At 69.5% G+C, this 115,343-nt stretch carries 103 protein-coding genes, 2 tRNA genes and 1 pseudogene; 54 read left to right on the top strand and 52 right to left on the bottom strand.

The window, feature by feature from the left end:
- Window positions 1-48: 48 nt before the first annotated feature.
- From ACQP2P_RS01850 to ACQP2P_RS01835, 4 genes are all read right to left on the bottom strand, one after another.
- Window positions 49-705, bottom strand: a complete 657-nt coding sequence (locus ACQP2P_RS01850) for a nucleotidyl transferase AbiEii/AbiGii toxin family protein (RefSeq protein WP_433612626.1) — start codon at window positions 703-705, stop codon at window positions 49-51.
- 3 nt (window positions 706-708) lie between these two features.
- Window positions 709-1,296 carry a hypothetical protein gene (locus tag ACQP2P_RS01845; RefSeq protein ID WP_433612624.1) on the bottom strand — a complete coding sequence of 196 codons (588 nt, stop codon included), beginning with the start codon at window positions 1,294-1,296 and terminating at the stop codon, window positions 709-711.
- A gap of 433 nt (window positions 1,297-1,729) precedes the next feature.
- Window positions 1,730-1,999, bottom strand: a complete 270-nt coding sequence (locus tag ACQP2P_RS01840; protein WP_433612622.1) for a Txe/YoeB family addiction module toxin — start codon at window positions 1,997-1,999, stop codon at window positions 1,730-1,732.
- Window positions 1,996-2,265, bottom strand: coding sequence for a type II toxin-antitoxin system Phd/YefM family antitoxin (locus ACQP2P_RS01835; protein WP_433612620.1), 270 nt, complete (start codon window positions 2,263-2,265; stop codon window positions 1,996-1,998). Before ACQP2P_RS01835 ends, ACQP2P_RS01840 begins: the two co-directional genes overlap by 4 nt.
- Window positions 2,266-2,987: 722 nt before the next feature.
- Here ACQP2P_RS01835 and ACQP2P_RS01830 point away from each other — a divergent pair.
- Window positions 2,988-5,192 (top strand): TOTE conflict system archaeo-eukaryotic primase domain-containing protein, encoded by a 2,205-nt coding sequence (locus ACQP2P_RS01830; protein WP_433612618.1) that lies wholly within the window; start codon window positions 2,988-2,990, stop codon window positions 5,190-5,192.
- A 3-nt stretch (window positions 5,193-5,195) separates the two neighbouring features.
- Here the strand turns inward: ACQP2P_RS01830 and ACQP2P_RS01825 are convergent, their stop codons facing one another.
- From ACQP2P_RS01825 to ACQP2P_RS01815, 3 genes are all read right to left on the bottom strand, one after another.
- The gene (locus ACQP2P_RS01825) at window positions 5,196-5,549 is read right to left on the bottom strand and encodes a hypothetical protein (protein WP_433612616.1); all 354 of its coding nucleotides are present in this window, start codon (window positions 5,547-5,549) and stop codon (window positions 5,196-5,198) included.
- Between the two features lie 211 nt (window positions 5,550-5,760).
- Entirely contained in the window at window positions 5,761-6,021 is a 261-nt protein-coding gene (locus ACQP2P_RS01820) for a hypothetical protein (protein ID WP_433612614.1), read from the bottom strand.
- 132 nt (window positions 6,022-6,153) lie between these two features.
- On the bottom strand, window positions 6,154-7,707 hold the full coding sequence (locus tag ACQP2P_RS01815; protein WP_433612612.1) for an IS1096 element passenger TnpR family protein: 1,554 nt from the start codon (window positions 7,705-7,707) through the stop codon (window positions 6,154-6,156).
- A 204-nt stretch (window positions 7,708-7,911) separates the two neighbouring features.
- Between ACQP2P_RS01815 and ACQP2P_RS01810 the strand changes: the two genes are divergently transcribed.
- The 4 genes from ACQP2P_RS01810 (at window position 7,912) to ACQP2P_RS01795 (ending at window position 11,343) form a co-directional block, all read left to right on the top strand.
- Window positions 7,912-8,220, top strand: coding sequence for a helix-turn-helix domain-containing protein (locus ACQP2P_RS01810; RefSeq protein WP_433612610.1), 309 nt, complete (start codon window positions 7,912-7,914; stop codon window positions 8,218-8,220).
- A gap of 573 nt (window positions 8,221-8,793) precedes the next feature.
- Complete coding sequence (locus ACQP2P_RS01805) at window positions 8,794-9,663, top strand: replication-relaxation family protein (RefSeq protein ID WP_433612608.1); 870 nt, start codon at window positions 8,794-8,796, stop codon at window positions 9,661-9,663.
- A gap of 304 nt (window positions 9,664-9,967) precedes the next feature.
- Window positions 9,968-10,573 (top strand): DUF2637 domain-containing protein, encoded by a 606-nt coding sequence (locus ACQP2P_RS01800; protein ID WP_433612606.1) that lies wholly within the window; start codon window positions 9,968-9,970, stop codon window positions 10,571-10,573.
- A gap of 236 nt (window positions 10,574-10,809) precedes the next feature.
- Window positions 10,810-11,343, top strand: coding sequence for a hypothetical protein (locus ACQP2P_RS01795; protein ID WP_433612604.1), 534 nt, complete (start codon window positions 10,810-10,812; stop codon window positions 11,341-11,343).
- Between the two features lie 64 nt (window positions 11,344-11,407).
- On the opposite strand, the gene ACQP2P_RS01790 is transcribed toward ACQP2P_RS01795, so the two are convergent.
- Entirely contained in the window at window positions 11,408-12,016 is a 609-nt protein-coding gene (locus ACQP2P_RS01790) for an AfsR/SARP family transcriptional regulator (RefSeq protein WP_433612602.1), read from the bottom strand.
- Window positions 12,017-12,165: 149 nt separating this feature from the next.
- Window positions 12,166-12,774 carry a hypothetical protein gene (locus tag ACQP2P_RS01785; RefSeq protein WP_433612600.1) on the bottom strand — a complete coding sequence of 203 codons (609 nt, stop codon included), beginning with the start codon at window positions 12,772-12,774 and terminating at the stop codon, window positions 12,166-12,168.
- Between the two features lie 339 nt (window positions 12,775-13,113).
- Here ACQP2P_RS01785 and ACQP2P_RS01780 point away from each other — a divergent pair, with 339 nt between their 5' ends.
- From ACQP2P_RS01780 to ACQP2P_RS01755, 6 genes are all read left to right on the top strand, one after another.
- Window positions 13,114-13,704, top strand: coding sequence for a hypothetical protein (locus tag ACQP2P_RS01780; protein ID WP_433612598.1), 591 nt, complete (start codon window positions 13,114-13,116; stop codon window positions 13,702-13,704).
- A complete protein-coding gene (locus ACQP2P_RS01775) occupies window positions 13,641-14,561 on the top strand; it encodes a site-specific integrase (protein ID WP_433612596.1) in 921 nt (306 codons plus the stop codon). Before ACQP2P_RS01780 ends, ACQP2P_RS01775 begins: the two co-directional genes overlap by 64 nt.
- A gap of 258 nt (window positions 14,562-14,819) precedes the next feature.
- A complete protein-coding gene (locus ACQP2P_RS01770) occupies window positions 14,820-15,440 on the top strand; it encodes a hypothetical protein (protein WP_433612594.1) in 621 nt (206 codons plus the stop codon).
- 207 nt (window positions 15,441-15,647) lie between these two features.
- The gene (locus ACQP2P_RS01765; protein ID WP_433612592.1) at window positions 15,648-15,842 is read left to right on the top strand and encodes a hypothetical protein; all 195 of its coding nucleotides are present in this window, start codon (window positions 15,648-15,650) and stop codon (window positions 15,840-15,842) included.
- Window positions 15,843-15,940: 98 nt separating this feature from the next.
- Window positions 15,941-16,843 carry an IS5 family transposase gene (locus ACQP2P_RS01760; protein WP_433612590.1) on the top strand — a complete coding sequence of 301 codons (903 nt, stop codon included), beginning with the start codon at window positions 15,941-15,943 and terminating at the stop codon, window positions 16,841-16,843.
- A gap of 77 nt (window positions 16,844-16,920) precedes the next feature.
- Entirely contained in the window at window positions 16,921-18,264 is a 1,344-nt protein-coding gene (locus ACQP2P_RS01755) for an IS701 family transposase (RefSeq protein ID WP_433604553.1), read from the top strand.
- A 304-nt stretch (window positions 18,265-18,568) separates the two neighbouring features.
- Here ACQP2P_RS01755 and ACQP2P_RS01750 read toward each other — a convergent pair whose 3' ends face one another.
- The 3 genes from ACQP2P_RS01750 to ACQP2P_RS01740 form a co-directional block, all read right to left on the bottom strand.
- Entirely contained in the window at window positions 18,569-19,603 is a 1,035-nt protein-coding gene (locus tag ACQP2P_RS01750; RefSeq protein ID WP_433612588.1) for a helix-turn-helix domain-containing protein, read from the bottom strand.
- 89 nt (window positions 19,604-19,692) lie between these two features.
- Window positions 19,693-20,262: a hypothetical protein gene (locus tag ACQP2P_RS01745; protein ID WP_433612586.1), complete on the bottom strand. Its 570-nt coding sequence runs from the start codon at window positions 20,260-20,262 to the stop codon at window positions 19,693-19,695.
- Between the two features lie 107 nt (window positions 20,263-20,369).
- Window positions 20,370-21,604, bottom strand: a protein-coding gene (locus tag ACQP2P_RS01740) for an IS3 family transposase (protein WP_433604076.1) whose coding sequence is annotated in 2 segments (ribosomal slippage) — window positions 20,370-21,325 and window positions 21,325-21,604 — 1,236 coding nt in all. Because the reading frame shifts where the segments join, the coding sequence is not laid out codon by codon here.
- A gap of 703 nt (window positions 21,605-22,307) precedes the next feature.
- Between ACQP2P_RS01740 and ACQP2P_RS01735 the strand changes: the two genes are divergently transcribed.
- Both ACQP2P_RS01735 and ACQP2P_RS01730 read left to right on the top strand, forming a co-directional pair.
- Window positions 22,308-23,561 carry a DNA cytosine methyltransferase gene (locus ACQP2P_RS01735; protein WP_433612584.1) on the top strand — a complete coding sequence of 418 codons (1,254 nt, stop codon included), beginning with the start codon at window positions 22,308-22,310 and terminating at the stop codon, window positions 23,559-23,561.
- A gap of 115 nt (window positions 23,562-23,676) precedes the next feature.
- The gene (locus tag ACQP2P_RS01730; protein WP_433612582.1) at window positions 23,677-24,030 is read left to right on the top strand and encodes a very short patch repair endonuclease; all 354 of its coding nucleotides are present in this window, start codon (window positions 23,677-23,679) and stop codon (window positions 24,028-24,030) included.
- Here ACQP2P_RS01730 and ACQP2P_RS01725 read toward each other — a convergent pair.
- The 3 genes from ACQP2P_RS01725 to ACQP2P_RS01715 are packed head-to-tail and all read right to left on the bottom strand — an operon-like array spanning window position 24,027 to window position 30,025.
- Window positions 24,027-25,748 carry a hypothetical protein gene (locus tag ACQP2P_RS01725; protein ID WP_433612580.1) on the bottom strand — a complete coding sequence of 574 codons (1,722 nt, stop codon included), beginning with the start codon at window positions 25,746-25,748 and terminating at the stop codon, window positions 24,027-24,029. The two genes, ACQP2P_RS01730 and ACQP2P_RS01725, sit on opposite strands and share 4 nt — an antisense overlap.
- A 9-nt stretch (window positions 25,749-25,757) precedes the next feature.
- Window positions 25,758-28,814: a helicase-related protein gene (locus tag ACQP2P_RS01720; RefSeq protein WP_433612578.1), complete on the bottom strand. Its 3,057-nt coding sequence runs from the start codon at window positions 28,812-28,814 to the stop codon at window positions 25,758-25,760.
- The gene (locus ACQP2P_RS01715) at window positions 28,811-30,025 is read right to left on the bottom strand and encodes a sigma-70 family RNA polymerase sigma factor (protein WP_433612576.1); all 1,215 of its coding nucleotides are present in this window, start codon (window positions 30,023-30,025) and stop codon (window positions 28,811-28,813) included. The genes ACQP2P_RS01720 and ACQP2P_RS01715 overlap by 4 nt, the downstream gene beginning before the upstream one ends.
- A gap of 435 nt (window positions 30,026-30,460) precedes the next feature.
- Between ACQP2P_RS01715 and ACQP2P_RS01710 the strand changes: the two genes are divergently transcribed.
- The 3 genes from ACQP2P_RS01710 to ACQP2P_RS01700 are packed head-to-tail and all read left to right on the top strand — an operon-like array spanning window position 30,461 to window position 35,090.
- Window positions 30,461-32,821 carry an ATP-binding protein gene (locus ACQP2P_RS01710; RefSeq protein ID WP_433612574.1) on the top strand — a complete coding sequence of 787 codons (2,361 nt, stop codon included), beginning with the start codon at window positions 30,461-30,463 and terminating at the stop codon, window positions 32,819-32,821.
- 13 nt (window positions 32,822-32,834) lie between these two features.
- Entirely contained in the window at window positions 32,835-34,490 is a 1,656-nt protein-coding gene (locus ACQP2P_RS01705; protein WP_433612572.1) for a DEAD/DEAH box helicase family protein, read from the top strand.
- 3 nt (window positions 34,491-34,493) lie between these two features.
- A complete protein-coding gene (locus ACQP2P_RS01700) occupies window positions 34,494-35,090 on the top strand; it encodes a hypothetical protein (protein WP_433612570.1) in 597 nt (198 codons plus the stop codon).
- A 9-nt stretch (window positions 35,091-35,099) separates the two neighbouring features.
- Here ACQP2P_RS01700 and ACQP2P_RS01695 read toward each other — a convergent pair whose 3' ends face one another.
- Window positions 35,100-35,771, bottom strand: a complete 672-nt coding sequence (locus ACQP2P_RS01695) for a hypothetical protein (RefSeq protein WP_433612568.1) — start codon at window positions 35,769-35,771, stop codon at window positions 35,100-35,102.
- A 17-nt stretch (window positions 35,772-35,788) separates the two neighbouring features.
- The gene (locus ACQP2P_RS01690; protein ID WP_433608031.1) at window positions 35,789-36,880 is read right to left on the bottom strand and encodes an IS630 family transposase; all 1,092 of its coding nucleotides are present in this window, start codon (window positions 36,878-36,880) and stop codon (window positions 35,789-35,791) included.
- A gap of 629 nt (window positions 36,881-37,509) precedes the next feature.
- Here ACQP2P_RS01690 and ACQP2P_RS01685 point away from each other — a divergent pair.
- The 4 genes from ACQP2P_RS01685 to ACQP2P_RS01670 are packed head-to-tail and all read left to right on the top strand — an operon-like array spanning window position 37,510 to window position 43,590.
- Window positions 37,510-38,784, top strand: a complete 1,275-nt coding sequence (locus ACQP2P_RS01685; RefSeq protein WP_433612566.1) for an HNH endonuclease — start codon at window positions 37,510-37,512, stop codon at window positions 38,782-38,784.
- Window positions 38,785-38,829: 45 nt separating this feature from the next.
- Complete coding sequence (locus ACQP2P_RS01680) at window positions 38,830-39,492, top strand: hypothetical protein (RefSeq protein WP_433612564.1); 663 nt, start codon at window positions 38,830-38,832, stop codon at window positions 39,490-39,492.
- Window positions 39,489-42,278 carry a DUF4407 domain-containing protein gene (locus tag ACQP2P_RS01675; protein WP_433612562.1) on the top strand — a complete coding sequence of 930 codons (2,790 nt, stop codon included), beginning with the start codon at window positions 39,489-39,491 and terminating at the stop codon, window positions 42,276-42,278. Before ACQP2P_RS01680 ends, ACQP2P_RS01675 begins: the two co-directional genes overlap by 4 nt.
- Window positions 42,256-43,590: a WD40 repeat domain-containing protein gene (locus ACQP2P_RS01670; protein ID WP_433612560.1), complete on the top strand. Its 1,335-nt coding sequence runs from the start codon at window positions 42,256-42,258 to the stop codon at window positions 43,588-43,590. The genes ACQP2P_RS01675 and ACQP2P_RS01670 overlap by 23 nt, the downstream gene beginning before the upstream one ends.
- Before the next feature lie 522 nt (window positions 43,591-44,112).
- On the opposite strand, the gene ACQP2P_RS01665 is transcribed toward ACQP2P_RS01670, so the two are convergent.
- Window positions 44,113-45,123, bottom strand: a complete 1,011-nt coding sequence (locus ACQP2P_RS01665; protein ID WP_433612558.1) for an abortive infection family protein — start codon at window positions 45,121-45,123, stop codon at window positions 44,113-44,115.
- 417 nt (window positions 45,124-45,540) lie between these two features.
- Here ACQP2P_RS01665 and ACQP2P_RS01660 point away from each other — a divergent pair.
- The 4 genes and pseudogenes from ACQP2P_RS01660 to ACQP2P_RS01645 all read left to right on the top strand — a co-directional run.
- Window positions 45,541-45,609: pseudogene (locus ACQP2P_RS01660) on the top strand (hypothetical protein); the annotation flags it as partial.
- Between the two features lie 238 nt (window positions 45,610-45,847).
- Window positions 45,848-46,456: a hypothetical protein gene (locus ACQP2P_RS01655; RefSeq protein WP_433612556.1), complete on the top strand. Its 609-nt coding sequence runs from the start codon at window positions 45,848-45,850 to the stop codon at window positions 46,454-46,456.
- A 923-nt stretch (window positions 46,457-47,379) separates the two neighbouring features.
- A complete protein-coding gene (locus ACQP2P_RS01650; protein WP_433612554.1) occupies window positions 47,380-47,595 on the top strand; it encodes a hypothetical protein in 216 nt (71 codons plus the stop codon).
- A complete protein-coding gene (locus ACQP2P_RS01645; RefSeq protein WP_433612552.1) occupies window positions 47,592-48,356 on the top strand; it encodes a DUF2637 domain-containing protein in 765 nt (254 codons plus the stop codon). The genes ACQP2P_RS01650 and ACQP2P_RS01645 overlap by 4 nt, the downstream gene beginning before the upstream one ends.
- A gap of 465 nt (window positions 48,357-48,821) precedes the next feature.
- Here ACQP2P_RS01645 and ACQP2P_RS01640 read toward each other — a convergent pair whose 3' ends face one another.
- The 3 genes from ACQP2P_RS01640 to ACQP2P_RS01630 all read right to left on the bottom strand — a co-directional run bounded on the left by ACQP2P_RS01640 (window position 48,822) and on the right by ACQP2P_RS01630 (window position 50,429).
- A complete protein-coding gene (locus ACQP2P_RS01640) occupies window positions 48,822-49,202 on the bottom strand; it encodes a PASTA domain-containing protein (protein ID WP_433612550.1) in 381 nt (126 codons plus the stop codon).
- 181 nt (window positions 49,203-49,383) lie between these two features.
- Complete coding sequence (locus tag ACQP2P_RS01635) at window positions 49,384-49,623, bottom strand: BRO-N domain-containing protein (protein WP_433612548.1); 240 nt, start codon at window positions 49,621-49,623, stop codon at window positions 49,384-49,386.
- Window positions 49,623-50,429, bottom strand: a complete 807-nt coding sequence (locus tag ACQP2P_RS01630; protein WP_433612546.1) for a hypothetical protein — start codon at window positions 50,427-50,429, stop codon at window positions 49,623-49,625. Before ACQP2P_RS01630 ends, ACQP2P_RS01635 begins: the two co-directional genes overlap by 1 nt.
- 59 nt (window positions 50,430-50,488) lie before the next feature.
- On the opposite strand from ACQP2P_RS01630, the gene ACQP2P_RS01625 reads away from it, so the two are divergent.
- Window positions 50,489-51,064 carry a site-specific integrase gene (locus tag ACQP2P_RS01625; protein WP_433612544.1) on the top strand — a complete coding sequence of 192 codons (576 nt, stop codon included), beginning with the start codon at window positions 50,489-50,491 and terminating at the stop codon, window positions 51,062-51,064.
- 100 nt (window positions 51,065-51,164) lie between these two features.
- On the opposite strand, the gene ACQP2P_RS01620 is transcribed toward ACQP2P_RS01625, so the two are convergent.
- Window positions 51,165-51,237: transfer RNA gene (locus ACQP2P_RS01620), tRNA-Thr, on the bottom strand.
- A 217-nt stretch (window positions 51,238-51,454) separates the two neighbouring features.
- Here ACQP2P_RS01620 and ACQP2P_RS01615 point away from each other — a divergent pair.
- Window positions 51,455-52,546: an ABC transporter ATP-binding protein gene (locus tag ACQP2P_RS01615; RefSeq protein ID WP_433612542.1), complete on the top strand. Its 1,092-nt coding sequence runs from the start codon at window positions 51,455-51,457 to the stop codon at window positions 52,544-52,546.
- Between the two features lie 306 nt (window positions 52,547-52,852).
- On the opposite strand, the gene ACQP2P_RS01610 is transcribed toward ACQP2P_RS01615, so the two are convergent.
- The 3 genes from ACQP2P_RS01610 to cysS are packed head-to-tail and all read right to left on the bottom strand — an operon-like array spanning window position 52,853 to window position 57,983.
- A complete protein-coding gene (locus tag ACQP2P_RS01610; protein WP_433612540.1) occupies window positions 52,853-55,453 on the bottom strand; it encodes an Hsp70 family protein in 2,601 nt (866 codons plus the stop codon).
- Between the two features lie 29 nt (window positions 55,454-55,482).
- A complete protein-coding gene (gene rlmB, locus ACQP2P_RS01605; RefSeq protein ID WP_433612538.1) occupies window positions 55,483-56,568 on the bottom strand; it encodes a 23S rRNA (guanosine(2251)-2'-O)-methyltransferase RlmB in 1,086 nt (361 codons plus the stop codon).
- Between the two features lie 8 nt (window positions 56,569-56,576).
- Window positions 56,577-57,983, bottom strand: coding sequence for a cysteine--tRNA ligase (gene cysS / locus ACQP2P_RS01600; protein ID WP_433612536.1), 1,407 nt, complete (start codon window positions 57,981-57,983; stop codon window positions 56,577-56,579).
- A 67-nt stretch (window positions 57,984-58,050) separates the two neighbouring features.
- On the opposite strand from cysS, the gene ACQP2P_RS01595 reads away from it, so the two are divergent.
- The 3 genes from ACQP2P_RS01595 (at window position 58,051) to ACQP2P_RS01585 (ending at window position 61,003) form a co-directional block, all read left to right on the top strand.
- Window positions 58,051-58,683, top strand: a complete 633-nt coding sequence (locus tag ACQP2P_RS01595) for an IclR family transcriptional regulator (RefSeq protein WP_433612534.1) — start codon at window positions 58,051-58,053, stop codon at window positions 58,681-58,683.
- Between the two features lie 48 nt (window positions 58,684-58,731).
- Complete coding sequence (locus ACQP2P_RS01590) at window positions 58,732-59,529, top strand: endonuclease/exonuclease/phosphatase family protein (protein ID WP_433612532.1); 798 nt, start codon at window positions 58,732-58,734, stop codon at window positions 59,527-59,529.
- Window positions 59,530-59,872: 343 nt separating this feature from the next.
- Window positions 59,873-61,003 carry a hypothetical protein gene (locus ACQP2P_RS01585; protein ID WP_433612530.1) on the top strand — a complete coding sequence of 377 codons (1,131 nt, stop codon included), beginning with the start codon at window positions 59,873-59,875 and terminating at the stop codon, window positions 61,001-61,003.
- Between the two features lie 438 nt (window positions 61,004-61,441).
- On the opposite strand, the gene ACQP2P_RS01580 is transcribed toward ACQP2P_RS01585, so the two are convergent.
- A complete protein-coding gene (locus ACQP2P_RS01580; protein WP_433612528.1) occupies window positions 61,442-62,491 on the bottom strand; it encodes a hypothetical protein in 1,050 nt (349 codons plus the stop codon).
- Between the two features lie 49 nt (window positions 62,492-62,540).
- On the bottom strand, window positions 62,541-63,833 hold the full coding sequence (locus tag ACQP2P_RS01575; protein WP_433612526.1) for a phospholipase D family protein: 1,293 nt from the start codon (window positions 63,831-63,833) through the stop codon (window positions 62,541-62,543).
- Between the two features lie 688 nt (window positions 63,834-64,521).
- Between ACQP2P_RS01575 and ACQP2P_RS01570 the strand changes: the two genes are divergently transcribed.
- The 4 genes from ACQP2P_RS01570 to ACQP2P_RS01555 all read left to right on the top strand — a co-directional run bounded on the left by ACQP2P_RS01570 (window position 64,522) and on the right by ACQP2P_RS01555 (window position 70,725).
- Window positions 64,522-67,416, top strand: a complete 2,895-nt coding sequence (locus ACQP2P_RS01570; protein WP_433612524.1) for a BTAD domain-containing putative transcriptional regulator — start codon at window positions 64,522-64,524, stop codon at window positions 67,414-67,416.
- Window positions 67,417-67,427: 11 nt separating this feature from the next.
- The gene (locus tag ACQP2P_RS01565; protein ID WP_433612522.1) at window positions 67,428-68,813 is read left to right on the top strand and encodes a class II fumarate hydratase; all 1,386 of its coding nucleotides are present in this window, start codon (window positions 67,428-67,430) and stop codon (window positions 68,811-68,813) included.
- Window positions 68,814-68,923: 110 nt separating this feature from the next.
- On the top strand, window positions 68,924-69,409 hold the full coding sequence (locus ACQP2P_RS01560) for a SigE family RNA polymerase sigma factor (protein ID WP_433612520.1): 486 nt from the start codon (window positions 68,924-68,926) through the stop codon (window positions 69,407-69,409).
- Window positions 69,406-70,725: a WD40 repeat domain-containing protein gene (locus tag ACQP2P_RS01555; RefSeq protein ID WP_433612518.1), complete on the top strand. Its 1,320-nt coding sequence runs from the start codon at window positions 69,406-69,408 to the stop codon at window positions 70,723-70,725. The genes ACQP2P_RS01560 and ACQP2P_RS01555 overlap by 4 nt, the downstream gene beginning before the upstream one ends.
- Here ACQP2P_RS01555 and ACQP2P_RS01550 read toward each other — a convergent pair.
- From ACQP2P_RS01550 to ACQP2P_RS01535, 4 genes are all read right to left on the bottom strand, one after another.
- A complete protein-coding gene (locus ACQP2P_RS01550; RefSeq protein ID WP_433612516.1) occupies window positions 70,722-72,140 on the bottom strand; it encodes a WD40 repeat domain-containing protein in 1,419 nt (472 codons plus the stop codon). The genes ACQP2P_RS01555 and ACQP2P_RS01550 overlap by 4 nt on opposite strands.
- The gene (locus tag ACQP2P_RS01545; protein ID WP_433612514.1) at window positions 72,137-74,914 is read right to left on the bottom strand and encodes a DUF4407 domain-containing protein; all 2,778 of its coding nucleotides are present in this window, start codon (window positions 74,912-74,914) and stop codon (window positions 72,137-72,139) included. Before ACQP2P_RS01545 ends, ACQP2P_RS01550 begins: the two co-directional genes overlap by 4 nt.
- Before the next feature lie 26 nt (window positions 74,915-74,940).
- Window positions 74,941-75,489, bottom strand: coding sequence for a hypothetical protein (locus ACQP2P_RS01540; RefSeq protein WP_433612512.1), 549 nt, complete (start codon window positions 75,487-75,489; stop codon window positions 74,941-74,943).
- 193 nt (window positions 75,490-75,682) lie between these two features.
- Complete coding sequence (locus ACQP2P_RS01535; protein ID WP_433612510.1) at window positions 75,683-77,638, bottom strand: Ig-like domain repeat protein; 1,956 nt, start codon at window positions 77,636-77,638, stop codon at window positions 75,683-75,685.
- On the opposite strand from ACQP2P_RS01535, the gene ACQP2P_RS01530 reads away from it, so the two are divergent.
- From ACQP2P_RS01530 to ACQP2P_RS01520, 3 genes are all read left to right on the top strand, one after another.
- Window positions 77,622-78,443 (top strand): RNA polymerase sigma factor, encoded by an 822-nt coding sequence (locus ACQP2P_RS01530; protein WP_433612508.1) that lies wholly within the window; start codon window positions 77,622-77,624, stop codon window positions 78,441-78,443. The two genes, ACQP2P_RS01535 and ACQP2P_RS01530, sit on opposite strands and share 17 nt — an antisense overlap.
- A complete protein-coding gene (locus ACQP2P_RS01525; protein ID WP_433612506.1) occupies window positions 78,440-79,075 on the top strand; it encodes a hypothetical protein in 636 nt (211 codons plus the stop codon). The genes ACQP2P_RS01530 and ACQP2P_RS01525 overlap by 4 nt, the downstream gene beginning before the upstream one ends.
- 63 nt (window positions 79,076-79,138) lie before the next feature.
- Window positions 79,139-79,870, top strand: a complete 732-nt coding sequence (locus tag ACQP2P_RS01520; RefSeq protein WP_433612504.1) for a DUF429 domain-containing protein — start codon at window positions 79,139-79,141, stop codon at window positions 79,868-79,870.
- A gap of 173 nt (window positions 79,871-80,043) precedes the next feature.
- Here ACQP2P_RS01520 and ACQP2P_RS01515 read toward each other — a convergent pair whose 3' ends face one another.
- Window positions 80,044-80,535 (bottom strand): hypothetical protein, encoded by a 492-nt coding sequence (locus ACQP2P_RS01515; RefSeq protein ID WP_433612502.1) that lies wholly within the window; start codon window positions 80,533-80,535, stop codon window positions 80,044-80,046.
- Window positions 80,536-80,614: 79 nt separating this feature from the next.
- Between ACQP2P_RS01515 and ACQP2P_RS01510 the strand changes: the two genes are divergently transcribed.
- The 4 genes from ACQP2P_RS01510 (at window position 80,615) to ACQP2P_RS01495 (ending at window position 84,485) form a co-directional block, all read left to right on the top strand.
- A tRNA-Trp gene (locus ACQP2P_RS01510) sits at window positions 80,615-80,687 on the top strand.
- Between the two features lie 21 nt (window positions 80,688-80,708).
- On the top strand, window positions 80,709-82,421 hold the full coding sequence (locus tag ACQP2P_RS01505; RefSeq protein ID WP_433612500.1) for an ankyrin repeat domain-containing protein: 1,713 nt from the start codon (window positions 80,709-80,711) through the stop codon (window positions 82,419-82,421).
- A gap of 235 nt (window positions 82,422-82,656) precedes the next feature.
- The gene (locus tag ACQP2P_RS01500; RefSeq protein ID WP_433612498.1) at window positions 82,657-83,079 is read left to right on the top strand and encodes an excalibur calcium-binding domain-containing protein; all 423 of its coding nucleotides are present in this window, start codon (window positions 82,657-82,659) and stop codon (window positions 83,077-83,079) included.
- An 86-nt stretch (window positions 83,080-83,165) separates the two neighbouring features.
- A complete protein-coding gene (locus ACQP2P_RS01495) occupies window positions 83,166-84,485 on the top strand; it encodes a PQQ-binding-like beta-propeller repeat protein (RefSeq protein ID WP_433612496.1) in 1,320 nt (439 codons plus the stop codon).
- Window positions 84,486-84,503: 18 nt separating this feature from the next.
- Here ACQP2P_RS01495 and ACQP2P_RS01490 read toward each other — a convergent pair whose 3' ends face one another.
- Window positions 84,504-85,061 (bottom strand): helix-turn-helix domain-containing protein, encoded by a 558-nt coding sequence (locus ACQP2P_RS01490; protein WP_433612494.1) that lies wholly within the window; start codon window positions 85,059-85,061, stop codon window positions 84,504-84,506.
- Window positions 85,062-85,136: 75 nt separating this feature from the next.
- Here ACQP2P_RS01490 and ACQP2P_RS01485 point away from each other — a divergent pair, with 75 nt between their 5' ends.
- The 4 genes from ACQP2P_RS01485 to ACQP2P_RS01470 all read left to right on the top strand — a co-directional run bounded on the left by ACQP2P_RS01485 (window position 85,137) and on the right by ACQP2P_RS01470 (window position 88,541).
- On the top strand, window positions 85,137-85,805 hold the full coding sequence (locus tag ACQP2P_RS01485; protein ID WP_433612492.1) for an AzlC family ABC transporter permease: 669 nt from the start codon (window positions 85,137-85,139) through the stop codon (window positions 85,803-85,805).
- On the top strand, window positions 85,802-86,110 hold the full coding sequence (locus ACQP2P_RS01480; protein ID WP_433612490.1) for an AzlD domain-containing protein: 309 nt from the start codon (window positions 85,802-85,804) through the stop codon (window positions 86,108-86,110). The genes ACQP2P_RS01485 and ACQP2P_RS01480 overlap by 4 nt, the downstream gene beginning before the upstream one ends.
- Window positions 86,111-86,123: 13 nt before the next feature.
- Complete coding sequence (locus ACQP2P_RS01475) at window positions 86,124-87,758, top strand: fumarate hydratase (RefSeq protein ID WP_433612488.1); 1,635 nt, start codon at window positions 86,124-86,126, stop codon at window positions 87,756-87,758.
- A gap of 612 nt (window positions 87,759-88,370) precedes the next feature.
- Window positions 88,371-88,541 carry a hypothetical protein gene (locus ACQP2P_RS01470; RefSeq protein WP_433612486.1) on the top strand — a complete coding sequence of 57 codons (171 nt, stop codon included), beginning with the start codon at window positions 88,371-88,373 and terminating at the stop codon, window positions 88,539-88,541.
- Between the two features lie 118 nt (window positions 88,542-88,659).
- On the opposite strand, the gene ACQP2P_RS01465 is transcribed toward ACQP2P_RS01470, so the two are convergent.
- The gene (locus tag ACQP2P_RS01465) at window positions 88,660-88,911 is read right to left on the bottom strand and encodes a hypothetical protein (RefSeq protein ID WP_433612484.1); all 252 of its coding nucleotides are present in this window, start codon (window positions 88,909-88,911) and stop codon (window positions 88,660-88,662) included.
- Window positions 88,912-89,083: 172 nt separating this feature from the next.
- Here ACQP2P_RS01465 and ACQP2P_RS01460 point away from each other — a divergent pair, with 172 nt between their 5' ends.
- The 3 genes from ACQP2P_RS01460 to ACQP2P_RS01450 are packed head-to-tail and all read left to right on the top strand — an operon-like array spanning window position 89,084 to window position 89,963.
- Window positions 89,084-89,281, top strand: a complete 198-nt coding sequence (locus tag ACQP2P_RS01460) for a hypothetical protein (protein WP_433612482.1) — start codon at window positions 89,084-89,086, stop codon at window positions 89,279-89,281.
- Window positions 89,282-89,286: 5 nt separating this feature from the next.
- On the top strand, window positions 89,287-89,688 hold the full coding sequence (locus ACQP2P_RS01455) for a hypothetical protein (RefSeq protein ID WP_433612480.1): 402 nt from the start codon (window positions 89,287-89,289) through the stop codon (window positions 89,686-89,688).
- Between the two features lie 53 nt (window positions 89,689-89,741).
- Window positions 89,742-89,963 (top strand): hypothetical protein, encoded by a 222-nt coding sequence (locus ACQP2P_RS01450; protein WP_433612478.1) that lies wholly within the window; start codon window positions 89,742-89,744, stop codon window positions 89,961-89,963.
- 818 nt (window positions 89,964-90,781) lie between these two features.
- Here ACQP2P_RS01450 and ACQP2P_RS01445 read toward each other — a convergent pair.
- The 9 genes from ACQP2P_RS01445 to ACQP2P_RS01405 form a co-directional block, all read right to left on the bottom strand.
- A complete protein-coding gene (locus ACQP2P_RS01445) occupies window positions 90,782-91,702 on the bottom strand; it encodes a hypothetical protein (RefSeq protein WP_433612476.1) in 921 nt (306 codons plus the stop codon).
- On the bottom strand, window positions 91,699-91,920 hold the full coding sequence (locus ACQP2P_RS01440) for a hypothetical protein (protein ID WP_433612475.1): 222 nt from the start codon (window positions 91,918-91,920) through the stop codon (window positions 91,699-91,701). The genes ACQP2P_RS01445 and ACQP2P_RS01440 overlap by 4 nt, the downstream gene beginning before the upstream one ends.
- 753 nt (window positions 91,921-92,673) lie before the next feature.
- On the bottom strand, window positions 92,674-92,943 hold the full coding sequence (locus tag ACQP2P_RS01435) for a hypothetical protein (RefSeq protein WP_433612473.1): 270 nt from the start codon (window positions 92,941-92,943) through the stop codon (window positions 92,674-92,676).
- 78 nt (window positions 92,944-93,021) lie between these two features.
- The gene (locus ACQP2P_RS01430; RefSeq protein ID WP_433612471.1) at window positions 93,022-93,294 is read right to left on the bottom strand and encodes a hypothetical protein; all 273 of its coding nucleotides are present in this window, start codon (window positions 93,292-93,294) and stop codon (window positions 93,022-93,024) included.
- On the bottom strand, window positions 93,291-93,512 hold the full coding sequence (locus ACQP2P_RS01425; RefSeq protein WP_433612469.1) for a hypothetical protein: 222 nt from the start codon (window positions 93,510-93,512) through the stop codon (window positions 93,291-93,293). Before ACQP2P_RS01425 ends, ACQP2P_RS01430 begins: the two co-directional genes overlap by 4 nt.
- A gap of 401 nt (window positions 93,513-93,913) precedes the next feature.
- Window positions 93,914-96,298, bottom strand: coding sequence for a phage/plasmid primase, P4 family (locus ACQP2P_RS01420; RefSeq protein WP_433612467.1), 2,385 nt, complete (start codon window positions 96,296-96,298; stop codon window positions 93,914-93,916).
- Entirely contained in the window at window positions 96,295-96,486 is a 192-nt protein-coding gene (locus ACQP2P_RS01415; RefSeq protein ID WP_433612465.1) for a hypothetical protein, read from the bottom strand. Before ACQP2P_RS01415 ends, ACQP2P_RS01420 begins: the two co-directional genes overlap by 4 nt.
- A 405-nt stretch (window positions 96,487-96,891) precedes the next feature.
- Entirely contained in the window at window positions 96,892-98,385 is a 1,494-nt protein-coding gene (locus ACQP2P_RS01410) for a recombinase family protein (protein WP_433612463.1), read from the bottom strand.
- Between the two features lie 89 nt (window positions 98,386-98,474).
- Complete coding sequence (locus ACQP2P_RS01405; RefSeq protein ID WP_433612461.1) at window positions 98,475-98,960, bottom strand: Lrp/AsnC family transcriptional regulator; 486 nt, start codon at window positions 98,958-98,960, stop codon at window positions 98,475-98,477.
- Window positions 98,961-99,053: 93 nt separating this feature from the next.
- Between ACQP2P_RS01405 and hppD the strand changes: the two genes are divergently transcribed.
- From hppD to hisC, 4 genes are all read left to right on the top strand, one after another.
- Window positions 99,054-100,211: a 4-hydroxyphenylpyruvate dioxygenase gene (gene hppD, locus ACQP2P_RS01400; protein ID WP_433612459.1), complete on the top strand. Its 1,158-nt coding sequence runs from the start codon at window positions 99,054-99,056 to the stop codon at window positions 100,209-100,211.
- 220 nt (window positions 100,212-100,431) lie between these two features.
- Window positions 100,432-100,944, top strand: coding sequence for an RDD family protein (locus ACQP2P_RS01395; RefSeq protein ID WP_433612457.1), 513 nt, complete (start codon window positions 100,432-100,434; stop codon window positions 100,942-100,944).
- 16 nt (window positions 100,945-100,960) lie between these two features.
- Complete coding sequence (locus tag ACQP2P_RS01390) at window positions 100,961-101,929, top strand: RDD family protein (RefSeq protein ID WP_433612455.1); 969 nt, start codon at window positions 100,961-100,963, stop codon at window positions 101,927-101,929.
- Window positions 101,926-102,960, top strand: coding sequence for a histidinol-phosphate transaminase (gene hisC, locus ACQP2P_RS01385; protein WP_433612453.1), 1,035 nt, complete (start codon window positions 101,926-101,928; stop codon window positions 102,958-102,960). The genes ACQP2P_RS01390 and hisC overlap by 4 nt, the downstream gene beginning before the upstream one ends.
- Window positions 102,961-102,986: 26 nt before the next feature.
- Here the strand turns inward: hisC and ACQP2P_RS01380 are convergent, their stop codons facing one another.
- The 3 genes from ACQP2P_RS01380 to ACQP2P_RS01370 form a co-directional block, all read right to left on the bottom strand.
- Window positions 102,987-104,312, bottom strand: coding sequence for a PQQ-binding-like beta-propeller repeat protein (locus ACQP2P_RS01380; RefSeq protein ID WP_433612451.1), 1,326 nt, complete (start codon window positions 104,310-104,312; stop codon window positions 102,987-102,989).
- A gap of 756 nt (window positions 104,313-105,068) precedes the next feature.
- Window positions 105,069-106,277, bottom strand: a complete 1,209-nt coding sequence (fahA, locus tag ACQP2P_RS01375) for a fumarylacetoacetase (RefSeq protein WP_433612449.1) — start codon at window positions 106,275-106,277, stop codon at window positions 105,069-105,071.
- Between the two features lie 702 nt (window positions 106,278-106,979).
- Window positions 106,980-108,035 carry a hypothetical protein gene (locus ACQP2P_RS01370; RefSeq protein WP_433612448.1) on the bottom strand — a complete coding sequence of 352 codons (1,056 nt, stop codon included), beginning with the start codon at window positions 108,033-108,035 and terminating at the stop codon, window positions 106,980-106,982.
- An 87-nt stretch (window positions 108,036-108,122) separates the two neighbouring features.
- On the opposite strand from ACQP2P_RS01370, the gene ACQP2P_RS01365 reads away from it, so the two are divergent.
- Window positions 108,123-109,286, top strand: coding sequence for a homogentisate 1,2-dioxygenase (locus ACQP2P_RS01365; RefSeq protein WP_433612446.1), 1,164 nt, complete (start codon window positions 108,123-108,125; stop codon window positions 109,284-109,286).
- A 5-nt stretch (window positions 109,287-109,291) separates the two neighbouring features.
- Here ACQP2P_RS01365 and ispF read toward each other — a convergent pair whose 3' ends face one another.
- Entirely contained in the window at window positions 109,292-109,762 is a 471-nt protein-coding gene (gene ispF, locus ACQP2P_RS01360) for a 2-C-methyl-D-erythritol 2,4-cyclodiphosphate synthase (RefSeq protein WP_433618923.1), read from the bottom strand.
- Here ispF and ACQP2P_RS01355 point away from each other — a divergent pair.
- Window positions 109,743-110,579, top strand: coding sequence for a TVP38/TMEM64 family protein (locus ACQP2P_RS01355; protein ID WP_433612444.1), 837 nt, complete (start codon window positions 109,743-109,745; stop codon window positions 110,577-110,579). The genes ispF and ACQP2P_RS01355 overlap by 20 nt on opposite strands.
- 24 nt (window positions 110,580-110,603) lie before the next feature.
- Here ACQP2P_RS01355 and ACQP2P_RS01350 read toward each other — a convergent pair whose 3' ends face one another.
- The 3 genes from ACQP2P_RS01350 to ACQP2P_RS01340 all read right to left on the bottom strand — a co-directional run bounded on the left by ACQP2P_RS01350 (window position 110,604) and on the right by ACQP2P_RS01340 (window position 112,455).
- Window positions 110,604-110,909 carry a hypothetical protein gene (locus tag ACQP2P_RS01350; RefSeq protein ID WP_433612442.1) on the bottom strand — a complete coding sequence of 102 codons (306 nt, stop codon included), beginning with the start codon at window positions 110,907-110,909 and terminating at the stop codon, window positions 110,604-110,606.
- A gap of 334 nt (window positions 110,910-111,243) precedes the next feature.
- Window positions 111,244-111,870 carry a 2-C-methyl-D-erythritol 4-phosphate cytidylyltransferase gene (gene ispD, locus ACQP2P_RS01345; RefSeq protein WP_433089774.1) on the bottom strand — a complete coding sequence of 209 codons (627 nt, stop codon included), beginning with the start codon at window positions 111,868-111,870 and terminating at the stop codon, window positions 111,244-111,246.
- 99 nt (window positions 111,871-111,969) lie between these two features.
- Window positions 111,970-112,455, bottom strand: a complete 486-nt coding sequence (locus ACQP2P_RS01340) for a CarD family transcriptional regulator (protein WP_432983890.1) — start codon at window positions 112,453-112,455, stop codon at window positions 111,970-111,972.
- Window positions 112,456-113,077: 622 nt separating this feature from the next.
- Here ACQP2P_RS01340 and ACQP2P_RS01335 point away from each other — a divergent pair.
- Window positions 113,078-113,575 carry a hypothetical protein gene (locus tag ACQP2P_RS01335; RefSeq protein WP_433612440.1) on the top strand — a complete coding sequence of 166 codons (498 nt, stop codon included), beginning with the start codon at window positions 113,078-113,080 and terminating at the stop codon, window positions 113,573-113,575.
- Here ACQP2P_RS01335 and ACQP2P_RS01330 read toward each other — a convergent pair.
- Window positions 113,564-114,580 carry a type III polyketide synthase gene (locus ACQP2P_RS01330; protein ID WP_433618921.1) on the bottom strand — a complete coding sequence of 339 codons (1,017 nt, stop codon included), beginning with the start codon at window positions 114,578-114,580 and terminating at the stop codon, window positions 113,564-113,566. The genes ACQP2P_RS01335 and ACQP2P_RS01330 overlap by 12 nt on opposite strands.
- 20 nt (window positions 114,581-114,600) lie before the next feature.
- A complete protein-coding gene (locus ACQP2P_RS01325; protein WP_433612438.1) occupies window positions 114,601-115,311 on the bottom strand; it encodes a methyltransferase domain-containing protein in 711 nt (236 codons plus the stop codon).
- Window positions 115,312-115,343: the final 32 nt, after the last annotated feature.

Raw genomic sequence — 115,343 nt, 5'->3', positions numbered from 1 at the left:
CGGCGGAGCACGCGTCGAGCCCGCTCCGATCCACAGTGGACACCCACGTCACGACTGGTTGTTGCCGATGAGCTTGACGCGCCATTCTGCGAACCGAGCCCGCAAACCGTCCAGCGCTCGGCCAGTCACCCCGTACTCGGCGAAGTCGGTGGTCGAAAGTTGCTCGATCGCCCCGAGCGCGTCGGCGAACATGCGCGGCTCGAACCCGTTGTCGGCTCGGCGGGCCAGCCACAGCAGGTCCTCGTGGCTGTATCGACCGGACTCGGCGGCGGCGTCGACGTCGATGAAGTCCCGAGCAAGCGCGCGGCCGAAGAGGGCACACATCTTGTTCGCGACGGCATCATCGGGGTGCAGGACCGGCCCGATGGACATGAGGACCGGGTCGTTCGCTCGCCAGTCGACGCCCATTTCGACTTTGGCGTTGCTGCCGTCCACCGGGTCGGTAACACGAAGCCGCGCGAAGGAACCAGCGTGCTGAAGCTCGACCGCCACCTGAAGGCCGTCGCCACCATAGGCAGTCACGACTGCATCGACGGCGACGTCGAACTCACCAGTTCTGTTCCACGCCGTGAAAAGATCGACATCTTCGCTGGGCCGGTCGAGAAGGCCAGCCGCCTGCACGGCATAGCCGCCCGCCAGAGCGAAACCGTACCGATCCGCGGCCGCGAGCCCGACGCGAGCCAGCCGTTCGTGGAAGGGATGCACCGGCTATCGCTGCCCGGCACCGGCGTGACCGAGCTGAGGAAACCGAGCTTCCCAAAGCCGGCGGACCTTCGGCGGCAGATACATGCTGGCCCATTCGGCTTCGAGCCTCTCGTGGTTCAGCCACATGGCGAGGTCGTCGACGCTTTGCGCCTCCTGCAGGACGACCTTGTACATGGTGACCAACCGCTTGGGGTCATCAAGGTCATAGATTGCGCGGCCAGACCAGTCGAGATGACTCGGGAGCGTCACCGTCCCGCGCACCGGCCCGACCAGCTGGGAGAGACTGTCCGCGACGACGACCGGCTTCCGTTCGCCGTATGGCGTGTAGTCGACGGGCGGGGCAGGCACAGGTGTGGCCTGACCCCTTCCTCGCGCGCCGCGCTTCCACCGCCGGTACGGCGGCAGCACCTTCTGAGCGATAGATTCGCGGGTCAGACCGCTATGGCGCGCGAGTTCCGCCTGGGACACATGCGGAGCGGCCTTCACGACCTCGGCGTCGAGTTCGTCGTTCACGCGCCGGAGCTCGGCACGAAGCTCAGCACGTCGTCGGCCGAGCGAGTCGACACGACTGAGGTCGTATCCCGAGGTCACATTCCGACGATAGCCAACCACTAGGCCTAGCGCTAGGCAGCTTCTATGATCTGATCACCTGAGTTCCCGCGCATCCTTCAGCACGGCGACTGCTCACCAGCGTCACCGTGCTGCGGCACATCTGCACGACGTGGCCCGGCACAGCTGGCGTCCCTCAACCTCGAGGTGCCAGCTGCACGACTCGCAACGCTCATCGCGTTCCTGGTCACGCTACCCGGCCGACGACTTGACCTTCACGGAAAGGCCAGCGTTCATCGACGTCCAGCCGTCCTGCAGGAGCGTCGATGGAGCAGCTCATCATCGGTACCACCGTCGCCAACGACTTCGGCGTGCTTGTCGCGAGCCATCGACGACTGCTCGGCATGAGTTCGTTTTACTCGGCGGCGCCTGGGCGGGGTCACCGATCACCGTCACAACCACTGAAGGCGAGGCGCTACCGGTCCGCGTAGTGATACCGGCAGGACAGAATCTCCAGTTCGCCGCTGGCGTCTACCACCCGGTACACGAGCCGATGCTCCTCGTTGATTCGCCGGGAAGCCCATCCGGACAGGTCGCCCCTGAGGAGTTCAGGTTTGCCGATGCCCCCATCCTCGCCACGCTGGATATCCCTGAGGAGCGTGTTGATCCGCCGCAGGATCTTCCGGTCGACCGTTTGCCAATCGACATACTCGTCCCAAGCACTCGGGTGCCAGACGAGTTTCACGCGGCGGCCTCGGCGTCGGGTTCGACCAGTTCGTGTACGACGCCGCCTCCCGCCTCCATCTCGGTGATCCGGCGACGCAGCTCACGACCGTTGGCTCCCCGGGACAGGTACTCCGTCTCTCGCCATGCGTCGTAGTCGCTTTTGAGCATGACGACCAGCGGCTCGTGTCCGCTGCGAGTGACGACGAGGTCCTCAGCGTCGTTCTCGATACTGTCGAACACGTTCGCGAGGTTGGCGCGCAGGTCGGACGCGGTGATGACCTTCATGACTCCTCCTGAACGTTGTACGTTATAGCGTACAACAGACCCGTTCCGGGCACCACATACTGGCCTTGCGCAATGCCGCCTGGCCGAGCAGTCCGTCGCCTCGCTCGCCGCAGCGCCGTTCGAGCAGGCGCCCGCCTCGACAGCGGGACCGCCCGCAAGGACGGAACCGTACCGATCCGCGGCCGCGAGCCCGGCACGGCGAGCCGCCTGTGGAGGGCATGCACCGACTATCGCTATCCAGCGCCGGAACCGCCGAGCTCCGGAAACCGCGCCTCCCAGAGCCGGCGGACCTTCGACGGGAGGTACATGCCGTCCCATTCGACCGCGAGCCGTTTGCCATTGAGCCAGGTGGCGAGGCCCTCGAAGCTCTGCGCCTCTTTGCAAGACCGTCCTGTACATCGTGACCAGTCGCTTGGGGTCATCGAGGTTGCTGCCTCGCATAGGCCTCAGTCGTCACACCGCGTTCCGGACCACCGAGCCGCTTTATGCCATCCTCCGTAGACGCGCCCCCTGCACCACAATGCCCATGCATGATCTACCAGGATATCGATGTGGGGACTGAACACGAGCTGGTTGATCTTCGCCGAGAGGTGGAGCGGCTACGGGCGGAGAATGCCCGGCTGTCGCGTCTGCTGGATCTGCGTGGGCAGCACACGGTTCCCGCTCCCGAGCAGCTGGCGGCCCCGGTTGCCGCGCCGGGTCTGGTCACGATGAACTCACCGGTGCGGGACAAGCTGGCGTTGTTCGACGACCTGTTCCAGGCCCGCACAGACGTGTACGCACTGCGCTGGGAGAACCGGCGAGCCGGCACCGCCGGGTGGACGCCCGCGGTCGCCGGTGGCTGGCGTAAGGGCATGGACCGGCGCGGCGCCGCGTACCTGCCTCGTACAGCGGAGGTCGTCGCGTCTCATCTCGTCGGCGACGTGTTCATGGGCCTGTACCCGCTGCTGGCCGGCAACACCTGCCGCTTCCTGGTCGCCGACTTCGACGGCCCGACGGCGATGCTCGATGCCCTCGCCTACGTCAAGGCGGCCCGGGCAAGCGCCGCGCCGGCAGCGTTGGAGATCTCCCAGTCGGGTCGCGGCGCGCACGTCTGGATTTTCTTCACCGGCCAGATCCAGGCGGCGGTCGCCAGGGCGGTCGGCACCGTTCTGCTGCATGAGGCGATGGTGCTGCGCGGGTCGATGGACCTGCGCTCGTACGACCGGCTCTTTCCCAACCAGGACGTCCTTCCCGAGGGTGGCTTCGGCAATCTGATCGCTGCGCCGCTGCAGGGTCGCCGCCGCAACGACCACGGGCTGACCACCTTCCTCGACCTCGCCACGCTGGAACCGCACGACGACCAGTGGGCGTTCCTGTCGACGCTGGACCGGCTCAGCCCAGGTGACGCCGAGGGCATCGCCCGCCAGGCGAAACGCGCCACAACCGGCACCGACGTCGCAACGATGAGCCGGTCCGCCGCGACCCGTGTCCATCCCGCTCTACCGTCGCTGATACACGCGGAGGTCGGCGCCGGGCTCAGCCTCGACGCCGGGCAGCTGACCCCGGCCGCCCTGGCGACGTTCAAACACGCCGCCGCGATGGCGAATCCGAAGTTCTACGAACTGCAACGCCTGCGCAAGTCCACATGGGACACCCCGCGGTTCATCCGCGGCTACGACCTCACCCTCGACGACCGCCTCATCCTGCCGCGTGGCCTGCGCCACACCATCGCGGCGATCGTCGAGCAGGCCGGATCGCGGCTGATCGTCACCGACGCGCGGAACCCGGGCCGGGAGATCGACGTCGCGTTCACCGCCGCCCTCACCACCAGGCAGAGCACCGCGGTGGGTGCGGTGCTGGCCCACGACGACGGGCTGCTCGTCGCCCCACCCGGCTCCGGGAAAACGGTTATGGCCTGCGCCGTGATCGCCGAACGCGGTACCTCGACGCTCGTCCTCGTCGACCGCAAAGCCCTGGCCGACCAGTGGCGGGAGCGCATCGAACAGTTCCTCGGCGTCCGCGCCGGCCAACTCGGCGGCGGCCGACGAAAACTCACCGGCACCGTCGACATCGCGCTCCTGCCGTCCCTCGCGCGGCGTGACGACATCGACGCCCTGACCGCCGGGTACGGGCACGTCATCGTCGACGAGTGCCACCACCTCGGCGCCGCCGCGTACGAGCACTCCGTCAAGCGCATCGCCGCGCAGTTTTGGCTCGGCCTCACCGCCACACCCGCCCGGCGGGACGGGCTTGGCCAGCTCGTCAGCTGGCAACTCGGACCCGTCCGGCACACCATGACGGAGGAGGAACAAGGGACCATCACCGCCGCTCTAGAGTTCGATGCCGGTCCGCAGCGGCTGCTGTACCTCCACGAGACCGCGTTTACGATCGCCGACCTAGACCTGGACCTGAACGCGCCGGGCGCCCTCGCCGAGGTACACCGGCTCCTCGCAGTCGACGAGGCGCGCAACACCCAGATCGCCGACGACATCGCCGCGGCGCTGGCCCGGGGACGCAACTGTCTCGTCCTCACCCGCCGGGTCGCCCACGTCGAGGCCCTCACCGCGGTCCTCGCAGCGCGCGGGTACCAGGCGCTCGTCCTGCAAGGATCGATGAGCACCACCGACCGGCGGGCCGCCGTCGCCCAGCTCGCCGACGCCAAGGCCGGAGCCGGCCTGCTCGTCATCGGCACCACGCCGTTCATCGGCGAGGGCTTCGACGCCCCGGCGCTCGACACCCTCTTCCTCGCCGGCCCGATCTCCTACGACGGCCTGCTCGTCCAATGCGCCGGACGCGTCATCCGCACAGCGCCCGGCAAGGACACCGCCGAGGTCCATGACTACCACGACCCGGCAACGCCGATCCTCGGCGCCTCGCTCCAACGCCGCATGCCCGGCTACCGCGCCCTCGGCTTCACCAAGACCGCCGGGCGGGTACCCGCCTGAGCATCACCGGTCGAGCGGAACCGTCCCCCGTCCCTCGTCCACGTCGAACGCTGGTCGGTGTAGCTGTCCACGCCTCCGGTGCCGGCGCATCGCGTCAGCCCGGTCGACGAACGCCCGGGCGCGCAACACTGGCACACCCCTCAACGGCGACATGCCGGTCAGGGCGGCATCTTCGGACACGATCAACAAGGCCCCGACCTCGGCGGCCAGGTCGAGCACGAGGTTGTCTTCGTGATCGCGGCAGTCGTGGACGGTTCTCGGTGGAGTGAGGATGCCCCCGTCGGACGCCTCCGCCATTTCGATCAAGATGTCCCGGTAATCGTCCGCCTCCTCCTTCGGGGTGCCGACGACCGTCATGAGCACCCGAACGGTGTTGTCGAGGATGTGCGGTGACAGCCACAGCGCAAACTCTGCGGCGTCGTTGACGATCCCGAGACAATCGGCAAACGGGTTACCGGACGTCGGCGGCGGCGAAGGCCCGACAGATAGGGGCTGTTGCCGGTCGCGATGGCCTGGACCAGCACGTTGACGTCAAAGACGACCGGCGTGGCCACCGGACCCGGAAGACTCAGTCGCGCATGCCCTCGTACGCCTTGCTGATCAAGCCTGGCAGGTCCTCGGCCGAGACGCCCTGCTCGGCGAGGCGCCGATGGTTGGCCGCCCGCAGCTCACGCAACCGCTCCGCACGCCGCAACGACTCCATCACCTTCAACGTCGCCCGCAGGTATGCCGAACGGTTGCCGCCGCCGAAGTGCTCGACCAGACGATCGAGCCGCTCGCGATCTCTGTCGGAGACCGCAAACCGGACCGTCTGTGACGCCATCGCCATCACCTCCTCCAGTCAGGTTGCATCCGATCGCATCTCGTGTGCAATGAATTGCACACGCGTCTGCCGGCGGACCACCAGGCTCATGCAGCGTCGGTTGCGTTCTCTTCCCGGCCAGTACCGCTGGCGGCCAAATCATGTCGGTACGCCGAGCAGCGCCTCCAGCCTTCGGTTGATCGCGTCGATGTCGAACGGCGTTGTACCCTCGCCGTCCTCGGAGTGCCAGTCCTCGATCGGAGCGTCACCGCGGCCGCCGGTACACATGATGGCGGCGGCGTCCGACTCCTCCGACTCGTCGATCTTCTCGACGAGGATCCGGTGCTCCCAGCAGTCGCCCAGGTCGTAGATGTACGTCATCGTGGCGCCTTCGCGGGCCATGGCCTTAGCCAGCCGTACATCCGTCTCGTCTTCACAGTCGTCGAGCGCAATGTCCGGGTCGCTGTAGCGTCGCCGGTCGGCCTCGAAGGTGTGTAGATGATCGTCGTCCCAGTCGAAGGCGGCCTGGATCGCGTGGTGCAGGACGTCGAGCGGGATGGACGCCGGCACGCGCAGCCGCCGCCATACGGGTGGCTTGGCGTCGGACAGAACGATCTTCAGCTGGTACACCCGCTGCGGCGGCCGGCCGGCGGCAGCCAGCGCGTCGCGGAGACCGGGCGCGCCGGGATGGCCGCTGGCCTCCACGACCGCCAGGCCGCCGAAGTCTTGCACGAGGTAGTACCGCTCCTCGGGATCCTCGACGGCGAGCGCGTACTCCACCGCCAACCAGGACCGGTCCGCTTCGCTCGGCTCCCACTGGTCCTCCACCGCATCCCAGGTGGCCAGGGCCGCCCGGGCGTGCGCGGCGAGCATCGGCCGTTCGAGCGCCGCCTGCCACGCCGGCCGCATCGCCTCACCCAGCGCGCCGACCAGATCGACCCCCGCGAGCCGGGCCGCCGGCGTCCCGACCTCTGCCGCGCTCAGCACCTCCGCGACGGCCTCGTCGATGTCCCGACCCACGAGCCAGCGCCGCGCCTGGCGCAGCGCGTCCTGCTCGGACAGCGGTGCCAGCCTGGTCAGCAGTTCGGATGCCGGCAGGTCCGGTGTGACCGGCGGCGGCGTGGTCGCCGCGAAGCGCCGGCCCGCCCACCGACCCAGAGCCGTCAGCCGCGCCGCGGCGTCCACCGCCCCGAACTCGGCCAGCACCTCCAGCCCGCCGTCGACGGGCATCACCCCGCGGCGGAACGCCTCGAAGACCGCGCCGAACTGCCACAGGTCCGCCGCACGGAGCCGTTCATCGACCCTGTCTTCGAGCTCGTCGACCGGCGGCTCGTCCTCCAGGACGGCCAGCAGCGTCCGGCACAGCACGACTGCGCCCTCGCCGCGACGATCGTGAGATTCCGCTCGCAGTACCGCGAGCAACGCGGTCCACCACGCTTCCAGCTGATCGCCGGCTGGGCCAGCCGTCGCCGTCGCTCGGGCCGCGCCGACCGTGATGAGTCCCATGGCCTGGGCCGCGACCCATGGCCGGTGCAGCACCTCGACGTCGGCGGCGGTGCGAGCCTTCGGTGGTGTGTCCACGCCCATTGCCGCCGCCGCGGCCGGGATGTCGACCGGCCGGAGCACGCCTTTCCCGGTCACCGGCCGTCCGGCGCCCACCCAACCGGCCAGCAGTCGAGCACGCACCATCACGGTGCGGTTGACGGCGTCCATGAGTGCAGTAGTCATCCCGCGTCCTGATCAGCGCTCGGTGTGAGGTCGACGTCGACATCGTGCCAGCGATCGTGACACCGACACGCAGCCGGTCGCCGACAGCGGCGTTCCCAGCAGCGGTCATGGAGCCCGGTACGGCGGCGACTTGACCTTCGTGGAAAGGCGAGCGTTCATCGACGTCCAGCCGTCCCTGCGGGAGCGTCGATGCAGCAGATCATCATCGGTACCGTCGCCGACGACGACTTCGGCGCGCTTGTCGCGCACCGTCGACGCCGGCTCGGTATGAGCCAGCGCGATCTTGCCGACCGGGTGTGCGTCGTGTCCGGGCGGCCAACATTCACCCGGCACGAACTCTCCCGGTATGAGCGTGGCGTCCGGCTGCCTGGGCGAACCATGATCGCGGTGCTGGCCGCCGTGCTCGACGTGCCGGTCGCCCTGCTCATGAATGCCATCGAGACGACACTGACGCGGCGCCACCACGACAATGACGTAGAGCCGCCCCGCTCGACGTGATCGGTCTGCACGTCGCCGAGTGACCCATGCCAGCGGCCGACACAGCCGGGCGCCCATCGACAATCCCGAATCAGAGTCCGCGAAACGTTCCTTATATACCGCTTTGGCATCAGCCGAACGGACAATCTCCGGCGGGGACGTGTTCGCAGAATCTGACAGGAGCCGATAGGAGCGCGTAGGTGGTCCTCATCGAGACTCCCGTTGTGCTCACCGAACCCTGTCGGTAATCGAGCGCCCGACCCGGCGACGCCGTGTGGCCTGCACCACATTCGCAATGCAGGTGTCCGCGAAATCTGACAGGCGCCGGTTTGAGGATGCAACGTACGCCGCCGCTGGCCCCGTCTCATGACAAACCCAGGAGATTCTGGTGCACCCGATCCTGCTTGCCCTCCGTTGCGGGGCCGGCCTTAACGTCCCAGTTGACCTCCGCCTTCAACCGGACCCCCGAACGGACCCGGTCCGGCAGCTCACAGCTCAGCACAAGGCCACTGTCAGCGTTCGCCGCTCCGCTGCGACAGACCCTCCGGTCTGGGTCTCTCCCCGGGGAACCGGCTACGCGAGCGGTGACCGCCGATGATCGACCCGGTCCTGCGGGTGCAGTCCCAGCTGACCGACCGCGATCACGCCCTGCTCGACTGGCTGGCTGATCACGGCGTCCTGACGTCCTTCCAGATCGCCCATGCGCTGTTCCCATCGCTGGACTATGCGCAGGAGCGGCTCCGGAAGCTGGTCCGGCTCGGTCTGCTGGACCGGTTCCGCCCACAACGGGCCGACGGCGGCTCGTACCCCTACCACTACGTACTCGCCCAACTCGGCGTCGAGATCGTCTCAGCCCAGCGAGGCGAGGAACTGCCACGCCGCGACCGGGCCAAACGCCGGCGCTGGCACCTCACGAACCGCGCCAACCTGCCGCACTTGTTGGGCGTCAACGGGTTCTTCACCCAGCTGGCCGGCTACGCGCGCACCCACCCGGACTGCGAACTGCTCCGCCGGTGGTCCGCGGCACGGTGCCAGCGGATGGGCGCGTTCGCGGAGGAGCACGACGACATCCACGTCCGCGCGTACACGCCGCGATCCCGGCCCGACGGGCACGGCATGTGGGCCGAGAACGGTCGCACAGCCGCGTTCTTCCTCGAGTTCGACCTGGGGACCGAGCGACCGATCAGCCGGCTGGTCGACAAGCTCGACGGCTACACCGACCTGACGCGGGTCACCAGGCGGGTATGGCCGGTGCTGTTCTGGCTGCCGAACCCTGCCCGCGAGCGGCACCTACAGCAGGAGCTGAGCCGCTGCGGTGTGCGCTACCCGGTCGCCACCGCCGTGCACGGACCCGGCGCAGGCAACCCGGCCGAGCCGGTGTGGTGGTTGCACCAGCGGCCCGGCGCACCTGTGCGCCTCGTCGACGTGGCCGTGCAGCCTGCCCCGGCCGAGCGCGGACTGTAGCGCTCCACCGCGGTCGACCACCAGGCCTGCGATCTGTCACCGCTCTGTCAACGGCGCCGAGATCGCGTGACTGCGACCGCGCTGACTCAGGCTCCTCTGCTGTGACAGTCGTCCGTCGCATCTCCCCTATCGGAAAGGTTCTGATGTCCACGTCCGCAGCGGCCATGAGCCGTCGCCCGCACCCCGCATGCCCTCCACGAGTCCGGTCCGCACGGCGGACGGGGGTGGTCCCATAGCAGCCCCAACCCCGCGGGACCAACAGTTCCGGACCGGCCGGGTCGAGGGAACGGTCCAGGTCCTCATCATGTTCGTCGTCGCCGGAGCCGCCGGCCCGGCGAGCTTCACCCATGTCCACAACGTCGCCAGCAACCACGGCCAGCCCGGGTGGCTCGCCTGGGCCGACGCCGTCGTCCTCGAACTGATGTCGGTCGCATCCGGGCTGGAACTCCGCCGCCGTAAACGGTCCGGCAACGCCACGACGTTCCCTGCGATCGTCCTGGGCTGCGCCGTCGCGCTCTCCCTGGCGGCGCAGGTCGTCCAGGCCGAAGCGTCCCTGATCGGCTGGGCCGCCGCGGCGATCCCGGCGTTGGGCTTCCTCGTCATGGTGAAGATCGCGCTCGGGCACACCACCGCCAAGCCGCCCACGGACCCCCACCGGCGGCAGCCGGTCCACGAGTCGTACGAGCGGACCGACGCCATCGAGGGTCCCCGGTCCCCTCGTGCCTCGTCCCAGGTCGACGAACCGGGACCGCCTGTCAGCCGGGAACGGGACGGTCCGCCCGTCCGGCGGACCGACTCCAGGACCGGTCCGCGAAACGGTCCCACAACGGGGACCACGACGCGGTCCGCGCGTTGCTGCCTGCGGCCCGCTCCGCCCGGGACCGGCTTACTGCGAACGGCGACCCGTTGACCCGGGGCGCGCTGGCTCGTCAGCTGCGCGCCGATGGCCACCGCGTTTCCAACAACCGGGCGTCCACGCTGCTGAAGATTCTCAACGCCGAGGAGTCACGATGACGGCGCCTCCGTCTTCCGGTCCCACCTGCTTCGCCCGCTGCGGTGCACCACGCCCAGCGGGCGGTACCAGCTGCGCCGTCCACCGCCTCATGAGGCCGGCGCTGAATTCACACAGGAAGGAGGTGATACATCATGACCACGCCTACAACGCTTGCCACGCCAGCCCAGCCGCCCGTCGACTACGAGGCGGCCGCGTTCGCGGTCCAGTGGCTGCGCGGTGCCCGACACCTCGCAGCACGGTCGGCGCCCGTCATCGCGGTGGTACAGCAGCTGTTGGCCATCCTCCGCGACGAGTCGGTTCCGGGGCCACAGGCCATGCTCGCCGCGCGGCGCGCGGTCCGGCTGCTCGGCGCGCTCACCGGCAACGCCCGCAGCGATGACCGCGACGCGATCGAGCACATCCGCGTGCACGATCGGGTCCTCGACGGGGACGACGTGACCCGCTCCGCGGAGTCGGTCCGATTCGCGAACCACTGGCTGCGCGGAGACCCGGCTGAGGCGATCCGGACCGAACCGGTCGTCGCTCTCGTCGAGGGTCTGCTGGGCAGCATGCTCCACGTCAAGGTCCGGCCGGAGGAGGTCTACGAACGCCTGCGGCGCACCGTTCGGGTGCTGAGCGTCCTGGTCCGCGAAGACCGATCCGCCGCCGTCAGTTCCACCGCGTGACCCGCAGGTAGGTCGGCGTGTGCGGAAACAGGTGGGCCCGTCCAAACCGCGGCACCGGGCGGGCTCACCTGCGTACCCGTGCAAGAGCGTCCAACAGCTCACTGTCGTCCGGGTAGTGTCGCAGCGCCTCGTTAAGGACTCGTTCTGCCTTGTCGGGCCGCCCGCTCAGGTTCTTGGCGAGGGCGACTACCGCGTCGACGTACGCCCGGCGGGCCGACTCGCGGTACCGCTCGATCCATAAGTACCGCGTGCCAGCGGCCAACGGTCCGCCATACGCGGTGATAGCCCGGTACACCGCCCCGGCGTCCATCTCCGCTTCGGCGAGGGCGTCGCGGAATGTCCAGAGGTCGACGTCGAAGGCGTCGCGGTCCAGGACGTACTGGTGACGCTTCAGCCGTAGGTACGGCCGCTCGCCACCGACAAGCGCAAACGTGCGGCGCAGGTTGTAGGTGTACGTGTGCAGCCGTTGCGCCGCCAGCCGCCGTGACGGCTCCGGCATCAGGTCATCGAAGATGTCCTCCTGCCAGGCCGAGCCTCCCCGGACGACCAGATACGTCAAGAACTCCAGCGACTGCGGGCGGACGTGATGGTCCTCGGGAACGCCCTCGATCACCGGCCGGCCAAGCACACGCAGCCGGACGGGCGGTGCGACGTGCCTCTGATCGCCCGTCACCAGATCCGCCCCGTGGGGCCGGTTCTCTTCGACTCCTCGGTGAACGGCTCAGCCGATGGACGGAGATCTGCGGCGGCCCAGACACCGCCGGTCAAGCCCCCGCTTCCCATAGACAAGACGGTAGCGCTGGCATGCCATGTTGCGCCGGTTCACCGGTTGGCTGGCGTGTGCACCAGGCCGCCCGGCCCGGGCAGCGCGATCGCCTCCCACCGCTGCTCAGGCAGCCCGGCCGCGAACGAGGCAGCGTCCTTCCCGACGTCGATCTCGAACCCGATGACCGCAGAGGCGATCCCAACCTCCGCATGCACGGCATCCGCGACGGTACCCAGCCAGGCGTCGAGCGGATGCCGCCAGCGCAACGACGCCGGGCTGCCGTCCTCGCCGAACGGGAACGCACCGATGCGCCGATCGGTGCGGCCAAGAGCGCCGAGCGGCAGGTTCAAGGTCAGCCACCGCTGCCCGTCGTCGAATTCGACTGACGTACACGCGCAGACAACCCGGTGGCTGGAAGGCAACGCCACCGTCCCGGCGAGCAGGCCGTGCTCCTCGAGTGAGGACACCTGCACCGGTACCACAGTCAGCTCGTCGCCCCCGTACCTCCGCGGATTGGCATGACAGCCCTCAACACGTGCAGCCGCCCACAGCCGGGTCAGCGCCGACTGCAGCCGCTCCGAACCCGCTTCGCCGAGCTCGATGTCCAGCTCGTAGAAGCCACCGGACCAGTTATCGCGGTCATCGAGCCGCGCAGGGTCACGCACCCCGTAATCGTCCCAGCCCAATGCCAGAGAGGAACCACCGTGTCCACCACCGCACCGCGCATCTGGACCGTCGACGACGTCCGCGCCCTCGGCGCCGTCACCGACCTGCCCACCGCCGCCGCCGTCCTCGGCATCGGCCGCTCCACCGCGTACGCCCTCGCCACCGCCGGCGACTTCCCCCGTCCCGGTCCTGCGGGTCGGCCGCCGCTACCGCGTCGCCATCGTCCACCTGCTCGCCATCGTCGACCCCACCGGCCCCGGCGACTTGACCACCGCACGAAGCGGAGCGTCGATCGACACCACCCGCGACCCACACCGACCGCCCGTCAGGAGGCATGGTTGAACGGCACCACCTACAAGCGCTGCAGCTGCACCAACCCCGCCACCGGCCGCCCGTACGGGCGCGCGTGCCCGAAACTGCGCCGACCGGGCGGCTCGTGGCACCCGACGCACGGCATCTGGCAGTACCAATGCGAACTCCCGCCAACCGCGGCCGGCAAACGCCGCCCACTGCGCCGCGGCGGCTTCGCCACCAAAGCCGACGCCGACGCCGAACTCGACCGCATCCGCACCCTGCTCGCCCTGGCCAACGAGCCCGAGGACGCCACCCGCATCGGCGACCTCATCGCCGGCGCCATCAGCCGCCGCGAGCCCCTCCCCGACCAGGCCACCGTCCGCCGGCTACTGCACAGCGACGGCGAACACGACGACGTCACCGTCGGCGAATGGCTCGACGTCTGGCTCGCCAGCCGCCGCTCACTGCGCGAAACGACCCGCCGCAACTACGCCGACAACATCCGCAAGTACCTCAAGCCGCACCTCGGCCACATCAAGCTGGTCCGGCTCACCGCAAGCACGTGGCCGCCATGTTCGACGCGATCAACGCTCACAACGAGGAGTTCCAGGCATACCTCGCCGACCCCGACCTGAACCTCGGACGCCGCTTCGACGGCGACCGCCGCACCATGAAGCCAGCCGGACCCGCCGCTCAGCGCCGCATCCAGGCCGCCCTGCGCGCCGCACTCAACACCGCCATGCGCCGCCAGATGATCACCTACAACGCCGCCACCCATGTCGAGTTGCCGCCGGTGCGGTCGGCGAAGCCACTCGTCTGGACCGACCAGCGCGTTACCGAATGGCGGCGGGCCGGTCACATCCCGTCACCGGTCATGGTGTGGACCGCCGAGCAGACCGGCGCGTTCCTCGACCACATCATCGACGACCCGCTGTACGCCATGTACCACCTCATCGCCCTACGCGGACTGCGCCGCGGCGAGGCATGCGGGCTGCACCGCGCAGACCTCGACCTCGACGCCCTCACGCTGACCGTGCGCCACCAGGTCGTCGTCGAGGCGTGGAAACTCAACCTCACGGCTCCGAAGACCGACGGCAGCGAGGCCACCATCGCTCTCGACACGACCACCGCGCGGCTGCTCCGCGAACACCTCGAACACCAAGACGACCTCCGCGAGCGAGCCGGCGCGGCCTGGGTCGAAACCGGCCTCGTCTTCACCCGCGAAGACGGCAGCATGATCCACCCCGACTACGTCACCCGCCGCTTCAAGGAAGCCATCGCCGAAACCGGCCTACCACCGATACGGCTACACGACCTCCGCCACGGCGCCGCCACCCTCGCCCTCGCCGGCGGCGCAGACATCAAAACCGTTCAAGCGATGCTGCGCCACTCCACCATCGTGCTCACCGCGAACACGTATACGTCGGTGCTGCCCCAGGTGGCGCGAGACGCCGCTGAGGCAGCCGCCGCACTCGTACCCAGGCGCCGTTAGTTGAAGGATCCGAGCCGATGAACTGACACGTAGGCTTAGCTACGGCGCGTTCGTAGAGCATCCGGGCACCTCGCCAAGGGCGCCGACTACGAGTGGATCGAGCGGTACCGCGAAGCCGTCCGTCGACAGGCCCTCGATGCCCGACGACGGCCCAACGAGTTCCACATCGGAATCCGCCGCGGACGGCAGGCTACGGCAGAGTTCCCAGAACTTGCTGCCAGGGTCCCCGCCGCGCCAGGTGCGCTGAGCCAGCCGGGCATGCCCGCCTTCGGCAGCCCAGGCAGCGCCTCCGCAGCAAGCGACGCCGAAATCCCTGCGCAGGATGAACTGGAACGCTCGTCGGCGTGCGGCGGCGACGACCGCCCACGCCACGAGGTGAACTCCGTCGACTTCGTCGCGGGCGCGACCACGGTCGACAAATTGCGGCAAGAGCACAACGCTGCCGGCAGCGCTAACATCGGCACTGGATCAGAAGCCAGCGAAACATCGGGGAACCGCACAACATCGGGTGGCAACGATTGCCAAGTCGGCGGCGCCATTCGGACCGGCGGGATGGTGGGAACGGCACGGGGCCACGGCACGGACCACGCCGCGCCGCCGGACCAGGACGAGCATTCCGACTGGAACGCCGGCGAGCCAGGCGAGCCCAGCGACCGCGACGGCGCTGCGGACCACGGCAGGCACGAAGCGGTGCCTGCCGACACGGCAGCTGCCGTCGCCTACTGGTACCGCCGTGACCCGTCCATGCACCCGGCCGACATCGCAGCCAAAATCGGACGGTCGGAACGCACCGTGCGCCGATACTGGCCACCCCCACCCGAGCGCCACACCAACGGGCACCAGGCCGGACGCCTTGCCGAGCAACTCGGCGCCTCCTGACCCGGGCCGTATGAACCACAGACCCTCAGCCACCAGCGCACGGGGCTGCCCTGACCGGGCGGCATCGACACAGCCCCGATTCCGAGGGATCGTCCGATGACGAGATAGGAGATCGCTCGGTCTACCAGGCCCCGAAAGTAGAAGTCGCTCCATCGCGGCCGCAGTCGCTGCCATTGGGACGCCCCCGGGGCGTGGAACGATGTAATCATGGACGCGGACGATGGCCAGCCGAGCGATCGGCGCGGCGAAGTGGTGCGGCTGTGCGCCGCAGTGCGTCAAGCCGGCGACGACCTGTACCTTGACGAGTCCAGTACCGAGGACCTCACGCGCCTGCTGACGGACGCGGAGTCCATCGCGGTGGATCCCGCTTCGAGCACTCTTGAGCTAGCCCGTGTTTCGTAAGGCGTCGATGTTGCGGCGTGGCGGTGATCGATAATTGAAGAGGTCTCCGGTAGGTGGTTTAGCGACCAAGCAAAACCGAATACCAGACCGGAGACCTCGTGCCGAGCGTAGCGGCAGCGAGGCGTCATGACCTGACCGACGCGCAGTGGGCGGTGTTGGAGCCGTTGCTGCCTGCGGAGACTGGTCGTGGGCGTCCGCGGAGATGGGCCAGCAGAGACGTCGTGGACGGGATCCGGTGGCGGGTCCGGACCGGGGTGCCGTGGCGGGACATTCCTGAGGTGTATGCGCCGTGGCAGACGCTGTATCGGTGGTTCCGGCGCTGGCAGCGGGATGGGACCTGGACGCAGGTCCTGGCGGCGTTGCAGGCCGCCGCTGACGCGGCCGGGAGTATCGGTTGGACGGTGAGTGTCGATTCCACGGTCAGCCGGGCGCATCAGCATGCGGCGGGTGCCCGCCGGGACGGTCACCTGCAGCAGGAGCCGCCGGGCGGTGTGCAGGACGAGCCCGCCGATCACGGGCTGGGGCGGTCGCGCGGCGGGTTCACCACGAAGACCCACCTGGCGTGTGAGCAGGGCCGCAAGACCCTCTCAATGGTGATCACCGCTGGTCAGCGGGGTGACAGCCCGCAGTTCATCCCGGTCCTGGAACGGATCAAGGTGAGCCGGGTTGGTGGTGGCCGGCCGCGGACCCGGCCGGATCGGGTCCTCGCGGACAAGGCATACACCAGCAAAGGCAATCGCGGATACGCCCGCCGCCGCGGGATCAAGGTCTGCATCCCGAGCAAGGCCGACCAGGACGCCCACCGCAAAGCCAAAGGGTCCAAAGGCGGGCGTCCGCCCGCCTTTGATCCGGTCGTCTACCGGCTGCGTCATGCCGCGGAGTGCGGCATCAACCAGCTCAAACAACATCGCGGCATGGCGACCCGATACGACAAGCTCGCCGTACGCTTCGAGGCCACCGTCACGATCGCCGCCATCAACCAATGGCTCCGCGCGTTATGAAACACGGGCTAGTAGGGCTTTGTTAGGTTCGGCGTGTCGTGGGGTCGCTGGGCGGGTGCGGGTAGTTTCATGTTTTGGTGACCCCTGATGAGCTTTCGCTTGTGCGGCAACGCCTTGAGGCGTTCGCGGCCGACGTGTTCGCGTCTTTGTCTCGGTCGGATCAGCGGGCGAAGGGTGAGACGTATCTGCGTGGGTTGTTGCTGGACGGGCGGCGTAAGTCGATGCAGCCGATGGCGGCACGGCTGGGGGTGGATCATCAGGGGTTGCAGCAGTTCGTGACGACCTCGACCTGGGACACGGCGGCGGTGCGGGCGCGGCTGGCCGCCCGGGCGGTCGAGCTGATCGAGCCGGCCGCGTGGGCGATCGACGACACCGGGTTCCCGAAGGACGGTGCCGGCTCGCCAGGGGTGGCCCGGCAGTACTCCGGCACGCTGGGGAAGGTCGCCAACTGTCAGATCGGGGTGAGTGTCCACGCGGTCACCGATACGGCGTCGTGCCCCCTCGATTGGCGGTTGTTCCTGCCCGAGTCGTGGGACGTGACCAAAGCCGGACCGGCAGCGGTGCAAGCCGCCAAAGCCAAACGGCGTAAGACGTTGAAGAACGCCCCGCGGGCCGCCGTGCCGGCCGCGCCCGCTGCCGTTGAGGTCGATGTCGAGGCGGTGACCGAGGCGGCGCGGCAACGGCGCCGCAAGTCCGCGATCCCGGACGATGAGGGTCACCGTCCGAAGTGGATGCTGGCGATCGAAATGCTCGACGGGCTCGCCGAGCACGGGCTGCGGCCACCATTGGTGGCCGCGGACTCCGGCTACGGCGACAGCGGCCCGTTCCGGGCCGCCCTCGACGAACGCGGCATCTCCTACAGCGTCCAGGTCAAAGGCGAAACCCTCGCCCACCCCGCCGACGCAACACCCGTGCCACGCACTTGGTCCGGACGGGGCCGCCCACCGACCCGCACCCGCCCGGACTACCCCGACGATGCGATCAGCCTCGCCCAGCACGTCCAGGACACCGGCCGCGCCGCGGCGATCACCGTCTCCTGGCGCGAAGGCAGCAAAGGCACCCTCACCTCACAATTCGTGTTCCTACGGGTCCGTCCGGCCGGGCACCGCATCACCCGCGACCCCGACGGCACCCTGCCCGAACGGTGGCTGATCGCCGAATGGCCCGACACCGAGGACGAACCCGCCACCTACTGGCTGTCCAGCCAGGACGCCGACACCCCAGCCGCCGGCCTGATCCGCCACGCAAAGATCCGCTGGCGGATCGAACACGACTACCGCGAACTCAAAACCAGCCTCGGCCTCGACCACTTCGAAGGCCGCTCCTTCACCGGCTGGCACCGCCACGTCACCCTCGTCACCGCCGCGCACCTGTTCATCACCACACTGCGACTCGACCCAAAAGCGGATGCGCCGGCCTGACCCTCTACAAGGTCATCCACGAGCTGCAACTCCTGCTCGCAACCTGGACCGGCGCATGCCCCACCTGCCACCAAAAGCTCAAACCGTTACGCCGCAACAGACATCGACAAACCTAACAAAGCCCTACTAGTCGAGTCCGTGAAGCGGATCCGGTACATCTTGATCGAGGCGGCCGACGGGCCTCTGGCGCCGTTCCTGGCCGATGCAGCCGCCATGATCGTTGGCGATGGGCATGGCAGGCTGTTCTTCTGGCCAAGCCTGACTGTCCTACACCGCGTAGGGCGCCAATCTCAACGCTGGGCAGTCACCGGACAGGCCGCTCCTCGCCGATCGCCTCGCGGACGTCGCGAGGCTCCGTACTGGCCGCGACGACGATCTGGAGTAGCTCGATGGGCATGGCGGACCGTGTTGCCAGATCGTCGAGGTGGACGCCGCGGGAGGCGAGGAGCCGTACAGCGCGGCCGATGGCTGAGGGGGATTCACGCGGTCCGAGATCACCGGGTTCCGGGAATCCCCATTCGGCCAGCAAACTCATCCCACGGCGGTAGGTATGGTCGCGGTAGACACCCATCGCGTGGCCGCGGTAGATGAGGGCCTTCAGCGACATGCCCCAGCGGCGCTTGAGTTCATGGAGGCGGTCGAAGTCGAGCCGGCCCGGCAGCTCGTCGCGCAGACGGCTCGTCGGGGCGAGGAACTGCGAGGCGAACGTGGTCGCCTGTCGTTCGAGGATCTGACTGCCGGGCTCCGCGTCGTGGTGCAGCAGCAGGTGGCCGAGCTCGTGGGCGGCGTCCATGCGTGAGCGGGCCTTGTCGTTCTTGGCCGGACTGGCGAAGACGAACGGGCGTTGCCCGTACCAGTGGGAGAACGCATCGACGCGGTCGGACATATCTGGAAGGGTGAGCACGATGATGCCGTGGGCCTCGAGCAGACGGGTGACGTGCGGGACGGGTTCGTCGGCGAGCCCGAAAGCCGATCGGGCGTCCACCGCGGCGGCCTCGACATCGGCGGTCGTCGCCGGCTCGGGCAGATCGAGCTGGGGTAGCGCCAGCTCGGGAAGGTGTACGTACCGCTCGATGGCGTCGATGACCCGCCACGCGATTTCACCGAACGCCAATGCCTGGTCCCGCTCCGCCTGTGTAGTGACGCGCAGGCTTCGGAAGTGGGCATACCCGGGCGTGACGGGTGTAAGGAAGCCCGCCGCGAAGAACTCGACCGGCATCGCCAGCGCGAGTGCCAGTCGGCCGAGCACGCTGGCCGAAGGCCGGGACTGGCCAAGCTCATACTGGCTGACGGCCGCCGCCGTTACGCCGGTATGCAGGGCGAGCTGCTTCTTGGACATGCGTCGCCACCGGCGGGCCAGCGTGAGGGCGTTCGGCTGGAACGCCGCAACGGCCAACGCTGGCGTTGTGGGCCGACCCTGTTCTCGGCTCATGCACGCATCGGCGTGCGTGCGGCCGTGGTGGGGTGCTCACCGCGAAGCTGCAGGTCCAGTTCAGGGATCGGCAGCTCGTCGTGGGAAACCGTCGACTGGTCCACATCCCGGCCGTCGGAGCGCGTCGCGGCGATACGCGACGGTTGACCGAACCACAGCGTGACTTCGAACCAGGGAGACCCGCCGTTGCGGTTGTCGCGGGGCAGGCCGAGGTAGGCGACCGCCTCGCCAGTGTCGATGTCCCCGGCGTGCGCGACCCGGATGTGTCGCTTGCGAGGGACGAGACCGGCGAACGCCTGCGGGAACTGTCCCTCGTCGTCGAGTGCGAGCTGCCCGCTGGTGCTGTTCTCCACGGCGCCGCCGAGCCGGGTGTCGCTGCCCTCCCACCGGATCGACTCGACGCTCGTGTCGATGCCTCCGTGCAAGGAGTACAGCCGCAGGATGTAGCCGGCGCTGAGGATCTCCAAGGAGTTGTCCTCGATCCGGGCATCCACGCCGGGCTGGCCGGCGAACTGGGCGGCGCCGACGTTGGTCAGGTTGCGCCAGACGGTGGTGCCGAAGCTCATGGCATCATCACCGAGGCCGGGTTCGTGGCGTTCCGCCGCCCGTCGATATACCTGGCGGATCAGGTCAGCCAGCGGGGTGTCAAGCCCCGGGTTTGATGGACAGTTGGTTAGCTGGTTTTCAGGGGTGCGGTGACCGGCTGGGTCATCGCATGTAGTGCCTCGTACTCGGCGGGCGGGACGTGGCCGAGCCCGCCATGAAGCCGTCGGTTGTTATACCAGTCGATGTACTCGACGGTGGCCATCTCCAGGTCGTCGAGCCCGCGCCACGGACCCTTGTTGCGCACGAGTTCGGCCTTGTACAGCGAGTTGAACGCCTCGGCCATGGCGTTGTCGTAGGAGTCGCCTTTCGAGCCGACCGAGGCGACGGCGCCGGCCTCGGCGAGCCGCTGGCTGTAGCGAATCGCGCGATATTGCACGCCGCGGTCGGAGTGATGGACAAGTTCATGCAGGTCAGCGCCTTGATGTTGGCGGCGCCAGATCGCCATTTTCAGCGCGTCCAACGCCAGGTCGGTATAGAGGCTGGTGGCGACCTGCCAGCCGACGATCATGCGAGAGTACACGTCCAGGACGAACGCGGCGTAGACCCAGCCGATGCTGGTGCGGACGTAGGTCAGGTCCGCGACCCACAGCTGGTTCGGATGCGCTGCGGTGAAGACGCGGTTGACCAGGTCACGAGGCCGGTCAGTTTCGGCGGCCGGGCGGGTTGTGCGCGGTGCTTTGTCGCGCAGCAGCCCGCGCAGCCCGGCGTCGTGCATCAGCCGTTCGACCGTGCACCGGGCCACCTCGACGCCACGGCGGTGCAGCTCGTGCCAGATCTTGCGGGCGCCGTAGACGCCGTAGTTCTCTGCGTGGATCTGCTTGATCAGCACGGTCAGCTCCTCGTCGCGCCGGGACCGGGCGCTGACAGGGCGGGTCTTGGCGGCGTAGTAGGTCGACGGTGCGATCTGTGCCGGCGTGCCTTCAAGCGCCTGCAGGACCGGCTGGACACCGTGCTGTTCCTTCTGGGAGTCGACGAAGCCGACCTTCATCGCGACGGACGGTCCAGCTCCGCCGCGAAGAAACTCGCCGCGGACTTCAGGATCTGGTTCGCCCGCCGCAGTTCACGAACCTCCCGCTCCAAAGCGGCGAGGCGTTCCGCGTCGCTGCTGGTGGTGCCCGGACGGTCCCCGGCATCGGTCTCGGCCTTCTTCACCCAGGTGCGCAACGCCTCCGGATGGACCCCGAGCTGATCAGCGATCCGACGGATCGCCCCGACCGCGGACACCGGATCCCGACGGGCCTCGACCGCCAGCCGGGTCGCCCGCTCACGCAACGCATCGTCGTACTTCTTCGGTGCCGGCACAGCAGCATCATCTCCCAGGTTTCGATGTCTCCATCAAACCCGGGGCGGAACAGGGTGAGCACGCCGCGTTCATCCAGCACATCGATCGCGTTCGTGAGCAGATCCACGCCGCAGAACTTAGCAAGGCCGCTGTTTGATGTTGTGGAAATCAAGTGGCGACGCGCCGAAGGTTCCGGAGCGATCGGCCGGACAGGTTCGACTGTCTGGGTGAGTGGAGTAGCGGGCGTGGGTACCCGTGATGAGCACAATCGTAGCCACCTGCGGATCCGACCATGCCAGAGGTGGGTGTGGCCGCCTTGTGAGAACAGCCGACCGATACCGTCGCCGACTATCTGTGCGACACCGTCGACCACGAAGGCGGCGATCGGACCGTCGGCCGCCTCTACCGTCTCGGGAACGTGCGGCATGGATATTCCTCGCGTCGGCACGTTTCCGGCTCACGGGTGCGGGACCGCAGTAGCGACGGGTGGTGTGCCCGTTCTGGTAGAGAACACGTCGCGCGTCGGCCTCCATCCGATCGTCACGCACCGTAAGGGGCGCTCGTTACACCGGGCATGTCATGGTCGAAGCGGCACCGCAACGGCTCCGTTGCCATCCAACGACTTGGCAAGATGTGGCCGGACCATGTTTGATGTAGCGGACCTGGCTGGAGAGGGTGAGGCGGGGCCCCACCTTCTCGTGTGGTGGCGGTAGGGTACCTGGGATGGCAGTGGACAAGCGTTCTAATCGCGGTCGAGTAGCGGGCAACGACACGCCGCTGACCAGCATCGAGTTGTTCACTGGGACCGGCGGGCTTGCGGAGGGACTACACAAGGCTGGCTTCCGCCATCTACTCGCCGTCGAACTGTACCACCGGGCCTGCGAGTCCCTCAGAATCAATCGCGCGCAAGACTGCAAGGATCTCGCTGCGGCTGCCGAATCGATTCCAACCGAGAACGACCGTTGGCCTCTATTCGAGGGTAAGGTCCAAGACGTCGACTTCACGCCATTCGAGGGCAAGGTCGACGTTCTCGCCGGAGGTGTGCCCTGCCAGCCGTGGAGTATTGCTGGCAAGAAAGAGGACATTGAAGAAAAGATCGGCGGCGAGCGGAATCTTTGGCCTGAGATGTTCCGTGTCGCCCATCAGACGCGCCCGAAGGCGATCATCGCCGAGAACGTCATTGGGCTTACCAGACCGTCCTTCAAGGAGTACTTCGAATACATTATTGATGGACTACGGGCACCGCATGAGCAGCGCGTCGACGGCGAGAATTGGCGACACCACCACGAGCGTCTACGAAAACGGCTCAAGGCGAATGGCATTCCAGATACTGATCGATACGTAGTGAACCCGGTCCCGCTTAACGCCGCCGATTTCGGCGTTCCGCAACTAAGAAAACGGCTCTTTATCGTCGCCTATCGGGCGGACCTCAACGTTGAATGGATCCCACCTTCGACGACGCATAGCCAATCAAGCCTTATACGGGACCTACTCAATGGCGAATATTGGAGCCGGCATGGAATCAGCCCGCGCCAGGACCTGATCGAATCGTTGACGGAGATGCTTCCCGACGGCAAGGAGCCCTGGCGCACACTGCGGGATGGCATTGAGGGCCTCGACGAACCCGAGCTTGACCGTACGCCAACCGAGGGACCCCCGCACCATGTCGGTTGGCCTGGAGCTCGGAGGTATCGGGGGCATCAGCCGAGCGATCTAGATTGGCCCTCGAAGACCATCAAGGCCGGCGTGCACGGCGTCGCTGGAGGCGAGCTCGCCGTCATCGATCGTAGAGGGCGATACCGTTATCTGACGGTGCGGGAGGTGGCGCGGTTGATGACGTTCGACGACAAGTGGATGCTCGATGGGACGCGTGGCCCGCAGATGCGCCAGCTGGGTAACGCTGTGCCGGTGGATCTAGCCGAGGCCGTCGGTAAGTCCGTGCGCAAGCAGCTAAGGCATGAAAAGGAAACGAACTGATGAGGCCGACCGGTCGTCGATGACGCCTCCAGCGTCCTCTGGCAGGCCAGCCGCGTCGTCCGATGCGGTTGTAAGGGTGATGCGCGGGAACCGCGGGCGGGATACGCGACCGGAGATGCGCATTCGCCGTGCGGTACACGCCTTGGGCCTGCGTTACCGGGTTGGTATCCGCCCGGTCCCGACGTTGCGGCGCACGGCGGACCTGGTCTTCACCCGGGTCAGAGTGGCTGTGTTCGTAGATGGCTGCTACTGGCATGGCTGCCCGGCGCATCACCGCCCTTCGCGGCTGAACGCCGACTTTTGGGAGGCCAAGATCGCGAAGAATCGCGAGCGTGACGCCGAGACCGATGCCAGGCTGCGTGAGGCCAATTGGACCGTTGTACGCATCTGGGAGCACGAGGATCCGATCTTGGGCGCCGAACGGGTGCGGGCAACCGTCGCCGCGGCCCGCACCCGTCCGTCCCGTTAGCTCGCGAGTCCGAAGAACCCAGTGGGCCCGAACAGCGACTCTCGGCGAAGGTAGCGGTTGAAGTGGTTGCACACGGGTTCGCCGAGATGCGCGCACGCGTGGCACGCGCCGCCGTTGCGTTCGCAGGCCGGGTCCAGCGGGCAACGATGTTCGGCGTTGACGACGGCATCGAGAAACGATTGCAGGTCGTTCTCGAACACCGCCTGTAGTCCGCCGAGGACGAAGTCGCCTCGTGCCGCCGCGAACACGAAGAAGATGCCATGACTGGGGAGAAGGTATTCGCCGAGGCTCTCGCGATCGACACCAGCGAAGACGGATAGCTGACGGATGACCCGGTGAGCGTAGGAGTGGACCAGCGTCAACAGGTCCGAGCCGGGGGTCGCCTCGCCGGTGTGCTCGTTGAACCGGCTTGGCAGGTCGATGGTGCTGGCGATGGCGGCGCGTGTGTCGCGGGTGCCGGTCGCTTGTGGCGGGTGGTGTCCCCGGCCACGTAGCCAGCGGGCGATGAGCATCGGGTCCAGTCGGAACATGAGCGCTTCGGATTGCTGAGGGTCGGCGTACACCCGGCGGCCGCGTTTTCCGCTGAAGAGGTTGAGGTTGACGGCGCCGGGAATCGTGCCACCGCGAGTGAAGCCGTATACGGCACGCATGACGGGGAAGCGGTCGGCGAGTTCGACGGTCTCGAGCCCCGCACGTTGGATCGCGGCGGGGTATCCGTCCATGTAGCGGTCTCGCATGGCGGCGGGTGTGCCGTCGGTGAGAAGGTCCTCGATCCGGACGCGCCCGTCGAAGGTCGCGAGCGCTAGATCGACCGCCTCTCGTTCGGCTTGTGCGAGCCGGTCTGGGGGCGCGGTGCCGAGGGGGCCGAGGTCATCCTCACTGGTGAGCTCGCCTTGGCTAGCGGCTAGTCCCGCCATCTGCTCGGCGACCAATCGGGACACGCCGCTCGCGACGAGTTGGTCCACGAGGGAGCTGGTGGTGTGCCGGCGTTCGCTGGGCCGGTCCTCGCGCATGCCGTTGAGCAGCCACGTAAGCGCGCGGCGGGGGCCGCCGGATTCGGTGATCTCAACAAGGCGGCGTTTGGTACCGGGGTTGATCAGGACGAAGCTCTGCGGCGCGTACACGCTCGCGGAGCGGTGCACGGTGTAGGCCAGGGCGTGGGAGTCACGTTGCGGCCAGCGACGGCCACATGGACAGCGGCGGAAGCCGAAGCCCCGCTGCAGCGTGATATCGCAGATCGGGCACTTGAAAAGGATCTTGCTCGCGTCGATCGTAGGCTGGAACTCCATGCGCACCTGATGGTGGCGTTCACATCGGGGGATACGTGGTTCCTCGATGCGGCCGCATTCGTGGTAGCCAACGAAGTGGCTTTGCTGCCATCTGTTCTGGCCGCAAACACAGGCCCGGTCGCGGACGGACTCCACGCGCCGGCAGTGCCGACAGATGTAGATCTCCGGGAATCGTTCGACCTTGACCCCGCGGCCGTCGTTGACCTTGACGACCTCTATGTCGAGGTTGCGCGAAGCGTGGACGGCGCCCACGTCTCGCGTCCAACCGAGGATCTCGGCCTCCAGACGTTGCCGGATGGCCGCCTCGTCGACGTCGACCTTGATGGGGTCGCGCCATTCGACGGTCTTCCAGATGCCGCCCTGCAGGTCAGCGGTCTGTTCGGGCAAGAGCCCGTAGAGCACCTGGGTGCCGCTGCGCTTGTCCTTCAATGATGTTCCTTAGTCGTCGCTGATCGGGATCTGGGTCTCGACATCCCGCAGGGACGTCATCGGGCGGCGGTGCAGGATGTCAGCAGGCCATCTGGCGCCGGATCCGAGGTCGTTGAGCTTGGTGAAGTAGATCTCCACGGCGCGGCGAAGGTCGGCGTCGAGCAGGTGCTCGTCGTCGCGGATGCCGAGCATCTCGCGTAATGCCTTGGTCTCGTCGTCCACGGTCGTGACGACGGTGCGGTGGTGGTCTCGCAGCAGGTCGGTGGTGGTGAGTTTGAGTTTCTCGGAGCGTGGCTCGTGGAAGAACAGGCGTCGAGCCTCGATCGCCGCGGCGCTGGTCAGGTCGAGGACACGTCGGCTGCTGCGGGTCACTGGGATCGGCTCGACGAGACGGTCACCGTGCTCGACGAACGCCTGGAAATGGCTGTAGACGCCGGCGTCGCGCTCGCGTCCGATTTTGTGGACCACGTAGACCAGGCCCGGGTGGGTCCGGCCGACACGAGCGGTGGTCTGGATGAACTCGGCCGTGGTCAGCGGTACGCCGAGCACCGTCATGATGTTGAGCCTATCGATGTCGACGCCGTGAGAGAACATCGACGAGGCGGCGACGACGTGGACACGTTCGTCGAATTCCGCCGGCGGGCCGTCGAGTTCGGCTATAGCCGTGCGTACGTCGTCGAATGGGGTCTGGCCGGTGAGCGAGACGGTGTTGAGCGGGTCGATTGGTACCTGGGAGCCCATCGACCGGCGAGCGGCCTCGACGTCCTTGACGGTGTTGCCGTAGATCACGTTCGTGCCGTAGAGGTTGAGCAGTTCGTCCGCGTGGACTGGGTCGATACCGGCTTGCGCGCATACCACCTCGGCCTCGGTGCGCAGCCGTCGCACGGACTGCTGCAGGACGGTGATGGTGCGGTCGGAGACCCATTCGAGCGTCACTCCCCTGGGCCACACGGCGACGTACCGGCGCAGCGTCTTCGTGGTGGAGGCGCTCCAGTAGCTCTCATGCACCGACGGACCGAGTGCCGGGAACACCCGGCCAGTCCTGCCGTAGAGGGTCTCGGTTTGCCGCTCGTACCCTGCCAGCGTGGCCGATGATGCGATGATCTTCGGAGGGTCGGTGTCGGTGTTCTTGATCTGCAGGTCGTCGAGGATCGACTCGTAGTGTGAGTCGACCGCTCCCAGCGAGTCGCGGAGCAGGTGCAGCTCGTCCTGCAGGCGGAATGACGGCGCGAACATCGCCCTGTCGTGTGCCTTGATGACGTCGTTGGGTTCCTTGCAGCCAGGTACGAGGCAGCCCGATGGTCTGCTGCCGCGTTTGGCGTAGGTGAATCCATGCCCCGGGCGGCGGCATCTTCCCGCCGGCCCGTGGACGAAGCCACGCATAGCGGCCTGCATGGAGATCAACGCCGCCTTGTCGAGTGTGCCGATGACGACGCTGGGCATGAAGCGGTAGATCTCGCTGTCGACGACAAACAGGGGGAGCGCCTCACCTGCCGAGGGACAGCTGGGCGACGAACAGAAGTGTTCAAGTCGCCAGTGGCGGCGGTTGAAGCGGGTGGAGACACCGCGGGCGGCGCAGAAGGGACAGCGCAGCAGGACGTTGAATCGTGCCGGCATCGTGTCGTCCTCGACATCGATGGGGTTGTCCTTGGTTGGCTCCACCGGGATGTCGTTCGGGGTGCTGCTGCGGCCGACGTAGTAGCCCAGCGCGATCGGATCGCCGGGGACGCGGTGTTCTCGGCGCACCAACTCGGCGGAGCCCAGCGCGTCGGCGAACCGCTGGGTCTGCTGCAGTGAGAGCAGCCGGAGCGGGAACCGTGACCAGGCGGTGATACCGCTGTGCTTCCCACGCAGCCGGTCGTAGAAGACGGCGAGGACGAGCAGACCGAGATATGTCTCGGTCTTGCCACCGCCGGTGGCGAACCAGACGATCTCGACGGTGTTCCAGTCGCGGCGTCCCTCGACAAGGCTCGGCAGTACGCCCAGTAGGAACCCAACTTGGAACGGACGCCAGGAAGTGATATCGCGGCGCATGGCTGTCTTGCCCATGGCCTTGTTCATCAGGCGATAGGCCCGGAGCAGCTGCGGCGAGGACTCGAGGGCGGCGACACCACGGCGCAGCCGGTCGAGTTCGGCCTCATACGCCTCTCGTCCTCGCTCGGCCTCCGCGATCATCTCGGGCGACCATGACGGGCCACCGCTTTGGCGCCGCGCCAGGGCATCCGGTGACCAGGCTTCGCGACCCCACCGCGCGTATCCGTCGACAAGTTGACGCAGCCGCGGCAGAGGGTCGTCGGTGAGCCCGGAGAAGGACAAATCCAGCTTGTCCTCAGCGGTGTAGCCGAAGCGGAACGTGGGCCGCTTGGTCGACACCACGATGGTGTCCCGGGTGGCGAGCTTCCCCTGCCTTACCTCGACGCCACAGTTGATGCCGATCGCCGGCAGCTCCCGCTCGTAGCGGAAGCTGTCGGGAAGGGACTCCAGGACGAAGGGGGCAGTGGCCAGCCCTTCGACCACGAGTTCGACCTCGAACAGGTAGCGCTCTCCCTTTGGGTGAGCGGACTCGGGGGTGGTGTTCACGACCGTCACAACGAGCTCGGGCGAGCCGCGCCAGGATTCGTCTGACACTTGAACCGCCGCGGTGGCGACACCGATGCCAGCGCTGCGGAATGCGAAGGTGAGCTCATCGACACCGAAGTCGAACGAGGACATGCCCGGCTCGGCCTCGACCCGAATGGGAACGTCGGCGAGCTCAGACTTGTGCCATTCCTCGGGGGTGTCGAGATCGTTCGAGGCGGCCGTGATCCGGTTCCACCCGCGAGCGCGGACCCGCACGTCGAACGTCCAAGGTCCATCGGTCGCGGGCTTGACTCGCATCCCCACAGAACAGGGATCCATCCGGCGTTCCCTGTGCGTCTCGGCCATCGCATCTTGCTCAGGGGCGAGACGACCGAGCCAGAACACGCCCGACGGGTCAACAGCGCTTCGAATCTCTTCAGTGCCGAGACCCGCGTTGGTGACACGTTGATCCAGCCACTGGACAAAGCGTTCCTTGTGGTCGCTCATCGGCTCTCCTGTGAGGCGGTCACCGCGACGCGTCCCGCCGGGCTGGGCGAGGCCATGCGCGCGATGTACCTGTCGGCGGGTGATTTCGGCTGCGGGCGAAGGCCCCAGTGGTGTGCGAGGTCCCGGATCACCTGGTCCGCGGACAAGATCATGAGCAGCTTCAGCTCGATCTGCCGCACACGTTCCCGTGTGACCCCATGGACCTGGGCGATCTCCTCCAGCGTGGCGGGCTCGTCGTTGACGAATCCGAATCGCCGCTCGAGGATGTCAACAGAGCGGGGATCGAACCTCGAATGTATTATGCCGCTGACTTGGTCTGCCACGTCATCGGCCAAGAGGGCCTCCTCCGGAGCCGGCATCACATTACTCATCAACAGTTCGCCGAGCGTGCCACCGCCATCGTCGTCCCCGACGGGTGTATCAAGGCGAACAAGTGGCCGTGAGATATCCAGAAGAGCCTGGACATCGGCGGCGTCCATTTCGACTCCCTCTGCTACTTCTCGCAAGGTTGGTTGTCGACCATGCCGAGACTCGAAAGAACGTGCGTAGCCATTAATCTTGCGAACCCGTTCCCATACATGCACAGGAAGGCGTATAGGGTAGCCGGCCATATCGATGCCGCGACCAATGGCCTGCCTGATCCACCAAGTGGCATACGTCGAGAACTTGAATCCGAGCCCTGGATCGAACTTCTCCGCGGCTCTTTGCAACCCGACGATTCCCTCCTGAACAAGATCGTCGAAGTCTAGGTCACCCGCGCTCTGTGCGTATCGCTGCGCGACACTAACCACCAATCTCAGGTTTGAGCGCACCAACTCGTCCCGGGCCCGGTCGCCATCGTCGATCAGCCCACGCACCGAAGCGACATCGGCGTCGCCATTGAGCCGCTCTCGCGCGGCGAGGCCGAGCTGGATACGTCGGCCGAGCGCGACCTCGGCCTCGGCCGTCAGTATCGGATGACGACGCATCTGCGCGGGAAGACCCGAGGCTATCGCCCGATCAGACGGATCATCCAACGAGTGCGCGTCCTCGACCTCCCGCTCAACGGTCACACCCTCATCCGCGAGCCGAGTAAGGACCCCGGTTACCTCGTCGGCGTCAAGTCCACGACGCGCGACGATCCCGACGACGTGGTCCCACGTCAGGACGCCGAGTCGCTCGGCGTCCTCGACCAGTACCGCGACTGTCCTCGCGACCAACTCGTCACGCATTGCCAGACCTCCGCTTCGTCGCGCCCGTCCGCAACATCGCCACCGGCTCCATCGACCGCCCGACGCCAAAGATGAGAACACACGGGTACGACTTTTTCCTCGCGGAATGCTTCGCCGGAACGGTTGTTGCCGCATAGCCGCTCGGTCGAGACGGTATGTCCATTTAGCGAGTATTACGACTTTCGACATGATTGCTTGACGTCAACGATTCGGCTTGTTAACGTCGAGCCGTAGGCGCAATTCAACGAATGCGCCATTGTTCTCGTTGAGCGCGGACCAGCGCCTTATCGGCCGCCCCAGGGCCGATAGGGATAGGCATCGAGCGGGCTATCCGTTACGCTTCGCATCTGGGTCACCGCGGACATCTCTTTCCACGTCGCGACCCAGCAACCTTTCGTCCGTGTCGAACGTGATCAGATTTGCCTGGGAGTAAGCGTGGCGATCGAGGCCATCGATGTGACACCGGATCCACGGATTCTCAGCGTCTTGGGCGACATCGAGTTCAGTCCATGGCAGTGCCTCGCCGAGCTCATCGACAACGCCTTCGACGAGTTCTTGTCGGCCGGTCACGCCGGCGGGGAAAGGCCCACGGTCAAGATCTCTCTGCCGTCGAAAGGGAGCGACCTCAAGAGCGCGGAGGTCTGGGTCGTCGACAACGGGCGCGGCATGGACCTCGCCACGCTCAACAACGCGATCCGCGCGGGCTGGACCTCCAACAGCGCTCACGGGGCACTCGGCCTGTTCGGCATGGGCTTCAACATCGCCACCGCAAGACTCGGTCAGCGCACCCAGGTACGGACCACCCGCGCCGACGACCCGCACTGGACAGTGGTCACGCTCGACCTGCCAGCTCTCAGCGCGGGCAGGACCTATGACGTTCCGGTCACGTACGAGCCCAAGGACGATCCCGCCGAGCACGGGACGAAGGTCATCATCAGCGCGCTGCGGCCCGAGCGGCTCGCCCTGCTCCAAGCGCATCAGGCCATTCGCACCAAGCTGGGTGACGTCTACAGCTACCTGCTGCGTGAACACGAATTCGAGATCATCGTCAACCTGCGCAAGGTCGAGCCGCGTCGGCCGTGCGTCTGGGGCGAGGAACGGTACGTCACGCGTAACGGCGTCGACATCCACGCCGTCCAGCACATCGACGTGACCATGGGCACGATGAAGGCCTGCGCCGTCTGCGGCAAATGGCAGGCGGCCGACCACGACAGCTGCGTGTTCTGCCCGGACGGGGGCCGGCTGGAGGTCCGCGAACAGCGAATTCACGGGTGGATTGGTATCCAGCGCTACCTGCACTCCAGCGACTACGGCATCGACTTCCTCCGCAACGGCCGCAAGATCCTGCTGCGCGACCACAGCATCTTCGACTGGGTCGACCCGACCGGCAATGAAGACCCGGAGAAGGAGTATCCGATCGACAACCCTCGCAACGAGGGCCGGATCGTCGGAGAGATCCACTGCGATCATGTCGCCGTCAACTACCAGAAGACCGCCTTCGAGTACGACACACGCGAGTGGAAGAAGGTCGTCCGTACCATCCGTGGTGAGGCCCCGCTGCGGCCGAACATCGCCAAGAAGCGTGGGTTCGAGGAGAATCGCAGCCCCCTCGCCCTGCTGTACACGGGCTTCCGCACCGACAAGCCCGGGTTGAAATACCTGATTCCCGGCAATGGGCAGACCGCCCTGCGGGACAAGGTCACTGACTGGGTCGAACGCTTCCGCAAGGGCGACCCCGCCTACCAGAGCGACGAAATCTGGTACCAGGCCGCCGAACAGCACGACAAGGGCCTCACCAGCCCCGCGCCCGCCCCCGGTGAGCCGGGAGACGTCCTTGACGAGATGGGGCTCACCGACCCAGCCAGCGCAGGCGACGGACAGCCGGCAGGTACTCCAGGTGGCGGCACATCGGCGTCTCCAACGGACAACGCACCGCCACAGCGGGGACCGGTAGCGCCCGCGCCGCCCTCCAGGTCGGAGACCGTGGATGATCGACTCAGCCGTTACCGTCAGTCCGCCACGCTGGCACCCGCACACGGTGGCCGCTTCGATGCCGCCGAACTCGGCAAAGCCGATGTCACCGTTTACGCCGTCGACGAGGCTGAACTGATCGATCCGACCGGACGATCGGTGCCGATCTTCGCGCACCTCGCCCGCGCGCCACGCGTCGAGGTGTACCTCGCCCGGAGACACCCGATGCTGACCGACTTCGGCGTCGACCTCACCGAACTGGTCCAGGTCATCCTCGCCGAGTTCCTGATCGCCAGGACCCCAGGCGCGAAGCAACCGCTGATCACCGTGCTGGAGAAGATCAAGCTCAGGGCATCCAACGACCGCCGAATCACCGTCGACTCCCTGGCCAAACGCTCACGCGACCTCCTCGACCGGATCCGTGCCCTCATGCTCCAGGAGATCAAGGGCTCGCCTACCGGCTACTGGAACATGCTGCTACCCGGCGAGACGGCGGAGGCCGAACGCCGATTCGCGCTCGAACGCGCTGGCGGCGGCTGGGAGGACATGATCGACAACGGTGAGTTCATCCACTACCTGCCGGCCTCGGCCGTGGTCAGGCTCATCGAACGGCGACCCGACGCCTTCCTCGACGGGCGCGTCTTCCGGCGCCGCTTCGGCACACTCACGGACGAGACCGCCCGCTCGCTCGGTCTGTCCCGGGTGACCAGCCTCGTCAGCGAGATCGCCCTGATGGCCGACCACACGCCCCGGCTGGAGGTCGACGAGCTGCAGCGTATGCGGCTCAGCTGCGACCTCGTCGAACGCGAACTGGACGAGACATAAGGGGGACCGGGTCATGACCTTCATGGACGCGTCCTTCCTACGCGACGTTGGACCACGGCAGTTCCCCCGACAGGTCGAACGGCTCTTGATGCACCTCGGCTTCACCGACCTCGCGACCATCGACGGCTCCGGCGACGGCGGAGCCGACGTGCTCGGCTGGCACGGTGGCCGAGGCTGGGTGCTGCAGTGCAAGTGGAAGCTGAACGGGCCTATCGGCGCCGAGGCCGTCGATGAGGTGCAGCGCGCACGCGAGTTCTACCGCGCCGACGAGGCCGCCGTGGTCACCACGAGTGTCCCCGGCCCGAAAGCACTCCGCCGCGCCGAGGAACTCGCGGCGATCACACGCCCGATCAAGTTCTGGACGGGCGACGTTCTACGCCGGGCATACGAGCGCGCCCCCGCCAACCTCGACCAGGTCGAACTGCGTCCATACCAGCGCGACGCCGTCACGGCGATCGGTGCCGATCTCGACCACCGCGGCCGCGCCATGCTCATCCTCGCCACCGGCATGGGCAAGACCGTCGTCGGCGGTTCCGTCATCGCCGAATGCCTACGCCGTACGCCGAGCAGCAACATCCTGGTAGTCGCGCACACCCGAGATCTCGTGGCACAGCTTGAACGAGCCTTGTGGAGACACCTGCCCAAGCACGTCCGCACCCGACTGCTCACCGGTGACGACCGGCCCGACGACCTCAGCGGCGTCACGTGCGCGACGGTCGCCACCGCACTCGCCGTCGTCCGGATCGGCTACAAGCCCGACCTCGTCATGGTCGACGAGGCACACCACGTCGGCGAGAACGGCCAGTTCGCCGAGCTGCTCGACCGGCTGTCGACAGCACGGCAGTTCGGCGTCACCGCCACTCCGTGGCGCGGCGATCGATACGACCTGACCGCGCACTTCGGCGAGCCCAGCTTCACCCTCGGCATCGAGGAGGGCATGCGTCGCGGCTACCTGGCCCAAGTCGATTACCGGCTCTTCGTCGACAACATCGACTGGGACGTCGTCCGCAGTGCCAGCGAATACGGCTACAGCCTCAAAGAACTCAACGCCCGCCTGTTCCTCCCCGGGCGTGACGAGGCCATCCGAGACGAACTCGCCATTGTGTGGAACCGCACGTCGCGTCCGCGCGCGCTCGTCTTCTGCCGCACCATCGAACATGCCGAACGCATGGCCGACATGCTGAACGACTCACCGCCGTGGGGCACCAGCCAAGCCGTCCACGCCGGCCTGCCCATGAGGGAACGGCAACGACGACTGCTCGCGTTTCGCGCCGGCGAGACAAGCATCCTCACGGCCGTTGACATCCTGAACGAAGGTGTCGACATCCCCGACGTCAACATTCTGTGCTTCGCGCGTGTCACCCACAGCCGACGCATCTTCGTTCAACAGCTCGGCCGAGGCCTCCGGCTGCGAGAGGGAAAGGACCGCGTCGCCGTCCTAGACTTCGTCAGCGACTTGCGGCGCATCGCCGCCACCCTCAAGCTGCGACGTGAGATGGACGCCATCGAGGTCGAGACGCTTCCGCTAGGGCACGATTCAACGATCACCTTTTCCGATCAGCGAGTCGAGTCGCTCATGGAAGAGTGGATCAAAGACGCGGCTAGCCTCGAGACCGCTTACGACGAGCACCGCCTCCAGTTCCCCGCTACCTTCGAGACGGGCAGTTGAAAGATGCCGACAGCGCCGAACATCCCCCTCAGTGTCCGCGACGAGGTCCTCAAACTCCTCTACGCCGACGCCGACGCCCTCGACTGGGAGCGCCTGCCCGCACAAACCAAGACCGCCCAGTACAACCAGTGGGTCCAAGACCCCCGAATCGGTGGCCTCCTCGGACGGTTCATACCCAACCCGCACCTGTGGATCAAGGAAGTCCCACTCAAGGAATACGCCCGGGCACTCGAGAACATGGGTCGGTTCGCGCAGTTCACCTCCATGCATTACCCCCCGCCATCGGACTTTATCGACCCGACGTTCGGAGGCGAGTGGACCTATATCCCGGACAGCCAAGCGGACAAGCCACCTCACTGCCTGGCGACGGACGGCACGACACAGCGCTACGTCTGCTGGGGACCGCCCAACCAGTTCAAGGACCTGCTGTGGGCCGCCTTGACCGCTGGCGTCAAGGAGCACGGACGCCCTGGCATCGCACTCTCCGTACGAACCGACGCGGAGATCGAAGCGGCGGATCGACGAAGGAATCAGGCCATCGGCGAACGATGCGGGATCGAAGTGAGGTACGTCATCCGACCGTTACGTCGACGTCTGTAAACGAATAGCTCAAAAGAGCCGATCCTGACCCTCGATAGGGTTTAATGACGCGATCCGCTGTCGCATCAGGAGCAGCTCCCGCCTGCTGAAGTACTCCAGATCGTGGTCGGCCTCCCAGTCTTCGAGGTACTCGCCGTAGACATCTCGCGACTCGAATAGGTTCTCCATCGAGAAGGAGGCGAACGTTTCTCGGCGGGCGAGTAGCCGCGACGCGAATCGCACGAAAGCATTCACCTCCGAGGCGTACAGCTGAAGCATGCCCCAGGTATCCAAATGCAGTCCGCAGCCCGCTTCGGCTGCCGCCGCCGAGATCAACGGCAGTCGTTTGTCGTCGCAGATGAATCGCACCAGTGGCCGACGCTCACCTCGGTTCGAGTGATGCCCTCGGCAACTCGTCGTCGTCAAGCAGCCCGACGCGACCAGCGCCGCGACGGCGGACATAACCCCGAGGTCGAGATCTTGGAACCGGGTAAGTGGGCCCTCATCAATTTCAGTGCCATCGTACGTATATCGCTCACCGGTGTACCGATCGCGCACAGCCGCGTCCGCTCTTTGGTCGAAGTCCTCATCGCCGGTCGCCAGCGACGCCACGGCGAGCAGCTCTTGTTCGGCTGAGATCGCTTCGGCTACCTCCTCCCAGGACACTTCCGCGATCTCCTGGTACAGGAGGTTGTCCCCCACACCCTCAATTGCCTCCTCTAGTGTCCTGCGTCAGAAATTCGCCTACAAAATCGGGCGAGTGACTCCAGGATCTCCTCGGCGGTCTTGGTCCAGATGAACGGGCGTGGGTTGCTGTTCCAGTCAGCGATCCACGCCCGGATGTCCGCTTCCAGGGCTTGGACGCTCTTGTGGACGCCGCGGCGGATCTTCTGCTCGCTGAGGAACCCGAACCAGCGTTCGACCTGGTTGATCCAGGACGAGCCGGTCGGGGTGAAGTGCATGTGGAAGCGGGGGTGGCGGGCCAGCCAGGCCCGGATGGCCGGGGTCTTATGGGTGCCGTAGTTGTCGCAGATCAGATGCACATCCAGTTCCGCCGGCACGGTCTTGTCGATCGCGACCAGGAACTTCTGGAACTCGGCGGCACGGTGCTGGCGGTGCAGCTGGCTGATCACAGTGCCGTCAGCCACGTTGAACGCGGCGAACAGGCTGGTGATCCCGTTACGGGCGTAGTCGTGGGTACGCCGCTCGGGCATGCCCGGCATCATCGGCAGCACCGGCTGCGAACGGTCCAACGCTTGGATCTGGGACTTCTCGTCAACGCAGAGCACCACCGCCCGTTCCGGTGGGTTGTGATAGAGCCCGACCACGTCAACGACCTTCTCGATGAACAGCGGGTCGGTCGACAGTTTGAACGTGTCCGCCCGGTGCGGTTTCAGCCCGAAGTCCCGCCAGATCCGTCCGATCGTGGACTTCGACAGCCCCGACCGCTGCGCCATCGACGTGCGCGACCAGTGGGTAGCGTTGCGCGGCGTCTGTTCCAGGGTGGCCACCACCACCTCTTCCACCCGGTCCAGGCTGATCGACGGCGGCCGGCCCGGCCGCTGCTCGTCGATCAGCCCGTCCAGACGCTCGGCCAGGAACCGCCGCCGCCACTTGCCCACAGTGGACAGATGCACACCCAAAGCCGTGGCCACATCAGTGTTCGACGTGCCCTCGGCGCACGCCAGAATGATCTTCGCCCGCATCGCCAGGACCTGCGCCGACTTCGCCCGCCGCGACCAGCGGACCAACGTCGCGCGCTCCTCGTCGGACAACACCAGCGGCGGGGTGGGACGCCCGGTCCTCGGCATCCCATCACCCTACACCTATTTATAAGGCGAACTTGTGGCGCGGCACACTAGCCACACGACGCACAAGTCGTCCGCATCGATCACCTCAACCTGAACTACGTCCGGGAAGGTTGGCAGCACCGCATACTCCTAGCCGAAAATCGGTCGAGCCATCGATGGTCTCCACGGGTCCTTAGAAAACCAAGGATAACCACCTTCCTGCTCGACGTGGCGTCGGTACGCCTCCAACGATCTGACCGATGCACGGAAGAGCTGACCAGCACCGTCACGATGGAGGGTCGTGAACTGGCGCGGTGGCAAGGCCCATGCGGTAGGTCCGGCAGCCTTCGAAGCTCTCCCAGTTTCCCGTGAGGATGTCTCGCTGCCGTGACCTCCTGGCAGCTACCCGGACCGGACTTCCATCGGCAAGCGATGACGAGCTTACGAACGAAGATCAACCACCTACACGGTCAACCGCCACTCTGCTGGGCGCACGAAAATGGCTCGATGTGTCGGGTTGCAGACTGTCGATGTGACCACTCCCAACGTCCTTGCAGAACATGTCCTTGCAAGTCGCGGGCGGACGATCGCTCCGGATCGGCTTCGGGCCGGGATGCGACACTCGATCGTCGAGAGGAACTAGAATCCCTGTGCTCACGCCACGTGACTACCTCGCCCTGCAACCCGCCGATGCCCAGGCGCAATGGCGGTCAATCGAGGCGCGCAGCGTCATGCAGGCTGGCCGCCAGGTTAACTTCACCCCAGTCGAGACCCTCTTGTCATTAGCGGCAGGCCTCCGGGTCAATCATCGTCGGTACGGCGGCTCCACCAGCCACAAGGCGCAGGAACCCGTGCCAACACTCGCACGCCTCTTCCGTAGACCCAACAGCAGCATCCTGGCGAAGATGGCGAACCTCGACGGTAGCCGCACCAACGGTGCCAGACACGAGATCGAGATCGCCGCCCACCTGCTCGCGCAGCCGGCAGAGCTGGCGGTGAAGTACCAGATCGTCCTGCAAGCGGCACGAAATGTCGGCATCGACAGTGCTATGCTCCCGGACTTCCTAGGACTGGAGTACGCGGCCCCGGAAATCGCGCTGCTCGGTCAAGACGAGCTCAGTGACATCGACATCGAGATGGCCCTCCACGAGGACGTCGCCCGTTGGGCACAGTCAAGAACAGATCTCGATACCCGCACGACCGAACGGCTCCTACTCGCCACGGCGCCAATCGGGCAACACCGCTTCGCTCGCGACGTCCTGCACAACCACGGGTACCAGTGCGCGTTTTGCGGCCTTGGCGTAAACCTCGCGGACGCTCGGGCACAGCGCATGCTCGTAGCCAGCCATATCAAGCCCTGGCGCGACTGCAAAACAAGCGAACGGCTCGATGTCCGGAACGGAGTCGCCGCCTGCCCCACACACGACGTCGCCTTCGACACCGGTCTGCTGACCGTAAACGGGGGCCTTCGCATTCACATCAAGCCGCACGTCGTTGACCTAGTTCAACAAAGCGTTGCCGCCAAAGCCGCGTTCGGGCGCCCGCCAATCGCCGATCGCCCCTCTTGCCTGAGGGCGCGAGCTCACCGCATCCTCAGTATCTGCGATGGCACCAAGAGAGGATCTACAAGACTCCGCTGGGCGCCTGATTCACGAGCGTCCTCAAATGATCTTGGACTGGAGGCGTCTCGTGCGCAAAGGCCAACTTTTACCCCGATGACGGTGTGCGCATGGCGACGTTCGGAACAGCGGCTCGTCACCCGAAAGAGCGACACAGACCCGCGGCCGACAGAGTCACGAGCTCTGGCCGACCGCCGCGCACGCACGGCGGCCATGAGCGGAAACGTGATCAACAACCAAGGTGCCCCACGGCGGCATGGGCGTGTGGCATCGATGTCCAGGCGAGATCGCCATGATCGATCGTGACGCTCCGGGGCCACCGTAGGGTCATTGCAGCACAACGCAGGCGCGGTGCTCGAGCAGGTCGCGCGCGACTCCGAAGATCGGCCGATCGTCGTCCCCGGCTGGATGTTCGCACCAGTGGTTCCACGTCTGGCCGTCCATAGGATCCAGGGGCCGAGCAGAAAGGACACGACGCTGGACTCCTTCCCGGTCCGCCGGGTGATCACGCCGGCGGACTTCGCCGATGCCAAGGCCTGGATGCAGACCCGCCGTGCCGGCGCTCCAGACCACGACTCGGGCACCGTGCGGGTTCTGGCTGTGCAGGGCGAGTTCTACGTCGAGAACCGCGGCGGCTTCTCCCGCCGGATGTACGCCGACGCCAACGCGGTGTCCTTCGTCGACGTCGCCGTCCGATCCCTGGAGTTGTCGTTCGACCTCGGTGAGCCGGGGTCGGCGCCGCGGCGAGCGCGGTTCGGCTTCGCCTGCCGGGTCCACGATCCGGCGTACGCGGCCCGCGTCCATCTGACCAACCTGTTCCCGGACCTTGAGCGCTACGTCGCGCCGCTGTTGGGGCGCCGCTTCGGGTACCGCAACCACCGCGTCGGCCTCGCCGAGCTACAAAGCATGATCGTCGAGTACTGCGCGATCCGCCCCCCGACGATCCGCGGCGTCCGCGCTCGCCTTGCGTTCGTTGACCTGACTCTGCCCACCGAAGGCCAGGCCGCGCCGTGACCTTTCCCCCCGCCCCCGAGGCGCCCACGATCCCGCAGCCGCGCACCGCTGATGACGACACCGCCCGCACCGTGCGGTTCTCGGCGATCGCCGGTCGCCCCGAGCCCGAGGCGCTGCCCGGACGCTTCAACGTCGGCCGCCTCCTGCGCCGCTGCGGCGGCGTGAGCGAAGTGCTGCTCGCCTGGGTCCCGGTGGAGCGCGCCCGGTACACCGGACTGGGCGGCTCGGTCCTGTTCACCGCGCTCATGGCGATCGCCTCGATGACCATGGCGCTGACGATCGCGTTCAACCAGCGCTGGTACCTGCTGCTCCCGGCCGCGCTGTTCTGGGGCGTCGTGGTCTTCAACCTGGACCGCTGGATCGCCGCCACCCCGCTGCCCAAGCGCGGCCTGGTCCGCGTCCTCGCCTTCGCCCCGCGCTTCCTTATCGCCTTCGTCTTCGCCCTGGTCATCGCCGAGCCTGTGCTGCTCATCGTCTTCAAGTCCGAGGTCGCCGACCAGATCGTCCAGCTCCGGGCGGGCGAGCAGGCGGACTACCGTAAGAAGCTCGACGAATGCAACCCGCGGCCGCCCGCCGAAGCGGACGAGAGCCCGAAGTGCAAGGGCGCGACGTTCACTCAGCTGAACGAGATCACGCCGGCCGCGGATGCCCAGAGCCGGGCGAAGGATGACGCCGACGCCGCCGCCCGGCAGCTGGCGAAGGCCCAGACTGCCATGGATGACGCGGAGCTCAGGTACACCAACGAGTGCAGCGGCAAGAACGGCAGCCCGCACGGCAACGGCCCTGTCTGCCAGGCGCTGAAGGTGCCCTACGACAACGCCCGCGCCGACCGCGACACCCGCAGCTCGGAAAACAAGCGGAAGAACGAAGCGCTGACCGCCGCCGGCGCGGCGCTCGAGGCGGCGCAGCAGAGGATGGAGAAGGCGCGGACCGACAAGATCGACGATCTGGTCAGGGCGCACGAGCGTGGCGGTGACCGCGGGCTGCTCGAGCGGATCGAGGCGCTCAACAGCATCTCGCTTGAGCATCTAGCGCTGTTCGTCGCCATCTGGGCCGTCCGGATCCTGCTGGTCACCATCGACACCATTCCGGCGCTGCTCAAGCTCACCATGGGGGCGACGAAGTACGATGAGCTGGCGCGGGAAGAGGCGCGCCTCGGGGCGCAGAAGCACCGGGCGCGCGCCATGGTCGAGGAGGACGCGGCGCAGAGCTGGGTCGACGAGTCCGAGGAGCACGCCGAGATCGGCCGGGCCGAGCGGCGACACGAGCGCGACCGGGCCGCCGACGCGCTGCTGCTTGAGGCCGCGCGGCACCGCGACGCGCAGGCGGCGCAGTTCCGGCCGGTCGTGGACGACGATCATGTGCCGTTCGGGCGGGCGCAGTACCTGATGGTGTCCCGCACGGAGGCGGCCGGCCCGGCGAAGCGGCGCCCGCCCGTCGTCGAGCCCGGCCGCGGCGGCCCACCAGACGATCCAGCCCACCCGAACGCCCCCGCCGGCGCCGAATCCTTCGGCCGGACGTTGGGACCGCTGCCCTCTATCAGCGTCGTCGCGCTGGGCGGCCCAGGCTCGGGCAAGACGACGTTCCTGGCCCAGATGTACGACCAGCTGCGCCGCCCCGACCCCACTCGGCCCTACACGCTGACCCTGTCCGATGGCGGCCCCCGCACGCACCTAGAGAACTGGGCCGACACGATCCGCGGGCCTGGCTCGGAATGGCCCCCTACGACCACGACCGAGCACCTGGTGCAGTACCAGTTCACCTGCCGGGTCGAAGAGCACACGGTCCACCAGCCGATCCTGACCGTCGACTACTGGGACTACTCGGGCGAGGCGCTGCTGCAGAACACCGAGCTGCCCGGCATCGACGAGCTGCGCAAACAATTATCGGCCAAGATCATAAAAGCGGACGCGTTGCTCATCATCGTCGACGGCGAGGACCTGCGCCGGGCTGGCGACGGCGACGCGGTGGCGGCCCGCCGGCTCGAGCGAGTCCTCACCAAGATCGAGGCCTACGCGGAGCCGGTTCAGTGCCCGGCGCAGATCGTCGTCACCAAGTGGGACGAGCTGGCGAACCGCCCGCATCCCTCGGGCGGCGTGTGGGACCGGGCTCGGATCATCGAGGCGCTGTTCGCCCTCGACCCGGTCCGGGCGATCGCCGTCGGCCGCACGTTCCGGGCCGGGAGCGCGTACGGCGTCGAGGGCATGCGGGTCATCCCGCTCTCGGTCGTCGGCGGCGCTGGCTCTACGCAGCGCCTCGCCGACGCGCCGACGCGGGTACTGGCGGCCGACCCGGTCAACGTGGACGTGCCGTTCGCCGGCCTGCTGCCCGATCGGCTCGACCAGATCTACGCCGGCAAGGGCAGCGAGGCGCTCGCGAAGCAACTACGCGCGGCCCGCGGCCGGCTAGCCTGGGTCCTGGCCCGGGGCATCGCCCGCCTGGGGCTCCTGGTCGCGAGAGTGCTGCCGCTGTTCGGGGTCGCCAATGCGATCACCAAGATCGCCGAGATCGACCTGTCGGGCTGGGTGCCGTCGTACCTCGTCGACAAGCTCGACCTGGCTGGCCAGCGCAGCAAGGAGGACGTCCGGTTGCTGCGCCAGGCCAAGCTCCTGCGCGACTCGGCGACCGCGATAGACCGGGTCCGGTACAAGGTCATGGCGGCGTTCGGCGAGCGTCTGGCCCGGTTCGACCGCGAGTTCCCTCCGTCCGGCTGGCCGCTGGACCGCGGCGGGCTCGCCGTGTTCAACTCGCCGGGAGATGAACGTGACGAGCGATTCTTCGTCTGACGCCGCGGTGGGCTGGCCGGTCCTGGCCACGCAGGCCGGGCGGGACGGCTACCGCGAGGTGATGATCCCGGCGAACCTCGGCCGCGACCTGCTGCGCGCCATCCTTGGCGGCCTCATGACCGCGGCCGAGGAGGGCGCGACGCAGGTGAAGGCGGTCCGCGTGGCCGCCGTCGACGGCCACACCCTCACCCTCGTCAGCCGCCGCACCCGCGCCACGTCGGACGGCACCGCCCACGCCTGGGCCCTCGGCTCCGAACCCACCCCGATGGCCCTGACCGGCCACACGGGCCACATCACCGGCGTCGCCGTCAGCCCCGACGGCCGGATCGCCGCCACCGCCGGTTGGGATCACACGCTGCGGACCTGGGAGACCGTCACCGGCCGGACGCTGGCCCTCGTCACGGACCAGCAAAGCCGTTTTAGCGGCTGCGCCCTGACCCCGGACGGCCGGACCGTCGCCGCGACGGCCTTCGACGGCACAGTCACCCGCCACGACGCCCTCACCGGCGAGCCCGGCCTCCGGATCCGCCTCCCCGTCAACCTGCCGGGCGCGATCGCCGTCGGCGCCGAGGGCGCGGTCGTCTACGCGGGCGCCCGCGACGGTACCGTCCGCCGGGTAGACGCGGCGGGCGACGAGCTGTCCCCGCTCGACGGCCACCACGCCCCTGTGACGGCCCTGGCCGTCAGCCCTACCGGCTACCGCCTGGCCAGCGCCGCCCGCGACGGCGCCGTCCTGGTCTGGGACGTGGGCCCGGACACCCGCGCGACCGGCCTGCCCGGCCACCCCGGCGGCGCGACGGCCTGCGCGTTCCTAACCGACGACCGCCTGCTCACTGCCGGCTGGGACGGCCGGGTCCTGCTCTGGGACCTGACCACCATCACCCCAATCGTCGTCTGGAGCGACCCGGCCCCGATCCGCGCCTTGGCCGTTGCCGCCGCCGCCGTCGCAGTCAGCACCCAGCCGGGCACGATCACGCTCATCGACCCGACCGGCACCAACGAGCCGCTCCGGCTTACGACCGCCCCCGGCCCGGTGATCACCCTCGCCGCCACCCAGGACCCGCCGCTCCTCATTACCGGCAGTATCGACGACGTCCCCGGCGGCGTCCCGGTCCGCGACGGCTTCGGCCGCCCGGCGACCTTCACCGAGGGCCTCCTCGTCCCCACCGCGGGCGTCACCGACCTGCCGCCCGCCGTCTGGCACCGCATCCACGCCGAGTCCTTGACCGCGATGGCCCTCGCCGCTGCCGACCCGACCGGCCGCACCCTGGTCGCCGCCCTGCCCCTGCCGTTACCGCCGACCTTGCGCTGACCGTGCCGTCAGGCTCAGCCCGATCAAACACCATCAAGGCTTCTGCCTGCGCGTGCCCAGCAACCCGCGGTCAAGCCGCTGGCCGACATGTGTGACTCCACCGCCTGCCCGCAGGCAACCCACCACCCCTGCCACCGACCGGTCTGGCAGGACTGTGCCGACACTCACCAGGCACTCCTCGACACCCCGCGCGAGGTCCTGGAGCAGCTCGCGCGCGAACCCGACGACCACGTCAGGTGGTGCGCTACCTACACGTTGAACTTTCCCGAGATGGCAACACGGTGGCGCGCCAACGGCGGAACGATCGCTTCCACAGCACACGAGCTCAGCGGATTCCTGCACGATGTCGCGCATCACCCGGGCGTACCGGCATCCCTTCGCGCCGAAGCTTTGGCGGTCGGCCGGTGTCCAGACGGATGCCTACGGCGACGTTACGACGTCCCGCATACGAGCAACTCCCGCTGAATCTTTAACCGAACGCATCGCGGCATGTCTGTGCGTTCGCGAGTGAGGGCTGACGGTTCAATCCTTGCCCTCAAGATCCGCCGACTCTTCGGGGTGCAGGAGCTCGTTACACAGTGCCTGGAAAGGCTCCGCGAGCCCTGGAGGGAGCCGCTCACCTTCGCTCCGCAGGGCGGACACGACATCCGCCGGCTCGACTTTGGTAGCTCCGCGCCATGTGTCAATCCATGGAGCCCCAGTCACGCTCTCGCGAAGGGCTTCGAGTTCGCTTTGGGCCTCGCGCTCCGGAAGTGAGGACAGGAGGGAAACGAACCACGGCGCATAGAAGCCAGTGAGCCCGACGGAGCCTCCGCCAGTCAACAGCATTCCCTCCAGGAGTCCGCGACGATAGTCGATGGGATATCGGTCGTATCCGCCCTCGACCGCGGGCTCTACGCCCACCTCTGTTGCATTGCCGAATCCTCCGGCCGACTGTTGGCCGAAGACGACACCGATCCGGTGCTGCACTTCGCTTGGCTGCTGGGCCAGCGCACTCGCCTCGAACTTCTCCCTCAATACTCTCCGACTCGTGCCGGTCTGTACCGCGGCAATGAGTTCGTTCGGGTAGTCGGCGAGCAGGTGCCCGAGCCGCCGCAGGGCCCACCTAGACCACATCAGGGCCGACTCCAGCGAGAGCGTTGCCATTTCCACGACAACATCGGGGACGCGCGCGCGGCCATGTCCCGTTCCATACCCGTTCCGGATCGGCGCGAGGCTCGTTGCGATCGTCTGGGCCGCCTGTGCCATGGCGCGAAGATTTTGATCTTGGGAGAGGTCGGCTCCCGGTTGGCGCCCGAGTGCCTTCTGTGCAGCCTTCACGATCGGCTGGAAGTCAACGGAGTCGGCGACGGCTCCTTCGGCCGCCTCCACCGTCACCTTCGCGACGGTTTCCACCAATTCCTTGGCCTTCCCCACGACGTCCGGCAGGTCGTCGAACTCCCAGGCACGTCGCAGCCTGCTAAGCGCAAGCTCGATGGAATCCCATGCCGGCTGTGCCACGTGCTCCGGTCGAGGCAACTCAAAGACATCCACGCGGTTACGGTAGACCGATCAACGATGCCGGATCACCGACCCGCCTCGCGCAGATGGAAGCATGATCTGGATCCCGTCCGCGGCACCGTTCTTCCGTAGATGCAGGTTCTCGACGTCGAGGGCGGCCTGGCCGCGGCCGCGGCGGTGCTGGGGCACCCATTCCCCGTTGCGGCGCACCACCGACGCCGACAACTACGGCGTAGCCCCCTGGCCGCTACCATGATCGACTGGCTCAGCGCTGCCGGCACCCTGCTCTTGGTGGCGCTGAACAAACCTGGTGCTGTCCCGTCCTCGCCTACAGTTCCCGGGAGGGCGTCGTTGCGCCTGCCGGGGGATGGGCTGTAACCGTCAGATCCGCGATGGGCCGTCGAGACGTTCGGGGACTCTGCCGACCTTCGCGATTACGCGCGTTGGCTTCTCGCGCTGTCCGAGGCGGCAGCGCCCTCCGGAGCTCACGTCCATCTCGACCTAGGAACGCTCACGTAGTCCCTAAACTCCGCACCATTGATGCCGGCTCGACACTGACAGCGACAACCCGAGCACCCGGATCGCGGCATGTGAGTTCGATGTTGGTCGCGTGCCACGTGGGCTACCGGACGTGATGATTGACGTAAAGCTTGGTGTGTGCTGGTCTGCCATCATCAGACCGAGTGTGCGCTCACGATGTTCGAGGCGCCGTGATGATCGAGGATGCAGGATTGGCGACGTTGCATTGGAGTGCGGCTTGATGAAGGCGATCGAGACTCACTACGCGGGCTGCCGGTTCCGCAGCCGCCTGGAAGCTCGCTGGGCCCACTTTATGGACCTGATGGGTATACCTTGGGAGTACGAGCATGAGGGGTGGGAGTTGCCGTCTGGCCGCTACCTGCCGGACTTCCGACTACCCAGAGCAAAGGTCCACTTGGAAATCAAAGGGGAGTTCCCAACACGTCGCGAAGTCAGCCTCTCCTTGGAGTTAGCAAGTGAAGCATGTGTCGATGGCTGGCGCTTCCGAATGCTCGCAGGAGACATTCCTCGATCTCCGTCGTACGCTCCGGGGATGCCTAACATTCCAACGCTACCATGTTTCATCGCCGTGGCCCGGAAAATTCCGGTCGAGAGGATTGAACCGCTTGAAGCCGTGCTTCAAGATCGGCATGGGGTGCGGTTGGGAAAGCTGAAGGGTTTCACGGTTGACCCGGAAGCCTACAAGGGAATCTCTATTGAGAACTGGATCCTCAAGAGAGCTTTTTGGAACGCCGAGTGGACCGCGCAGGATGTGTCTGCCGCTCTAACTAAAGCCCGTTCTGTTCGTTTCGAGCATGGCGAAACCCCGGGGCAGCCGCGAAGGTAGATATCGCGGTATAATCCGAAGTTTGCGCAGACAAATAGCCTTCGATTATCCAACGCCCTGTATTCGGCATGTGTGCTCACCCGATCGTGGCCGGTCGGCGGGCGCCTCGCGGATCGTCTTGTCCGGGGTCGCGCCGGCACGGGTGGTCGCCATGCGACGCGACCGGTCGTGGGATCGCGATGTGTTCCTAGCGTGATCGGACGTAGCACAACCATTGAGCACAACCCGCACTAAACCAGCACGGACGTCCAGTGCCCGCGAGCCGGGCCGTGCCGCCGGATGGAGAGATCGCGTGGACCTGCGGATACGCGCCGTACCCGTTCGAGTGTGAGCCCCTGGACGCAGAGAGTCACTGGCCGAGACGAGCAGGCTGGATAGCCACATACCGGGTACGGCCCCACCCACCGGCCAGTGAGGCGGATCCCGCCGACACCCATACGTGCAACCGTGCCGCCGTTCGCACATGCGTCCAGCTAGAGGCGCAATGTGCCGCGCATTGCCAGTCCATCCGAGCACGGAATGAGCACAAACTACGACGCCATAGACCGCCCAGAATCATGATCTACCCAAGAAGCGCCAGGTCAGGGGCTTGATCGGGAGAGCCGACGGGGGGACTTGAACCCCCAACCTTCCGATTACAAGAAGCGAAGGTGTCGTGCTGCTTGGTATCGGTTGGTGATCGAAACCCTGCTCAGAGGGCCTGTGGGGCAACACGAGACGGAACCTCGTGCCACCCCGTGACGGCCGGTACGTGAGAGCGTTGTGAGAGCCCTTCGCCACCTGAACGACGCCAGGGTCCATACCGAGAAGGCGGTACGAGACCCATGCAAGACGCTACGCCCTTCGCCCACCCCAAGTGGTGCTGCCCCTCCCGTTGCACGGCCTCCGTTGACTACAGCGGCTTCCACGTCGGCACGCCGGCCATGTCCGGTCCCACGGCACCAGGACGGTGCGTCATCGTCTGCTGGCCCTTCAAGGCGCACTGCGCGTGGGACACCGAGACGTTCGCCCGGATAGAGGTCCACGGCGCCGAGCGTGACTTCGAGTCCCTGACCGTCGTCGGCAGCTTGGACTTGCCGCAACTGGCTGCCTGGATCGGCGTCCTGACCGCTGTCCGCGAGGCGGCGGTGTCCTCGTGAAGAAGGTGAACTGGACGCGCATCGTCATCGTCATCTCGACGGTCGTCGTGACGCTCGCGTGCTTCTTCCTGTCCTTCGACGCGATCCGTGCCGTGGCGATCCTGTGCGGCGCGCGACCACAACTGGCGTTCCTCTTCCCGCTCGCCATCGACGGCCTGATGGTCATCGCGACCATGGTGGCCGCGGACTTCAAGCGGATGAACCGGTCCACGAAGTACCCCTGGTTCGTGGTCGTCTGCGGCACCGCGTTCTCCGTGTTCGCCAACGGTCTGCACGCCTACGACCAGAACGGCAACGCCGTCGCCATCGGCTTCAGCGCCATCCCCGCCGTCGCCCTGGCCCTGGCCGTGCACCTCCTCATCGACCACTTCTCGAAGATCAACCACTACAAGCGCGAGCTGGAGGCGGCACGCGTGGCGGAGGAGATACGCATCGCTGAGGAACTGCGCCAGGCCGAGCTGGAGGCGGAAGTTCGTCTCGCGGAAGAGCAGCGGTTGACCGAGCAGGCAGAGAAGGAACGCCTTGAAGACGAGGCCGACGCGTCTTCTCCCGACAAGACAGCGCGTAAGAGGACCGGCAGGAAGGTCGTGACCCCGAAGGCGCCCAAGCGCACCAAGGAGGAGACGCTTGCGCTCGTCATGGAAGTGAAGCGAGCACAGCCCGACCTCAAGCAGTCCGAGGTTGCGAAGCGGGCTGGAATCTCCGACCGATACCTGCGCGACTTGCTTCGGTCACCGCAGCTTGCAGGCGCAACTGCGTAGCTTCGTTCTGCGGATACAAGGCCCGTCACTCAGCTCGTTGGGTGGCGGGCCTTGCCGTATCAGGGGCGTAATGAGTTAGCGGGTTGAACAATGCGGTGGAGACGAGGACGCTCAAACCTGTCTTGATGCGCTGCCGACACCGACCGGGCAGGCAGGGGAAGGACGTGCACGCAGAGCGTGCACGGCGATCCGGAAGGGACACGGTACAAACGATGATCCGACTGTGGCTGATCAGGATGTTGGCGGTGTCGTTGGGCAAGTCAGCCCTACGTCGCGGTGACACGCACCGGCTGTCGCACGCGCACCACATCCACTACTTCGCCAACAACATGGCCTGCGCGGACCCTTGCAAGGCCGATGTCGACTTCATATGGCTGACTCCGAGCGGTCGTTGATAAGCACCAAGAAGTCCAGCCGATGGCGGGCAGTCCACCGGCGCGGGGATGTACAACGTCTTCGGCTCAGTCAGGCTTTCTTGGTACAGGTCAGCACGATCAGCACGTCTGTCGGCACTTCCGTTCCGGCTGCCGTCGACTGCTTGGTCACAGTCCAGTTCGCCGCGAGAATCACCACCGTGTCCTCTCGGTCCTGAGACCCCAACTGGATCTTCGTGAAGCCAAGCCGCTCAAGCTCGTCCATCGCCACGGCGGCGTTCTTTCCCACCACGTTCGGCATCGCCACCACCTTCGGCGAAGGCGAGGGGGAGGCCGATGCTGTCTTCGCCGTTGTCGAGATGTGGTCCCCGGCAACCGTAGCCTGGGGTGCTGTCGCCGCCAGCGTTGGCGATCCGGCCTGATGACTCTGCTTGTCCGAGTTGTTCGAGATCAGGCCGACAACCGCGCACACGGCGCACACGACCAGGACGAGTCCACCTCCGATGAGGCCAGCGATGAGACCCGGGTGGGGCGAACGCTTTGGCTGCGGGGGTACGGGAAACGACTGCGTTGGAGATGCCACGGTCGGCAATTGTTGCTGATCAAGCCGTCACGACACATCAGCCACCAAAACTACGAAGTCAACCGTTCGGCTACCTGATTCCGGAAAGCCTAGCGCTGCGCATGATGAGCCGGTACTCCTCCGCCTCGGTAATGGCCTGCATCTTCTGCTCACCGCTGGGGGTGTAAACATCTCTTACCCCCGCCTTCATGCGGTCCGGCAGACCCTTCACGGCCATGCGCGAGTTGCTGTGCTCAAGCGCGTCGCACGCGTCCTTGGCCACGAACCACGGTTCACCGTCGATCTCGACCGTGCGGATCTCGTCGCCCATTAGTCCTGTTCGTCAACTCCCGGTGGCGGTCCTTGACCCTTCAAGGCCGTCTGACCCGGTTCCTGTGCAGCCAACCACGCATCGACTACCGGAGCCTCGACGCTGGTCGGCAGTCGAAGCAATCTTTCGATCTCCGGAAAGAGGGCCGGCTGGGCCGAGGCACTGAAGATGGGCGCCCTCGGTGAGTGCCAAGAGACCGTGGTGGTCTGCGATTCCGCATCGGTGATGCCCACGATGGCCACAGGATGGCCGCCGACCTCTATCTCAGCCGATCCGAAGATCCGACCGTCCAAATCCGTGAGCGGCATGTCGATCTCGCGCTGGCTGAAGGAGAAGTCGCCCCATATGACGATCTCCTCGATGTGCCAGAAGCTCGAAGTTGGGACATGAGACACGTAGCACTCAAGCTCAGCTATCGGACCCCCGCACGAGAAGCCTCTAATGCTGTCGCGCTCCGGGTGATTGCGGGCATCGTTAATAATTGCAAGCTTCACCGGTTCGAAGTCCACCAACTCGTTAACGAGGTCGCTCAGCTTGGCGACGAACGTGCCGTCTTGGCGGGTATCGATATTCGGCGCACCGATCGCGCTCGCCTTCGTGCCGTCAGGGTTCCGGATGAAGATGCGACAGCCGGTGACGTCGTAGGCAACTTCGTCCATCGAGAAGTTCCTGACCACCGGCTCATTATCAACCATAACGAGGTTGGGTTGGATTGCGCTGACCCTGCCGTTTTCTAGCGCGACCCTCTTCAGCGCACCCCGCGTGAAGCCGGACTTCGACACAAGGATGAGGCGGTTGGTCGGCATGCGCCGCCTTCCTCAATTCAATTGTTGAAGACCGACTCTATGCTGCGTGGCTGCTTACGATGTACGGCTTCCGGCGGGGCGAGGTGCTTGGCCTCAAGTGGTCGGACATCGACCTGAAGGGCACGCTGGCAAAGGAACGAGGTCTCCCCCACCAGACACCGTCCATCATCATCCAGAACACGCGCGTAGACGTTGACGGCATGGCGGTGGACGAGGACCCGAAGTCGGAGGACAGCAACCGGACACTCCCGGTGCCGGACGACCTCGTGACCGCCTTGAAGGCGTTGGAGCGTCGACAGGCAGAGGAGAGACTGGCGGCGGGAGCGACGTACGAAGACCACGGCCTGGTCGTCGTCAACGAGCTGGGCGTCCCACCGGCGCGGCTTCAGTGGTACAGCGACCGGTTCCAGATCATGGCCAGACGTGCGGGCCTACCCGTCATCCGGCTGCACGACGCACGCCACACCTGCGGAACCCTGATGCACCTTCGTGGCGTACCGGCCGCCGCGATCTCCGCATGGCTTGGTCACGCCAGCGTGGCCTTCACGATGCGGACCTACGTTCACTCGCAGAACGAAGCACTCCTGAACGCCGGCAAGACCCTCAGGGATGCGTTCGGCCAGCAAGCCGTTTGAGGCACCAAGTGAGATTGTTGTGAGAAATTGACCGCTGGCCTCGTTCAGTGTGTGAAGAACAACGCGAGCCGTTTGGCCTCTGAGCTGGACCGGAACTAAGAGCCGACGGGGGGACTTGAACCCCCAACCTTCCGATTACAAGTCGGGTGCGCTGCCAGTTGCGCCACGTCGGCCTAGACCCACGATCGTACTTGGTCTCGATGCGCCCCCGCGCGGCAGATACCTCGCGCCGGAAGCGGGCGAAGCCGGGCAAAGGTGGAGCATGACCTTGGCATACGGTCCGTAAGCGCTTAAGGTGAACCCCACTCCGTGTCTGGCATCGTCGCCCGGCTCGGTGAACTTCTACTCGGATCGTCCGGCACGTTCCTGCCGGTGGAAGGTGGCTCCCCCATGGCTACGGTCACTTACGCGAAGGCGTCCCGGATTTACCCGGGCACCCCGCGTCCCGCGGTTGACCAGCTCGACCTCCAGATCGGTGACGGCGAGTTCCTCGTGCTCGTCGGGCCCTCCGGCTGTGGCAAGTCGACGTCGCTGCGCATGCTCGCCGGTCTCGAAGACGTCGACGCCGGTGACATCCTCATCAACGACCGCAACGTCACGCACCTGCCGCCCAAGGCGCGCGACATCGCGATGGTGTTCCAGAACTACGCGCTGTACCCGCACATGACGGTGTACGAGAACATGGCGTTCGCGCTCAAGCTGCGCAAGACGCCGAAGCACGAGATCGACCGGCGTGTGAAGGAAGCGGCCGCGATGCTGCAGCTCGAGGACTACCTCGGCCGCAAGCCCAAGGCGCTCTCCGGTGGTCAGCGGCAGCGTGTCGCGATGGGCCGCGCGATCGTGCGTGAGCCGCAGGTCTTCCTCATGGATGAGCCGCTGTCGAACCTCGACGCGAAGCTGCGTGTGCAGACCCGTTCGCAGATCGCCACGCTGCAGGCCAAGCTCGGCATCACCACCGTGTACGTCACGCACGACCAGGTCGAGGCCATGACCATGGGTCACCGCGTGGCCGTTCTGCTCGACGGCGTGCTGCAGCAGGTCGACTCGCCGCGCGCGCTGTACGACCGGCCGGCCAACGTCTTCGTCGCGGGCTTCATGGGCTCGCCGGCGATGAACATCAAGACCGTTCCGCTCACCGAGCAGGGCGGCCGCTTCGGCGACGTCATCCTCCCGCTGACCCGCGAGCAGATCGCCGCGGCGCAGCAGGACGGCTCCAACGGCCGCGTCACGGTCGGGTTCCGGCCCGAGGACACGGACCTGGTCGGCCCGAACGACGGTGGCATCCCGATCACGGTCGACCTGGTCGAGGAGTTGGGCTCGGACGCCTACGTGCACGGCACCGTCGCGCTCGAGGGCCAGGACGAGCGCTTCGTGGTCCGCGCCGACCCGCGCCGCACGCCGCGCCTGACCGAGATCGTGCACGTCCGTCCGCACGCGAACACCCACCACGCGTTCAACGCCGCGACCGGCCGCCGGATCTGAGGATCCCGCTAAGTCCGGAAAAATCGGGCGAAAGTTAGCACGCAACGAAAGGGCGGCGCCGAAAGCGCCGCCCTTTCGCGTCGGTCACGCGAGGGGAAAAAGTCCGCCAGAAGCGGCAGAGCAGCGAACAAAAAGTCGGCCAAGAGCGGCAAAGCAGCGAACACAAAGGGTCCGCCAAGAGCGGCAAAGCAGCGAACACAAAGGGTCCGCCAGGAGCGGCAAAGCAGCGAACAAAGAGCCGAAGCGCAAGAGCTGAGAAGCAGAAGGCCCAAGCGCAAGAGCGAACAACGGACTAGAGGGAACAGCTCAGGCGAACGACCAGACCTGCAGCTTCCCCCCGCCCACACAGGCGATCTTCGACGCGTTCCACGAGCAGCTCGCCGACGCCACCTTGTTCAGCGTTCCCAGCGCCACCCGCTCCCCCGACGACGACGTGACCCCGGTCAGGGTCACGTTGTCCTCGATCGAGCTGGGCGCCTTCGCGAAGAACAGCAGGCTCCCGTTGGTGACCCGGACGCCGTACCCGTCCTGGTCCTCAGGCTTCAACAGCTGCCCACCGTCCTCGCCGAAGAGCCGGCTCGCCTCGCTGCTCCCGCCCGGCGTCGTGGCCAGGATCTCCTTGCCCACCGGAACGAGCCCGGACGTGCCCTTCGCGTCGCCCTGCCACAGCTGCTTCTTGTCCGCGATCGAGATCGACCGCAGCACGGTGTCGTCCGACGACGACGAGTCCAGCACGCACAGCCGATCGGTGCCGCACGCCGCCACGTCCACGATGCGGCGCTTGTCGTCCGGCGCGGTGTAGAGCTGCTCGGGCTCCCCCGTCTTCGTGAGGTCATAGGCCTTGATCGTGTACTTCGAGCTGGTCCCGTACACGAAGAGCCGCTGGTCGTACATGGCGTAGCCGGCGGAGCTGTCGGCCGTGTCGTTCCACGAGCGCACGATCTTGCCGCTGCTCGCGTTCCGCAGGTTGATCTTGTCGTCGTCGACGGTGACGAACTGGGTGCGGGACCGCAGATCGCGGTTCGTCGGGGCGCCCACCAGGTTGGACGGGCCGCGTTCGTCGCCGGCCACGATCGGCCCGAGCACGCTGGTGCCCTTGGGGTTGTCGTCGATCGTCCACTTGTTGGCGCCGTCCCAGCCGTACGCGTTCGTCTTCTTCGCCTTCGTGGAGTGCCAGATCCACACGGATTCGAGGAAGTAGACGGAGTCGCTCGTGGCGAACTGCTGCTTGCCCCGCTCCTTGCCCGAGCTGTTGAGCATGATGAGCACCGGGTTGGTCCCGTAGGTGCCGATCAGGACGATGCCGTCCGGGTTCGGGTAGATCTGCCACCGGTAGTTGTCGTCCGCGAGGTCGTACTGCCAGGCCTTCTTGCGATCGTCGAGGTCGTACGCCACCAGGTGCACGTTCTTGTCCACGGTGTAGAGCGCGTACGTGCGGGAGGCCAGCGTCGCCGTCACCGGGTTGTCGAGCTTGGCGTCGAGGTCCAGCGAGCCGGCGGTCGCGACCGTCTTGAAGTCGATCGCGGTGATCTTGTCGCGGAAGAAGAACCAGTAGGTCCCGGCCCCCACCAGCGCGATCACGACCAGCGCCGCGGCCGCCCCGACGAGCAGCCCGGCCCGGCCCCGGCGACGCGGAGGTGCGACAGGCGCGGCGGACGGCGGCGCGGAGAAGGGCGCCGGGGGTGCGGAGGACGGCGGCGCCGAGAAGGGTGCCGTAGGCGGGCCGACCGGCGAGATCGGCGCCGTGGGCGGTGCGGAGGGGGGTGCCGGTCGCGAAGCGGAGACCGGAACCGCCGAGACCGGGATGCTTTCGGTCTGGTAGCCGGTGACGGGCACCAACTCCGCCAAAGCGCCTTCGGCGACCGGCAGTTCGGGCTGCTCCAGTACAGTCGGCGCAATTCCCAACTCGGCGTGCAGCAGCCGCGCGGCCAAGGGCAGGCGCGACGAGCCGCCCACCAGGAACAGGCCGGCGATCTGGTCGGGGCGCAGGCCGGCGCTGTGGAGGACCTTGCCGGTCTCCCACACGGCGCGGCGGATGAGCGGCTCCGTGACCCGCTCCAGCTCCTCGCGCGTGAGGTGCGGCGCGGCGTCCTGCCCGGGAATCGCGATCGGCGCCACCGTGGCGCGCGAGAGCATCTCCTTGGCCCCGCGGATGTCGTCCCAGAAGAGGCGCCGGTCGCGGCGCTGGGTGGTGGACTGGGGGTTGCGCAGCGCGGCCCACGCGCCCGGCGCGGTCTGGTTGATCACGGCGCCGAGGTGCTCGACGATCGCCGCGTCGACGTCGAGGCCGCCGAGGTCCTCGAGGCCGCCGGAGCCGATGACCGTGAACCGGCCGTTGTCGTTGCGCACGACGGCGATGTCGAGCGTGCCGCCGCCGAAGTCGAACACGGCGAGCGAGGAGCCGACGGCGACGGGGCGGCGCAGGACGTCGGCGAAGTACCGGGCCGCGGCCACGGGCTCGGGCACCAGGCGCACCGGCGGCCAGCCCGCCCGCCGCGCGGCCTCGGCGAGGGTGTCGCGGCGGCGGTTGCCCCAGGCCGCGGGGTAGGTCAGGATCGCCGCGGGCAGAAACCCGACGGCCTCGACGGCGGCGCGGGCCACCGCCGCGAGGATCGCCGCCAGCAGGTCGACGGTCGCGAGCTCGCGGTCGCCGAGCAGGACGGTCGGCTCGTCGATGCGCCGCTTCGGGTTGGGCTCGAAGCGCGACGGGTCGAGGTTGGCCATCCGGTACGCGTCCCGGCCCACGTGAACGCGGCCGTGCTCGTCGACGTACACGCCGCTGGGCATGATCGGCGCGCCGTCGACGAGCAGGGGCCGCGTCCGGCCGTCGGGGTGGCGAACCACCGCGACGGTGTTGGACGTGCCGAGGTCGACCCCGATGGCGAAGCCCTGCTGCGGCTGAGTCACCGGCCCATCCTAGGGTCGGGGGTAAAGATCTACATTCGGCGACGACGGCTGACTTCGGCCAACGTAACGGCGGCCGCGACCGATGCGTTCAGCGACTCGACGTCGGACACCATGGGGATGCCGACCCGCAGGTCGCAGGTCTGGCCGACGAGTCGCGACAGGCCGCGGCCCTCGGAGCCCACGACGACGACCAGCGGGCCGACCGCGGCCTCCAGCTCGTACAGCGTGGCCTCCCCGTCGGCGTCGAGCCCGGCGACGACGAAGCCCTCCTCCTGGCACTGCTTCAGCGCGCGCGTCAGGTTCGTGACCTGGGCGACCTTGACCCGCGCGGCGGCGCCCGCGCTCGTGCGCCAGGCGGTCGCGGTGATCGCGGCCGAGCGGCGCTCGGTGAGGAAGACGCCGTCGGCGCCGAACGCGGCCGCCGAGCGGATGATCGCGCCGAGGTTGCGCGGGTCGGTGATCCCGTCGAGCGCGATGAGCAGCGGCGCGGGGGACTCCAGCGACGCGGCCAGCAGGTCGGGGAACGGCTCGTAGGCGAACGGGGGGACCTGCAGGCCGAGGCCCTGGTGCAGCACCCCACCGGTCATGCGGTCGAGCTCGTTGCGCGTGATCTCGAGGATCGCGATGCCCCGCTCGGCCGCGGTGCGCACGGCCTCCTTGACGCGCTCGTCCATGTCGATGCCGAGCGCGACGTAGAGCGCCGTGGCCGGCACGTGCGTGCGCAGCGCCTCGACGACGGGGTTGCGCCCGACGAGCAGCTCCGGCCCGTCCTTGGGCGTGGCCGACTTGCGGCCCGGCGAGACCCTGGTCTTCGCGATGGGCGACGATCGTTTGGCGCCGAACGGACCCTTGCCGGCCGTCCGCTTCGTCCCCGGCTGCCCGATCTTGGGCGCGCGCCCCTCGGACGCGGCCGCCCGGCGCTCGTTCTCCTGCTTGCGGGCGGTCTTCTGCGGCAAAGGCTCGTCGCCGGAGTAGCCCTTGTGCCACGGGCGCTCGTCCGCGGGCAGAGTGCGGCCACGCCCGGCGAGGGACTGCCGGTTCTTGCCGCCGGACCCCTTGACGGCGCCCTTCTTCGACACGACCCGCTTGCCGCGGCGTTCGGAGTTTCCTGGCATCAGTTTTCTCAGTGCTCCAACGTCCATCGTGGACCGGCCGCGGTGTCCTCCACCACGACGCCGGCGGTCTTGAGCTGGTCGCGGACCGCGTCGGCGGCGGCCCAGTCCTTGCGCGTACGGGCCGCGGCTCGCTGCTCCAGGGCGAGCGCGACGAGCGAGTCGACGACCTTGGTCAGGTCGCCCGCCTCGGACGAGCGCCACTGCGGGTGCAGCGGGTCCACCCCGAGAACGTCAAGCATCGCTCGTACTTCCCGCAGCGCCCGTTCGACCACGGGCCGATCGGCGGCGTTGAGGGCGGCGTTGGCGTCGCGCACCGCGTCGTGCACGACCGCGAGCGCCCGCGAGGTGTTGAGGTCGTCGTCCATCGCCTCGGCGAACGCGCTCGGCACGGTGCCGACCTCGCCCTCGCCGACCTGCTCGGCGGCGCGCAGCACGAAGTTCTCGAGCCGGCGATAGCCCAGCGCCGACTCGGCGAGGGACTCCGGCGTGTATTCGATCACCGAGCGGTAGTGCGGGCCGAGGAGGTAGTAGCGCACCTCCACGGGCCGTACACCCGAATCCACCAGCGACTCGAGGGACACGACGTTGCCGACGGACTTGGCCATCTTGGTGTTGCCGAGGTTCAGCAGCGCGTGGTGGACCCAGTAGCGCGCGAAGCCGTGCCCGGCCGCCTTGGACTGCGCGATCTCGTTCTCGTGGTGCGGGAACTGCAGATCGAGCCCGCCGCCGTGAATGTCGAACTCGGTGCCGAGGTATCGCCAGCACATCGCCGAGCACTCGATGTGCCACCCGGGCCGCCCGGGCCCCCACGGCGACGGCCAGTTGGCGTCGGTTGGCTCGTCGGCCTTGATGCCCTTCCACAGCGCGAAGTCGAGCGGGTCGCGCTTGGCCCGCACCGGCCCGTCCTGCGCCGCCTCCATCGCGTCCGGCCGCTGGCCCGACAACGCTCCGTAGGCGGGGTACGAGCGGACGTCGAAATACACGTCGCCGCTGCCGTCGACGGCCTCGTAGGCGTGCCCGTCCGCGATCAGCTGCTTGATCAGCTCGTGCATCTCGGGGATGTGCCCGGTCGCCCGCGGCTCGTAGGTCGGCGGCAGCACCCCGAGGCTCTGGTAGGTCGCGGCCAGGAGGCGCTCGTTGGCATACGCGATGGCCCAGAAGGGCCGGCCCGCCTCGACCGCCTTGACCAGGATCTTGTCGTCGACGTCGGTGATGTTGCGGATGAACGTCACGTCGTAGCCGGACGCGAGGAACCATCGACGCAGGACGTCATAGTTCACGCCGGAGCGCAGGTGGCCGATGTGCGGCCCACCCTGCACCGTGAGCCCACACAGGTAGATACCGACCTGCCCGGGCGTCAACGGGACGAAGTCCCGGACCGATCGGCTGGCGGTGTCGTACAGGCGTAGGGTCACACGTCCAAGGGTAACCGCCGATACTGATCATCCTTGCGTCCGCCGTCGGCCTTATACCCTGAGCCGCGTGGCTACCGAGACGGCGCAGACCCTGGATCGGGGACTGCGTCTCCTCCACCTCGTCGCCGACACCCCCGCCGGCCTGACCATGACCGAGGCCGCGGCGGCCCTGGGCGTGGGGCGCGCGGTGGTGTACCGCCTGGCCGCCACCCTCATCGAGCACGGCATGATCCGCCGCGACCGCTCCGGCCGCCTGCGCCTCGGCGCCGGCCTGCTGCACCTCGCCCGCCGCGCTCAGCCGTTGGTCGCGGACGCGGCCCTGCCCGCCCTGCGCCGCCTCGCCGAGACCGTGGGCGCCACCGCGCACCTCACCATCGCCGACGGCGGGGAGGCGTACGCGCTGGCCGTGGTCGAGCCGAGCTGGACCCAGTTCCACGTGGCGTATCGCACCGGGTCGCGTCACCCCCTGGACCAGGGCGCCGCGGGCAAGGCCATCCTGGCGGGCCGCCGCGGCGACTACACCCCCGTGACGACAACGGGCGAACTGCAACCGGGCGCCCACGGCGTCGCGGCGGCCGTCCCACGCGTGGAGGGCCTCGACGCGAGCGTCGGCGTGGTGGCGCTCGCCGAGTTGGATCCGGCGACGGTACCGGCTGAGGTGGCCACGGCCGCCGCCGCGATCGCCAGTGCCTTGTCGTGACGGTCGGCTCGTGACAACCGGCGGGGTGGGTCGCGCGTCTCCGGTGCCATGGGTGTTCTGCTGGCGTGGTCGGCCATCGCGCTGCCGTGGCTCGGGCTGGGCGTGCCGGTGCTGTTCGGGGTCGCGGTCTGGCGGCGGTCCGTCCCGGCGTTCCTGGCCGTGCTGGTGTTCGCCTCGGGCTGGCTCGCGGCCTTCGGCGGATCGCTCCTGCCGGCCTCGGCCGCGCCCGGCGACCTCGTCGTCGTGCAGCACAACTTCAGCGACGAGAACCGGGATCCGGCCGGGACGATCGCGACGCTCATGGCGGTGCGGCCGGACCTGATCGGGCTCGAGGAGGTCACCGCTGACCTCGAGGTGCCGCTGCCGCATCACGTGGTCTTCGGGACCGTCGGGCTGTGGTCGCGGTACCCCATCTCGAGCGCCGCACCCGTGGACATCAAGCCGCACGGGCTGGACGCCGACTGGAGGCGCGGGCTGCGGGCGGTCGTGCGGGGCGTGGTCGTCTACGTGGTACACCTGCCGTCCGTGCGCTTGGACACCGGATGGCGCGACGACAGCGCCGCTCAGCTCGGGCGGTGGCTGGCCGCTGAGCGGGGGCCGGTGGTGCTCATGGGCGATCTCAACGGCGTCGTCGAGGACCGCGGGCTGCGGCCGATCACGGCCCGCATGGCCACCGCGCGGGGCGGCTTCGCGTGGAGCTTCCCGGCCGCGTTGCCCGTCGGGCGGATCGATCAGGTCATGGTGCGCGGCGGGGAGGTGACCGGGGTCTGGACGCTCGCCCGGACCGGGAGCGACCACCTTCCCGTTGCCGCGCGCGTCACGGTAGGCGGTGGAGGTGGCCCCTGATCCCCCCTCGGACGGTGCGGGCCAGCACAGGATCCCGGCGGTTCCACCGTTGCGCGCGTTCGGCATTCGGCCCGATGGCCAGATCGGGCCACGCCCGCCAGCCGTGCAAAGATCCGCCGCAGCTGCCCGCAGTGGCAGGCATGCCTGCGCCCGTTCGAGCAACTGTCATTGTGACGACCGGTAGCCACGCTGCATCACCGACCTCTTCACTCACGAGCACTCAGCGTCACGCGGCCGTTACCCTAGCCCATGGGCATGACATGCCGATTTCAGGTTCGTACGTGTGTTCGAATAGGAGTAGGGTTGAGGGGTCGGTTCGGACCGTCGCGGGAGGTTTTCGCCAGTGCTGTTCAACCCGGTCGCGAACTTGAGCGGCGCCCATGACCTGCGCATCATCGCCGGCGACGCCGCGGTGGGGCAGGCCTTCTGCGACCCGCTGACCTTCGGCGGGCCGCGCTTCGACACCCGGGTGCGGGAGCTGCTCCGGCTGGTCTGGCCGAGCACGCCGGCTCAGGCGCGGCTCATGTGGGGCGGGCGGATCGCGGCGCGGGCGCGGCAGCATCCGGTGGACGAGCTCGTGCCCGAGGCGGTGGCCGACGTGATGGGCGTGCCGGCCGCGGTGCTGCGCTCCGTCGAGTCCCAATGGCGAGCCGCGGCCCTTGCGACGACCTTGCCCACCGCCGCTCCGACGGCTTCGGGCTCCTCTCCGGCTTCGGCTTCCGCTCTCGCTCCGACTCCGGCTTCGGTCTCCGCTTCGACTTCGGTCTCCACTCCGGCTTCGGCTTTCGCTCCGGCTTCGGGGCAGGCGTCGGCGACGCTGCCGATGGAGTTGCTGCACGCCGCCGTGGCTCGCGCGGTTCGCGATCGGGATGTGGCACGGCCGGAGACGGTGCTCGACGAGCTGCTGTTCTGGCGCGGGCTCGGGCCGGAGCGGATCTCGCTGGACGATGTCGCGGAGCTGGTCACCGCGCTGACCGCCACGCTGTGGGACGCCGCCTCGATGCTGCTGCCCGCGCTGCTCGACGCGGCGCTCACGCATCCGGCCGCCGATCGCGCCTCGCTGGTGGAGCGGGTGCTGAGCGACGGGCCGGGCGTGATCGGCTGGCTGCGGGAGAGCACCCAGGCGGTGCTGCTGGACGGCGAGCTGATCCCGGCCGGCGAGCGGTGCCTGCTGCTGGTCGAGACCGTCGAGCCGGCCGGCCGCCGGGCACGGGAACCGTTGCGGACGCTGCGATGGCTGGCGCCCGAGTCGCCCTCCGGCGCCGGCGCGACCTTCGCGCGGCTGGTGGGCAACGCGCTGCCGGTGCTGCCGACGGAGCTGCCGGGGGTGCCGCCGCTGGAGGAATTACGGACCGCACCACCGCGGCGGCTGCAGCTGCTCCTTCAGGCGGCGGATCAGAGCGGGACGACGTCGGCGTCGGCGTCGGTCAAGGCGGGCGGCCGATTCCAGGCGAGGAAGTCGCGGAGGGCCTGACCGCGCCCGCCCAGCCGCGCCGGGTCCGACCCGCGCCCGCCCGGCTGGACAGGACCGACCACGCCCGCCCAGCTGGACAGGGGCCAACCGCGCCAGAGCTGGGCAGCGCCAACCGCGCCCGCGCAGCTAGACAGGGGCCAACCACACCCGACCGGCTGGACAGGACCCACCGCGCCCGAGCTGGGCAGGAGCCGCGATCGGGCAACGACGGGTCGAGCCAGATCGGACCGCGGCCACCGGTCAGGCGCAATCCAAGCCCGCACTACGCGATCGCGGGCACTGAGCGCGCGGCCGACTCCCGAAAGGCGTCAAGGTCGGCACTGCGGCCGGCATGAGGTGACCCTATGACGCTGGTTGCTGGAGCGGCTGATCCGAGACCACGACGCACAGCAACGCGCGGTGGCGCCGGGCTGACATCCTGCCGGTTGGTTCCGCGACTCAGACAGACGATGTGGCGCGCTGGAAGGAGACCTTGGCCTCGGGGAACGCGTCGCTCAACGTCTTCAGCGTCGGCTCGGTCGCGCGTCCCCAGATGCGGCGCACGATCCACGTGGAGCCGTTCTGCACGATGGCGTGTTCGGTGAACCATGCCTGCACGTTGACATCCGGATACTGCCCGGCCAGTGCCGCCTGGACCTCGTCGTCGGTGTGGTGCTCGCCGTCGAGCCGGCGAAAGCGGCCGGGCGTCATCTTCGCTCCGATCGCGGCGGCGGGGACGCCTCGCTCGATGAGGCGTTGGATCATCAGGCGTACCGCGTGGCGCTTGTTGAGGTCCTCCGAAGCTTGGCCGTCGACGATGATGTGGTACCTCGTCCAGTCGCGGCCGTCGCTGCTGTGACGCTCCTGCGTGGCCGACTTCTGGATGGTCCGGACCTGGTAGTCGCCTGCCTCGGGTAGCGGAATGACCTGCTGGATGTCGAGCAGCACCCGTCCGTCGATCGCATACGGGATCAGGCGGATGCATCGCACGTCCATACCGACGAAGCGGTTGAGCCACAGCACGGTGGTGGTCAGTTCGCGGCCGAAGTCCGCCGACACGAGCATGATCCGGACGTCGGACGAGATGACCGGCGTCTCCTCGGTGCTGTCGAGCCACGCGAGCAGAGCCGATCGGGCGTCGGTGTCGCCGTCCGGTTCCGTGCGGGCCAGGTGGGCCTCGTAGGTGGACACGACCTCCTCGAAGCCCATCGCGGCGATCATCGCCGCGTACCGCAGGGCCTGCAGCTCCATGTGCCCGCCGTCGTCGGTCCGCTTGAGTTCGATCACCACCAGGTGACCGACCTTGTCGATCGCGAGCAGGTCGATGCGGCGCCGGGAGTTTTCCCAATTGCCGAACTCCTCGGCGATGACCAGCAGATCCGGTGCCAGCACAGCGATGTCGTCGCGCAGCAGTCGTTGCAGGTCGGCACGCTCGTAGATGCCCAACGCCGCGAACTGCGCCGCCTCGTGCCGGCGAAGGCCGTGCTCACCAATCTCGTACAGAGGCATGGACCCGCTCCTGGTTTCGCATGTGGACGACCGCCGGCGCGGTGGGATGCTACGGGACCGCGCCACCCGATTCGACAACTTCGCGCTCGCCGTGGCCTGCGTCGCCGGCCGACCACATGCGGTACAGCGCCGCGGCTGCCCGGGCGTCGAGCGGGCGTTCCCAGTCGATCGCCGTGCCGGCACCGGTGATCGTTGCTCTCACGTGGGAGAAGCGGTAGCGGGCGAGCTTGGGGTCACGGACGAGAATGGCTACCGGTCTGTGCCGTTTGCTGCCGGGAACCACGCGGACGACCTTGGCGGGGCCCCACGCGGTTGCCTGCCCGACCGGTTCATCGCGGTCCGACGGGTTGTTCACCAGGATGATGTTGTGGCCCGGCAGGACGCTGCCCTCGTCACCGTCGTTGAGCTGCCACCACTGGACGTCTGCGCCCCGCCCGTCGTCTTGAACGACGTGCCGGTATTCGGCTTCGGCAGCGGGCGACAGCGGTTCCATGGCGGGAGTGGACATTCCGACCCACAGCGGCGCCCTCCGGTCCAGGCGCGGCCCACGCCGCCGGCCGCCGGCCCGGTCCGGCTGCTTCGGCTCGCGGTACAGGGTCCGGGCGCGCTTCAGCCACTCGGCATCCACCGGATCGGCCATGCCCACCCAGCGGTCCATCTCGTCGCTGATCGACTGGCAGACATCGTGATCGTCAGTGGTGACGGCGGCTTCGATGAGTTGGCTGTTGGAACGGTCGGAGATGTTCGCCGACCCGACGATCGCAGTTCGGGCGCCGCTGGCGTCTTCCAGGAGAACGACCTTCGCGTGCAGGCCGGGGAGCGACCACACGTAAGCGCCGGCCCGCAGCCACGTTGCAAGAGCGCCCGGGTGCGTCGAACCGGCAGCCAGGGCTCCATCGCCTCCATCGACGACCACCGTGTCGTTGACAGACAGCGGCAGGAGCTCAGCGGCGTTTCGCCCCGCGTATGCAACGGCCACTCGTCGCTGCACCGCGCCCGCGGACAGTGCGCGCATCCGATCCCATAGGTGCTCGCCCCCGATGAACTTCACTGCGTCAGTATTCCAACCCGCGTTCCGTGATCGAACCCCTTGAAATCCGACACAAGGCACCGTCGTCGTAGACGGCGGCTGGCCACGCCACGGTGAAGTGTGCCGCTCGATCTTGCGATGCAACAGCGTCAACAGCGGCTCGCGACGGAGCTTCACCAGCAGCGGGCGGAAGGCCAGGAAGCCGGGGTCGCTGCAGCGGGTCGGCAGCTCGCCGGTGCGGCGGGCGTCCCAGCGGTCGCGCAGCTGCAACAGCCGCAGGTCGGTGCGCGGGCGAGCAAGGCGGTCGAGCACGTCGATGCCCAGGGTGACGCGCTGCGGCTGGTGCGCCCTGAGTGTGCGGGCGACCGGACGTAGTCGTCGTGCAGCACGGTCAGGGGGTAGCACAGGCCGGGCACGAGGACGCCGGTGCCGGGGCGACGGTGACGTAGGCGGCCTCGAACGCGCCGGGCCAGTCGCCGGCGAGGCGGTGCTCAGCGGCGCGCTCGATCATGCCTTGCGGGACCGCGGACCGGTGCGTGGACGGGTGCACAGACGGGGGCACGGACGGGTGTATTCGCCGAAACGTACGGCATCTGCGGCACCCCCTCGACGCCGCAGATGCCCGGAGAAAAACGGCCAAATTCGGCGAATACCCCGTTGGGCGATAAGTCCGTCTAGTCGATGAGACAAAGCGTCGACTGAACCGAGATTTGGGGGCCACACACGGCGTTGGGCGCGGCCCCGCATCAAATGTTTCGCATGCTCAGACCGAAATATCCCCGTTCGTCCAGCGTGACGCGCTCGTCTTGACTGAGTAAGACCAGCGCACTGGACGCATTCCGGCACAAGCATGCGCTCCGATGAAAAAGGGTCGCCGCCCGCGCTCTTTCCTGCCTCTCATCTGACTACCATCAAGTTTCCAGTGCAGCTTCGAGGGGAGGCGGCGGCCGCACAGAGGGTGATGATGCGCGATTCGACCCGATTTTCAATCCTCGGACCGGTGCAGATCCGCACACCGGCCGCGGAGATCACGGTTGCTGCGCCACGGGAACGGGTGCTGCTGGCGCTCCTGCTCCTGCGCGAGGGGCAGCTCGTACCGGTACAACAGCTCATCACGGCGCTCTGGGACACCAACCCGCCGTTGACCGCGCGGGCCCAGGTGCACAGCTGCGTCTCGCGGCTGCGGCAGGTGCTGCGCAAGGCCGGGCTGCCCGAGGACCTCGTGGTGACGGAGCCGGCGGGGTACCGGATCAAGGTCGGCCCCGAAGACCTCGACGCCGCCCTGTTCGCCTCGCTGGTCGAGCGCGGCCGGGCCGCCGCCGCGGACGGGGACCTCGCCGGCGGCCGCGACCATCTGCGCGCCGCCCTCGCGCTGTGGCGGGGCCGGCCGCTCACCGACGTCGACTCGGAGGTGGTGCGGGCCGCGGCCGCGCACCTCGAGGAGCAGTGGACCGCCGCCACCGCGCTCTGCCTCGACCTGGAGCTGCAGCTGGACCTGGCCGAGGAGGTCCTCGCCGAGGTCGCCGACCTGGTCGAGCGCTATCCGCACCACGAGCAGTTCCGCGGCCACCTCATGACCGCGCTGGCCCGCACCGGCCGGCGCGCCGACGCCCTCGCGGTGTTCCGCCGCGGCCGGGCGCTGCTGGCCGAGGAGCTCGGCATCGAGCCGGGCGCCGAGCTCGCCGACCTGCACCGGCGCATCCTCAACGGCGACGCGGAGCTGCTGCTGGCGCAGGCGCCGCGCACGCTCGGCCGCCGGGCCGCCCGCTGCCTGCCCCGCGACGTCGCCGACTTCTCGGGCCGGGCCGAGCTGGTGCGGCGGCTGGTCGGGGCGCTGCGCGACGAGCGGCCCGAGGTGATCGCGATCGACGGCATGGCCGGCATGGGCAAGACCTCCCTCGCGGTGCGGGTCGCGCACGCGGCGGCCGAGCGCTACCCGGACGGCCAGCTCTACCTCGACCTGCGCGGCCACAGCGACCGCGCCCCGCTCGACCCCGCCGAGGCGCTGGGGTCCCTGCTGCGGCAGCTGGGCGTGCCGGCCGAACGGGTCCCGCCGGGGCTGGACGACCGCGCGGTGCTCTGGCGCACCGAGCTCGCCGACCGCCAGGTGCTCGTCCTGCTGGACAACGCGCTGGACACGCGGCAGGTGCTGCCGATGCTCCCCGGCACCGCGCACACCGGCGTCGTCATCACCAGCCGGCGCCGCCTGGCCGGCCTCGACGGGGCGCAGACCGTGTCGCTGGACGTGCTGCCGGTCGAGGACGCCGTCGAGCTGCTGCGGCGGACCGTCGGCGAGCGGGCCTACGCCGATCCCGCGTGCACCGTCGAGGTCGCCGAGCTGTGCGGGCGGCTGCCGCTGGCGGTGCGGCTGGCGGGGGCGAGGCTGCAGCACCGGCCCGGCTGGAGCGTGGCCGACCTGGCCCAGCGGCTGCGCACCGCGAACCGGCGGCTGCCGGAGCTCGCGGTCGACGGAAGGACGGTCGCGGCGGCGTTCACGCTGTCGTACCAGCAGCTGGCGGTACCGCTGCAGCAGCTCTTCGCCGTTCTCGGCCTGCACCCGGCGGGCGACTTCGAGCCCGCGGCGGCCGCGGCCCTGGCCGGGCTGCCGGTCTCGCGCTGTGAAGATCTGCTGGAGGACCTGGTCGACGTGCACCTCGTGGAGGCGCCGGCGGCGGGGCGATATCGGCTGCACGACCTGTTGCGCGATTTCGCGGCCGAGCTTGCCCGGGACGACACCGCGGCGATCGGAAGACTGCTCGATCATTACTTGTACAGCGTCGTAAGCGCCACGAAGTTCATGGAGCTCTCGGACGCGAAGTCGCTGCTGCGCCTCGAGACGCCGCCGCCGACGGCGCTGGATTTCGCGGCCCCACCGGCGGCGCGGCGCTGGCTCGAGCGCGAGCTGCCGAACGTGCTCAGCGTCGCCCGGCTCGCGGCCGAGTCGGGGCACCATCGCCACACGTGCATGCTCACGCGCGCGGTCTCGCCGTTCCTGTTCGGATTCGGGTTCGGTTCGCACCAGGTCGACCTGTACGAACGCGCGATCGAGGCCGCCGTGGCCCTGCCCGACGCGGAGCTCGAGGCGGAGTCGCGCAACTACCTCGCGGCGGTCTACTTCCGGATGGGGCGCCTCACGGACGCGCTCACCACGCTGCGGACGGTCATGCGCATCGCCGAGCGGGAGGGCCTGCCGCGGCTGATCGGGACGGCGCTGACGAACCTGGCGATGCTGCACAGCCGGCTCGGGCAGTATCCGGAGGCGATCGCGTCCGCCGAGGCCGCGGCGCGGGTGCGGCTGGCCGAGATGCCGCCCAGCCTCGAGTTCAAGCTGCACAACACGGTCGCGCTCGTGCACACCCAGGCGGGCAACTACGCGCAGGCGCTCACCGCGAACCGCCGGGCCATGGCCGTCGCGCGGCGCATCGGCGGCATTCGGCCGTTCGCGATCAGCCTCGGCGAGCTCGGGCTGGTGCACCTGCACCTCGGCCACCTCGTCGTCGCCACGGCGCTGCTGCGGCGGGCCCTGGCGCTGAAGAAGGACTCCGTGAACCAGTACGGGGCGGCCGAGACGCTGAGCAAGCTCGGCACCGCGTACCGGCTGGCGGGCCGGCTCGCCGACGCCGAAACGTGCCAGCGGGCCGCCCGCGATCAGATGGAGCGCGTCGCGGACGTGTCCGGGCAGTGCCTGGCGGCGAACGACCTGGCCCTGACCCTGCGCGCGCTCGGCCGGTCCCAGGAGGCCGACTGGCTCAACAAGGAGGCGTTCGCCAAGGCCTCGCGCATCGGCGACCGCTACGAGCAGGCCCGCGCGCTCTTCGGGCTCGGCGACACGGACGACGCTGTTGCACTGTTCACATCACTCGGCGCACGGGACCTTTCCGCCCTCTCCCGCTGAAAGATGGATCCATGGAGTACCGCATCGAGCACGACACCATGGGTGAGGTCCGCGTTCCCGCGTCTGCCTTGTGGCGAGCTCAGACCCAGCGCGCGGTGGAGAACTTCCCCATCTCCGGCACGGTGCTGGAAGGCGCCCTGATCCGCGCGCTGGCCTCGATCAAGGCGGCCGCCGCCGCCGTCAACGGATCGCTCGGCGTGATCGACGCCGACATCGCCGACGCGATCGCCGACGCCGCGCGGGCGGTGGCCGACGGCGAGCACGCCGACCAGTTCCCGATCGACGTCTTCCAGACCGGCTCCGGCACCTCGTCGAACATGAACGTCAACGAGGTCGTCGCCACGCTCGCGACCCGCGCCCTGGACAAGCCGGTCCACCCGAACGACCACGTGAACGCGTCGCAGTCGTCCAACGACGTCTTCCCGTCGGCGATCCACATCGCGGTCGCCGGCGAGCTGGCGCACACCCTCTCCCCCGCGCTGACCTCCCTGGCCGGCGCGCTGTCGCGCAAGTCGGCCGAGTTCGCGACGTTCGTGAAGGCGGGCCGCACGCACCTCATGGACGCGACGCCGGTCACCCTGGGCCAGGAGTTCTCGGGGTACGCCGCGCAGGTCTCCTACGGCGTCGACCGCATCGCGGCCGTGCTGCCCCGCGTGGCCGAGCTGCCGCTGGGCGGCACCGCGGTCGGGACGGGCCTGAACACGCCGCCGGGCTTCGCCGAGCGCGCGATCGCCCTGCTGGCCGAGACCACGTCGCTGCCCCTCACCGAGGCGCGCAACCATTTCGAGGCCCAGGGCGCCCGCGACTCCCTCGTCGAGGCGTCGGGCGTGATCCGCACGATCGCCGTTGGGCTGTACAAGATCGCCAACGACATCCGCTGGATGGGCTCGGGTCCCCGGGCCGGCCTGCGGGAGCTCGCGATCCCGGACCTGCAGCCGGGCTCGTCGATCATGCCCGGCAAGGTCAACCCGGTCATTCCCGAGGCCCTGCGCCAGGTGGTCGCCCAGGTGATCGGCAACGACGCGGCGGTGGCGTTCGCGGGCTCCCAGGGCGACTTCGAGCTCAACGTGATGCTCCCCGTGATCGCGCGCAACCTGCTGGAGTCGATCCGTCTGCTGGCCAACGTGTCCCGCCTGTTCGAGGAGCGCTGCGTCGCGGACCTGGCGGCGAACCCGGACGTGCTGGAGGCCTACGCGGCCGGCTCGCCATCCATCGTGACGCCGCTGAACCGGTACCTCGGCTACGAGGAGGCCGCGGCGATCGCCAAGCAGGCGCTCAAGTCGGGCCGGACCATCCGCGAGGTGGTGCTGGAGCGCGGCCACGTCGAACGGGGCACGCTGAGCGAACAGCAGCTGGACGAGGCCCTCGACCTGCTCGGGATGACCAACTCCCGCTGATCCGGCGGCCACTACGCGGCGAGCGCGTGACCGTCGGCTGACCGGGCCGCCGAAGTTGCTCACAACCGTTCGAGGCCCTGCCGCACTCTTCCTTGAGCGGGAGGCCTGGATTGCGTGATGAGCAGGAGTTCGTGGAGTACGTCCGCGCGCGGATGCCCGTGCTGCGGCGGCTCGCGTACCGGTTGTGCGGGCAGTGGCCGGCCGCCGACGACCTGGTGCAGGAGTGCCTCGTCGCGCTCTACCGGCACTGGCGCAAGGCCGCCGCGGCCGAGTCGCTCGACGCGTACGTGCGGGCGATCCTCGTCCACGCGTACCTCGCCGAGCGGCGGCGGCCGTGGGCGCGGCGGGTGCAGCCGGCCGCCGAAGTGCCGGTGCCCGCGATGAGCCCGCCCGGGATCGAGGAGCGGCTCGACGTGCGGGCCGCGCTCGGGCGGCTCACCCGCGGGCAGCGCGCCGTGCTCGTGCTGCGGTACTGGGAGGACCTCGACGTCGCCCAGACCGCGGCCGCGCTCGGCTGCTCGCCCGGAACGGTCAAGAGCCAGACGTCCTACGCGATGGCCGCGCTGCGCCGCCTGCTGGGAGGGGGCGAGTCATGAGCGACCTCTTCACCGCCCTGCCGGACGATCCCGCCCCGCCGCTCGCCGACGGCTACCTCGACCGGGTGCTCGTGCGGGGGCGGCGTTCGGTTCGGCGCCGCCGCATCGGTACCGCCGCCGCCTGGACCGCCGTCGTCCTGGCCTTCGCCGCACTGCTGATTCCGGTCGTACCGCCGGCCGAGCGCCCGGCCGCCCCGGCGCGCCATCCCTCGGTGCCCGGCCACTTCGCCGGATACTCCACGCTCACCAGCACCGTGGAGCGCTCCGCGCCCGGGCGCGCGATCGCCATGTACACCTACGGCAGCGGCGAGCTGTTCAACATGTTCCAGCCGCTGGTCGTGGGCGCGGACGAGGACACGTACCGCCGCGTCGGCGCGGTCGAGGAGCGCGACAATCCGCAGAGCCTCCTGTCGCCGGACGGCACCCGGGTCCTCGTCGGCGAGCGGCGCGGCGAGACGACCGACCTGCTGCTCGTCGACCTCACCACCGGCGACCGGCGCGCGATCGGCCTCGGCGCGTCGCTCGAGGTGCGGCTCCTCGCCTGGTCCCCCGACGGGCGGTACGTCGCCTACGGCGCGGCCGTGACCGACACGTCCCACGGCCCGCCGGACAGCGCCGAATACGACGCCCTGCGCCACGGCACCCTGCGGCTGCTGGACCTCTCGACCGGTCGCAGCACCGCGGTCCCGTCGGTCAGGTCGCCGTTCGCGGCGGCATTCGCCCCGGACGGTGCGCGGGTGGCGGTGCAGTCGGCACAGGAGGTACACCTGCTGGATCTTCTCGGAACGGAGCAGGCCGTCGTGCCGATCGACGCCGGTCGCGGCCTGGTCGCGCGCGCGGGCTGGTCCGCGGACGGCCGCTTCCTGGCCACCGCGCCGTGGGACGGCACGGCGGTCGAGGACGGGACCTTCCTCACCGAGAACGCGCAGGTCACGTTCGTGCCGATCGTCCCCGGCCCGCCGACCCCGGCCCCCGTGGCCGGCGTGGTCCGGGTGCTGGGCTGGCGCGACCCCGACCACATGATCGCCGCGACGACGGACGAGCAGGGGCACATGAGCCTGGTCGAGGTCACCCTGTCCTCGGGCGCCCGGCGGGTGCTGTCCCGCTTCGACACCGGCACGACGTGCGAGTTCCACTTCCAGCACTGCGAGGTGGCCGACCTGCAGCTCGCGACGGGGCTGCTGCCCGACCTGGGCACGCGCGCCGCCGAGTCCGCGGACCGCGGGCCGTGGCCCTGGCCGCTGCGCGCGCTCGCCGCCCTTCCCCTGGCGGGGTTGGTGCTGCTCTACGCCCTGCTGCGCCGCCGCAGGAGCTAGGAGCGCACTCGGCGGGAGGTCGCCCGGCGGCTCGACCACCAGCCGGCCATCGACGCGGGGAGCGAGCGGAGCGGGACGGTGCGCGGGGACGGGTGCGGGCGTGCCCGGCGGGCGAGGGCGGGCGGCTCGGGGCGGCTCTCCAGCAGGAGACCCGTGGGCTCGGCGGCCAGCAGATGCCCCAGGGCGTCCGCGCAGCGCGCGTGCAGCCGCTCCCAGTCGAGGGCCCGCGGGTCCTCGGGGATCGCGCCGGCGAACCCCTCCACCAGGGTGATCGGGCGGCCGAAGCCGTCGCGGACCGGGTTGGCGCCGTCCGGGCCGTCGTCCGCGCTCGTCGTGGCGACCAGCCGGCCGTCCGGTGAGACGGCGACGGCCTCCACCCGGCCGGGCGGGCCGGCGATCGAGCGGACCGGCGCACCGTCCGGGAGGGCCGCGATGCGCAGCGAGCGACCGGGCACGGCGAGCCAGCCGCCGCGCGGGTGCACCGCGCAGCCCGGCGCCGGATCGGACCACTCGGCGACGACCCGGCCCGCGGGCTCGGCCGAGTCGCCCCAGACGCGCGCGGTGCCGTCCCAGCCGGTCGAGGCGATCCACTCGCCGTGCGGGCCGAACGCGCAGCCGGTGACCCAGCCGTCGTGGCCGGCGAGGCGGTCGGCGGCCGACCCGGTCACGAGGTCCCACACCCGGACCGTGCCGTCCCAGGATGCGCTGGCCAGCGTCCGGCCGTCCGGGGCGATCGCGCACTGCGTGACCCGATCGGTGTGGCCGGTCAGCCGCCCGCGCAGGGTCCCGGTCCGCAGGTCGACGACGTGGACGCGGTGATCGGCCCCGCCGACGGCGAGCACCGTGCCGGCCGGGTCGATCGCGCACGGGCTGACCAGCGCGACGCCGACCGGCACCCGCTGGACCTCGGCGCCGGTGGCGAGATCCCAGCGGCGCACGGTGCCGTCCCACGAGGTCGTGTACGCGCCGCGGCCGTCCGGGGCGATGACCCCGCCGCCGAGCCAGCCCTTGTGCCCGGCCAGCTTCACCGGCTCGTCGCCGCCGAGCCGCCACAGCCGCGCCGTGTGGTCCCAGGCCGTGGTGAGCAATTGGCCGCCGTCCGGGGAGAAGTCGCAGCTGACGACCCGGCCGGTGTGCCCGGTGAGGGTGTACCGCAGCCGCCGGTGCTTCGGGGAGTACACCCGCACCGTCGCGTCACTGGTCAGCGGGCGCCGCCGGAACGCCACGGCCAGCCGCGAGCCGTCCGGCTGCCGCACCACCCGCGTCTGGACCGACGTGTCCTCGGGATCGCTGTCGCGCAGCGCCGCGGTCAGCACGTCGGTTCGCCGCTCCCGGGCCAGGAAGTCCGGGGCCAGGACGGCGCGCAGCCCGAGCCGACGGCCCGGGCTGACGAGGAACGGCCACACCGCGGTCACACGTCACTCCCCGCGAGCCCCAGCTGCGGCGGCACCGGCGCGGGCGGCGGGGTCGTCGCGCGCCGCTGGTTCGGCACGTGCTCGCGCGCGCTCTCCGCCTCGAACCGCCGCAGCCGGGCCTCGAGCCGCTCGAGCAGCTTCTCCTTGGCAAGCACCGACCAGCTGGCCCGCTTCTGCAGCTCCCGGGCCTTGTCGCGCAGCTCGTCGGCGACGTCCTTGCCGATGCGCCGTCGGCCGAACCGCTCGCTCTGGGCATACGCCCGCATCCATCCAGCGTCGGGATCGCGGTCGATCTCGGCCTGGCCCCAGTTGAGCTCAATGGCCGGGACGGGCAGGGCGGTGAACTTGACGGAGATGCCGCGCACGACCCAGCCGGCGAACCCGGCCAGGCGGCGCAGCCAGTAGACGCTCTGCGCGCGCCGGGCCCGGCGGAACGCGGCCTTGACCGCCTGCGGGCCGAGATCGTTGAAGGCCTCGGTGAGCCGGTCGGGCAGCATCGCGGCGAACGGCACGTCGATGTTGATCGGATTGGGCGCGCCGACCTTGGCCATGCGGACGATGCCGTCTTCGCTGCGCTGCTCGTCGACCACGTTGCGGCCGGTCACCGACAGCGGAATGACCCGCAGCTGCCCGGCCGTCTGCCGGCCGGTGATGAGGTTGCGCATGGCCGGCACGCGCTGGATCTCCCGCAGCGCCTCCTTGAGCGTCCAGGGCCGGGCCTGCGGCGCGTGCGGGTTGGGCTCGACCAGCCGGTCCCACTTGGTGATGAGCAGCTGGATCGGGCATTCGACGTTGTTGACCAGCTGCGCGTACTCGGTGAGCTGCTGGTCCAGCTCCACGCTCTCGAGCCGGTCGAACTCGGCGTCGCGCAGCCGCATGCCGTCGATGGCCACGACGACCACATCGGCGCTCCGCAGGCGCTTGTCCAGCTCGGTGCGCAGCTCGGGCTCGATCGCGGCGTCGGTCCCGACCACCTCGCCGGCGTAGTCCCAGTACCGCAGCCGCAGCACCGGTGTGCCGCCCCGGTCGCCGCTCTCAACGTAGCAGTCGAACTCGAACTTCTCGATCGCCTCGAAGCCGGTCGCGGGCGGCCAGGCGTCACCGGGCGAGGCCAGCTGCCGGTAGTACTTGTTCAGCTGGGCCCACTTGACCGGATCGGTGCAGCGGATCGAGTACCCGCGCGGGTTGTCGTGGTCGTCGGTGCTCAGCTCGTGGTGCAGCGTCGCCATGAGCGTGGTCTTGCCGGTACCGCGGCCGCCGATCATGACGACGTTGAAGAACGGGATGCGCTTGAGCTGCGGCGCCGGCTCGGGCGGGGTGTCGTCGGCCGCGTCGTCCAGGCCGCCGGGGCCGACGTCGTCGTGCCCCTGGATCCGGCCGTCCTGGTCGAGCCGGGTGAAGCCGAGCTCGCCGGTGAAGTCCTCCAGCAGCGTCGCGCCGCCGTAGTCGCCGCCGTCGGCCTTCGGTATCCCGGGCACCGTCCAGGTCAGCTGCAGATCGTCCATGATCTTCTCGCGCTGACCGACCCGCTCCGCCGCGCGCCGCGCCTCCTCGATCGCGAGGTCGTCGCGCTGCTGCATCGCCCACATGCGGGCCCGGTTGAGCCGGTCGGCCTTGATCGCGGCGAACTCGAGCTCGCCGCGCTCGAGGCTCTCGACCGTGAGCCGGTCGTAGCGGGTGATGCCGCCGAGGAACTTGAACAGCGCCGGCACGATGTCGACGAGGATGAACAGCAGCCGGACCGCCCAGATGCCCGAGGCCAGCGTGCTGTGCTGGCCGGCCAGCACCCGCAGCGCGTCCATGCGCTCCAGCAGGCCGATGTCGCGCTGGTTGGCTCGCAGGGCGGCGGTCTGCTCCGCGATGTAGTCGTCGCGCTTCCTGCTCCACGCCGAGGTGGCCGAGCCGATGTCCTCGGTGAGCTTCGTGATGTCGGCGTCGAGGCCCGCGATGGCCTGGTGCTTCTCGGTGGTCTGGTGGGTGCGCTCGAACTCCTCGCGCGTGGCGGTGAGCTTCTGGCAGACCGGGCCGTTGCCGTACCGCCCGGTGAACCCGCTGCCCGGCTCGCCCGCGCACTCCTTGCGCTCGTTTTCGCGCATGACGGCCAGCTGGTCGTCCAGCGGCTTCACCGCCGCCTGCAGGTCCTGGCGCTGCTGCTCCTTGTTGGCCTTCTCGTCCTGGAGCCGGTTCAGCTCACCGGCCGCCGGGGCCAGCAGGTCCTCGCCGCAGCCGTCGATCGGCTGCCGGGGCGGCGGCACCGGGTTGCACCTCTCCAGCTGCGTGCTCAGCCGCCGCTCCGCCTCATCGCGGGTGTCCTTGATGTACTGCACGATCGCGGTCTCGAAGATGCGCAGCACCAGCGGCTCGGCGATGACCACGCCGATGACGACGGCGACGAGGAGCCGGATCAGCACGGAGGAGAAGCGGTGCCGCAGCTCCGGGCCGGGCGGGGTGGCGACGATCCACCGGTCGAGGTTGAGGATCACCAGGAACCACACGGCCGACGGGATCAGCACCCAGAAGGTGAACCCGCCGAGCAGCTGGCCGATCGCGAACGCCATCGACAGGAACGCCAGCGTCGCGGTCGACAGGACGGTGCCGCCGAGGCCGGTGTACCGCGGCCGCTCCTGCGGCACCCAGGACAGCAGCTCCTCGTCGACGCCCGCGAGCCGGCGCAGCATGCGCCCGGGGTGCCAGTACGGCGGAATCGGTGCCGGCTCCGGCAGGCTCGCGGTGCGCGGCGCCGGGTTGGACGCGGTCGTGCTCGGCTCGGTCAACGGGCCCCCAAGGTCGGGTGCGTGCGCTAACGGGTGGACAGCCGGATCTCGGCGAGGCGGAACTCCATGCCGGGAACCGTCAGCGGATGGGCCACGAACCGGGCCGCGACCCGGTTGCTCACCACCCGGAAGACCTCGTTGACCGTCCGGTCGGCGAGGCCGGCCGCGGTCCAGCGCAGGCGCTGGTCCTCGGCGAAGTACGTGAGCAGCTCCGGCGCGACATCGCGCAGCCCCTGCTGGGCGACGATGCACGGGTCGACCACCCGGCACCGGATGCCGAGCCGCAGGTGCAGGTCGCGGCCGGCTCGGGGCGAGGCGATCGGCAGGTCGAAGAGCATGCTGCGCGGCCGCATGTCGACCACGGCCACCCCGCGGGCGGCGACGACGAGATGGTCGCCGGGCCGCGGGTTACGGCCGCCCGGCAGCTGCTGGTAGCGCCCGTCCACCAGGAACACGAGCACCGCACCGTCGCCGGGCACCGGAATGTCGCCGAGCCGCCGGCGGCGCATGCCGAACGCCGACACGCCGGGTGGTTCGAGCGGTCGTACGTCGATGACGGGGAACGGTTTGCGCACCCGACGACCTCTCGCGACCGGCTACTGGACGTGTCGAGGCTACGGCGGAGCGCAATAGCGGCGAATCGGTCTTCCGGATCGCCGGGATCCGATGTTGTACGGGGGGAAGCGCCGACTCGGCGATGCCATTCCGGGTCCGGCACAGCACGAAGGCCGCCCCGGGCAGCGGGGCGGCCTTCGCGGTTCGGGAACGTCAGGCGGCCCGGCGGCCCGCCTGCAGCAGGCCCGCGCCGGTCACGGCCAGGGCCAGGCCGGTCAGCAGCAGCAGGCCGATCGGCGGCCCGGTCACCGGGAGGGTGCCGCCGCCGCCCGCGGTCACCGGACTCGTGACCGGGGCAGCGGCCGCGACGGTGACCGTCAGGGCCATCGCGCGCGGGCTGCCGTCCGGGGCCGCCCCCTGCGCGACCACCGTGTGCTGGGCCGCCGCCAGCTGCTGGGGCAGCGTGATCGGCGTCTGGAAGGCGCCCGTCGCGTCCGTGGTGACCCGGCCGAGCTCGATGGGGGTCGAGTAGATGGTCACCAGGACGGTGGAGTGCGGCGCGAAGCCGGTGCCGACGAACACGATCTGCTGGCCGGGTTCGGCGGTGGTGATGTTGCCGTCGGTCGTGGTGAGCGTGAGGTTCGTCGACGGCGGGGTGTCCGGCGCCGTCGGGGCCGCCGGGGTGACCGCGGTCGACGGCTCGCTCGGGACCGAGTCGCCGGCGTCGGAGTGGGCGACGACGGTGTACGTGTAGGTCGTGCCCGCGACCGCCCCCAGCACGCACGTCTTGGCACCGGTCGTGGTGCACGTCTGCGGGCCCGGGCTCGCGGTGACCGTGTACCCGGTCACGTCGGCGCCCGACGTCGGCGCGTCCCAGGTCACGGTGACCGAGGAGGCGTTCGCGGTCGCGGTGACGTTGCGCGGCCGGCTCGGCGGCGACTGAGCCGGGTTCGAGTTCGGGTCCGACGGCGGCTCGTTCACCGTCACGCTCGTGGTGCCCGAGGAGACGGCGAAGTCGGGGGCGCCGTTGTACGCGGCGTTGATCGTGCCCGTCGCCAGCGACGTGCTCGTCGTGCACGCCTCGCCGCCGCTCAGCGGCACCGCGTCGGTGAGGCCGGCGCCGGTGAAGGTGACCGTGCCCGTCGGGGTACCGCTCGCCGGCGCCTCGACGGCGACGGTCGCGCAGACCTGGACCGGCTGGCCGGCCGTCGACGGGTCGGGGGTCGCCGACACCGTCGTCTTGGTGGTGGCCGGGTCGACCGTCAGCGACTTGGTGCCGATGGAGCTGTTGAACTGCTCGTCGCCGGAGTAGGTGGCCGTGATCGTGCCGGTGGCCAGGGTCGCGGTCGTGACGCAGGCCTGGCCGGCGCCGTCGAGCAGCTTGTCCTCGTTGAGTCCGCCCGGGCCGGAGAAGTTGACCTCACCCTTCGGCGTGCCGCTGCCGGGGGCGGTCGCCGTGACGGTGGCGCACACCTCCACGCTCTCGCCCTGCGACGACGGGTCGGGCGTCGCGGTGACCGTGGTGGTCGTGTCGGCCTGGTCGCGGGTCACCGTCGTGGTGCCGGAGGAGCCGGCGAAGTCGCCGTCGCCGTCGTAGGTCGCCTTGACCGTACCGGTGGTCAGGTCGGAGTCCGTGACGCAGGCCTTGCCGGCGCTGAGGGTCGCGGACTGGCTCCCGCCCGAGTAGGTGAAGGTCACCGTGCCGGTCGGCCCGGCATCCTCGGGCAGCGCATCCCCGGTGACCGTCGCGCACAGCTGCACCGACTGGCCGCTGACGGACGGGTCGGGCGTCGCGGTGACCGTGGTGGTGGTGCTCGTCGGCTCGACCGTCACCGTCGCGGTCCCGGCCTCGGGATCGTAGGTGCTGTCGCCGTTGTACTGCGCCGTGACCGTGCCGCTTTGCAGGTCGGTGCTGCTGATGCAGGCCTCGCCCGACGTGTTCAGCGCGACGGTGCCCGTGGCGCCGGCGCCGCTGAAGGTCACCGTGCCCGTGGCCTCGGTGAGGCTCACCTCCGCGCACACCTTCACGACCTGGCCGCGGACCGAGGGGTTCGGCGTGACGTTGACGGCCACGGCCCCCGGCTGCGCGAGCACAGGAGTGGCGCCGGCGGTCAGGGCCGCGACGCTGACGACGGCCGCGAGCGCGGCTCCTATGCTGACCCTGCCCATGCACTCCCCCGCTTTCAGTAGTCAATCGGTCACTCTAAGCGACTGGGGTTCGCGTGCGGGGGCGTTCGCAATCACACCAGCGGATGGGATGATCTTTGTTTCGAGCCGCGCACTTGCGGCAACCTGGGTGCGTTTCCCGGTGTACGGTCACCGAGAAATCCGGCTCGACCTGTCCTACCGTGTGCTGGTGACGGCGTCGGTCCAGGGGGTGCGGGACGAGGACCTCGCCGTGCCGCTGGCCGCCGCGATCGACGGGGATGCCGAGGCGTTCGCGGTGCTGTGGCGGTCGCTGCATCCACTCGTGCTGCGCTACCTGCGCGTCGTGTGCGGCGACGCGGCCGAGGACGTCGCCTCCGAGACCTGGTTGCAGGTGTCACGGGATTTGGGGCGATTTGACGGTACCGCCACCGCTTTCCGCATCTGGTTGTTCCGCATCGCCCGGCATCGCGGCATCGACGAGAACCGCAAGGCCTGGCGCCGCCACGAGGAACCGCACGAGGCCGTCGACCAGCTGCGAGTCGTAGCGACCCGGGACGCGGCGACCGAGGTTCTCGAACTGGACGACACGGACCGCGCCCTGCGCCTCATCGCCGGCCTGCCTCGCGACCAGGCCGAGGCGGTGATGCTGCGCGTGGTGGCGGGCCTGGATGTCGCCGGTACCGCGCGGGTGCTGGGGAAGCGCTCCGGGGCGGTGCGGATCGCGGCGATGCGGGGGCTGCGGAAGCTGGCCGAGCACCCCGAGGTCCAGGCCCGCTCCGCCGAGTTGCCCAGCCAGCGCTCCGCCGATGAGAGGCGGGCGGGATGAAGCGGAAGCACGAGCGCCCCGAGGACCGGCTGCACGACCTGCTGTCCGCGGCGGCCGCGCCGGGCCGGCGGCATGAGCTGCGGGGCGAGGAGGAGGCGGTCGCGGCGTTCCGCCAGGAGTACCGGCCGCGCACCGCCCCCGCACGCCGCCCTCGCCGCAAGCGCCGCCTGCTCGCGGTCGTGGCCACGGCGGTGGTGGCGGTCGGCGTGGGCGGCACGGCGTTCGCGGCGAGCACGGGCCACCTCCCGGCGCCGGTCCAGACCTGGCTCGACAGCCACACGTCGTCCGGCTCCTCCCCGACGTCGACCGTGCCGGCGCCGCAGCTCTCACGCGGCTCGCCGTCACCGTCGCCCCGCCCGAGCACGACGCCGCTGGAGTCCTGCCGCGCCTGGAACGCCCGCGCCGACAAACCGGTCACCGAGGAGCTGCGCCGGGAACTGTCCCTGCTGGCCGGCGGCGAGGCGTCCGTCGACTCCTACTGCCGCCGCGTGCTCGGCACCGTGTCAACCTCCCCCTCGGCACCCCCGCCTCACCCGTCGACCAGCACGGCCGCTCCTCCGACGAGCGACCGGAACGGCGGCGACGATCAGGGCGAAAACGACAATTCGGGCGGAAACGACGACAACGGCTGACGCCAGCGCGGGGCGTGCGGCCGGGGTGTAACACCGCGCGGGCCGGCGCCGCTGTTTTATCTCGTGCTCACCGCAGGAGTCGATCTCGCTCCCACCGACGAGCGGACCGCCCTCGCGACCATCGCATGGTCGCGCGGCCGGGCCACGCTGCGCGAGCTGGCCGTCGGCGTGCCCGACGCGCGGGTCGTGGCGGCCGTTCGCGGGGCCGGAAAAACCGGGCTGAACTGCGCGCTCGGCTGGCCGGAACCGTTCGCCGCGCTCGTGAACGCGCACCGCGTCGGGCACACCGCGTCGCTGCCGAGCAAGGAGAACGGCGCGAACTGGCGGCGGGCGATGATGTACCGCGCGACCGACGAGGTCGTCCGCGCCAACGTCCCCGGCGTCGTGCCGGCCAGCGTCGCCGCGGACCGCCAGGGCCACGCCGCCCTGCGGTGCGCCGCGCTGCAGGCCATGCTCGCCCGCTCCGGCCAGGACGTCGACCGCAGCGGGACCGGCCTGATCGTCGAGACCCACCCGGCGGCTTCGCTGCACCGCTGGGGTGTCACCCGCCGCTACAAGGGCCGGCACGAGGGCCTGGCCGCCGCCCTGCTCGAGGCCGCGCCGTGGCTCGACGTCGGCTCGTTCGGCCCGCTGGTGACCACCAACCGCGACGCGTTCGACGCCGTGGTCGCCGCCCTGACCGCGCGCGCCGCGGCGCTCGGCCTGACGATCCGCCCCGACGGCAACCAGCTCGCCCTGGCGAAGATCGAGGGCTGGACCGCCATCCCGTCGGCCGGACTCGATCACCTGCCGTAGCCGTTTGCGAACCACCCCCGATCCGAAGACGCCGTGGCGCGCGCTATGGATCACAAGGAAACGCGCGCATGCCTGGGCGGTGCCGGCTCCCATCTTCAAACCTCAGCATAATTACTGAGAAAAATTCACATCCTCCACGAGCACGCTGCGTGAAACACCGTCACGCTCAGTTGCTAGATCGACTCGTCCAAGTGGGCATTCCAGACAGCGTTGGCCTCCTCGTGGGAGTCGACGCCGTTGAAGAACGCGTCCGCCAGGTTGCCCGACTCCGACTCCGGCACCCCCTCGATCTCCAGGAACTTGGGGCGGTGCACCGCGAACGGCTCCGGGCGATACGGCACGGCGATGACCAGCTTCTTGCGCACCGGGCCGTATTCGACCGCCTCGGCGATCAGGGCGTCCACCTTGCCCACCTCGAGGTGGATGTACGCGTCGAGCACGAGCACCGCCCGCGCCCACCCCTCCACATTGGACTCCAGCGCCTCCCGGCCCTTGCGCGCGCCCTCGGCGAGGTCGTCCGCGACGAAGCGGGTCAGGCCGCGCTGGCCGCTCGCATCCTCGTAGCCGAGGATCGGGGTCAGCGGGCCGCCGTCGGACACGCTCCACACCCCGTGCGCGGCGAAGAACCCGGCGAGTCTCGCGAAGCCGTACATGAGCGCCAGCATCCCACGCGACCCCGGCCGGTGCTGCCCGGAAACCGCAGAACACGAGCCGGTTGCCAGAGATCCCTAGACTCTGCTCGGCGGGGTCGTAGCGCAGAGGTAGACGCATCGGAATCCAAATCCGAAGAACGCCGGTTCGACTCCGGCCGGCCCCGCCCTCGAGAAATGGAGGATGGATGCGACCGTTGCATCCGTCCGCGGTGCCGGCGACGATGATCGAGCGCGCGACCGAGCGCCGCGAGGCGGGCGACTGGCAGGGCGCCTGCGCGGCCGCGGGTGTGCTGCTCGGCTTCGAGCTCCGCTCGGTCGAGCGCCGGCTCGGGCCCGAGGCCGTCGACAAGGCCGAGGACGACCTGCGCCACCTGGTGCCGGACCTGCTGCGCTGGCACATCCCCCGCGACCACGCCGGCCTCCCGCGCACCGACGCCTTCTACCCGCTCACACTCCTGCCCGACGACCACGCGGTGTTCGCGCGGGCCGAGGCGCGCACGCAGCGAATCCAGCTGTGCTTCGGGCGCATGATCGAGCAGCCGGGCCGGCGGGACGACACGTTCGTGCTGCTGCGGGACCGGTGGGATTCCCGGTGTACCGCCGAAAAACTGACGAGATCCGGCGGAGTCACCCGGCTGCCGTTCTTCACCGCGACCGGGGAACGGCTGCCGGAGGACGCGCTCGGCGACGACTCCCCCGAGGGGCGGGTCGAGCGCGCGCTGCGGGCCCGGACCCAGGCGGCCGCGTGGGCGATCGCCGGATACGACCTGCGCGTCCTGCTCTTCGATCGCCGCTTCGGCCGCGAGCGCGTCGACCCCGCCGCGTTCGCGATCGACCCCCGCCGGCGCAACCACGCGCGCGGGGTCGCGGTCGAGCACGCGCTGGCCCCGCTGCGCCCGGTGCAGGCCGCGCTCGCCGACGCCGCGCGGCGCACCCTCGAATACGTGGCCGAGCTGCGCTTCAGCGCGCCGCATCGCGATCCGCGCGTCGTCCCGCCCCCGCCGCACCCGATGACCGAGGTCGACGACCACCGGGGCCTGGTGCGGCTCGACGTGCGGGGCCGCACGGTCGTGCTCGACGGCACCCGCGCGCGGCTGCTGACCCGCGCGCCCTATCACGAGGCCGACGGGTCCCGCTTCGACGCCGAGCTCGACGAGTTCGGCACGCTGCTCGAGCGCATCCCGATCGTGCCGCCGGCGCTGGTCCGCCGCCCGGAGGAGTTCGACGCGCTGCTCGACGGGCCGGTCCGCCTGCACCCGCTGGCGCATCGGGCCCTCTTTCCGAAAGCCCCGGCAGCGGTACCGCCAGAGCCAACCCGCCTCCCCACCGCCATCCGCGTGCGGTGCGACCACGCGACCCACGAGGTCGTCATGCGCGACGGTGCGACCGTCATCCCGCACACCCCCGCCGAGATCGACCGCGAGCTGGCCCTGGCCGCGCTCGGCGGCGAGCTGCAGGGCTGCGTGGCCGCGCGGGAGGGCTGGCGCGATCCCGCGCACCGCCCGCCGCAGCGGGTGCTGCGGCTGCAGGTCGAGCTGATGCACGTCATCCAGCACGGCGACACCGCCGCCGTGCTGGATGCGCTGGAGCGCGGCCTCGACCCGCACGTGCGCTTCCGGGCGCACGGCGAGACCCTCCTGCACCTGCTCCCGCTGCTGCCGGGCGGCGACCCGCTGCTGCCCCGCCTGCTCGCGGCCGGCCTGGACCCGAACGCCCGCGACTCCCGCGGCCGCACGCCGCTGCACGAGGCCGTGGCCCGGGGCTCGGCGGCCCTGGTGCGCCGCCTGCTGAAGGCGGGCGCCGACCCGACGGCCCGCGCGAACCCCGGCGGCTACACGGACATGGCGGGCTTCACGGGCCGCCCGGACCTGGACTTCCTGCGGGGCATGCTCCTCTGAGGGCGCCCGCCGCCCCGACCCGGCCTTCGCACGCATCGAGCGTCTGCACTCCGCTCGGGCCGGGCCGTAGCGCAGCGGTCGGTGCACTGCCTCGCCAGGGCGGGGAACGCCGGTTCGATGGTGGCCGGCTCCGCCCTTGCGCTGTCCCGGACCGCCGAACGGTTCCGCATGTTCGGCCGTCCGGCTCACCGCCCCACCTGATCCATTCCGGCTGCCGGTGCACGAAGATCGAGTGGTGATCGTTCGCCGCCTCCTTGTCGCCGCCCTCGCCGTCGCCGCGCTCGCCGCCTGCGATCCGAACACGCCGGCCAAGCCGAACAACCTCGTGGGCGTCGCGCCATCGGCCGAGGCGAGCCCGAGCGAGTCGCCGAGCCCGTCACCGTCGCCGTCGCCGTCGATGACGCCGTCCGCGGAGATCCCGGCCGCGACCACGGCCGTGCCGACGACGCAGCCGCCGGCCCCCGCGGCCACGACGAAGAAGCCCGCCCCGGCGAAGACGACGACGAAGCCGCCCGCGCCGAGGACCACCCCGCCGGCGGCCGTCTACTACAAGAACTGCGCCGACGTCCGCGCCCACGGAGCCGCCCCGCTGTATCGGGGCCAGCCCGGATACCGCTCGGGCCTGGACCGGGACAACGACGGCGTGGCGTGCGAGTGAGCCCCCCACCTTCGGGTGAATCCCCTCGACACGGGTAAATGGGGCGATCCGCCGGAGTACAGTGCCGCGGCGCTACGCTCGCGGCCGTGGCTAGGGGAGCGGTCCGCAACTTCGAGACGGCGCTCGGCGCGATCGGTGTGCTGGCGCTCATCATCACCGCGATCATCGTGACCGGCTGGAACCCGCTGCCGAAGGTCACCGACTGGTGGAACAAGGTCGCCGACAGCACGAGCAAGCTGTCGACCCCGGACACGACGTGGACCGAGCGCGTGGGCGGGCAGCCCTCGTCGGCCGTGGTCGCCGGCACGGCCGCCGTCGTCAGCATGCGGGGCACCGTCGAGGGGCGGTCGCTGAGCTCGGGCCAGGTGCTGTGGACCAAGGAGGCCGACTGGGCCGGGGTCGCGGGCGACGGCTCGAACACGGTCGCGATCGTCGGGCGGCGCGGTGTCGGGCTCGAGGCGCTGGACCCGGCGAGCGGCACGGCGAAGTGGAAGGACGGCGACGCGGTCGGGGCGTGGACGTATCGGGACTCGGTGCTGACGCTGTCGTGCGGGGGGCTCAGCGACTGCACGCTCACGGCGCGGGCGCCGCGCGACGGGGCGCAGATCTGGAAGCTCACGCTGCCGGGGATCGGGCGGGTGCTGAACGGCATCAACAGCGATCTGCTCGGGACCGAGGTCAAGGCCGACGCGTACCGCGAGGCCATCGACGCCATGCCGCGGGCGATCCCGGCGATGCTGGGGTTCCCGATCGAGCAGAAGGTCAAGGTCGTCGACACCGGCCGCGGCAAGCTGCTGCCCGAGGCGAGCCCGTCGAAGACGTCGCGGGTCGTCGTCGCGGGCGGGCGGGTGCTGGTGTCGACGGCGGCGCCGAAGGACGGCAACTGCCGGTACACCCTCGAAGGCCGCGACGCGAGCACCGGCAAGACCGTGTGGAAGAAGGACGGCTACGACCTGCACACGGCCTCCGGCGCCGGGTGTGAGCAGCGCCGGGACCCGGCCGGTGCCGACTCCGTGCTCATCGCGACCCGCGGCGACAACCGCGAGGTGTTCCTCTCCCCGCGCGACGGGCGCGAGATGTGGGCCGGCGCCGAGGGGGACGAGATCGTGGCGGCCGACAGCCAGTACGGCCTGGTGCGCTCCAACGGCGGCAAGACGCTCTCGGTCGTCGGCTTCGACAAGGGCGGGCGGCTCTGGCAGCACGAGGTCCCGGAGAAGGCGGACATCGCGGTGTCGCGCTATGCGGTGCTCGTGCGCGACTCCGCCGGCGGGCGGCTGCTCGCCTACGCGCCGGACAGCGGGCGCACCCTCGTGGATGCGAAGACGACCGCGGACGTGCTCGGCATCGGCGACCGCGGCATGATGATCGGCCGCGGCCGGACGATCGGCTATCTGCCGTTCAATTGACGGATTCGGTACCGGCGCTCAGCGATGCTCCATGACCAGCGCGAACGAGGTGTTCGGGGCCAGCGCCTCGTAGCCGTGCGCGACGTCCCCGGCGAAGGAGGCGTAGTCGTGGACGTCGAGGTCGACCGGTGAGTCCTCGGGCCCGACCCGCATCCGCCCGCTGATCATCACCACGTGCTCGATGGTGCCGGCCAGGTGCGCGTCGGCCCTGCGGGCGCCGACGGGCTCGACGCGCATCAGGTAGATGTCGCGGCGTACTCCCGGCGGGGAAGTCGCCAGGAGGGTACCGATGAAGTCCGCCTGTTCGGACTTCACCGTCGGGCCCTCTCCGGCCCGGATCACGCGGGGTGCGGTCGGCGGCGGCTCGACCAGGCGGCTGAACGGCACGTTGAGCGCGACGGCGAGGGCCCAGAGCGTCTCGATGTTGGGGTTGCCGGCCCCGGACTCGAGCTGGCTGAGCGTCGACTTCGCGATGCCCGCGCGCTTGGCGACCTCGCTCAGGGACAGCTTCTCCCGCTCCCGCTCGCGGCGCAGGGCGGCGGCGATGAGGTCGATCGGGGGCTTGGTGGGGTCCAAGGCACATCCGTTCGGTGTGTCGAACGACTTATTCGGCTTGACGAACACTCGTGACTCGGTCCAGCATACCGAACTATGCGTTCGATTCTCCGAACAGATCCCATCGCCCGGGACGTCGCGGCGCTGTGTGCGGCGGGTGTGGTCGTCGGGTTGTCGTTCGGCGCGATCGCCTCGGCCGCCGGGGTGCCGTTGTCGCAGATCGTCGCCATGAACGCGCTCGTGTACGCGGGCGGCGCCCAGTTCCTCGCCGTCGGCATGGCCGGCGCCGGGGCCACCACGGCCGCGATCGCGCTCGCCGGGCTGCTGCTCAACGCCCGGCACCTGCCGTTCGGCCTGGCGATCGGCAACGAGGTGCTCGGGGAGGGCCGCGGCGCGCGGCTGCTCGGCAGCCACCTCATGACCGACGAGTCGGTCGCCTTCGCGCTGGCCCAGTCCGACCCGGCCCGCCGCCGCCGCGCGTACTGGATGACCGGGATCTGCCTGTTCCTGACCTGGAACGTCGCCGGGGCCGCGGGCGCGATCGTGGGGTCCGCGCTCGGCGACCCGGAGACGTTCGGCATCGACGCGGCGTTCCCGGCCGCGCTGCTGGCGCTCACGCTGCCGTCGCTGAAGGACCGGCCGTCGCTGCGGGTCGCGATCGGTGCGGCGGCGCTCGCCCTGGTCGCGACCCCGTTCCTGCCCGCGGGACTTCCCGTGCTGGCCGCACTGCTCGCGCTCGTCCTCGGAAGGAAGCAGGCGTCATGAACTGGATCGCGATCGTCGTGCTCGCCGCCGGGACCTACGCGTTGCGCTTCGCCGGACCCGTCCTGCGCGACCGGATCACGGTGTCGGACGAGCTGAAGCGGTACCTCTCGCTCGCGGCCATCGCCCTGCTGGCCGCGCTCATCGCCACCGCCGCGCTGGTGGAGGGCGGCAAGTTCGTCGGCATCGCACGCCCGGCCGGGGTGCTGGTCGGGGCCGTGCTCGCGTGGCGCAAGGCGCCGTTCGTGGTCGTCGTGGTGGCCGCGGCACTGACGGCCGCCCTGCTCAGGGTCGCCGGAGTCGAGTAATACAGTCGAGGGCATGCCCGACTTCGCGTTCTCCCCGCTGCTGCCGCTCGGACCCGACACCACCGAATACCGCCTGGTCACCAGCGACGGGGTCGGCCGCGACGGACGGTTCCTGACCGTCGAGCCGGAGGCGCTGACCCGCCTCACGGACGAGGCCATGCACGACATCGCGCACTTCCTGCGCCCGGCCCACCTGACCCAGCTGCGCTCGATCATCGACGACCCGCAGGCCTCGCCGAACGACCGGTTCGTCGCCCTCGACCTGCTGCGCAACGCCAACATCGCCGCGGGCGGGGTGCTGCCGATGTGCCAGGACACCGGCACGGCGATCGTCATGGGCAAGCGCGGCCGGTTCGTGCTCACCGACGGCAACGACGAGCAGGCGATCGCCCGGGGCGTGTTCGACGCCTACACGCGCCTCAACCTGCGCTACTCGCAGCTCGCCCCGCTGACCATGTGGGACGAGAAGAACACGGGGTCCAACCTGCCGGCGCAGATCGAGCTGTACGCCGAGGGCGACGACGCGTACAAGTTCCTCTTCATGGCCAAGGGCGGCGGATCGGCCAACAAGAGCTACCTGTATCAGGAGACGAAGGCCCTGCTCAACCCGACCCGCATGATGCAGTTCCTCGAGGAGAAGCTGCGCCTCATCGGCACGGCCGCCTGCCCGCCCTACCACCTGGCGATCGTGATCGGCGGCACGTCGGCCGAGCACGCGCTGAAGACGGCGAAGCTGGCCTCGGCGAAGTACCTCGACACCCTGCCCCTGGAGGGCTCGTCCGTCGGCCACGGCTTCCGGGACGTGGCGCTGGAGGCCGAGGTCCTCCAGCTCACGCGCGAGTTCGGCATCGGGGCGCAGTTCGGCGGACGGTACTTCTGCCACGACGTGCGCGTCGTGCGCCTCCCGCGCCACGGCGCCTCCTGCCCGGTCGCGATCGCGGTCTCCTGCTCCGCCGACCGCCAGGCCGTCGCGAAGATCAACGAGCAGGGCGTGTGGCTCGAGCAGCTCGAACGCGACCCGGCCCGCTTCCTGCCCGACGTCACCGACGAGCACCTCGACGACGACGTCGTGGCCGTGGACCTCAACCGCCCGATGGCCGAGATCCGCGCCCAGCTGTCGCAGCTGCCGGTGAAGACGCGCCTGTCGCTGACCGGCCCGCTGGTCGTGGCCCGCGACATCGCCCACGCGAAGATCGCCGAGCGCCTCGACGCGGGCGAGCCGATGCCGCAGTACATGCGCGACCACGCCGTCTACTACGCCGGCCCGGCGAAGACCCCGGAGGGCTACGCGTCGGGCTCGTTCGGCCCGACGACCGCGGGGCGCATGGACTCGTACGTCGAGAAGTTCCAGGCCGCCGGCGGCTCGATGGTCATGCTCGCCAAGGGCAACCGCTCGAAGCAGGTGACGAACGCCTGCCACCAGTACGGCGGCTTCTACCTGGGCTCGATCGGCGGCCCGGCCGCGCGGCTGGCGCAGGACTGCATCAAGCACGTCGAGGTGCTGGAGTATCCGGAGCTCGGCATGGAGGCGGTCTGGAAGATCGACGTGGTCGACTTCCCGGCCTTCATCGTGGTCGACGACAAGGGCAACGACTTCTTCGCCGAGGTGACGAGTCCTAAGAACCTCTATCAGATCAGCACGCGGTAACGCTGCGTCTGTGCAGGTCGCAAGGGGGTGCACACCGTGCACCCCCTACTTCTTTGCCCGGACGGCGTCCACGTAGCACGGAAGCGGCAGCAGGCCCGCGGCACCCCGGACGCACCACGAACTCACAGCACCGCACCTCTCGCGGCGGGACTCGACAAGGCGCCCAAGGGCTTCATCGACCCGCGAACTGTTCATCATGTGGGGCACTTTCGTACCGGAGTTCGGCACCGGACGCAGGTGAGTTATCCACAGCGACCGAGCAGAAATTCGGACCAAATACGTGAAATACCCTACGGGTTATCCACAGGCGCGAGTTATCCACAGGCTGCCGATCATTTGAGGCCTTGAAGCGCAGCGGCTGTGTGCGACGGGGGTGCGTAAAACTGTCGTCCCCGTGTGATTGGGTGTCTTGCACGGACGCGGGACCCACCCGGATGGCCAGTTCAAACCACAGGGCCGTTGCGGGCGGGTCGCCGGTATCTCACCACCGGCGACCCGCGTACGAAGTTCCCCCAGCTAGCCGCTAAACGAGTTAGGAGCACTCACGCAATGCCCAACCCTACAGGGGGCGCCGGCCCCCGGCGCCAGCCTGCCCAGAAGCCGCCGCACAGTGTGAAACCGTGGCTGCTGCTATTCGCGCTGGTGGCAGTGCTGGCCGTCGCCGTGGTAATCGTGGTTGCGCTGTTCGCCAACGGCGACATGAGCACCCTGGCGCGTGTCCTACTTGCTCTCGCCGCAGTGCTCTATGCCGTCGCCACGGTGATCCGGCACCTGAGGAAGTAGGACGGACAGGCCGCCGGGGTCATCTCCGGCGGCCCGTCCTGCACGCTGTTGTCCGGATGACATGTCCGCCGCACGTGTGGAGCGCGTCACATATGCCCAGACGTGCATATGCGGGCGCCTACTCCGCTTCCACACCCCCGGCGCGCAGGATGGTGCGGACCCGGTCCCGGGAGTAGCCGGACCGGCGGATGATGTCCACCTGCGGCACGCCGGCCAGGGCCTCCGCCACGATCGCCGCGTGCAGCCGGTCGCGAGCCTCGATGCGGGCGGCGCGAGCGGCCTCGATGCGTTGCGCGGCAAGCTCTTTCGCGCGAGTCAGCGCTGTATCCGCTGCCCGGAACGCCTTTGCCGCGTCATCGAGTTGGCCCACCCGCCTAGGCTCGCACGGCATGATCCAATGCCTTGTTATGCGGTAAAGGCAAGGCCTTGTGACTGTTGTCCGCAAGGCCTTTCGCGAATAGCCTCAAAGGCGTCACACAAGGCGGCCCCCGGCCAGCGTGGTAGCGCCAACCGAGGGCCTTGATCGCCCCGGGAGGCGACCCGTGTCCAACCCTATCGACCCCGCGGCCCTGGTGGTCGTCGCGAATCTCAAGCCCCTCCAGGACTTCCACGCCCCGGCTGGGGACCACACCGCGTGCGGCTACCGCACCCACGGATGGTTCCCGCTCACCGCCACGGCCGCCCGCGCCAACGCGTGCGCCGCCTGCCCGGCGTGCTTCCCGGCCGCCCCGGGCCGGTGAGCACCATGGACGCCATCCCCACCCCCGCGGAGGCGCAGGGACTGCGCACCCTGTTCGCCGGTAATCCCGTCATCGGCCAGGCGGAGCGGGCGTTGCGCACGTTCCGCAACGATCTGCACGTCCGGGATGCCGCCGTGCTGTTGGCGTCGTGGAAGCACGCCCCCGAACTGTCCGCGCGGGAACGCCTCGCCGTGCTGGCCCGATTCGTGCCGCCGCCGGCCGCGAGGTGCGCGCGGTGCCACGCCCGCATCCGATACGTCACGGACGGCCCCGACCCCGGGTGGTGGACGCACACCGACCCCGCGGGGATGCGCGGCGAGGGAGCGCGCACGCCGCATGAGGCGGCGCCGGACTACGGCCACGGTGACGAGGGTGGCAACGCCGGTCCGGGCTGGCCGCTCCGATGAGCGCCCAGCACCCCGCGTGGTGCTCCCGGCGGCATCCTGAGACGGACTGGCCGGTGCACGAGGCGCAGCCCGGTCCGGCGCTCGAACTGTCCCATGACCTCGCGTACACGGTCCTGGTGCAGCAGGTCGCGGACTCCCCGACACAGGTGATCCTGGCGCGGCACGAGGGCCACCGGGTCACCGTGACCCGGCTGTCCATCGTTGAGGCGGCCATCCTGCAGAACCTGCTCAGCGAGGCCCTGCAACTGCCTGGCACGGTGCGCACGGTGGCGTGATCGCGTCCCGATGGAGGCCCGCACCCTCATGAGGGTGCGGGCCTTTGCTTGTGGCGTGAGGACGTCCGTCCACATCGTCCACCGGAAGCCTTGTCCTGCATGGACATCCGTCCACCGGATGGACGAGAACCGTTGCCCTGTCCGGACATCCGTCTCCACTGTCCGCTGGACACGCTGCTGGACAAGGACATCCGTCCATCCGGTCCGCTGGACGCGATGCGGCGCCTGGACGTTCGTCCCCGTCCTCGGTGGTCCGGAGCGGTCCGCGTGTACTCCCGGCAGGGCTGACAGAGGGCGCCGGAGTGCCTGCCGTGTCTCAGCAGCCCCGTGACCTTGGAAAACACCCCCTGATGTCTCAGACATCTGGGTCGGCCCGCCTCAGGCTCGCTGTGCGGGCCGCAGAGGTCCGGGTGGCATCGGGCCGGTGCGGGGGGCCGGTCGGCCCTCTGCGTGGTGCAGGGCGGGCGCGTGCGCACGCTGCGCGCCGGAACGGAGCGGGGCAGGCCGGCCACACTACTGGACGTGCGCGTCCACCCAGTAGACGAGACCGTTGCCGGACAAGGGCATCCGTCCGCAATGTCCATGGACGCCTTGCCCCACATGGACATCCGTCCACCATGTCCACTGGACACGTTGCTGGACAAGGACATCCGTCCACCGGACACACAGAACGGCCCCACACCCGATCGGGTGTGGGGCCCTTGTGCTGAGGCGTCGCGCTGGACGGGTCACAGCAGGGAAAGGGACCCGCTCTCCGCCCATCGGTCCCCGCCGTTCTCCGTGCGTTCAGTCCGGCGGGGTGGCGTTGACGCGGAGCCTCAGCGGCCACTGAGGAGGCGCCGCACGGCGTTCCGCTGCTGCGCGGGCGTGGCCCAGCCCTCCATCTTGTCCGTGATCCGCTCGCGCATCGAGGGGCGCTCCACGGCCGGCCGAAGCGAGGCGTGCAGGCCCGGCCGCCACCCCAACGCATCGACCACCGCGAGGTGGACCACGCCCGGGAGGCGCTTGACGAAGTACCAGACATCCTCGTCCGTCTTCCCCGCGTAGTGCGTGCTGGACCCGCCCGCCACGTCGTGGAGCAGCCCGGCAACCCGGTGCATCTCCAGCCACTCGGCGTGCCCGCTCGCGGCCTCCGCCCACGCTGCCATCTTGGCGCCGTCCCCTTGGACATCGGCGAAATCGAGCGTCGGCAGTACGGGCGGGTTGGTCAGCCACGGGTGCGGGGCCGGCTCCACGACCGCGCCGCGCATGACGGTCCCTGACCGCTTCGGCTGAGTGAGCGCCGTGGCGACCGCCCGCACGTCGATGAGGCGCCCACCGGCCTCCACGGCACGCCGCACGGCCGCGTCCGCTCGCGCGGAGAGCACGTCGTGAACGGCGAACCCATCGGCGCGCGCGGAGCGGACAGCACGGGCGCGCAGCTCCACCACCACCGGACCCGCGAACGCGTCCGCCAGGCCCCCGCCGTCCGGCGCGTGTCCGGACGCCAGCCACGGCGCGAGCGTGGCGAGCCGCTCCACCGCCTGGTCGAGGTCCATCCTCCTGTCCGCGACTGCCGCCACCAGTTCGGCACGGGTGCGCTGAGCGCGTGCCACGCCATCGGCACCCTGCCGCTCCACCTCGTCAACGCGGGCCAGCAGCGCCCGCGCTTCGCCGAGGTGGTCACCCAACCCGGACCCGTCCAGGGCTTGCAGCAGGGCCAGCAGCCGGCCGGTTGCTTCGTCATACGTCACGCTCACCGCGGGGTCTCCTTCTGCTTTCGAACGATGATTTGGCCGGTCAGCGGGCACCGGACCCAACCGTGGATTTCCAGGTCCTGGCGCATGGCTTCGGACAGGAACGGCGCCTCATCGGGCGTGATCGGGGGACGGGGGTCACGCTCGGCGGCGGCTTCCCTCACCACCCCGCGGAGCCAGTCCGGGAGGTTGTCCACCTCGGCGAGGATCAGGCGGCTCACCGTGACTCCTCCGCGTCAAGGGCGGCGGGGCCGGCCTCGGCGCGCTCCATCTCTGCGCGGGCCAGTTCCGTGACCACCCGGCCCATCGTCGTGCCCCGGTCCGCCGCCCGGAGCCTCAGCCACCGGCGCACGTCAGCAGGCAACCGCACGCCAGTCTGCGGGTTTGCTGTCATGCGACCACGGTACCGAGGATTCAACCCGATCACCATCCTAAGTAGATAGTAAGAATGGCGTCTGAGCTGCGAGAACTTACTAGCTTCTAGGTGTGTCCTTAGTGGACAGTGTTGTAAAACAACAGATAAGGGCGTTTCTCGACCCGCGATCGGCAGCGCTCGGCATCCGAGGTGATCGGCCGGCATCCAGCCGAATCGGGGCACCCGGTGGGGCGCAGGCTTCAAGATCAACCAAATTCGGTAGCGGAGCGGTGCTCCGGAAAGAAAAAAAGGCCAGAAGGACGGGGGTCTAGGACCCATTCCTATAGGAAAAAACGATCATCACCATTGCGTCATCGGCCGAGGCGCCGGGTCTGCTGGCCGGCGGCGGCCGTTGGTGGCCCGGTTGCATGCCCGGCGCTCCGGTCCGCGGTACCTGCTCCGGTCCCGGTCATCGTGCCCGAGGTCCCACGGTGCACCGGGCTGGATGCGCTCCCCGCACCGTGCGCAGTCCACGCCCCCGGCCGCAACGTGCGGCGCCCACGCCGCCCGGAGTAGTTGGTGCCGCCGGCCGTAGCCGCGGGCGGTTGTGGTGCCGCGCCTAGGCATCGGCCAGGGCGGCACGCTGGCGCCGCACGCGTAGGGCCGCGCTGACGCGCTTCGGGGATGCCCACGTGCCGGACAGCTCCAGCAGCAGGCACGCCCGCGACGGGTCCGCGTCCAGCGGCACGCGGCACAGGTCCAGCTCTACCACGAGGTCCGCGAGGGTGGCCGGCGTCCGCCACGCCTCCACCGGCTCGGGCGGGGTGCACGAGGGCAGCACTGCGGGCGTGCCCGATGTCTGCTGCCGCGCCTCTGCCCACATGTCCATGATGGACTGTCCGGTCCACTCACGCCGCTCGAACGGGTCTGTACGCCAGAGCCCGGCCGCACCGCGTCTGCGGGCCACTCAGCGGGCCGGGGGCATCCACCGATACCGGCCCGGCCGCTGCACGATCCGGCCGGCCTCGGGCACGCGCGCCGGCCGCTCGGCCGCCACGTACAACCCGCCGCGCCGCCGGGGGCGTGCGACGTGGAGCAGTGCGCCGGACCGGCGGTCCCCGGTGCCCACCGGGAGCGGGTCCCCGGCAGCGTCCCGGTAGACGGCGGTGCGCGCCACGGCCCGGATCTCCAGCCCGTCCAGCGGGCCGCCCTGGAACACGTACGGGCGGTAGCCGGTCACGCGGTCACCGCCAGCGGGCGGAGGGCGGCCAGGCGGCGCAGCAGGAAGGCGCGCCACGGCGAGGGGTGCAGCACGCACGTGGTGGCGGGAACGCTGCCGTACTCGGTGAGGATCTCGGTAACGGCGCCGTCCGAGTCCACCTCGTACCCGATGACGCGCGAGGTGTAGGCGCCATTCTCGGACCGGACGCACCCGGGCGTGGCGGCAGTGATGGTCATGACTACTCCCTGGTGGTGAGGCGTTAGCCGGCAGGGAATGCGACTCCCGGAATTGCCGGCCCGTCCCATTGAGAATAGCAAGCGGCCTGCTATTTAGACCATATGAAGAATTGAGTAACAATGGTGATCGTGAATTGCTACTAAGAATCGGGTAAGATTGGTGCTGCGGCCCTGGTGGGACGCACCGCCCCGGTGGAATGCGACTCCACCGGGGCCTCCTCGTCTCGGGGGCGGGCGCGCCGCCAGGGCGTTGTGCGTCCAAAAGATGCCCCTGACCTGGGAAGACGCCCGCCTCCGACTTGAGTGACTTGACCTCTGAACAAACTCTCTACGCGAGAGTCTCCATAGGGAATTTGTCGGAGGGTCAAGCCACTCAAGTCAGATGGCGACGTTTCCGCAGGTCAGCCCCCGTTTTCGGTCGCCTCGTCCGCCGCGGTGCGATACCGGACGCTGGCCCACACCCACGGCCGCGCAGGGAGGTCCGCCGGGACGAGAGCGCCCGGCCGCCGCACGATGCGCACACCCGGCGAGCCGGTCCGGACTTGCTTCCGAGCGACCCGGGTCCGTTTCGTCTCCCGGTGAGCGCCGAACTTCGCGGCGAAAGTCTCCTTGCTCCACGCGGTGTGCCCGTTCCCGGCAAGCCACGCGTTGAAGTGGGCCAGCAGTTCACCGGCCTCCACCATTGCTGTGGGGTCGGCCGTGAGGCACTCCGTCCAGAAGCCCAGCACCCGGTCCGCCTTCACCCGCCATCCCAGCGTGTCCGCCTCCACCGAGGCGGGCAGCGCCATCGGGCTGACGGGGGCAGGCGTCCCCTCCGCCTCGGCACGCGCGCAAGCTTCCCGCCATGCGTACCAGCAGCGGGCACCCTCCACGGCCCACGTCACGATAGCGTCATGTTGCCCGGACGTGTTCGTCTTGATGCGGTCCTTCAACTGCTCATCACCGCGCCGGTCGTCCGGCGCTTCCAGCGGAACACCCGCCTTGAGCCACGTGTACGGGAACACCACGAGCGCCAGGCGCCGCCACGTGCCGTGGTCCGTCTCGCTCACCACGGGCTCGTAGTTGGTGGTGGCCAGCAGGGAGTGGGAGGCCACAAACTCCACGTTGTCCTTGTGCACCTTGCGGGCCTTGATTCGGCCCACGTCCGCGATCCCCTTCAACGCCCCCACGTCGATGGAGCGCCCCTCGGTCAGCTCCTCCAGGATGACCAGGCGCTGCCCGCGGAGGTCCGCGCGCTCCGTGCTGTGCTCGTTCTTGACGGAGCCCAGCAACTTCGGCGAGGCGGGCGCCGCGTAGCCACCGAGGGCCGGCAGGAGCCCGTCCGTGGACACCGCGCTCTTACCGTTCTCGCCACCGCCGTGCAGGATCGGCAGAATGCCGTCCGGGGTGGTGTGCCCTGTGATGGCCTGCCCGATGCGCGCCTGGTACCACTCGCGCGCGTCCGGGCGGAGCGCCTCCAGCGCCTGGTCCCAGTCCTTGTGCGTGTAGCCCGGCCGGTACGCGCCCGCCGTGATCTTCGTGCACATCGCGTTGGGGTCGTGCGACGAAAGCGCGCCGGTGGCCAGATCCACGATGCCAGAGGGCGTGTTGAGGATGTCAGGGTCCGTGTCGAACTCTTCCGCCTTCCGCTCCACGATGCCCCGGGCGAGCTTGAACAGGGCCGATTGCCGGGACTGTGAGAGCGTCTTGTGCCACCCGTCCACCGCCGCGCGGTCACCGTTGATGCCTGCCGCCGCAAGTTCGGTCACCGCCTCGGAGTACCGGGTGTGTACCCACTGGCGGATCACCTCGCCGATGGTGGCGTCCGTGACCTCGGCCCATACGCGGCCGTTCCACCCGAGCCACCCGAGGCCACCGGCCCACACGTAGGCGCCTTCAAGCGCTTCGTCCGCGCACTCCTGCGCCAGCACGGTGTCCGTGAAGGCGTCCGAAGTGTCGTCGCACTGAATGGGTTTGGCCTGGCGCAGGGCCACCAGGGCGGGCAGCGTGCCGCCGGCCGCGAAGTAGTCATCCACGCCCTTGACCGGCGTCCCTTCAACGGCGGGCGGCGGGACCACGTAGAGAACCTTGGCCGCTCCCTTGTGTCGCAACCACTTCCCGAGGCGCGCCATGGCTCGCGCTACGGCAGGCTTGGAGGTGGCGTCCGCGTCGAAACACACCGTGACTTCGCGGCCCTTGAGCGTCACATCCTCCCAGTCCCCGAGGGTCCCGTGACCGTTGCGCCAGTTGTACACGCCGGCCAGGGCAAGGGTCACTTCCCCTTGCGACGTAAGGGAGTCAGCCTTCTTCACACCCTCGGTAATCCAGAGCCGTCGCGCGGCGTCCCGGATGGGCGGGACCACCTCAACACCGAGCGTCCACCGCGGGTGAACGTCCAGCCCCGTGCAGCCCTTCGCGCTGGCGTACCTCATGGCCTTGCCCTCGCGGTTGCTCACCGGGCGGAAGGGCTTCCACTGGCCGGCGACCTTGCGGCCGGTAGGCGTCCACATCGGGACGTGCAGGCCCGGAAAGTAGTACTCCTCCCGCGTGGCCCACGAGGGGAAGCCCATCGCCTTGAGCTGGTCCCGGGTGTCCCGCCCGTAGGCGTCGCGCAGGGCAGCGTTCGGCCGGGCCACGGTGGTGTAGCCGCGCTCCGCGATCACCTGCGGGTCGATGGCCGAGGCCACCTCCAGCTCCTCACGGTGGTGCGCGCTCAGCGCCTGCGAGTTACCAAGTTCTTCGCTAGACTCGGCATCGGTGGTGATGGGGCCGTTGCTGGGGAGCGCGGCCCTTTCTGCTGGGGTCATGCGGACGCACCCCCGAACACGCGGCGCAGCGTCGAGACCTGCTCCGGGCTGAGTTCTGGTGCGCGGTCCACGACCGCCTTCACGGCGGCGGCAAGGTGGCCCTTGCTGGCCATCTCCGAGCGCTGCGCGGGGGTCATGCTGGCCTGTCGGGCGCGGCCGGCCAGGGCGGCGCGCTCCTTCGTGCTCATCGGCACGGCTACTCCAGGATGGTGAGAATCCTGGCAGCCCCCGGCCCAGCTAAGGCCTACCCTGCCTTCTTGTCCCCGTGCGCGTGGGGCTCGCTCGCCTGCTCCGGGCTTGCCGCTAGCCGGTCGACTATCCGGCCTCACGTCCGCCCGAGGCGGAAGGGCTTCGCCAGGGTGCCCCCTGGGTGTCATTGCCCTGCTTCGCCATCGATATTAGCTAGCCGCCAGCACACGCGCACCCTCGAACATGGCCCCTGACCTGCAAAGTTACCAAGTCCTTAGTAGACAGTCCTACTAAGTCGCAGGTCAGGGATCCAATGCGGACAGCTATCGAGACAGGTAACAGTTTGATAGCGCTAGCGGCCCCCGGTCGATGTGACCGGGAGCCGCCGCGCACGCCCGTTCCCGCTAGATCACGCCCGCCTCGCGCCACATCTCGCCCCAGGTCACCGCGTCACCCACCCACCGCGTGCCCGCCAGACGCCAGATGTCGAACGCCGGCCCGCGGCGCGCGGCCGGTGTGACCACCAGTTCGGTGAGCACCCGGGCGTAAGTGCGCTTCTGCTCCGGCCTGAAGTCGCCCCACTTCGCCACCACCTCGGCCGGGTCCACGTCGTCCAGTTCGGCCGGGAGGGAGAGCCTCCGCGCCTTCGCCTTCGCGCGCTCGATCTCGGGCAATAGCTCACCCTCGATGACGGTCAGGGCACGCGCGGAGAGCTTCCCTCGTGCCGACTCGATGTAGTGCGCCTCAAGTCGCTCGGTGAGCGTGCGGACGAGTTCCTCCGCCGCGCGTACCTCGGCATCGTTGGCCTGGGGCCGCAGGGCCGCCAGCGCGTCCGGTTCCTTGAGCCGGCCAAGGATCATCTCCTCCACCACCGACTCAAGGGACCCGGCCGCGACCACCATTCCGCACCGGTCGCACTGGTACGTGACGCGTGGCCGCTTCGTGCCGCCGGTCCGCGCGCGCAGCTTGGTGTCCCGGCACGTGCCGCACGTGACCGCCCCAGTGAGCCAGTGCGCCAGCTCCGTGCCGCGTGTCGTGGTCCGCCGCTCCGGGCGGGTGAGGATGGCGACCGCGCGCCGCCACTGGTCCACGTCCACGATCGGCTCCCACGCGGCCGGGCCGACATCCTCTCCCTGGTGGACCCGGCGGCCCGCGTAGGCCGGCCGTAGGACCATCTGACGGATGAAGCGCCCATGCCAGGGGGAGCCGCCCGGCATGGTGAGCCCACGCGCGTTGAGGTCCCGGGCGATGACCGCCAGGCGGTCACCCTCGGCGATGCGCCGGACCATCTCCGCCACGATGGGGGCCTGCTCCGGGTGGGCGGTCTGCTCCACCAGCTTCCCGGACGCGTCGTAGATCCGGGTGAATCCGTACTGGAGTCGACCCGCAGGGGTGCCCTCACGGGCGGCCTTGCGCTTGCCGGACAGCACCCGCTCCGAGAGCTTCTCCGACTCGTCCGCCGCGTCCAAGCCCTCATCGGCCAGGGCGCGCCAGTCACGGCGCCTTGACAGGTCATAGATGCGCTCATGGGTGCTGACCCAGATCTTGACGTGCTGCCGCCGGCAGAGGTCCAGGAAGGCGGACCACTCGGTGAGGCCGCGGGAGCCGCGGGACGCCTCCAGGATGCCCACCACCTGGCACCCGCCGGACCGGACGTGCTCCAGCAGCGCGGCATAGTCGGGCCGCTCCCGCCGAGCGAAGCGGGACGCGCTGAGGTCCGGATCAACGAACACCCGGCCCAAGGTGAGGTCTTCCCCTTCGGCGGCCGCGGTCAGTTCGTGCTGTTGCCGCGCGACCGAGCGGCCCTCGTCCTTGGTGCTCTTGCGGAGGTAGAGATCCACGACCTGGGATGTCATGCCAAGACGATAGCACCGGCAAAGACTCTTAGCCGAGGTCACCAAGCCGGTCCTGACGGTCGGCCGCCGCTAGCGAGCCGCACCGCCCCCTCGGCTCGATCGGCACGAGGGGGCGGTGCGACCCTCCCGCCTCAGGCGTCGGCGGCCGCGGCGACGAGGGGCAGGACGCGGTACGGGATCTGCGCAGCCAGCGCGATGATCGTCGAGGAGCGGACGATCCCCTCGAAGCTCATCACCCGGTCGATCACCCGCTGCAGGTCGGCGTTCGAGCGGGCCACGATCCGGCACAGCAGGTCGCCCGAGCCGGTGATCGTGTGGACCTCCAGCACCTCCGGGATGTCGCGCAGGTGGGCCGAGACCGGGTCGTGGCCGAAGCGCTGGCGGATCTCCAGGGTCACGAACGCGGTCACCGCGTAGCCGAGCGCGGCCGGGTCGACGTCCGGGCCGTGGCCGCGGATCACGCCGCGGGCGGCCAGGCGGTCCAGGCGCGCCTGCACGGTGCCGCGGGCGACCCCGAGGCGGCGGGAGCACTCCAGGACGCCGATGCGCGGCTCGGCGTACAGCAGGCTGATCAAGCGTGCATCGAGAACGTCGATTTCACCGGACAATATGCTCACCCGCACCCGCGAAACAGCCAGCTAATTGTGCAACTTGACCAAGCAGAATAGCGTTCCTTGCCCAGCTCGGGAATGCCGGGCGACGCTTGTGCCATGACCCGCGCCATCGAAGACCTCAACGAGCTCATCGGGGCCGTCGAGCACGACGTCTCCCACGATCCCTTCCCGCTCACCGGCCTCGATCACGTCCGGTTCTACGTCGGCAACGCCAAACAGTCGGCGCACTACTACTCGACCGCGTTCGGCATGACGCTGCTGGCGTACCGCGGCCCAGAGCAGGGCTATCGCGACCACGCCGAATACGTGCTCAAGTCCGGCTCCGCGATCTTCGTCTTCGCCGGCGGGGTGCACCGCGGAGCCGAGGCCACCCAGCACTACGAGCGCCACGGCGACGGCATCGCCGACATCGCGCTCGAGGTGCCCGACGTCGACACCGCGTTCGCGTTCGCCGTGCGCCAGGGTGCCCGGCCGCTCGAGGAGCCGCACGACGAGGAGGACGAGCACGGCGTCATCCGGCGGGCGGCCATCGCGACGTACGGCGAAACCCGCCACACCCTCATCGACCGCTCGCGCTACTCGGGCCCGTTCCTGCCCGGGTTCGTCGCGCGCAAGCCGATCGTCGCGCCGCCGGCCAAGCGGTACTTCCAGGCCGTCGACCACGTGGTCGGCAACGTGGAGCTCGGCCGGATGGACGAGTGGGTCGAGTTCTACCGCCGGGTCATGGGCTTCACGAACATGGCCGAGTTCGTCGGCGACGACATCGCCACCGAGTACTCGGCGCTGATGAGCAAGGTCGTCGCGAGCGGCACGCGCAAGGTCAAGTTCCCGCTGAACGAACCGGCGGTCTCGCGCAAGAAGTCGCAGATCGACGAGTACCTCGAGTTCTACGGCGGCCCCGGGGCGCAGCACATCGCGCTGGCGACCAACGACATCCTGCGCACCGTCGACGAGATGACGGCCGCCGGCGTCGAGTTCCTCGTGACCCCCGACTCGTACTACGACGATCCCGAGCTGCGCGAGCGCATCGGCCAGGTGCGGGCGCCGATCGAGGAGCTCAAGGCGCGCGGCATCCTGGTCGACCGCGACGAGGACGGCTACCTCCTGCAGATCTTCACCAAGCCGGTCCAGGACCGCCCGACGGTCTTCTTCGAGCTGATCGAGCGGCACGGGTCGCTCGGCTTCGGCAAGGGCAACTTCAAGGCGCTCTTCGAGGCGATCGAGCGAGAGCAGGAACTGCGCGGAAACCTGTAACACTGTTCGGGTGACGTATCCGGGTCAGCCGCAACCGGGTGGTGTCCCGAACTACGGGCCGCCACCCGGCAATCCGCAGGGTTATCAACAAGGTTATCCACAGAGTGGACCGCCGCCTGCGAGTTATCCACAGGTCAGCGGCCCTCCGGCGGGTTATCCACAACCTGGTTATCCACAGCCTGCCGGTTATCCACAGGGCGCCTATGCGGTACCGCCACCCGTGCCCCGGGCCCCGAACGGCATGCCGCTGGCGAACTTCGGCGACCGGCTCGTCGCCGTGCTCATCGACGGCGCCGTCCTGGTCGGCGTCGCGCTGGTGCTCGCGATCCCGATGTTCATCGCGATCTTCGCGGTGATCGCCGGCGCGACGGCGTCCGCCTCGGCCACCGAGAGCCCCAACGCCGGCCTGCTGCTCGGGCTGCCGCTGCTCATCGAGCTGCTCTACCTGGTTCTGGTCCTCGCGGCCGGGTACGTCTACCACGTCGAGATGTTCCGCCGCACCGGCGTCACGTGGGGCAAGCGGGCGATGAAGCTGCGGCTGATCCGCGCCGACGACCCTTCCGCGCCCATCGGCCGCGGCGTGCTCGCCCGGCGCTGGGCCACGCAGAGCCTCGTCGGCGCCTTCGTGCCGTTCTTCTCCTGGATCGACGGGCTTTGGCAGCTCTGGGACAAGCCGTACCAGCAGTGCCTGCACGACAAGGCGGCGGGGACAATCGTGGTGAAGGTCGGATGAGCGGCACGGAGGCTTTGTGACAGCGCCTGGGTGGTACAAGGACCCTGCGGACCCGGATGTCCAACGGTACTGGGACGGCGAGGGCTGGATCGGGGAGCCCGTTCCGGCCTCGCAACCGGCCCCGGCGGCCCCGCCGGTGATCGCCGAGAACCCGGTGACCCCGCCGGCGCCGAAGATGCCGGTCGTCACGCCCGGGGCACCGCTGCCGCAGGGCGCCGTCGTGCTGCCGCCCGGCACGCCGATCCCCCCGGGCGGGTTCCCCCCGGGGCAGCTGCCGCCGGGCGCGATCGTGCTGCCCCCGGGCACGCCGCTGCCGGCCGGGCTCCTGCCGCAGGGCCAGCTGCCGGCGGGCGCGGTGCAGGTGCTGCTGCCGCCGCAGACCGGGTTCACGGTGCCGGCGCAGGTCCGCCCGCACGGCTACGACCTCGCCCCGCTCGGCAAGCGGTTCGTCGCCCGCCTGGTCGACATCCTCGCGGTCGCCGCGATCATCGCCGCGGCCACGGGCTTCCTGGTCTACCAGTGGATTCAGGAGGTCGGCCCGGTCATGGCGGAGATCTACCGCCGCCAGTCCCGCGGCGAGTCGATCGGCGACCTGACGACCTCCGACCGCGCGCAGTACCTGCAGATCGTCATCCTGCTGCTCATCGCCGCGATCTGGTTCGCCTACGAGGTCCCGGCGAACGCCGGCAGCGGACAGACCCTCGGCAAGCGGCTCATGAAGATCAAGGTCGTCGGGCTGGAGGCCGATCAGCCGCTCGGCTTCGGCCGCGCCATCCGCCGCTGGAACCCGATGGGCCTCGGCGTGCTGCTGTGGACGTGCGGGGTCGGCTTCGTGCTGCAGTTCGTCGACGCCCTCTCGCCGGTGGTCGACTGGCCGCTGCACCGCGCGCTGCACGACCGCGCGGCCCGCACCGTCGTGGTGATGGCCGAGCGGCACCCCGACCACGCCTCCACCCCTGCCCCCATCCCCGGAGACCAACCATGAGCCTTACCCGCCCGGATCTCGACGCCCTGCCCGCCTACGTCCCGGGCCGCAGCGTGCCCGGCGCCATCAAGCTGGCCAGCAACGAGGTGCCCTACGGCCCCCTGCCCGGCGTGGTGGAGGCGGTGACCCAGGCCGTCGCCGGCGTGCACCGCTACCCCGACATGGGCGTGACCGAGCTGCGCGGGCGCCTGGCCGAGCGGCTGGGCGTCGACGCCGAGCGGATCGCGACCGGCTGCGGCTCCGTGGCGCTGTTCGAGCACCTGTTCCGCGTCGCGTGCATGCCCGGCGACGAGGTGGTCTACGCGTGGCGGTCCTTCGAGGCGTACCCGATCATCGGCGCCACCACCGCCGCGAAGAGCGTGCGCGTGCCCAACACCGCGGACCACGGTCACGATCTGGACGCGATGGCCGAGGCGATCACCGAGCGCACGCGCATCGTGATCGTGTGCAACCCGAACAACCCGACGGGCACCGCGGTCCGCAAGGCCGAGCTGGACGCCTTCATCGACCGGGTGCCGTCCAACGTGATCGTCGCGCTGGACGAGGCCTACCGCGAGTTCGTGACCGACCCCTCGGTGCCGGACGGGCTGGTGGAATACGGTGACCGCCCCAACGTGGTGGTCCTGCGCACCCTGTCGAAGGCGTGGGGGCTGGCCGGCCTGCGCATCGGCTACCTGATCGGCTCGCCCGAGGTGGCGGCGGCGGTGCGCAAGGTCGTCACGCCGTTCTCGACCTCGCTGGCGGCCCAGGCCGCGGCCCTGGCCGCGCTCGACGAGGAGCCGGAGATGCGCCGCCGGGTCGAGCTCGTCGTGGCCGAGCGCGCGCGGGTCGTCGAGGCGGTGCGCAAGGTCCACCCCGACGTGCCCGAGACCCAGGCGAACTTCTTCTGGCTGCCGCTGGGCGAGCAGTCGGCCGCGTTCGCGGCGCAGTGCGAGCGCGCGGGCGTGATCGTGCGCGCCTTCCAGGGCGACGGCGTGCGGGTCACCATCGGCACGCCCGAGGAGAACGACGTCTTCCTCGGCGCCCTCTGACCCTGTGACTCCTGGTCGGGGCGGGTTCAGCCCATCCCGACCAGGACCACGGTGTCCTGGCTGAAGTAGTACTTGTCGTCGATCTCGGACTCCTTGGTGGTCTGCAGGCGCTCGATCACCAGGTAGCCCGCGTGCAGGTAGTACATGCTGTAGACGAACCGGTCCGCGGGCCGGATGCGCAGCTCGGTGCTCGACGTCACCGCGCCGGTCTCCAGGTTGAGCACCAGCAGCTGGTACTCGTTGTTGATCACGTAGAAGTTGCGCCGGTCGCCACCGATGAGCCGGCCGGCGACCTCCGACATCCACAGGCGCTGGCCGGTCGAGCGGGAGAACGCCCAGATGTACCCGCCGGTCATCTGCTGGGCGATGACGTCCCCGACCGCGATCACCGTGTCCTTGTCCGCGACCGGCTCCGCCTTCACGGTCCGGTCGGCGGCGAGCGACCAGTATGAGGCCGTGATCGTGCCCAGTCCGGCGGCGGCGTCGGTGTACGTCACGACGCCCTCCCCCGTCGGGGCGGCCTTGAACATCGTGCAGCCGGAGCGGCCCAGCTCGCACGAGGCGGGATCGACGAACCAGTTGGAGACGCTCTCGGTGCCGATCGAGGCCCCCGGCGGCCGCCAGGTGCTCAGCAGCGCGCCGCTGGCCGCGTCGTAGATCTCCAGCGTGGCGGGCTTCGCGCAGGTGTTCTTCACCAGGTACGTGTCCGGGCCCGTCCAGTCGTTGGTGCGGCACCCGGGCTCGGCCGTGAACGAATGCGTCCACCTGATCGTCCCGTTGACCGGATCGATCCCCTCGACGACGTCCTTGCCGGTCGCGATCACGACGGGCTGGCGGTCGAGCACGGACGCGCTGACGAACAGATCCTCGGGCGACCACATCGTCTTCGCCCCGGTCCGGCGCCCCTTGAACGACTCGCCGTCCGCGGGGTCGATCTTGGCCTGCCAGACGATGTCGCCCTTCTCGGCGTCGAGCGCGACGATGTCCCCGTCCGACCACTTCGTGACCACGACCGACATGCCGACCCCGCTGGCGGGCTTCTCCACCTCGACGATCGACACCACCTCGGCCGGCCACCGCCGGTACGACCAGTGCGGCGTGTTCAACCGCTGCGACGTCACCGGCGTGTCCGCGAAGACCCGCCGCTGCTCGGTGTAGACCCGCAGCCGCCCCTCGACGATCAGCGGCGCCGAGGGCAGCTCCGAGTATTGGATCGCCTTGATCGGCTCGGCCGACGGCACCGGCTTGTCCGCGCGGCTCACGGTCTCGGCCGGCTTGAGCGTGCGGTAGGCGGTGATGCCCATCGCGAAGAGCACCACGAGAACGAGCAGCCCGGTCAGCACGAACCGCACCGGCCGCGACCAGCTACGCGGCGAAACCACCCGGCGCAGCCCCGCTGCACTCGTCCCCATAACCACCTCCGCCGCGCACGATACCTGCCGAGCACCGAACGACGCGCACGGCGACCGTCGATCCGCAGAAGACTCACACCGCGTTCCCACCGGCCCGTGACATTCCCGCACGCCACTGGACCCCGCCGCCCGGCCCGCGCCGCGACGCCCGCGCACGACCCCGGCTCACCCGATCGTGGCGGCCTCCCAGCGCCGACGACGGGCCCTACAGCCCGCCACAGGCCCGGCCCGCACCGCGACGCCCGCACACGACCCCGGTTCACCCGATCATGGCGGCCTCCCAGCGCCGACGGCGGGCCCTACAGCCTGCCACTGGCTCGGCCGCGCCGCGACGCTCGCATACGACCCCCGGCTCACCCGTCGCGGCCTCCCAGCGCCGACGGCGGCCCTACAGCCTGCCACAGGGCGGGCTGCGGCTGCGGACTCGTCGTCCCGGCACGACTCGCCGCGACTCGCTGCGGCCGCGCGTTTGCCGCACCCCCGCCGACGGGGTTGAGCCGGCGCAGGGTGCACGCCTCGCCGCGGCCGGGGTGAACGCCGCAGGCCGCCGTCCGGCGAAGGGCGTGACGCATCGCCGAGGCAAGTCGCATCTGGACCTGGCGCTCGGGGTGGTGCGGGTGCTGCGCGATCGCCGCCTGAGCCGGCACGGGCGTCGCGAACGGCCTGCGCGAGGTCAAGCCGCGACCGAACGCCAGGTCACTCCGGTTTGGTGATCGTCCCGGTCACCTCCCCGAACCCGATCCGCGACCCGCCCGGCCCCGGCGCCGTAGCGGTGATCGTCACCGTGTCGCCGTCGAGCAGGAACGACCGCGCGGTGCCGTCGGCCAGCTGCACCGGCCGCGCCCCGTTCCACGTGCGCTCGATGAACGACCCCGTCTGCTCGGCCTCGGCCCCGCTCACCGTCCCCGAGGCATACAGATCCCCGGTCCGCGCCCAGGCCCCGTTGACGGTCAGGTGCGCCAGCTGCTGCGCCGGCGTCCAGTACATCCCGCCGAACGGCGGCCGGGAGACCAGCGTGCCGTTGCAGAAAACCTCCAAGCCGATGTCGTACCCGTAGTGCTCCCTCGCCCGCAGATAAGGCAGCACGGGCGGCTCCTGGACCCGCCCCGGCACCCGAGCCGCGTCGAGCGCGTCGAGCGGCACCACCCACGGCGAGATCGACGTCCGGAAGGACTTGCCCAGGAACGGCCCCAGCGGCTGGTACTCCCAGGCCTGCAGATCCCGCGCCGACCAGTCGTTGACGAGCACCGCCCCGAACACGTGCGAGCGGAAGTCGTCGACCGCGACCGCGCCCTCCGACGGCACCCCGACCACGAACCCGACCTCGGCCTCGATGTCCAGCCGCAGCGAGGGCCCGAACGCCGGCTTGTCCTCGTCGGGCGACTTGCGCTGCCCGAACGGCCGCGGCACGTCGGTGCCGGAGACGACCACGGTCCCGGCCCGCCCGTGGTACCCGACCGGCAGATGCTTCCAGTTCGGCAGCAACGCCTCCCCGCCGGGCCGGAACAGCTTCCCGAGGTTGGTCGCGTGCTCCTCGGACGAGTAGAAATCGACGTAGTCCGCGACCTCGAACGGCAGCTGGAGCCGCACATCGGCGACGGACAGCATCAGCGGCTCGATCGATTCCTGATACCGCCCGGCGCTGAGCAGCTCGCTCAGCCGCTCCCGCACCCGGGCCCAGACCGGCCGCCCGGCCGCCATGAACTGGTTGAGCGTCCCCTGCCCGAGAAACGCCCCACCGGCGTCGATCAGCCCCCGCCCCTCGGCCGCGGCCAGGTTCAGAATCCGGTCCCCGACGCGCACCCCGGTCCAGCGGAACCGGTCCTGCCCGAAGGCGCAGTACGGCAGGTTCTCCACCCCGAACGCGTCATCGTCGGCGAGCCCCAGCCAAGCGGCACCACTCATCGCGCACCTCCCACAACCGCAACCCGCTCCCGCGAGACAGCGTCGACTCCAGCACCGAACCCGAGCGAAAGCTCATCCGGCAGCTCGCTGCGCGCCGAGCTGCTCGGTCCCGGCCGTCGCCGGCGGCCTCGCCCGTCAGGCCCCGCTGACGCAGCAGCACCACGGTGCCGGCCGGTGGTCGAGCTGCCCGCCGCCGACGGCCGCGAGAGCACCGGCACCCGCGGCCCGACCCCGCGGCCCGGGGAAGCACCCTTCGCCGCCACAGCACCCCGCACCACAACGACCCGCAGCGCGCCGACGTGGAGCCGGACAACCTGAAGCCAGCCGACGTAAAGCCTGCCGACGTGAAGCCAGCCGACGTGAAGCCGGACCACCAAAAGCCGGACGACCTGGAGCGCGGCGTGGAGCCGGACGCCGACAACGCCCGCGGAGGCAGCTCCCGTTCGCGCGAGTCCCCGGAACGCGAGGCCTCGGCACGGAGCGGCCACGGCGACCGGACAGGCAAGGGCACCCGGGCGGGCAAGGGCACCCGGGCAGGCAAGAGCACCCGGGCAGGCAACGGCCGACGCTCCGGCGCCCCCGAGCGGAACGGCCACGAGCGCAACCACCGCGGGCGGGACGAGACCCGAGCGGGGGACGGCGATGACGCCGGGGACAGCGCTCGCGGGAGGGCGAGCCAGCGCAGCGTGCGCAGCAGCGTCCTCATCGCGCGTCCTTCGGTCGCGGACGGTCCAGCAGGCCAAGCGTCACCAGGTCGCCGACCGGGTCCTGCACGCTGCAGCTGCCGAACCCGGCCCACAACGGCCGCTCGCGGTCGAGATGGGGCCGGACGCGGTCGGCGAGCGGGTGGGCCTCGATCGCGGACAGCAGCGCCGCGAGGTCGGCGGGGTCGGCGCCGTCGGCGGCGGCCAGCACGGCGGCCAGGATGTTCACGAAGCCGTGGTGGACCAGGCCCGTCTCGGCGTCGGTGTGGCGGACCGCGTGGTGCAGGCCGGCCGTCAGCTTGAACGGCAGGTCGCGGTCGCGGCAGGCGATGATGACGGCGGCCAGCTCGGACGGGCTCGGGAAGAGCTCCGCGGCCAGCCCGCCGGTGCGGAACTTCGCCGCCACGGGCAGGCCCTCGGCCCGCAGCGCGGCGATGGCGTCCAGGCCGGACATCAGGCCCCAGGCCAGCGGCACCTCCGCATACCACTGCCGGGGCTCCCGGCGTTCGCGCATCAGCCGCGCGAGCCGCTCGATGCCGGGCAGCGGGTCCTCGCCCCGCTTCGCGACCGGGCTCTCGAGCTGCGTGGTGCACGCGGGGAGGTCGTCGATCGCGGCCTCGAGGGCGGCCGGCTCACCGATCAGACCGAGCGAGACGGCCGCGTAGGAGCCGGCCGCGGCCGAAGAGAAATCCTGCGAGGCGGCCAGGAGCAGCCCGGCCGCATAGGAGCCGGCTGGAGAACCGGCCGCAGAGGAAGCAGACGCGGGTGAATCCGATGGATGAGATCCGGACCCGGCGGGGGCGGCTCCCGGCGACGCGGATGGCGCGTGACCGGCCGGCGCGGGTGAATCCGGCGAGTGAGATGCGGACGCGAGCGCCTGGAAGGCGGCGCGGTCGGCGACGGGAAGCAGCAGGGGGCCGATGAGCTCGGAATACCAGCTCCGGCGGTGGCCCGCGTGCGCGGGCACGGCGTCGGTCAATGGCGCGCTGCCCGGCGGGAACACAGCGGCGTCGTCGACCAGGGCGGTCAGCAGGGTTGGCACTGCGTTTGACACGGCTTCCGAATCTAGTGGACGCTTTACAGGGCGGACAACCTCGTCCGCTATCCGGACACTCCATGAAGCACGACCTGGAGGGCCGTGATGCCGTACTACCGCCGCGTCGGCGAGGTGCCGCCGAAGCGCCACACCCAGTTTCGCCAGCCCGACGGCTCGTTGTTCGCGGAAGAGCTGATGGGCCAGGAGGGATTTTCGAGCGACTCCTCCCTGCTCTACCACCGCAACCGGCCGACGGCGATCACCTCGGCGGTGCCGTTCGAGCCGCCGGCCTGGTCGCGGGTGCCGAATCTGCCGCTCAAGCCGCGCCACCTGCAGACCGGCAAGATCGGCGGGGGCAAGGTGGACGCGGTGCTCGGACGGCAGCACCTGCTCGCGAACGACGATGTCCGGATCTCGTACGTCGAGGCCACCGAGCCCTCGCCCCTCTACCGCAACGCGGTCGGCGACGAGTGCCTCTACGTGTCGGCGGGCGCGGTCACCCTGGAGTCCACGTTCGGCGTGCTGGACCTGGTCGAGGGCGACTACGCGATCATCCCGACATCGGTCATCCATCGGCTGGTGCCCAAGAACGGGCCGGTGAAGCTGCTGGCGATCGAAGCGACCGGACACATCGGACCCCCGCGGCGCTATCTCTCCGTGCGTGGACAGTTCCTGGAGCACGCGCCCTACTGCGAACGGGATCTGCGTGGCCCAGCGGAGCCCATCATCGCGGAGGGGTACGACATTTCCGTGCTGGTGCAGCACCGCCGCGGCTGGACCGAGCACATTTACGCAAACCACCCATTCGATGTCGTCGGCTGGGACGGCTGCCTCTATCCATGGGCCTTCTCGATCCACGACTTCGAGCCCATCACCGGGCGCGTGCACCAGCCCCCGCCGGTGCACCAGACGTTCGAGGGGCCGAACTTCGTGATCTGCTCCTTCGTGCCGCGCAAGGTCGACTACCACCCCCTCGCGATCCCGATCCCGTACAACCACCACAACGTCGACTCCGACGAGGTGCTCTTCTACACGGGCGGCAACTACGAGGCCCGCCGCGGCTCCGGCATCGAGCAGGGCTCCATCTCGCTGCACCCGAGCGGATTCACCCACGGACCGCAGCCGGGCGCGGTCGAGCGCGCGATCGGCGCCGAGGCCTTCGACGAGCTCGCGGTCATGGTCGACACCTTCCGGCCGCTGGACCTGTGTGAGCCGGCCCTGGCGATCGAGGACACCGGATACGCCTGGACGTGGGCCCGCCAGGCCTGACCGTTCTAGCGGGAGACCGGATAGATCAGCGCGACGGCCGTGGCGGCCAGTCCCTCGCCGCGGCCGGTGAACCCGAGGCCGTCGGTGGTGGTGCCGGACAGCCGTACGAGCGCCCCGAGGGCGTCGTGCAGCACCCGCTCGGCCTCCGACCGCCGCTTGCTGATCTTCGGCTTGACCCCGATGACCTGCACGGACACGTTGCCGATCTCGAACCCGGCCTGCCGGACCAGGCGCGCGGTCTCGCGCAGCAGCGTGACGCCCGAAGCGCCCGCCCACTCGGGCCGTGACGTGCCGAAGTTCGCCCCGAGATCACCCAGCCCGGCCGCGGAGAGCAGCGCGTCGCAGATCGCGTGCGCGGCGACGTCGCCGTCGGAGTGCCCGGCGAGCCCGTCGACGCCCTCCCACCGCAGCCCGGCGACCCAGCACTCGCGACCGGATTCGAACGCGTGGACGTCGGTGCCGTTCCCGATCAACATCACGACGGGAGGGTACGACGTTTTGGTGCACAACCGTGAACCTTCGGTTGCCGAACCGACGCACGGGTCGGCATATGGGCGAATCGGGCCTAGGCTGGGTCGGGTGCGCAGCGATCAGACGACCCCGACGAGCCCCGTTCCGTGGTGGCGCACCGGAGCCGCGCTTCGCTTCGGTCTGCTCGCCGTGATCGTGGTGTCCCTGTCCGTAGCGATCATCATTGCCCACCCGACCCGCTCGTCGCTGGCCCACGCGGTCGGCAGCAATCACCCCTTGGCCCCGTTCATCGCGATCGGCGGCTCGGCCGTGCTCACCACCGCGCTCGCCCCCCGCACGCTGCTGGCCGGCGTGGGCGGGCTGGTGTTCGGTTTCGTGGGCGGCGCGCTGTACATCATGCTCGGCATCACCATCGGCGCGCTGATCGCGCACACGGTGGGCCGATGCCTCGGCCGCGAGTTCATGGCCCGCCACCTGAGCGGTCGCCTGCTCGCCATGGAGCAGGCCGTCGCCAAACGCGGGACGTTGGCGATCCTGATTTCCCGGATGGTACCGATCGTGCCCTTCGGCATCGCCAACTACGTGTTCGGGACCACGAGCGTGCGCATGGGCGCGTTCATCACCGGCACGGTCGTGGGCGCCCTCCCGGCCACCCTGGCGTACTCGGCGCTCGGCTCGGCAACGGCCCGCGGCGACGCGGTGGGCATGTCGATCGCGGGCGTCATGATCGCGACGCTGGGCATCGGCGGGTCGGTCGGCAGCTTCCTGCTCTGGCGCCGCCGCCCGAAGCGGACGACGAACCCGGCTCCCGCCGCGGCGTAAAGCTCCCGCCGCAGCGTAAAGCTCTCACCACGGCGTGAACGCGCCCAGCGCGGCGTAAAGCTCCCGCCGCGGCGTAAAGCTCCCGCCGCGGCGTGAACGCGCCCAGCGCGGCGTAAACGCCTCGCCGCAGCGCAAAAGCGCCCAGCGCGGCGTAAACACCTCCACCGCAATCGACATTCCGGAAATGTCGGAAATGCGACGCGAGGGTGTCGGCAACGAGAGCCCCGGCAGCGGTGACAAAATGTGCCGCGCGGGCGACGAATGCGCGCCACGGTGGTCAAGCAGCGCCAACGTGCCGCGCGGGCGACGAATGCGCGCCACGGCGGTCAAGCAGCGCCAACGTGCCGCGCTGGCGGCAATGCGCGCCGCAGTGATCGAAGCAGCGCCAACGCCCCGCCGTCGACGAATGCGCGCCGCCGTGATCAAAGCAGCACCAAACGCGCGCCACGCCCTCGACGATGCGCGCCGCGGTGGTCGAAGCAGCGCCAACGCGCCCCGCCGTCGACGAGTGCGCACCGCCGTGGTGAAAGCAGCGCCAACGTGCCGCGCTGGCGACGATGCGCGCCGCGGTGGTCCGAAGCAGCGCCACGGCGCATCGACAGCAGCACGCAGCAGAGCGGAGGCAGCGGGCGAGGCCCGAAGGCGACACAGCGCGCCGCGGTGATCAAAGCAGCAGCGACGCCACAGCCAGGTCGAACGGCCGCGTGATCTTCAAGGCCGCCTCGGACCCGGGCACGGTGTGCACCGGCACACCGATCCGCTCGGCCATCCCGGCGTCGTCGGTGTGCTCGTCGATCGCGGCCGAGTGCGCCTTCTCCAGGACCTCGCGCCGGAACCCCTGTGGTGTCTGCACCGCACGCAGGGACGACCGGTCCACGGTCGCCACGACCGAGCCCGAATCCGAGACCTGCTTGATGGTGTCGACCACCGGAAGAACGGGTATGACGGCGCCGTGCCCCCCTCGCACCGCCGCCGCCACGGACTCCACCAGCTCCGGTGGGGTCAATGCGCGCGCCGCGTCGTGGACGAGCACGATGTCGAAACCCTCGGGGACCGCCGCCAGCGCCGCGGCGACCGAGGCCTGCCGGGTCGCCCCGCCGGGCACTACCGTGACCGGGGCCACGGGCTCCAAGAGCTCCGCGACGAAGGACACGGCATCGGCCGGCGCGGCGACCACGATGCAGCCGACACTGGGCGCGAGCGCAAGACGCCGCACGGCGTGCACAAGAAGCGGCTCGCCACCCAGGAGGCGAAGTGCCTTGGGGCCGCCAGGTCCGAGTCGGACCCCCATGCCGGCCGCAGGCACGAGGACCGCGACGTCACCACGCACAGACACGTGCGCCGTCACGTCGCGGTCCTCGATATCGAAGGGATAGCCAGGCTGGATTCGTCAGGCCTCGGTCAACACCTTGTCGAGCAACGACTCCGCCTCGTCCTTGGTGCTCTTCTCGGCGAGCGCCACCTCGCCGACCAGAATGTCCCGCGCCTTGGCGAGCATGCGCTTCTCGCCGGCCGACAGACCACGCTCACGGTCGCGACGCCACAGGTCGCGAACGACCTCAGCAACCTTGAGCGGATTGCCGGAGGCCAGCTTCTCCAGATTCGCCTTGTACCGCCGCGACCAGTTGGTCGGCTCCTCGGTGTGCGGAGCGCGGAGGACATCGAAGACCTTCGTCAGGCCCTCTTCGCCGACCACCTCGCGCACGCCGACGATCTCGGCGTTTTCGGCGGGCACCCGCACCGTCAGGTCACCCTGAGCGACCCTGAGGACGAGGTACTGCTTCTCCTCGCCCCTGATGACGCGAGTCTCGATTGCCTCGATGAGTGCGGCCCCGTGGTGGGGGTAGACAACGGTCTCGCCGACACTGAAAACCATAGGTTCGAAACCCCTTTCGCTGTGTCTAGGGTAACACGGTCACGCGCTGTCGTCCCACCCCAGAGAGCAGCATTCGCGCAGGTCAGAACACATGTGAGTCCCCTTTCTCCTGCTTGACAGGAAACGCCGGACCTGCTGTGTAGCGGATCAACAACCGGGAGCACGCACAAATGGCCTGGCAGTCGGACATATCCGATTGATTACGGCAAGTGTCCCCCGCAGTTCGCCGACGGTCCAGAACCGACACTCTGCGTGACGTGACCAGCGGCGGAGCGTAGATGATACGCACAGATCTCGATGGAGTCACCTCTGGCGCGGGACCCGAAGGTGAGGGAAAGTTGAGGCAGGTGCGAGGAGAACAGCGATGGGCGCGCTGCGGGATGACAACGGCGGTGGTGAGCGACCACAAGAGGGTGGTGGCCTCCCCGATCTCCCGCCTGAGTGGGGAACGATCATCATTCCCGACGATCCCGCCGCACTCGACGACGAAGGCGCACCGATCCGACGGCAATTCCGCCGCGACGCAATCCGCCGGCGCTGGCGGCGCCGACTGCACCTGAGGCCGAAGCCGGCCCGGCGCGCCACGGATGACTCGCCCGGACTCGTCGTACCGCTGCTGATCATGACGATCGCGGTCATCGCGACCCTCGTGAGCCTGTTCGCCGTCGCGTGGCCGGGGCGCGCCCCGAAGACGAGTCCCAAGGTCGGGTCCCCGACGACCACCCCGGCCGTGGTGTCGCTGACCGGCGTGAGCCTCCAGGACCCGGAGGGCAAGCCGGTCGGGCTCGTGGAGATCTCCCCGGCCGTGGTGCTGCTCGTCGACGGGTGCTCCTGCGAGCAGCTCATCCGCAGCACCGTCGACGCCGTCGCGACGGCGAAGAACACCGTCAAGGTCATCGTGGTCGCCGCTCGCCCGCCCACGCTGCCCGGCGGTCTCAGGGAAGGCGTGACCGTGCGCTCCCTCGCCGACCCGAACAACTCGCTGCGCGCCTCGGTGCCCGAGCTGGCCGGCGACCGGACCACCGCCGCGGTGCTCGTCAACTTCCACGGCAAGCTGGTGAAGGCGGTCCGGTCGGTGACCACGCCGAACTCGTTCGAGGCCGAACTGTCAGACCTGTAGGAGCACCCCGTAGAGGGTGAGGCCGGGGCCGAACGCGAGCGCGACCGTGGTGCGCGGCGGGCCGGCGGCGCGGCGGCGCAGGGCGTCGATGATCAGCAGTACCGTCGGCGAGGAGCAGTTCCCGTGCGCCGCGAGGGTGTCGCGGGACGCGGCCAGGGCCGACTCGGGCAGCGCGAGCTCGTCGCGGACGACGTCCAGGATTCGGGGGCCTCCGGGGTGTACCGCCCAGGCATCCACGTCCCGGGCGGACATCCCGCGCGGGCGCAGCAGCCGCTCGACCAGGTCGGCGACGTAGATCGACAGCACGTCGGGCACCCGCGGCGACAGCCCCATGCGGAAGCCCAGATCGGTCACGTCCCACGTCATGTGATCCGCGGTGGCCGTGTCGGTGACCGCGGCGATGTCGGCCACGAGCGCGCCGGGGCCGTCCGGCACGAGCACCACGGCGGCCGCGGCGTCGGAGAACAGCGCGTGCGCCACGATCTGCTGCGGGTCGTCGCTGGGCGGCTGCACGTGCAGGCTGGTCAGCTCGAGGCAGAGCAGCACCGCGGGGCGCCCGCGCGCGGACACGTAGTCCGAGACGGCACCGAGCCCGGGCAGCGCCGCGTAGCAGCCCATGTGCCCGATGAACAGCCGCTGCGTGTCGTCCGCCATGCCCAGGTCGCGGGCGAGCAGGATGTCGAGGCCCGGCGTGGCGTATCCGGTGCACGAGCACACCGCGAACAGCCCGATCTCGTCCGGGCGCAGTCCCGCGGCGTCCAGGGCGCCCGCGACCGCGTCCTTGCCGAGCGGGAGGGCCTCCGTGAGGTACCGATGCATGCGTTTGGCGGTTGACCAGGAAGACGCGTCCTCCAGCAGCGGGTTGACCGCCCCGTGACGGGTGACGACGCCCGAGTTGGCGAAGATCCGTTTCGCCAGCCCGCGGCGGGGCCCCTCGTAGTGCCGCCTGAAGTAGCCGTCCCACACCTCGTCCTGGCGCATCTGGCCGGGATACGTCACGTGCATCCCCGCTATGGCGGCACCCGTCACTGGCTCACCTTCCTGCCGCGCGCCTGGTAGAGGATCGCGGTCGAGAACGTCGGCACGATCGGCACGCGGCCGCGGCGGGTCACCAGCCACCGGGCGAGTGAGGGCAGCGCCGGGCGCACGCCGCGGACGACCAGCGGCACCCCGTGGCGCGCGCACTCCGCCCGCAGCCGCCGCGGGTCCACGAACAGCGCGGGGTCGTGAATGCCGCGCACCGCGGGCACGACGGCCTCGGCGAGGCGCACGGCCACGAGTCGCGACAGCGCGGTGTCGGCGAGCGTGTCCAGCACGAGCCAGCCGCCCGGGCGCAGGATCCGGCACGCCTCGGCGACCACGCGCGGCCGGTCGGGGACGTGCTCCAGCAGTTCCCCGGCGCTGACGACGTCGGCGCTGCCGTCGGCGAACGGTAGGCGCCGCACGTCGGCGAGCACCGGGGTGACGCCGTGCGCGGCGGCCTGCTCGAGGCCGGAGACGACGAGGTCGACGCCGACGTGGGTGTATCCCTTGCCGGCCACGTGCGGCGCGAGCAGGCCGCCGCCGCAGCCGAGATCCACCAGCACGGCCCCGTCGCGCTCGGCGGGCGGGATCAGTCGCGCGCGGGCGCGCGCGAGCCAGTAGAGCATCGAGAACGGGCTGCCGGGGCGCCACCATTCCCCGGCCAGGTCGTCGTACTGACCAGGGTCGTTGCGAGCTCGCCTCGGCGACGGCATGAGACGAGCCTGACATGGCACCCGTCCACCCG

Origin of the sequence: Dactylosporangium sp. CA-139114, from assembly GCF_050955725.1 — a bacterium.
Lineage (GTDB): Bacteria > Actinomycetota > Actinomycetes > Mycobacteriales > Micromonosporaceae > Dactylosporangium.
Note: the sequence above shows the minus strand (reverse complement) of the source record. Positions and strands in the feature narration are given on the sequence as shown.

Coding starts and splice junctions, on each gene's coding strand:
- ACQP2P_RS01835 (WP_433612620.1), bottom strand. CDS start 2,265: ATGAAGGTCATCACCGCGTCCGACCTGCGCGCCAACCTCGCGAACGTG.
- ACQP2P_RS01825 (WP_433612616.1), bottom strand. CDS start 5,549: ATGACGGTCGTCGGCACCCCGAAGGAGGAGGCGGACGATTACCGGGAC.
- ACQP2P_RS01820 (WP_433612614.1), bottom strand. CDS start 6,021: ATGGCGATGGCGTCACAGACGGTCCGGTTTGCGGTCTCCGACAGAGAT.
- ACQP2P_RS01815 (WP_433612612.1), bottom strand. CDS start 7,707: ATGGACGCCGTCAACCGCACCGTGATGGTGCGTGCTCGACTGCTGGCC.
- ACQP2P_RS01810 (WP_433612610.1), top strand. CDS start 7,912: ATGCAGCAGATCATCATCGGTACCGTCGCCGACGACGACTTCGGCGCG.
- ACQP2P_RS01805 (WP_433612608.1), top strand. CDS start 8,794: ATGATCGACCCGGTCCTGCGGGTGCAGTCCCAGCTGACCGACCGCGAT.
- ACQP2P_RS01800 (WP_433612606.1), top strand. CDS start 9,968: ATGTTCGTCGTCGCCGGAGCCGCCGGCCCGGCGAGCTTCACCCATGTC.
- ACQP2P_RS01795 (WP_433612604.1), top strand. CDS start 10,810: ATGACCACGCCTACAACGCTTGCCACGCCAGCCCAGCCGCCCGTCGAC.
- ACQP2P_RS01775 (WP_433612596.1), top strand. CDS start 13,641: ATGTTCGACGCGATCAACGCTCACAACGAGGAGTTCCAGGCATACCTC.
- ACQP2P_RS01770 (WP_433612594.1), top strand. CDS start 14,820: ATGCCCGCCTTCGGCAGCCCAGGCAGCGCCTCCGCAGCAAGCGACGCC.
- ACQP2P_RS01765 (WP_433612592.1), top strand. CDS start 15,648: ATGGACGCGGACGATGGCCAGCCGAGCGATCGGCGCGGCGAAGTGGTG.
- ACQP2P_RS01750 (WP_433612588.1), bottom strand. CDS start 19,603: ATGTCCAAGAAGCAGCTCGCCCTGCATACCGGCGTAACGGCGGCGGCC.
- ACQP2P_RS01745 (WP_433612586.1), bottom strand. CDS start 20,262: ATGAGCTTCGGCACCACCGTCTGGCGCAACCTGACCAACGTCGGCGCC.
- ACQP2P_RS01735 (WP_433612584.1), top strand. CDS start 22,308: ATGGCAGTGGACAAGCGTTCTAATCGCGGTCGAGTAGCGGGCAACGAC.
- ACQP2P_RS01730 (WP_433612582.1), top strand. CDS start 23,677: ATGCGCATTCGCCGTGCGGTACACGCCTTGGGCCTGCGTTACCGGGTT.
- ACQP2P_RS01720 (WP_433612578.1), bottom strand. CDS start 28,814: ATGAGCGACCACAAGGAACGCTTTGTCCAGTGGCTGGATCAACGTGTC.
- ACQP2P_RS01715 (WP_433612576.1), bottom strand. CDS start 30,025: ATGCGTGACGAGTTGGTCGCGAGGACAGTCGCGGTACTGGTCGAGGAC.
- ACQP2P_RS01705 (WP_433612572.1), top strand. CDS start 32,835: ATGACCTTCATGGACGCGTCCTTCCTACGCGACGTTGGACCACGGCAG.
- ACQP2P_RS01700 (WP_433612570.1), top strand. CDS start 34,494: ATGCCGACAGCGCCGAACATCCCCCTCAGTGTCCGCGACGAGGTCCTC.
- ACQP2P_RS01690 (WP_433608031.1), bottom strand. CDS start 36,880: ATGCCGAGGACCGGGCGTCCCACCCCGCCGCTGGTGTTGTCCGACGAG.
- ACQP2P_RS01650 (WP_433612554.1), top strand. CDS start 47,380: ATGTCCGGTCCCACGGCACCAGGACGGTGCGTCATCGTCTGCTGGCCC.
- ACQP2P_RS01635 (WP_433612548.1), bottom strand. CDS start 49,623: ATGGGCGACGAGATCCGCACGGTCGAGATCGACGGTGAACCGTGGTTC.
- ACQP2P_RS01630 (WP_433612546.1), bottom strand. CDS start 50,429: ATGCCGACCAACCGCCTCATCCTTGTGTCGAAGTCCGGCTTCACGCGG.
- ACQP2P_RS01625 (WP_433612544.1), top strand. CDS start 50,489: ATGTACGGCTTCCGGCGGGGCGAGGTGCTTGGCCTCAAGTGGTCGGAC.
- ACQP2P_RS01615 (WP_433612542.1), top strand. CDS start 51,455: ATGGCTACGGTCACTTACGCGAAGGCGTCCCGGATTTACCCGGGCACC.
- rlmB (WP_433612538.1), bottom strand. CDS start 56,568: ATGCCAGGAAACTCCGAACGCCGCGGCAAGCGGGTCGTGTCGAAGAAG.
- ACQP2P_RS01590 (WP_433612532.1), top strand. CDS start 58,732: ATGGGTGTTCTGCTGGCGTGGTCGGCCATCGCGCTGCCGTGGCTCGGG.
- ACQP2P_RS01580 (WP_433612528.1), bottom strand. CDS start 62,491: ATGCCTCTGTACGAGATTGGTGAGCACGGCCTTCGCCGGCACGAGGCG.
- ACQP2P_RS01565 (WP_433612522.1), top strand. CDS start 67,428: ATGGAGTACCGCATCGAGCACGACACCATGGGTGAGGTCCGCGTTCCC.
- ACQP2P_RS01555 (WP_433612518.1), top strand. CDS start 69,406: ATGAGCGACCTCTTCACCGCCCTGCCGGACGATCCCGCCCCGCCGCTC.
- ACQP2P_RS01530 (WP_433612508.1), top strand. CDS start 77,622: ATGCTGACCCTGCCCATGCACTCCCCCGCTTTCAGTAGTCAATCGGTC.
- ACQP2P_RS01535 (WP_433612510.1), bottom strand. CDS start 77,638: ATGGGCAGGGTCAGCATAGGAGCCGCGCTCGCGGCCGTCGTCAGCGTC.
- ACQP2P_RS01525 (WP_433612506.1), top strand. CDS start 78,440: ATGAAGCGGAAGCACGAGCGCCCCGAGGACCGGCTGCACGACCTGCTG.
- ACQP2P_RS01515 (WP_433612502.1), bottom strand. CDS start 80,535: ATGCTGGCGCTCATGTACGGCTTCGCGAGACTCGCCGGGTTCTTCGCC.
- ACQP2P_RS01505 (WP_433612500.1), top strand. CDS start 80,709: ATGCGACCGTTGCATCCGTCCGCGGTGCCGGCGACGATGATCGAGCGC.
- ACQP2P_RS01485 (WP_433612492.1), top strand. CDS start 85,137: ATGCGTTCGATTCTCCGAACAGATCCCATCGCCCGGGACGTCGCGGCG.
- ACQP2P_RS01480 (WP_433612490.1), top strand. CDS start 85,802: ATGAACTGGATCGCGATCGTCGTGCTCGCCGCCGGGACCTACGCGTTG.
- ACQP2P_RS01475 (WP_433612488.1), top strand. CDS start 86,124: ATGCCCGACTTCGCGTTCTCCCCGCTGCTGCCGCTCGGACCCGACACC.
- ACQP2P_RS01455 (WP_433612480.1), top strand. CDS start 89,287: ATGGACGCCATCCCCACCCCCGCGGAGGCGCAGGGACTGCGCACCCTG.
- ACQP2P_RS01435 (WP_433612473.1), bottom strand. CDS start 92,943: ATGGACATGTGGGCAGAGGCGCGGCAGCAGACATCGGGCACGCCCGCA.
- ACQP2P_RS01425 (WP_433612469.1), bottom strand. CDS start 93,512: ATGACCATCACTGCCGCCACGCCCGGGTGCGTCCGGTCCGAGAATGGC.
- ACQP2P_RS01420 (WP_433612467.1), bottom strand. CDS start 96,298: ATGACCCCAGCAGAAAGGGCCGCGCTCCCCAGCAACGGCCCCATCACC.
- ACQP2P_RS01415 (WP_433612465.1), bottom strand. CDS start 96,486: ATGAGCACGAAGGAGCGCGCCGCCCTGGCCGGCCGCGCCCGACAGGCC.
- hppD (WP_433612459.1), top strand. CDS start 99,054: ATGACCCGCGCCATCGAAGACCTCAACGAGCTCATCGGGGCCGTCGAG.
- hisC (WP_433612453.1), top strand. CDS start 101,926: ATGAGCCTTACCCGCCCGGATCTCGACGCCCTGCCCGCCTACGTCCCG.
- fahA (WP_433612449.1), bottom strand. CDS start 106,277: ATGAGTGGTGCCGCTTGGCTGGGGCTCGCCGACGATGACGCGTTCGGG.
- ACQP2P_RS01365 (WP_433612446.1), top strand. CDS start 108,123: ATGCCGTACTACCGCCGCGTCGGCGAGGTGCCGCCGAAGCGCCACACC.
- ispF (WP_433618923.1), bottom strand. CDS start 109,762: ATGTTGATCGGGAACGGCACCGACGTCCACGCGTTCGAATCCGGTCGC.
- ispD (WP_433089774.1), bottom strand. CDS start 111,870: ATGGGGGTCCGACTCGGACCTGGCGGCCCCAAGGCACTTCGCCTCCTG.
- ACQP2P_RS01340 (WP_432983890.1), bottom strand. CDS start 112,455: ATGGTTTTCAGTGTCGGCGAGACCGTTGTCTACCCCCACCACGGGGCC.
- ACQP2P_RS01335 (WP_433612440.1), top strand. CDS start 113,078: ATGACGATCGCGGTCATCGCGACCCTCGTGAGCCTGTTCGCCGTCGCG.
- ACQP2P_RS01330 (WP_433618921.1), bottom strand. CDS start 114,580: ATGCACGTGACGTATCCCGGCCAGATGCGCCAGGACGAGGTGTGGGAC.
- ACQP2P_RS01325 (WP_433612438.1), bottom strand. CDS start 115,311: ATGCCGTCGCCGAGGCGAGCTCGCAACGACCCTGGTCAGTACGACGAC.